Source organism: Roseobacter sp. SK209-2-6, from assembly GCF_000169455.1.
GTDB lineage: Bacteria > Pseudomonadota > Alphaproteobacteria > Rhodobacterales > Rhodobacteraceae > Pseudophaeobacter.
Genome location: NZ_AAYC01000006.1, coordinates 168,481 through 266,095, shown reverse-complemented (window position 1 = coordinate 266,095; position 97,615 = coordinate 168,481). Strand labels below are relative to the sequence as shown.

The 97,615-nt window shown below is 56.8% G+C and carries 95 protein-coding genes, 2 tRNA genes and 1 other RNA gene (1 of these 98 cut by a window edge); 54 read left to right on the top strand and 44 right to left on the bottom strand.

What is annotated here, in order from left to right; genetic code table 11:
* Positions 1-38 precede the first annotated feature (38 nt).
* Positions 39-1,058, top strand: a complete 1,020-nt coding sequence (locus tag RSK20926_RS11675; protein ID WP_008206932.1) for a tyrosine-type recombinase/integrase — start codon at positions 39-41, stop codon at positions 1,056-1,058.
* An 87-nt stretch (positions 1,059-1,145) separates the two neighbouring features.
* On the opposite strand, the gene RSK20926_RS11670 is transcribed toward RSK20926_RS11675, so the two are convergent.
* A tRNA-Cys gene (locus RSK20926_RS11670) sits at positions 1,146-1,219 on the bottom strand.
* Positions 1,220-2,057: 838 nt separating this feature from the next.
* Complete coding sequence (locus RSK20926_RS11665; protein WP_332306546.1) at positions 2,058-2,540, bottom strand: sirohydrochlorin chelatase; 483 nt, start codon at positions 2,538-2,540, stop codon at positions 2,058-2,060.
* Positions 2,541-3,016: 476 nt separating this feature from the next.
* On the opposite strand from RSK20926_RS11665, the gene RSK20926_RS11660 reads away from it, so the two are divergent.
* The 4 genes from RSK20926_RS11660 to RSK20926_RS11645 all read left to right on the top strand — a co-directional run bounded on the left by RSK20926_RS11660 (position 3,017) and on the right by RSK20926_RS11645 (position 8,391).
* Positions 3,017-3,090, top strand: a tRNA-Gly gene (locus RSK20926_RS11660).
* A gap of 365 nt (positions 3,091-3,455) precedes the next feature.
* Entirely contained in the window at positions 3,456-5,255 is a 1,800-nt protein-coding gene (locus tag RSK20926_RS11655; protein WP_037254804.1) for an ABC transporter transmembrane domain-containing protein, read from the top strand.
* A 171-nt stretch (positions 5,256-5,426) separates the two neighbouring features.
* Positions 5,427-7,334, top strand: coding sequence for an acyl-CoA synthetase (locus tag RSK20926_RS11650; RefSeq protein ID WP_037254802.1), 1,908 nt, complete (start codon positions 5,427-5,429; stop codon positions 7,332-7,334).
* Positions 7,335-7,458: 124 nt separating this feature from the next.
* A complete protein-coding gene (locus RSK20926_RS11645; protein WP_008206927.1) occupies positions 7,459-8,391 on the top strand; it encodes an alpha/beta hydrolase in 933 nt (310 codons plus the stop codon).
* Between the two features lie 179 nt (positions 8,392-8,570).
* On the opposite strand, the gene RSK20926_RS22095 is transcribed toward RSK20926_RS11645, so the two are convergent.
* From RSK20926_RS22095 to RSK20926_RS11570, 15 genes are all read right to left on the bottom strand, one after another.
* Complete coding sequence (locus RSK20926_RS22095) at positions 8,571-8,801, bottom strand: YARHG domain-containing protein (protein ID WP_232281883.1); 231 nt, start codon at positions 8,799-8,801, stop codon at positions 8,571-8,573.
* A 58-nt stretch (positions 8,802-8,859) separates the two neighbouring features.
* On the bottom strand, positions 8,860-9,696 hold the full coding sequence (locus RSK20926_RS11635) for an alkaline phosphatase family protein (protein WP_008206923.1): 837 nt from the start codon (positions 9,694-9,696) through the stop codon (positions 8,860-8,862).
* Between the two features lie 144 nt (positions 9,697-9,840).
* Positions 9,841-11,070: a TsoY family (seleno)protein gene (locus RSK20926_RS11630; RefSeq protein ID WP_037254882.1), complete on the bottom strand. Its 1,230-nt coding sequence runs from the start codon at positions 11,068-11,070 to the stop codon at positions 9,841-9,843.
* 137 nt (positions 11,071-11,207) lie between these two features.
* Entirely contained in the window at positions 11,208-12,845 is a 1,638-nt protein-coding gene (locus RSK20926_RS11625) for an ABC transporter ATP-binding protein (protein WP_008206916.1), read from the bottom strand.
* Positions 12,842-13,657: an ABC transporter permease gene (locus RSK20926_RS11620; protein WP_008206914.1), complete on the bottom strand. Its 816-nt coding sequence runs from the start codon at positions 13,655-13,657 to the stop codon at positions 12,842-12,844. Before RSK20926_RS11620 ends, RSK20926_RS11625 begins: the two co-directional genes overlap by 4 nt.
* A complete protein-coding gene (locus RSK20926_RS11615; protein WP_008206911.1) occupies positions 13,654-14,610 on the bottom strand; it encodes an ABC transporter permease in 957 nt (318 codons plus the stop codon). Before RSK20926_RS11615 ends, RSK20926_RS11620 begins: the two co-directional genes overlap by 4 nt.
* Before the next feature lie 3 nt (positions 14,611-14,613).
* Positions 14,614-16,197 carry an ABC transporter substrate-binding protein gene (locus tag RSK20926_RS11610; protein WP_008206909.1) on the bottom strand — a complete coding sequence of 528 codons (1,584 nt, stop codon included), beginning with the start codon at positions 16,195-16,197 and terminating at the stop codon, positions 14,614-14,616.
* 444 nt (positions 16,198-16,641) lie between these two features.
* Positions 16,642-17,088, bottom strand: coding sequence for a D-aminoacyl-tRNA deacylase (gene dtd / locus RSK20926_RS11605; protein ID WP_008206908.1), 447 nt, complete (start codon positions 17,086-17,088; stop codon positions 16,642-16,644).
* Between the two features lie 200 nt (positions 17,089-17,288).
* On the bottom strand, positions 17,289-17,972 hold the full coding sequence (locus RSK20926_RS11600) for a nitroreductase (RefSeq protein WP_008206906.1): 684 nt from the start codon (positions 17,970-17,972) through the stop codon (positions 17,289-17,291).
* A 53-nt stretch (positions 17,973-18,025) separates the two neighbouring features.
* On the bottom strand, positions 18,026-19,216 hold the full coding sequence (locus tag RSK20926_RS11595) for a TFIIB-type zinc finger domain-containing protein (RefSeq protein ID WP_008206904.1): 1,191 nt from the start codon (positions 19,214-19,216) through the stop codon (positions 18,026-18,028).
* 34 nt (positions 19,217-19,250) lie between these two features.
* Entirely contained in the window at positions 19,251-20,441 is a 1,191-nt protein-coding gene (locus RSK20926_RS11590; protein WP_008206901.1) for an SPFH domain-containing protein, read from the bottom strand.
* Positions 20,442-20,475: 34 nt separating this feature from the next.
* A complete protein-coding gene (locus RSK20926_RS11585; protein ID WP_008206899.1) occupies positions 20,476-21,378 on the bottom strand; it encodes a DUF2927 domain-containing protein in 903 nt (300 codons plus the stop codon).
* A 58-nt stretch (positions 21,379-21,436) separates the two neighbouring features.
* On the bottom strand, positions 21,437-22,627 hold the full coding sequence (locus tag RSK20926_RS11580) for a toxic anion resistance protein (RefSeq protein WP_008206897.1): 1,191 nt from the start codon (positions 22,625-22,627) through the stop codon (positions 21,437-21,439).
* Between the two features lie 20 nt (positions 22,628-22,647).
* Positions 22,648-23,562 (bottom strand): 5-bromo-4-chloroindolyl phosphate hydrolysis family protein, encoded by a 915-nt coding sequence (locus tag RSK20926_RS11575; RefSeq protein WP_037254878.1) that lies wholly within the window; start codon positions 23,560-23,562, stop codon positions 22,648-22,650.
* 164 nt (positions 23,563-23,726) lie between these two features.
* Positions 23,727-24,812, bottom strand: a complete 1,086-nt coding sequence (locus RSK20926_RS11570; protein WP_050773074.1) for a pseudouridine synthase — start codon at positions 24,810-24,812, stop codon at positions 23,727-23,729.
* Between the two features lie 62 nt (positions 24,813-24,874).
* Here RSK20926_RS11570 and RSK20926_RS11565 point away from each other — a divergent pair, with 62 nt between their 5' ends.
* From RSK20926_RS11565 to RSK20926_RS11550, 4 genes are all read left to right on the top strand, one after another.
* The gene (locus RSK20926_RS11565) at positions 24,875-25,339 is read left to right on the top strand and encodes a nucleoside deaminase (RefSeq protein WP_008206892.1); all 465 of its coding nucleotides are present in this window, start codon (positions 24,875-24,877) and stop codon (positions 25,337-25,339) included.
* A 111-nt stretch (positions 25,340-25,450) separates the two neighbouring features.
* A complete protein-coding gene (locus RSK20926_RS11560; RefSeq protein WP_008206889.1) occupies positions 25,451-26,026 on the top strand; it encodes a TetR/AcrR family transcriptional regulator in 576 nt (191 codons plus the stop codon).
* An 11-nt stretch (positions 26,027-26,037) separates the two neighbouring features.
* On the top strand, positions 26,038-26,331 hold the full coding sequence (locus RSK20926_RS11555; RefSeq protein WP_008206887.1) for a YciI family protein: 294 nt from the start codon (positions 26,038-26,040) through the stop codon (positions 26,329-26,331).
* A complete protein-coding gene (locus tag RSK20926_RS11550; protein ID WP_008206886.1) occupies positions 26,328-26,957 on the top strand; it encodes a DNA-3-methyladenine glycosylase I in 630 nt (209 codons plus the stop codon). Before RSK20926_RS11555 ends, RSK20926_RS11550 begins: the two co-directional genes overlap by 4 nt.
* A gap of 176 nt (positions 26,958-27,133) precedes the next feature.
* Here RSK20926_RS11550 and RSK20926_RS11545 read toward each other — a convergent pair whose 3' ends face one another.
* Positions 27,134-27,826: a metal-dependent hydrolase gene (locus RSK20926_RS11545; protein WP_008206885.1), complete on the bottom strand. Its 693-nt coding sequence runs from the start codon at positions 27,824-27,826 to the stop codon at positions 27,134-27,136.
* A 254-nt stretch (positions 27,827-28,080) separates the two neighbouring features.
* On the opposite strand from RSK20926_RS11545, the gene gatC reads away from it, so the two are divergent.
* The 5 genes from gatC to rnpB all read left to right on the top strand — a co-directional run bounded on the left by gatC (position 28,081) and on the right by rnpB (position 31,839).
* Complete coding sequence (gatC, locus tag RSK20926_RS11540) at positions 28,081-28,368, top strand: Asp-tRNA(Asn)/Glu-tRNA(Gln) amidotransferase subunit GatC (protein ID WP_008206884.1); 288 nt, start codon at positions 28,081-28,083, stop codon at positions 28,366-28,368.
* 3 nt (positions 28,369-28,371) lie between these two features.
* A complete protein-coding gene (gene gatA, locus RSK20926_RS11535; RefSeq protein WP_008206883.1) occupies positions 28,372-29,859 on the top strand; it encodes an Asp-tRNA(Asn)/Glu-tRNA(Gln) amidotransferase subunit GatA in 1,488 nt (495 codons plus the stop codon).
* A gap of 38 nt (positions 29,860-29,897) precedes the next feature.
* Positions 29,898-30,668 (top strand): hypothetical protein, encoded by a 771-nt coding sequence (locus RSK20926_RS11530; RefSeq protein ID WP_037254796.1) that lies wholly within the window; start codon positions 29,898-29,900, stop codon positions 30,666-30,668.
* Positions 30,668-31,390, top strand: coding sequence for an N-acetylmuramoyl-L-alanine amidase (locus RSK20926_RS11525; RefSeq protein WP_008206881.1), 723 nt, complete (start codon positions 30,668-30,670; stop codon positions 31,388-31,390). Before RSK20926_RS11530 ends, RSK20926_RS11525 begins: the two co-directional genes overlap by 1 nt.
* Positions 31,391-31,432: 42 nt before the next feature.
* An RNA gene (gene rnpB / locus RSK20926_RS22100) (RNase P RNA component class A) lies at positions 31,433-31,839 on the top strand.
* A gap of 22 nt (positions 31,840-31,861) precedes the next feature.
* Here rnpB and RSK20926_RS11520 read toward each other — a convergent pair.
* Positions 31,862-32,224 carry a hypothetical protein gene (locus tag RSK20926_RS11520; protein ID WP_008206880.1) on the bottom strand — a complete coding sequence of 121 codons (363 nt, stop codon included), beginning with the start codon at positions 32,222-32,224 and terminating at the stop codon, positions 31,862-31,864.
* 277 nt (positions 32,225-32,501) lie between these two features.
* Between RSK20926_RS11520 and rpmG the strand changes: the two genes are divergently transcribed.
* Both rpmG and RSK20926_RS11510 read left to right on the top strand, forming a co-directional pair.
* Positions 32,502-32,669, top strand: a complete 168-nt coding sequence (rpmG, locus tag RSK20926_RS11515) for a 50S ribosomal protein L33 (protein ID WP_008206879.1) — start codon at positions 32,502-32,504, stop codon at positions 32,667-32,669.
* A gap of 315 nt (positions 32,670-32,984) precedes the next feature.
* The gene (locus RSK20926_RS11510) at positions 32,985-33,341 is read left to right on the top strand and encodes a hypothetical protein (protein WP_008206873.1); all 357 of its coding nucleotides are present in this window, start codon (positions 32,985-32,987) and stop codon (positions 33,339-33,341) included.
* A gap of 58 nt (positions 33,342-33,399) precedes the next feature.
* Here the strand turns inward: RSK20926_RS11510 and RSK20926_RS23485 are convergent, their stop codons facing one another.
* The 3 genes from RSK20926_RS23485 to RSK20926_RS11495 form a co-directional block, all read right to left on the bottom strand.
* Positions 33,400-33,627, bottom strand: a complete 228-nt coding sequence (locus tag RSK20926_RS23485; RefSeq protein WP_008206871.1) for a GNAT family N-acetyltransferase — start codon at positions 33,625-33,627, stop codon at positions 33,400-33,402.
* A gap of 325 nt (positions 33,628-33,952) precedes the next feature.
* Positions 33,953-34,726 (bottom strand): Bax inhibitor-1/YccA family protein, encoded by a 774-nt coding sequence (locus RSK20926_RS11500; RefSeq protein WP_008206870.1) that lies wholly within the window; start codon positions 34,724-34,726, stop codon positions 33,953-33,955.
* Positions 34,727-34,921: 195 nt separating this feature from the next.
* Positions 34,922-35,134 (bottom strand): DUF1127 domain-containing protein, encoded by a 213-nt coding sequence (locus RSK20926_RS11495; protein WP_008206868.1) that lies wholly within the window; start codon positions 35,132-35,134, stop codon positions 34,922-34,924.
* 124 nt (positions 35,135-35,258) lie between these two features.
* Between RSK20926_RS11495 and RSK20926_RS11490 the strand changes: the two genes are divergently transcribed.
* Positions 35,259-36,140 (top strand): LysR family transcriptional regulator, encoded by an 882-nt coding sequence (locus RSK20926_RS11490; protein ID WP_008206866.1) that lies wholly within the window; start codon positions 35,259-35,261, stop codon positions 36,138-36,140.
* A 195-nt stretch (positions 36,141-36,335) separates the two neighbouring features.
* On the opposite strand, the gene RSK20926_RS11485 is transcribed toward RSK20926_RS11490, so the two are convergent.
* Positions 36,336-37,295, bottom strand: coding sequence for an NADPH:quinone oxidoreductase family protein (locus RSK20926_RS11485; RefSeq protein ID WP_008206864.1), 960 nt, complete (start codon positions 37,293-37,295; stop codon positions 36,336-36,338).
* A 359-nt stretch (positions 37,296-37,654) separates the two neighbouring features.
* On the opposite strand from RSK20926_RS11485, the gene RSK20926_RS11480 reads away from it, so the two are divergent.
* From RSK20926_RS11480 to RSK20926_RS11470, 3 genes are all read left to right on the top strand, one after another.
* Entirely contained in the window at positions 37,655-38,023 is a 369-nt protein-coding gene (locus RSK20926_RS11480) for a helix-turn-helix domain-containing protein (protein ID WP_008206862.1), read from the top strand.
* Positions 38,024-38,129: 106 nt separating this feature from the next.
* Positions 38,130-38,924: a histidinol-phosphatase gene (gene hisN / locus RSK20926_RS11475; protein ID WP_037254871.1), complete on the top strand. Its 795-nt coding sequence runs from the start codon at positions 38,130-38,132 to the stop codon at positions 38,922-38,924.
* 171 nt (positions 38,925-39,095) lie between these two features.
* Positions 39,096-40,430 carry an 8-oxoguanine deaminase gene (locus tag RSK20926_RS11470; protein WP_008206858.1) on the top strand — a complete coding sequence of 445 codons (1,335 nt, stop codon included), beginning with the start codon at positions 39,096-39,098 and terminating at the stop codon, positions 40,428-40,430.
* A 101-nt stretch (positions 40,431-40,531) separates the two neighbouring features.
* On the opposite strand, the gene guaD is transcribed toward RSK20926_RS11470, so the two are convergent.
* Positions 40,532-41,818: a guanine deaminase gene (gene guaD / locus RSK20926_RS11465; RefSeq protein ID WP_008206856.1), complete on the bottom strand. Its 1,287-nt coding sequence runs from the start codon at positions 41,816-41,818 to the stop codon at positions 40,532-40,534.
* Positions 41,819-41,955: 137 nt separating this feature from the next.
* On the opposite strand from guaD, the gene mgtE reads away from it, so the two are divergent.
* The 4 genes from mgtE (at position 41,956) to RSK20926_RS11445 (ending at position 46,833) form a co-directional block, all read left to right on the top strand.
* Positions 41,956-43,347: a magnesium transporter gene (gene mgtE / locus RSK20926_RS11460; RefSeq protein ID WP_037254870.1), complete on the top strand. Its 1,392-nt coding sequence runs from the start codon at positions 41,956-41,958 to the stop codon at positions 43,345-43,347.
* Positions 43,348-43,356: 9 nt separating this feature from the next.
* The gene (locus tag RSK20926_RS11455) at positions 43,357-43,920 is read left to right on the top strand and encodes a 5-formyltetrahydrofolate cyclo-ligase (RefSeq protein WP_008206854.1); all 564 of its coding nucleotides are present in this window, start codon (positions 43,357-43,359) and stop codon (positions 43,918-43,920) included.
* Positions 43,921-44,042: 122 nt separating this feature from the next.
* A complete protein-coding gene (locus RSK20926_RS11450; protein WP_008206853.1) occupies positions 44,043-44,861 on the top strand; it encodes a TIGR00282 family metallophosphoesterase in 819 nt (272 codons plus the stop codon).
* A gap of 193 nt (positions 44,862-45,054) precedes the next feature.
* Positions 45,055-46,833 carry an SLC13 family permease gene (locus RSK20926_RS11445; protein ID WP_008206851.1) on the top strand — a complete coding sequence of 593 codons (1,779 nt, stop codon included), beginning with the start codon at positions 45,055-45,057 and terminating at the stop codon, positions 46,831-46,833.
* Positions 46,834-47,079: 246 nt separating this feature from the next.
* On the opposite strand, the gene RSK20926_RS11440 is transcribed toward RSK20926_RS11445, so the two are convergent.
* A complete protein-coding gene (locus RSK20926_RS11440; protein ID WP_008206850.1) occupies positions 47,080-48,750 on the bottom strand; it encodes an FAD-binding dehydrogenase in 1,671 nt (556 codons plus the stop codon).
* 155 nt (positions 48,751-48,905) lie between these two features.
* Entirely contained in the window at positions 48,906-50,684 is a 1,779-nt protein-coding gene (locus RSK20926_RS11435) for an SLC13 family permease (protein ID WP_008206848.1), read from the bottom strand.
* Positions 50,685-50,841: 157 nt separating this feature from the next.
* On the opposite strand from RSK20926_RS11435, the gene RSK20926_RS11430 reads away from it, so the two are divergent.
* Entirely contained in the window at positions 50,842-51,582 is a 741-nt protein-coding gene (locus tag RSK20926_RS11430; protein ID WP_008206846.1) for a YebC/PmpR family DNA-binding transcriptional regulator, read from the top strand.
* A 167-nt stretch (positions 51,583-51,749) separates the two neighbouring features.
* Here RSK20926_RS11430 and RSK20926_RS11425 read toward each other — a convergent pair whose 3' ends face one another.
* The 4 genes from RSK20926_RS11425 to RSK20926_RS23405 all read right to left on the bottom strand — a co-directional run bounded on the left by RSK20926_RS11425 (position 51,750) and on the right by RSK20926_RS23405 (position 54,262).
* Complete coding sequence (locus tag RSK20926_RS11425) at positions 51,750-52,505, bottom strand: hypothetical protein (protein ID WP_008206845.1); 756 nt, start codon at positions 52,503-52,505, stop codon at positions 51,750-51,752.
* A gap of 115 nt (positions 52,506-52,620) precedes the next feature.
* Positions 52,621-53,313, bottom strand: coding sequence for a nitroreductase family protein (locus RSK20926_RS11420; protein ID WP_008206844.1), 693 nt, complete (start codon positions 53,311-53,313; stop codon positions 52,621-52,623).
* Between the two features lie 56 nt (positions 53,314-53,369).
* Positions 53,370-53,894, bottom strand: coding sequence for a LysR substrate-binding domain-containing protein (locus RSK20926_RS23410; RefSeq protein ID WP_008206843.1), 525 nt, complete (start codon positions 53,892-53,894; stop codon positions 53,370-53,372).
* A complete protein-coding gene (locus tag RSK20926_RS23405) occupies positions 53,891-54,262 on the bottom strand; it encodes a LysR family transcriptional regulator (protein ID WP_008206842.1) in 372 nt (123 codons plus the stop codon). Before RSK20926_RS23405 ends, RSK20926_RS23410 begins: the two co-directional genes overlap by 4 nt.
* Before the next feature lie 97 nt (positions 54,263-54,359).
* Between RSK20926_RS23405 and RSK20926_RS11410 the strand changes: the two genes are divergently transcribed.
* The 3 genes from RSK20926_RS11410 to RSK20926_RS11400 all read left to right on the top strand — a co-directional run bounded on the left by RSK20926_RS11410 (position 54,360) and on the right by RSK20926_RS11400 (position 57,118).
* Positions 54,360-54,965 carry a LysE/ArgO family amino acid transporter gene (locus tag RSK20926_RS11410; RefSeq protein ID WP_008206841.1) on the top strand — a complete coding sequence of 202 codons (606 nt, stop codon included), beginning with the start codon at positions 54,360-54,362 and terminating at the stop codon, positions 54,963-54,965.
* A 141-nt stretch (positions 54,966-55,106) separates the two neighbouring features.
* Positions 55,107-56,027 (top strand): DMT family transporter, encoded by a 921-nt coding sequence (locus RSK20926_RS11405; RefSeq protein WP_008206840.1) that lies wholly within the window; start codon positions 55,107-55,109, stop codon positions 56,025-56,027.
* Positions 56,028-56,089: 62 nt separating this feature from the next.
* The gene (locus tag RSK20926_RS11400; RefSeq protein WP_008206839.1) at positions 56,090-57,118 is read left to right on the top strand and encodes a DUF1036 domain-containing protein; all 1,029 of its coding nucleotides are present in this window, start codon (positions 56,090-56,092) and stop codon (positions 57,116-57,118) included.
* A gap of 101 nt (positions 57,119-57,219) precedes the next feature.
* On the opposite strand, the gene betI is transcribed toward RSK20926_RS11400, so the two are convergent.
* Complete coding sequence (gene betI, locus RSK20926_RS11395) at positions 57,220-57,795, bottom strand: choline-binding transcriptional repressor BetI (RefSeq protein WP_008206837.1); 576 nt, start codon at positions 57,793-57,795, stop codon at positions 57,220-57,222.
* Positions 57,796-57,953: 158 nt separating this feature from the next.
* Here betI and RSK20926_RS11390 point away from each other — a divergent pair, with 158 nt between their 5' ends.
* The 7 genes from RSK20926_RS11390 (at position 57,954) to RSK20926_RS11355 (ending at position 65,585) form a co-directional block, all read left to right on the top strand.
* A complete protein-coding gene (locus tag RSK20926_RS11390) occupies positions 57,954-59,162 on the top strand; it encodes a choline transporter (RefSeq protein ID WP_008206836.1) in 1,209 nt (402 codons plus the stop codon).
* 131 nt (positions 59,163-59,293) lie between these two features.
* The gene (gene betC, locus RSK20926_RS11385) at positions 59,294-60,802 is read left to right on the top strand and encodes a choline-sulfatase (RefSeq protein ID WP_008206834.1); all 1,509 of its coding nucleotides are present in this window, start codon (positions 59,294-59,296) and stop codon (positions 60,800-60,802) included.
* A gap of 2 nt (positions 60,803-60,804) precedes the next feature.
* The gene (locus tag RSK20926_RS11380; protein ID WP_037254787.1) at positions 60,805-61,068 is read left to right on the top strand and encodes a hypothetical protein; all 264 of its coding nucleotides are present in this window, start codon (positions 60,805-60,807) and stop codon (positions 61,066-61,068) included.
* Between the two features lies 1 nt (position 61,069).
* Positions 61,070-62,527: a betaine-aldehyde dehydrogenase gene (gene betB, locus RSK20926_RS11375; protein WP_008206832.1), complete on the top strand. Its 1,458-nt coding sequence runs from the start codon at positions 61,070-61,072 to the stop codon at positions 62,525-62,527.
* Between the two features lie 198 nt (positions 62,528-62,725).
* Positions 62,726-64,381, top strand: a complete 1,656-nt coding sequence (gene betA, locus RSK20926_RS11365; protein ID WP_008206830.1) for a choline dehydrogenase — start codon at positions 62,726-62,728, stop codon at positions 64,379-64,381.
* Between the two features lie 96 nt (positions 64,382-64,477).
* On the top strand, positions 64,478-65,251 hold the full coding sequence (locus tag RSK20926_RS11360) for a hypothetical protein (protein ID WP_157133099.1): 774 nt from the start codon (positions 64,478-64,480) through the stop codon (positions 65,249-65,251).
* A gap of 94 nt (positions 65,252-65,345) precedes the next feature.
* Positions 65,346-65,585 (top strand): YdcH family protein, encoded by a 240-nt coding sequence (locus RSK20926_RS11355; protein WP_008206828.1) that lies wholly within the window; start codon positions 65,346-65,348, stop codon positions 65,583-65,585.
* A gap of 169 nt (positions 65,586-65,754) precedes the next feature.
* On the opposite strand, the gene RSK20926_RS11350 is transcribed toward RSK20926_RS11355, so the two are convergent.
* Together RSK20926_RS11350 and RSK20926_RS11345 are read right to left on the bottom strand one after the other, a co-directional pair.
* Positions 65,755-67,143: a helix-turn-helix domain-containing protein gene (locus RSK20926_RS11350; protein ID WP_008206825.1), complete on the bottom strand. Its 1,389-nt coding sequence runs from the start codon at positions 67,141-67,143 to the stop codon at positions 65,755-65,757.
* A gap of 80 nt (positions 67,144-67,223) precedes the next feature.
* Positions 67,224-68,435 (bottom strand): multidrug effflux MFS transporter, encoded by a 1,212-nt coding sequence (locus RSK20926_RS11345; protein WP_037254782.1) that lies wholly within the window; start codon positions 68,433-68,435, stop codon positions 67,224-67,226.
* A 199-nt stretch (positions 68,436-68,634) separates the two neighbouring features.
* Here RSK20926_RS11345 and RSK20926_RS11340 point away from each other — a divergent pair, with 199 nt between their 5' ends.
* The 6 genes from RSK20926_RS11340 (at position 68,635) to RSK20926_RS11320 (ending at position 72,320) form a co-directional block, all read left to right on the top strand.
* Positions 68,635-70,167: an acyl-CoA carboxylase subunit beta gene (locus tag RSK20926_RS11340; protein ID WP_008206821.1), complete on the top strand. Its 1,533-nt coding sequence runs from the start codon at positions 68,635-68,637 to the stop codon at positions 70,165-70,167.
* A gap of 9 nt (positions 70,168-70,176) precedes the next feature.
* Positions 70,177-70,551: a hypothetical protein gene (locus tag RSK20926_RS11335; protein WP_037254779.1), complete on the top strand. Its 375-nt coding sequence runs from the start codon at positions 70,177-70,179 to the stop codon at positions 70,549-70,551.
* Positions 70,551-70,982: a hypothetical protein gene (locus RSK20926_RS11330; protein ID WP_037254777.1), complete on the top strand. Its 432-nt coding sequence runs from the start codon at positions 70,551-70,553 to the stop codon at positions 70,980-70,982. The genes RSK20926_RS11335 and RSK20926_RS11330 overlap by 1 nt, the downstream gene beginning before the upstream one ends.
* Positions 70,983-71,143: 161 nt before the next feature.
* Positions 71,144-71,545, top strand: a complete 402-nt coding sequence (locus RSK20926_RS11325) for a DUF6497 family protein (RefSeq protein ID WP_232281882.1) — start codon at positions 71,144-71,146, stop codon at positions 71,543-71,545.
* A 214-nt stretch (positions 71,546-71,759) separates the two neighbouring features.
* On the top strand, positions 71,760-71,894 hold the full coding sequence (locus RSK20926_RS23350) for a hypothetical protein (protein WP_008206817.1): 135 nt from the start codon (positions 71,760-71,762) through the stop codon (positions 71,892-71,894).
* A gap of 69 nt (positions 71,895-71,963) precedes the next feature.
* Positions 71,964-72,320: a hypothetical protein gene (locus tag RSK20926_RS11320; RefSeq protein ID WP_008206816.1), complete on the top strand. Its 357-nt coding sequence runs from the start codon at positions 71,964-71,966 to the stop codon at positions 72,318-72,320.
* A 131-nt stretch (positions 72,321-72,451) separates the two neighbouring features.
* Here the strand turns inward: RSK20926_RS11320 and RSK20926_RS11315 are convergent, their stop codons facing one another.
* Positions 72,452-73,594, bottom strand: coding sequence for a DcaP family trimeric outer membrane transporter (locus RSK20926_RS11315; RefSeq protein ID WP_008206814.1), 1,143 nt, complete (start codon positions 73,592-73,594; stop codon positions 72,452-72,454).
* 491 nt (positions 73,595-74,085) lie between these two features.
* Between RSK20926_RS11315 and RSK20926_RS11305 the strand changes: the two genes are divergently transcribed.
* The 3 genes from RSK20926_RS11305 to RSK20926_RS11295 all read left to right on the top strand — a co-directional run bounded on the left by RSK20926_RS11305 (position 74,086) and on the right by RSK20926_RS11295 (position 77,129).
* On the top strand, positions 74,086-74,295 hold the full coding sequence (locus RSK20926_RS11305; protein WP_008206810.1) for a hypothetical protein: 210 nt from the start codon (positions 74,086-74,088) through the stop codon (positions 74,293-74,295).
* A 137-nt stretch (positions 74,296-74,432) separates the two neighbouring features.
* On the top strand, positions 74,433-76,481 hold the full coding sequence (locus RSK20926_RS11300; RefSeq protein ID WP_008206808.1) for an acetyl-CoA carboxylase biotin carboxylase subunit: 2,049 nt from the start codon (positions 74,433-74,435) through the stop codon (positions 76,479-76,481).
* Positions 76,482-76,628: 147 nt separating this feature from the next.
* Positions 76,629-77,129, top strand: coding sequence for a hypothetical protein (locus RSK20926_RS11295; protein WP_008206806.1), 501 nt, complete (start codon positions 76,629-76,631; stop codon positions 77,127-77,129).
* A gap of 4 nt (positions 77,130-77,133) precedes the next feature.
* Here the strand turns inward: RSK20926_RS11295 and RSK20926_RS11290 are convergent, their stop codons facing one another.
* On the bottom strand, positions 77,134-77,583 hold the full coding sequence (locus RSK20926_RS11290) for a DUF4174 domain-containing protein (RefSeq protein ID WP_008206804.1): 450 nt from the start codon (positions 77,581-77,583) through the stop codon (positions 77,134-77,136).
* A 396-nt stretch (positions 77,584-77,979) separates the two neighbouring features.
* Here RSK20926_RS11290 and RSK20926_RS11285 point away from each other — a divergent pair, with 396 nt between their 5' ends.
* Positions 77,980-78,699, top strand: a complete 720-nt coding sequence (locus RSK20926_RS11285; RefSeq protein ID WP_232281881.1) for a hypothetical protein — start codon at positions 77,980-77,982, stop codon at positions 78,697-78,699.
* Complete coding sequence (gene scpA / locus RSK20926_RS11280; RefSeq protein ID WP_008206800.1) at positions 78,662-80,791, top strand: methylmalonyl-CoA mutase; 2,130 nt, start codon at positions 78,662-78,664, stop codon at positions 80,789-80,791. Before RSK20926_RS11285 ends, scpA begins: the two co-directional genes overlap by 38 nt.
* An 81-nt stretch (positions 80,792-80,872) precedes the next feature.
* Here scpA and RSK20926_RS11275 read toward each other — a convergent pair whose 3' ends face one another.
* On the bottom strand, positions 80,873-81,823 hold the full coding sequence (locus RSK20926_RS11275) for a hypothetical protein (RefSeq protein ID WP_037254767.1): 951 nt from the start codon (positions 81,821-81,823) through the stop codon (positions 80,873-80,875).
* Positions 81,824-81,947: 124 nt separating this feature from the next.
* Between RSK20926_RS11275 and RSK20926_RS11270 the strand changes: the two genes are divergently transcribed.
* From RSK20926_RS11270 to RSK20926_RS11255, 4 genes are all read left to right on the top strand, one after another.
* Complete coding sequence (locus RSK20926_RS11270) at positions 81,948-82,550, top strand: VOC family protein (protein ID WP_008206796.1); 603 nt, start codon at positions 81,948-81,950, stop codon at positions 82,548-82,550.
* Between the two features lie 107 nt (positions 82,551-82,657).
* Positions 82,658-83,356, top strand: coding sequence for a molecular chaperone DjiA (locus RSK20926_RS11265; RefSeq protein ID WP_037254764.1), 699 nt, complete (start codon positions 82,658-82,660; stop codon positions 83,354-83,356).
* Entirely contained in the window at positions 83,337-84,332 is a 996-nt protein-coding gene (locus RSK20926_RS11260; RefSeq protein ID WP_008206793.1) for an endonuclease/exonuclease/phosphatase family protein, read from the top strand. The genes RSK20926_RS11265 and RSK20926_RS11260 overlap by 20 nt, the downstream gene beginning before the upstream one ends.
* Positions 84,333-84,358: 26 nt before the next feature.
* Entirely contained in the window at positions 84,359-84,727 is a 369-nt protein-coding gene (locus tag RSK20926_RS11255) for a hypothetical protein (protein ID WP_008206791.1), read from the top strand.
* Between the two features lie 102 nt (positions 84,728-84,829).
* Here the strand turns inward: RSK20926_RS11255 and RSK20926_RS11250 are convergent, their stop codons facing one another.
* The 5 genes from RSK20926_RS11250 to RSK20926_RS11230 form a co-directional block, all read right to left on the bottom strand.
* On the bottom strand, positions 84,830-86,374 hold the full coding sequence (locus tag RSK20926_RS11250; RefSeq protein ID WP_008206789.1) for a Ppx/GppA family phosphatase: 1,545 nt from the start codon (positions 86,372-86,374) through the stop codon (positions 84,830-84,832).
* Positions 86,375-86,428: 54 nt separating this feature from the next.
* Positions 86,429-87,136: a DnaA ATPase domain-containing protein gene (locus RSK20926_RS11245; RefSeq protein WP_008206787.1), complete on the bottom strand. Its 708-nt coding sequence runs from the start codon at positions 87,134-87,136 to the stop codon at positions 86,429-86,431.
* A 1-nt stretch (position 87,137) separates the two neighbouring features.
* A complete protein-coding gene (locus RSK20926_RS11240; protein ID WP_008206785.1) occupies positions 87,138-88,223 on the bottom strand; it encodes an AI-2E family transporter in 1,086 nt (361 codons plus the stop codon).
* Between the two features lie 175 nt (positions 88,224-88,398).
* Positions 88,399-89,763, bottom strand: a complete 1,365-nt coding sequence (locus tag RSK20926_RS11235; RefSeq protein ID WP_008206783.1) for an FAD-dependent oxidoreductase — start codon at positions 89,761-89,763, stop codon at positions 88,399-88,401.
* A gap of 458 nt (positions 89,764-90,221) precedes the next feature.
* Positions 90,222-91,348 (bottom strand): IS3-like element ISRosp5 family transposase gene (locus RSK20926_RS11230; RefSeq protein ID WP_085979705.1). Its coding sequence is split into 2 segments (ribosomal slippage): positions 90,222-91,084 and positions 91,084-91,348, totalling 1,128 coding nucleotides; the frame shifts between segments, so codons are not numbered across the junction.
* 85 nt (positions 91,349-91,433) lie between these two features.
* Here RSK20926_RS11230 and RSK20926_RS22850 point away from each other — a divergent pair.
* From RSK20926_RS22850 to RSK20926_RS11205, 4 genes are all read left to right on the top strand, one after another.
* On the top strand, positions 91,434-91,970 hold the full coding sequence (locus RSK20926_RS22850) for a VPLPA-CTERM sorting domain-containing protein (RefSeq protein WP_008206781.1): 537 nt from the start codon (positions 91,434-91,436) through the stop codon (positions 91,968-91,970).
* A gap of 226 nt (positions 91,971-92,196) precedes the next feature.
* Complete coding sequence (proS, locus tag RSK20926_RS11215) at positions 92,197-93,552, top strand: proline--tRNA ligase (protein WP_008206780.1); 1,356 nt, start codon at positions 92,197-92,199, stop codon at positions 93,550-93,552.
* Positions 93,553-93,816: 264 nt separating this feature from the next.
* Positions 93,817-95,103, top strand: coding sequence for a lipoprotein-releasing ABC transporter permease subunit (locus RSK20926_RS11210; RefSeq protein WP_008206778.1), 1,287 nt, complete (start codon positions 93,817-93,819; stop codon positions 95,101-95,103).
* Positions 95,096-95,779 carry an ABC transporter ATP-binding protein gene (locus RSK20926_RS11205; protein ID WP_008206776.1) on the top strand — a complete coding sequence of 228 codons (684 nt, stop codon included), beginning with the start codon at positions 95,096-95,098 and terminating at the stop codon, positions 95,777-95,779. Before RSK20926_RS11210 ends, RSK20926_RS11205 begins: the two co-directional genes overlap by 8 nt.
* 112 nt (positions 95,780-95,891) lie before the next feature.
* Here RSK20926_RS11205 and RSK20926_RS11200 read toward each other — a convergent pair whose 3' ends face one another.
* The 3 genes from RSK20926_RS11200 to RSK20926_RS11190 form a co-directional block, all read right to left on the bottom strand.
* Positions 95,892-96,326 (bottom strand): DMT family transporter, encoded by a 435-nt coding sequence (locus RSK20926_RS11200; RefSeq protein ID WP_008206774.1) that lies wholly within the window; start codon positions 96,324-96,326, stop codon positions 95,892-95,894.
* Between the two features lie 158 nt (positions 96,327-96,484).
* The gene (locus RSK20926_RS11195; protein ID WP_008206773.1) at positions 96,485-97,168 is read right to left on the bottom strand and encodes a hypothetical protein; all 684 of its coding nucleotides are present in this window, start codon (positions 97,166-97,168) and stop codon (positions 96,485-96,487) included.
* Positions 97,169-97,254: 86 nt separating this feature from the next.
* Positions 97,255-97,615 carry the 3' portion of a DNA-3-methyladenine glycosylase I gene (locus RSK20926_RS11190; RefSeq protein ID WP_008206771.1) on the bottom strand. Its footprint extends 296 nt past the window's final position, so the window shows 361 of its 657 coding nt (coding positions 297-657); its start codon lies beyond the right edge, outside the window; the stop codon is at positions 97,255-97,257.

Here is a 97,615-nt window from a genome sequence, read left to right as displayed (position 1 = left end):
GCGCGTGGCGATGCTATCGACGGGAGCGAGGTAATTGAATGGTAAGTCGGCGCAAGCAATATCTGTGGCAGCATTCGTCCGGTCGCTGGTACGTGCGTAAATGCGTCAATGGCAAGATGATCTATCTTGGACGCATCACGGCTAAGGAAGACACTGCTGAATTTGACCATCAGTATTGGGAAATCGTGAGCGGCAAGAGGGCGGAGGCGAAAACCTCATGGACCGCGTTGATTGCTGCAATGCGCGAAACTGATAAGTGGGCGAATTTTTCGCCTCGGTATCGCAAGGATCTGGAACCTGTTTTTACATATCTGACTGAAAAGATTGGCAAAGCGGACGTGGTGCGCCTGACACAAGCCGATATTTACGATGCGATGGAAAAGAACAAGCATCGGGTTCGGTTCGCAAATTACATCCCGACTGCGATCAGCATGTTGTCCAAGCTGGCGATCCGCAAACGGTGGCGCAAGGATAATCCTGCGATTGATATCGAGCCGCTCAAAGTTCCGAAGGCGCGTAAAAAGCCACATGTGCCATGGACTGATTGGGCGGTGGAGAGGCTGCGTGATGAGGGAGAGTCGTTGCCCGTGCTGATCTTCGAGATCGGCGTGGGCAGTGTGCAGCGCCCCGGTGATTGGGTGGATTTCCAGTGGGGCGATTATGATGGCGAAACCCTGAAGCTACGCCAGAACAAAACTGGCAAGCCTTTGCTCCTGCCTTGTACTGAGGCGTTGAAAACCGCACTGGACCGGGCGAAGGCCGAACTAGGGTTCGTTCCACATCCCTTGCGACACATCCTGACACGGGCGGACGGCTCGGCGATGGATTATCACGCGATGGCGCGGGTGATGGTGCGAGAGCGTAAGCGGCTGGGCCTGATGGCCTTTGACCAACACGCATTGCGATATCGTGGTGTGATGGAGTTGGCGTGGGCTGGTTGTACCGACGACGAGATTGCCAGCTTTAGTGGACACACTTCCAAGGCCATGATCGTCAAATATGCAGGTGAGGCGCGGCAAATCATGCGTGCGCGTCAGGCCGCAGCAAAGCGCAAGTGACATGCGAACAGAACGAGCACAGAACAAGAAACTGATACCTGAGGTGATACCCCATGACAGCGGAAACTTATAAGTCATTGAATTTATTGGAGGCGAGTACCGGAATCGAACCGGTGTACACGGATTTGCAATCCGCTGCGTCACCACTCCGCCAACTCGCCTTACCGGTGGTGTGGATGCGTCTTAGGTGATTCCGAATGTGAGTGCAAGAGGCTCGAAGCATGTGAATTTCTCTTGGTCACTCTAACCATGGGTCGTAGTTCCGACACATTGTAAAAACTACATACTTTTCTATTTAAAAAGGGTAGATCGAAGATCAGGGCTGGCTGGATGCGTGTGACACCCATGGTATGTCAGATCTTGACCGGCTCTCGGGATTTGGGGCCGTATAGCGTGAGAGTTTGTTCTCGAAGCGTTCAGAGGAGCGAGGGGAACGAAGAATGCGGAAGTTACCTTTCACAAAAGAACCGACTATCGGTTTTTTGCTGGAGTATGCAGTGGCTGCCAAAGTCTTTGAGCTGTGACGGCTGCAAGACCTGAGAGTTGAGAACCCGGAAGTAAAGTGCTTGCTGGTTTGTGCCACGCGCGGGAATGCCGATCTCAAGGGGCTGCCGGTAAAAAAAACTTCTGATGTTTGCTCTTCGCCTGGATGTTGCGAGAACACGGGTGACAGCGCATCAAATCACGCAACGACGGACCTGCAGACTGGTTGGGATATCTAGATCGAGCCTGGCCTATCCAGCGCTTCCGGATCGCCATGCGCGGCTCCGGAAGCGCTTGTTCGCGCTTTCAGTCTGGCATTGAAAGCATGGCTATCGACTCTTCCACGCCAAGCTGTTGCACGACGGCTTATAGGAGGGACGTTAAAGTCGTCGAGTGGTTTCTCGGTGAAGATCGGCTGTAGCTGCGCCAAGCAAAGCGCAACAAAGATCCCGCAAGAAAGTCACATGAATGGATGTTGCCCGATTGCGACCAACCTTGAATGATCTGAGGGCTTCGTCACGGGTCTTCCGTCGTTGCTTGAATGGCCTTGGCGATCAATCTTGGTACCCCGGGCAGCGCGCCGGTGACAGGCAGGATTGGAATTTCCCACTTCGCCGCAGCAAGAGACTGGGGCAGGTCATACAGAACATGATCGCCTGCCTGTGAAAAAAAGGGTAGGCATAGGGAGCGTTCGGGCAGGTCCTTTGTCACCTGGGCAATAGTTGGGTCTTGTTCCACATATCCAATCTCGACGGGAACGCCTTTTAGAAGTGGTGCAAGACGTGAGGCAAATTGCTCAGCTGCCATCGCCGCCATTTGCCCTCGTGCAGAGCCATGGGCCGCGAGGAGGAGGTTAGATCCTGGTTGCAGTTGCGGGGCTAGAGCCGTGGCAGTGAGTCCTGGCAATGCGGCGTCTAATCCAAAAGGAGGCAGAATCTTCCGGTAGGAGCCTTGTAGGCGTTTGGGCAAGACCTTCGTGGTAAACCAGCCTGCGGACATAAAAAAAGGATAGATAACTGCATCACTCGCGGACAGGTGTTCCAGGCGTCCAGGTGTTGAAAGTGTGGCAGATTTTACATGCCAGTCAGGTAAATGCACAGCGACCTGCTCTGCAAGACGTGCTAGCGCCGTCTCTGGAGGCTCTGGTGATGAGGGCTGGCCGTGGGACACCAGAATCACGGTTTTCGCTTTTGGCTGCATCGGAGCTCCGGTTTTGGTTTCAGCTTGCGTCATGCATCAGGCTATGTCTCTCAACTCAACTTAGTTCTGAGAGGGCGCAAGTACCAGCATCTCAAAGTTCGATCATCTCGCGCTTGCTCTTTTCGGTCGGATGCACGGGCTCGCGTAGCCTATCGCCGGAGCCGTCCAAAAGCGCAGTTTAACTGATCGGCAGAGGAGAGAACTTTTCTGAAGAGATTTTTCAGAAGTCGGTTGACCCCACTTGTCGCTTGTCCTAAATCTCGCCTCACTGCTCAGCGGGCGTTGTGTAGTGGTAAGACCTTAGCCTTCCAAGCTAATGACGCGGGTTCGATTCCCGCCGCCCGCTCCAGACTTCCCCCCGCTTTTTGATGTGTTTCGCGGCGAATTTGCCCTGCGCAAGACGCGTTTCTTGGGCCGCATCGCATAAGAAAGCCTTCTTAGATCCCAAGACATGCGTGCATTGGCCCCGCGAAGGTTTTAGGGGAGATTGAATAGCCTCAAAGGCATCCGTTGAGGCGTTGAGAACTAGGACTGCCCGCCCTGCCATTTAACCAAAGGCGGGAAGAGGGGGGAGGCCTGTGCCGGTACAAGAACACGAACTATCCTGGGCTGATTGGTGCCAGGTGCTTGACCTGCGGTTCTGAGAGGGCCATTTAGCCACCTGGACGCAAAACCCCAACCTAGTTAATGGGGCAATAGTCAAAAGGACCAGACATGGCGCGCAAACCCGTAGCTCCATCTTCTGAGGAAGAAAGAGAAACCTCCCGGAAAATTGGCGTTCTAGGTGCGCTTTGGCCCTTTATGCGCCCCTATCGAATGCTGATGGGGTTAGCGACATGTGCTCTGGTGTTGACCGCCGGGCTGTCGCTTACCTTACCATTGGCGGTGCGCCGGGTTGTGGACAATTTTCGCGTCACTGACAATGCGCTTTTGACCCAGTATTTTCTGGCGGCTCTTGTTATTGCTGGGCTTTTGGCCTTGGGGACCGGTCTGCGCTATGCCCTTGTCACCCGACTGGGGGAGCGGGTTGTCTCCGATATTCGTATGGCGGTTTTTGACCGCGTGATCGGTATGAGCCCAGAGTTTTTTGAACGGATCATGACCGGAGAGGTGCTGAGCCGGATTACCACCGACACAACTTTGATTCAGTCGGTGCTGGGATCTTCGGTATCAATTGCCCTGCGCAACTTACTGATTTTTGCTGGCGGTTTGGTGCTGATGTTGCTGACCTCGGCCAAGCTTACCGGCCTGGTTTTGCTGATCGTGCCAGCTGTCATCGTGCCAATCTTGGTTCTGGGGCGTCGGTTGCGCAGCATCAGCCGCGAAAACCAGGACTGGATTGCCGCTTCTTCTGGCAATGCCGGAGAGGCTCTGGGGGCGGTCCAGACCGTCCAGGCCTTTACCCATGAAGGTGCAAGCCGCAAGCGCTTTGCTGAGATGACAGAAACCGCCTATGACGTCTCGGTTACCCGGATCAAGACACGGGCTTATCTGACCGTGATTGTGATCTTTCTGGTCTTTTCCGGCATTGTTGGGGTGCTCTGGATGGGGGCCAATGATGTTCGTGCGGGTCTCATGACCGAGGGCACATTGGTGCAATTCGTCATCTACTCCGTTCTGGTAGCTGGTTCAGTGGCGGCACTGTCCGAGATCTGGAGTGAGTTGCAACGCGCCGCCGGAGCAACCGAGCGATTGATCGAGCTGTTGAATGCCAAGGATAAAGTGCTGGATCCGTCTGCCGCCAAGTCTCTGCCAAAGGATGTGATGGGAGAGATTTCCTTTGATGGGGTATCCTTTGCCTATCCAGCCCGTCCAGGGGTGCAAGCACTCGATGAGGTTACGCTGACAGTGAAACCCGGTGAAACCGTTGCCTTTGTTGGTCCTTCGGGGGCCGGTAAGACAACGGTCATTCAGCTGTTGCAGCGGTTCTATGATCCGGATCAGGGTAGTATTCGCCTGGATGGTGTGGCTCTGACAGAACTGCGCCGTGATGATTTCAGGCAGCATATCGCATTGGTTCCACAGGATCCGGTGATTTTTGCAGCCTCGGCGCGTGAGAACATTCGTTTTGGCCGACCCGGTGCTACCGATGCCGAGGTTGAGGCCGCGGCAAGTGCGGCCGCCGCCCATGATTTCATTTCCGCTTTACCTGATGGTTATGACAGCTTTGTAGGCGAACGCGGTGTGATGTTGTCGGGTGGTCAAAAGCAGCGAATAGCGATTGCGCGTGCGATCCTCAGGGATGCGCCGGTCTTGCTGCTGGATGAGGCCACCTCTGCCCTGGACGCAGAAAGCGAGCGACTGGTGCAGGCTGCGGTCGATGAGCTGAGCCAGAACCGAACAACTTTGATTGTTGCGCATAGGCTGGCGACTGTCAAAAAGGCGGACCGTATTGTGGTCATGGAAGAGGGGCGGGTGGTCGCGACCGGAACCCATGATGCGCTGGTTGCTCAGGGTGGGCTTTATGCGCGTCTTGCCCGGCTGCAATTTACGGATGGTCTCGCAGCCGAGTAATGCAACCTCTCAGGTCCTGATAATCCCAACAGACAGCAGTTTCGCAGCGTCAGAATTTCTCCTTGCCTTGACGTGAGCCTGCGCCTGCGCTTGCACCATGGCGCTTTTGCACTCACATTGAAGCATAGAAAGACAACTCCGGCACAAGACCGGGACCAGGGGAGGATTGCAATGGCATTTGCAACGGTTGAAGACTGCAAGGCAATGGAACAGGAGGTCTCCTGGGAGGAGCGAGATAACCCGGTCACGCTTTACCAGCTTTTGTCTCGTACAGCGGGCAGGTTCCCCGAAAACAACGCGGTCTCGTATCAGATCTTCTCTGGCCCAACGGACAAGGCGGAGACCCTGACCTGGCGCATGCTTAAGGATCAAGTCAGCCAGGCGGCAAATATGTTCCGCGAGCTGGGCATCGGCGAAAAGGATGTGGTGGCCTATGTGCTGCCCAACTGCAATGAGACGCTGGTGACCCTCTTGGGCGGCGCTGTTGCTGGCATAGTTGCGCCGATCAACCCACTGCTGGAACCAGAGCAGATCGCCTCTATCCTGCGTGAGACCAAAGCAAAGATCGTTGTCACGCTGAAGCCCTTTCCAAAGACGGATGTCGCGCAAAAAGTCGCCGAGGCGGTGCGCCATGCGCCCAATGTGAATACGGTTCTGGAAATCGACCTCAACCGCTATCTGACGCCACCTAAATCCTGGATCGTTCCACTGATCCGCCCGAAGTTGGAGAACAAGGACAAGTTGGCCCATGCGGATTACAAATCCTTTGGCAAGGAAATCCGCAAGCAGCCAACGACGTTGCAATTTGCTGACAGCACCGAGGACCGAGTCGCCTGCTACTTCCATACCGGCGGCACCACCGGCATGCCAAAAGTGGCGCAGCACAAATACTCAGGCCTGATCTACAACGGCTGGATTGGTGACACGCTTCTCTTCACCGAGAATGACAATATCATGTGTCCGCTGCCGCTGTTCCATGTCTTTGCCTGCCACGTGATCATGATGGCCTCCATAACCTCAGGCGCTCATGTGGTTTTCCCAACGCCGCAGGGCTATAGGGGCGATGGTGTCTTTGACAATTTCTGGAAGCTGATCGAACGCTGGAAGATCTCTTTCATCATCACCGTGCCGACTGCGATCTCGGCCAAGATGCAGCGCCCGGTTGATGCGGATATTTCCAGTGTGAAAACTGCCTTTTCCGGGTCTGCGCCACTGCCGGTTGAACTGTTCCGCCGCTTCGAGAAGGCCACAGGCGTCAATATTGTTGAAGGCTATGGTCTGACAGAGGCCACCTGCCTGGTCTCCTGTAACCCGGTTGAGGGTGAAAAGAAGATCGGTTCAGTTGGTATTCCATTCCCCTATACCGATGTCCGCATTGTCAAAGGGACACCCGAGGGGTTGATCGAATGCGGCACCGAGGAAGTTGGTGAAATTTGCATCGGTAATCCGGGCGTCTTTGCAGGTCATACCTATACCGAGGCTGAGAAAAACGTGGACCTGTTCTACCAGGGAACTCATCTGCGCACTGGGGATCTGGGGCGTATCGATGAGGATGGCTATCTCTGGATCACGGGCCGGGCGAAGGATCTGATCATTCGTGGTGGGCACAATATTGACCCAGCGGAAATCGAAGAGGCGCTTCTTGGGCATGAAGCGGTGGCCTTTGCCGGTGCGATTGGCCAACCAGACGCCCATGCGGGTGAGCTGCCCTGCGCTTTTGTGGAATTGGTTGACGGGGCTACTGCAACAGCGGATGAGCTGCTGGAATATTGCCAGATCCATGTCCATGAACGCGCGGCCATTCCCAAACATCTGACGGTTTTGGATGAGCTGCCAAAAACTGCGGTTGGCAAAGTCTTTAAGCCGGATCTCCGCAAACATGCTATCACCCGGATTTACAATGAAGCACTGCTCAAGGCGGCCTGTCCTGCGCGGGTTGAAAGCGTCATTGACGATAAAAAGCGCGGGCTCATCGCACAGGTTGCGGCCAATGGCGCCAGTGATGCGGATATCAGCGCTGTACTTGGTGCCTATACGCGCCCGTGGGAGCATCTGGCTGCTCAGGTCGCTGCTGAGTAAGAGCGTGTTGCTGCCCATTTTAAAAAGGAGCGCCCCTGGACGGGGCGCTTTTTTTCATTTGGGCATTTCCATTTTGGGGATGCCTGTCCTAGGCTGGCTGCAAAATGAGACTACGAGGGACTGAATGAACTACGAGCGCCTAATTGATGAGGAGACCTGGGCTTTCATTCGCAGGACCGGAGAATGCTACCCAGAAGATGCTGTAGATCTTTCGATAGACGAACAGCGACAAGTCTATAATGACATGGCTAAAGAGTTTCTGGCGCCGCGTCCGCTGGTGGTCTCGACCGAGGATCATGACGCGGATGGCGTTCCCGTCCGGGTTTACTCTGCGGGGGATCCGACCCGAACTGTCCTATTCTGTCACGGCGGCGGCTTTGTTGTTGGTGGGCTCGAAAGCCACGATGATGTCTGTGCCGAGATCTGTGCCCAGACCGCCTATAGGGTCGTTGCGGTTGATTACCGCCTCGCCCCTGAACACCAGCACCCGGCCATGTTTGATGATGCGCGGACCGCATTGAAATGGGCATTGCAGACCTTTGGCGATGCGGTTGTGTTGATGGGGGATAGCGCCGGGGCTAATCTCTGCGCTGCGGTGGCGCATTCCACGCGCGCGGAACCTGAGGTGTCCTCCAAGATTTTGGGGCAGATGTTGATCTATGGTGCCTTTGGTGGGGATCTGAACCAGGGATCCTATATCGAGCATGCGCATGCGCCGATGCTCACACGTGACGAAATTCTGTTTTACATGGATATTCGCAAACCGTCAGGGTCGCCATCTGCTGATCCGACCTATGCCCCACTGAGTGACGCTGATTTTTCCGGTTTGCCGCCAACCATTCTGATCTCAGCGGATTGCGACCCGGTGCGTGATGACAGCAGGGACTATCGCGACAGAGTTGTTGCGGCCGGTGGCAAAGCCCACTGGATCAACGAGACCGGCCTGGTGCATGGCTACCTGCGGGCACGTCACTCCGTAGGCCGTGCACGCGATAGTTTTGAACGTATCTCAGCCGGGGTGGAAGCGCTTGGCCAGGGGGTTTGGCCCTACGAATAGGCTATGCCACTTAAGGGGGCGGGGTGGCTCAGCCAGCTGATGCAGGCGCTTTCAAAGTCGTCCCAGATAAGGAAATCCGTCAGGCGCAATCTCTGAGTAAGGTCAGGCAGGTACAACTGACTTGCCGCGCCGTACACGCGGCATTGGGTTTGTTTCTCCAACTCTTGAAGTATCGCAACCTAGCGCTGGGCCTCCGGGCTGAGGGGTACTGATTTTGCAATGCAATCTCCGTTATCAAACAGCGCCTGGCCCAGATTGGAGCCAAAGCAAAAACCTGCCTGATTGATAATGGCATTCCGTGTGAACCAGAGGTCGTTGCAGCTTTCATCCGCAAAGGCCGTTGTCGTGCTCAAGGGGAGAGCGGAAAGAGCAAAGACAAAGGAAATGACGCGCATAGGGGCCCCAGTCAAATAAGCGATCCTGACATGTTGCCATGCAGGATCGCTCTGTCTTGAGAAGAGGGGTTTCCTACTTAAGGAAGGATTTCGCCTTCATTGTCTCGGCGATTGGCGCGCCTAGACGGTTGAGGATGGTGGGCGCCAGCTGCAACTGATCGATGACGTCATCCTGGGCAGGGCCTTCGGCATCGCCAAAGTAGTAAAGCGCGGTTTCCTGCTGCAGTGGGCTACGCCCTCCGTGGTGGCCTCGTTCGTCCTGACCATGATCCGCTGTTACAATCACCTCATAGCCCAGCTGACGCCAGCGTGGAATAAAGGGAGCCAGCATTTCATCCATGACGAAACAGGCGTGATCCATCTCTTGGCAATCATGAAAGAACCGGTGCCCCATGCTGTCCAGTGTGCAGGTATGCAACATGCCGTAGTTGAGGCCAAAACGCAGGCAGAGATTTGTCAGCGTGCCAAAGAGATCCACATCCGAAGGGGTCATCTGGTTGGCATGGCCATAGCCGGTCATGGAATGGAAACGCCCGTGATTGATGGTCTTGCTCTCGGGTTCATCATATTCGACGTCGCGCACATAGTCGAAAGGATGGCGGTTGAAGAACTGCGACCAGAAACTATGAGCCACCGCACCCGTGGTGCCTCCACCTTCACGTACCTGGCTAAAGACATCCTTGTGGCTCAGCTTGAAGACATTGCCATTACCTGTGCAGCCGTGCTCTGCTGGTACGACGCCGGTATGGATCGAGGCATAGCAACTGGCCGAGATCGAAGGCAGTACTGCGCGCAATTTCCAGACGCGAGCATCCCCGCTGTCGACCCAGCCTTCCAGATTGCCGAACAATCGGCGGAAGTTCCGGTACGGCACGCCATCCAAGATGATGAGGAGTAATTTCTTGTCCATGTCCCGAATCCTTTGTTCTACGGGGCGATTTGGACCCATTTTTGCCAGATAAACTTGAATTGCCATTCAAAAAACGGATGCCGATGTCGCCATCCGTGTTTTTCTGGGTGTTTCCTGGGGTCAACCTGCGGTTTGCGCTGCTGTTTACTCTGCCGGAACAGCAGCCGCTGGTTTTGCAACCCCGCGGAAATGTTGCCAGTTGAGGCGCAGAACCAGAGCAATCATTGCCAGTTGGAACAGCAGCGCCAGCGCCGTGAACCCCCAATATGCAAGGCCGAATTTGTCGATCACCTGGGAGGCGGCCAGTCCTTTGTTGATAAAGAAATGCAGCATGACCGATAGCGCAACACCGGGGCAGACAAGGGCGTAAGAGCCGGGTGAGAGTTTACTGCCAAGGACGAAGTCAGTGAAATAGGCCTGTCGCGTCATGACCAGGAGGCCCAGCAGCAGGAATACAATCTGGATGGTCAGGATCCGCGCCAGCATCACCAGGGTTTCACCGGGGGTGCCATGAACATCAAAGGCGCTGTGCAGTCCATGATTCTGGCGCAGAAACATGATACCAAGAACTGTCAGCAAAGGGACAATCACCATCAGGGTTGGTCCGGCCTCTCGCGCGCTTCCATGTTGCAGCATGGCAGAGAAGGCGGTGATGGAAGCATAGATCGCATAGAGCATGGCGCTGAAACCAAAGAAGGTTGAAAGCACCAGTGAGGTGCCGACAACGGTGGTATTGCCACTCATCGCGGCCGGGGCGGAAAGACCCACTGCAACCATCGACAATGCAAAGGCAGGCAGAAGCTGGGCAAATGAATTATGCGCGCTCATGTCAAAGGCACCACCTTCGGTAAGGACGCGGCCCAGAAATCGCCCGATCAGCTGGAATGCCCAAAGACCTACCAAGACAAAGGCAACCATGGCAGCAGGGAAGAGATATTCAACGATGCTCCAGAGTTGCGGCACAAAAACCAGTCCCACGATAAAACCGGCATTGATGGTCATGGCTGTTGCCAAGGGACCCGCAAGTAAAGTGGTTTCAGCATTGCTGTGGCGCAGCTTGTCGTAGGCCTCGGTCTGTTTGAAACGCGAGAGCGTGATAAAGTTCCAGATCAGCATCTTCACGTTGAGGAAGACAAAGAAACCGATACCGACCATGGCCAAGACAACAGAGGATTTCATGGCCCAATTGCCACCTGCAAGGGCAGCCATGAGGTCTTCAAACACCGGTACGGGTTGCCCGGGGTGAGGCACCCAGAACATCAGATACATGAAAAAGGTAACCGCCAGGCCACCTGCACCAAGGGAGGCCAGGAAATAGAGCGGGGAGTAGCTTTGTTCAGCGGCGGGGCCGCGGCGTAATGCGTCATCGGACATGGGAAACTCCATCATATGCATTCCATTATTGGAATATATATAAATTCAAATAATGGAATGCATTGGTCCAAAATGACGCAGGCCCGCGCCAAGGATGACGCGGGCCTGAAATTTTCCGATACAGAAGGGAAAAGCGCTTAGTTCCCGGCGCTCTCCATCTTGCGGTTGGCGATGACCTCTTCCAGCCAGCCGAGGCGCATCTCGGGCACCGAGCTGAGCAGGAGGTCGGTGTAGTCATCAAAGGGTGGTGACAGCACCTTGGACTTACCGCCATAGCGCTGCACCTTGCCCTGATACATCACCGCGATATTGTCAGAGATCGCGCGAACAGTTGCCAGGTCATGGGTGATGAAGAGATAGGCCACATCCTCGATCTTCTGCAGATCCAGCAGCAGTTTGAGGATGCCATCCGCGACCAGCGGGTCCAGCGCCGAAGTCACCTCGTCACAGATGATCATCTTGGGCTTGGCCGCCAAGGACCGCGCGATACAGACACGCTGTTTCTGGCCGCCCGAGAGCTCCGCCGGATAGCGGTCTATGAACTTCTCGCCCAGCTCGATCTCATCCAGCAGTTCGATGATCCGTTTCTTCTTTTCAGCGCCGCGCATGCCAAAGTAGAACTCCAGCGGACGGCCAATGATGGTACCGACGGTCTGACGCGGGTTCATCGCCACATCCGCCATCTGATAGATCATCTGCAGCTCACGCAGGTCCTCGCGGGAGCGTCCTGCCAGATCATTGGACAGGGTGCGGCCCGCGAATTCGATCTCTCCTTCGCGCGGTGGCAGCAGACCAGTGATCACCCGTGCCAGAGTGGATTTGCCCGAACCGGACTCCCCCACGACCGCCAGGGTTTGCCCCGGATAGAGGTCGACATTGACCCCATGCAGCACATCGAACTTGGTGCCCTGGTAGCGCGCGGTGATATTGCGCACGCTCAGCACCGGCTCGGCGGTGGGCGCCTTCTCCTCATGTTCGATGGAGCGGACCGAGACCAGGGCCTTGGTATACTCCTCCTGAGGGGCATTGATGATCTGATCGACAGAACCGTATTCCACGGTATTTCCCATCTTCAGCACCATGATGTCGTCGCTCACCTGGGCCACAACCGCGAGGTCATGGGTGATGTAGAGCGCAGCCACACCGGTGTCGCGGATTGCCTCCTTGATCGCCATCAGAACATCGATCTGGGTGGTCACATCCAAGGCCGTTGTCGGCTCATCAAAGACCACCAGATCCGGTTCGGGGCAGAGTGCCAGTGCGGTCATGCAGCGCTGCAGCTGTCCACCAGAGACCTGGTGCGGGAAGCGGTCGCCGATATTGTCCGGATCCGGCAGGCCCAGCTTTGCAAAGAGCACCCTTGCGCGCTCTTCCGCGTCTTTGCGGCTGAACTTCTTCTGTTCAACCGCAGCCTCGACAACCTGGTCCATGATCTTCTTGGCCGGGTTGAAGGAGGCAGCTGCGGATTGCGAAACATAGGTGACTTCGGCGCCGCGCAGCTTGCGGATATCACCGACACCTGCGCTCAGGATCTCGCGTCCATTGACCCAGACCTCGCCGCCAGTGATTTTCACACCGCCGCGCCCGTAGGCCATGGAGGCAAGTCCGATGGTAGATTTGCCAGCACCGGATTCCCCGATGAGGCCCAGAACCTTGCCTTTCGCCAGCTCGAAATCCACCCCATGCACGATCTCGATGTCATGGGGCTTTTCGCCGGGCGGGTAGACTGTTGCGCCGATCTTTAGGCCGCGTACTTTCAGCAGGGGTTCGCTCATCCGCGGCCTCCTTTCAGCGAGGTTGTCCGGTTCAGCACCCAGTCAGCCACAAGGTTGACCGAGATCGCCAGTGTGGCGATGGCAAAGGCCGGAGCCAGTGCAGCCGGGATACCGTAGACGATGCCGTCCTTGTTCTCTTTCACGATGCCGCCCCAGTCTGCTTCTGGCGGCTGAACACCGAGACCCAGGAAGGAGAGGGTGGAGACAAAGAGCACCGCAAAGATAAAGCGCAGGCCCATCTCCGCCACCAGCGGCGACAGGGCATTGGGCAGGATTTCACGGAAGATGATCCAAGCGATCTTTTCACCGCGCAGGCGGGCCGCTTCGACGTAGTCCATGACTTCGATATCCACCGCAACGGCGCGGGCCAAGCGATAAACACGGGTCGAGTCCAAAAGACCCATGACGATGATCAGCATCGGCACGGTGACCGGGGTGACCGAGAGCACAACCAGCGCAAAGATCAGGGTTGGGATCGACATGATCAGATCAACGAAGCGTGACAGCACCTGATCGACCCAACCACCGGCTACGGCGGCAAAGAAGCCTAGGACCGATCCGAGTGTGAAGGACACAATGGTGGCCGCAGTCGCGATAAAGATCGTGGTGCGCCCACCGTAGATCATCCGGCTGAGGAGATCGCGTCCGATGTTGTCGGTGCCAAGCAGGAATTCCGACGAGGCCGGCTCCCAGACGTCACCAACAATCTCGGCCATGCCATAGGGTGAGATCAGCGGCGCAAAGATGGCCGCGAGAAAGTAGAGGGCCGTAAAGAATAGCCCGATCATAGCAGCAATGGGGATGTTCTTCATTTCGGATGCCTCAGACGGGGGTTCGACAGGATAGCGACAAGGTCAGCGATCATGTTGAGGCCGATATAGACGGCGGCAAAGATCAGACCGCAGGCCTGTACAACAGGCACGTCACGTTTGGACACATGGTCAACCAGATACTGGCCCATTCCGGGGTAAACAAAGACCACTTCGATCACCACAACACCAACGACCAGATAGGCGAGGTTCAGCATCACCACGTTGACGATCGGCGCAATCGCATTGGGGAAAGCATGCCGATAGATCACCTGGAACCCGTTGAGGCCCTTAAGCTCAGCAGTTTCGATATAGGCCGATTGCATTACATTGAGGATCGCGGCCCGGGTCATGCGCATCATATGCGCCAGAACCACCAGGGTCAGAACCGCAACGGGCAGGGCGATGGAAGAGAGTTTCTCACCCAGGGTCATGCTGTCATTGATCATTGCCACTGATGGGAACCAGCGCATCTTCACAGCGATGAGATACATCAGCACATAGCCGATCAGGAACTCAGGGATCGAGATTGAGGCCAGAGTGACAGCTGAGATCGCCTTGTCGGGCCAGCGGTCCTTAAAGCGCACAGCCAGTAGGCCAAGGAAAATTGCCAAAGGCACGGCCACGACGGCGGCCCAGAAGGCAAGGAAGAGAGTATTGGATAGGCGCTTGCCGATGCTTTCGGTAATATCGGCGCCGCTTGTCAGAGAGGTTCCCAGATCGCCGGTTATAGCACCGCCGAGCCAGTTGAAATAACGCTGCAGTGCCGGCTCATTAAGCCCCAGATCCTTGCGCAGATTGGCGAGGGCTTCTGGGGTGGCCGATTGGCCCAGGATCGACTGCGCGACGTCACCCGGCAGGATCACGGTTCCGGCAAAAATCAATGCGGAAACCAGGAATAGCAGGATGAGGCCCAGCGCGATGCGCTGAGCCAGGAGCTTAAGGATTTGCGGCATATATTAGGCCTTTACCCACATTCTCATCGGAGCATAGCTGTTCATCAGGGCATAGCCTGCAACTCCTTCGACCCAGCCATCGATGCGATCAGTGGTGGCGTCGATGAAGTCGTTGAACATTGGGCAGATCAAACCGCCTTCGTCACGCAGAATGGTGGACATATCCGCATACATCTGCTTGCGCTTGCCCTGATCCAGCTCACCGCGCGCAGCAACCAGCATCTGGTCGAACTGCTCGTTGTTGAAGCGGGTGTCGTTCCAGTCCGCGGAGGACAGATAGGCGGTGGTGAACATCTGGTCCTGAACCGGACGTCCGCCCCAGTAGCTGGTGCAGAAGGGTTTGTTGTTCCAAACCTCGGACCAGTAGCCGTCGTTGGGCTCTCGCTTGACGTTCAGGTTGATGCCCGCGCTTGCGCAGGACTGCTGGAACAGTGCCGATGCATCAGGTGCGCCTGGGAAGGAGTTGTCCGAGGTGCGCAGCAGGATTTCACCATCATGGCCGGACTTCTTCAGGTGGTGCATCGCCTTGTCCGGGTCATACTCACGCTGCTCCAGCTGGGTGAACAGCGGATAGGACGCGTTGATCGGGGTGTCGTTACCCACCGAACCAAAGCCGTTCAGAACCTTGTCCACCATTTCCTGGCGGTTGATGCCGTATTTCAGCGCCATGCGCACGTCGTTGTTGTCAAACGGCGCGGTGTTGCAATGCATGATGAAGACGTAGTGACCAGGACCGGAGGTGGTGCGCAGATCGATGGTCGGTGCGCGGCCAACCAGTTTGGCGGTGCGTGGTGGAACACGGTCGATCATGTCCACCTGACCGGACTGCAGTGCAGCAACGCGAGCGGTGTTGTCGTTGATAACGATCAGTTCCAGGGTCTCGGCATTGCCCAGATCACCCCAGTAGTTCGGGTTTTTCTCGGCAACAAAGCGCACGCCCATGTCGACGGCCTTCATGACATAGGGACCGGTGCCGATGGCCGCTGCGGGATCGTCCTTGCCGCCGCCGGGCTGAATGATCAGGTGGTAGTCTGCCAGCAGGTAGGGAAGGTCCGCATTCGGGCTGTCGAGTTCGAAGACAACACTGTCACCATCTGCACGGACATTTTTAATGCCGCGCATGATGCCCAGAGCACCGGATTTGGTGTCTTCGCCCGAATGGCGGTCCATTGTCTCAACAACGTCTTCTGCAGTGACGGATTTGCCGTTGGAGAAGGTGATGCCGCTGCGCAGTTTGAAGGTCCAGGTCTTGGCGTCGGCCGAGGCTTCATAGCTCTCTGCCACTTTGCCTTCCAAGCCGCCATCGTCAGAGAGCTCAACCAGTGGCTCGCCCCACATGCGGGTTACCAGCTGGCCAACCTGGTTGGTGACCAGTGCCGGGTCCAGGCTGTCGGTGGTGCTGCCGCCCTGGGCGCCGATCTTGATGGTGCCGCCCTTTTGAGGGCCGGCCGCGCGTGCTTCAGTTGTCAGCAGGGTGCCTGCCGCCGCAGCCGTAAAGCCAAGAGCAGCGGCCTTTGCCATAAAGTCACGGCGGCTCAGCTTGCCCGCAACAGCATGGCGCGCGAGGAAATGAAGTTGATCTTTCATAGAGGTCTCCCAGTTGCAGTCTTGGCCACCCTGGCATCCCCGCAAAAGGGACCGGTGGCTTTTTCTTGTATGGTGGGCCAAGATTTGCGCATTTGCCGCGACCTAGCAAGCTTTAAAAGCGACATAAGTTCAGCGGTTCGATTTTCGCAAACTTTCCGATAAAGCGCAGTGTCGCCTTCCAGTAGAGACTTGCCGTATTTAGGGGGGAATTGCCTCTTTTTGGCGTAAACTGGAGTTACGTTTTAACAAACTGGGTCCAAACCAAAAAATACTGAGATGGGTTTGGAATGAAAGAGAACGGGCATATTCCCCTACTTTACTACAGAATCTCTTAAGGTCAAAATTCACCTCTAGAGGGATTTTTAAATTTGAAATGCGACTATGGGGTGTTTTTTGGCACGAATCTTTCGCGAAAGATTCGTGCTGCTTTGCCGGACAGATGGCTTATTTTTCTGCTGTATCCATCCATATCGTCACTGGACCGTCATTCAGCAGACTGACCTTCATATCGGCACCGAATTGTCCGTTTGCGACCTCTAGCCCCAACTCCCGAAGGACTGCAGAAAACTGAAGATAGAGAGCCTCACCCTGTTGTGGGGAGGCCGCATTTGAAAACCCGGGACGGTTGCCGCGACGGGTATCTGCGGCCAGGGTGAACTGGCTCACCACCAGGATTGATCCGCTGATATCTTTGACCGAGCGGTTCATCTTGCCATCACTGTCTTTGAATATGCGCAGCTTGGCGATCTTGCCGGCCAGGTAATCGATCTCGGCCTCGCTGTCCCCCTGCATGGCGCAAATGAGAACCAGAAGTCCGGGGCCAATCTCACCGACAATCTTCTGATCAACCGTGACCGAAGCTTCGCTGACCCTCTGTATCAAAGCACGCATGTTAATCTCCTGGACTGTTTCTTGTTGCTTGCCATGGCATTTCTTTCGGCCTCTGGCAGGAGGGGGAAGAAGACGAGACGATAGGCTCCCCGAGATCACAAATTCAAGCGGTTCGAAAAGACCTTGAGGGAAGGAATCGGCGAAAAGAGCTAAGAGCGCCCCATTACCAACTCAGTATGCTCTAGGAGAGACCGTTTATGTTAGTCGCGCCATTCGACAAATTCCTCCAAAGACGCGCGCTCGGTTCGAAAACTATTGGCCGGGTGAGTGGTATCGCTAAAGCCAAAGGAAATACCGCAGAGGATGTTGCGATCCAGAGGGATCTCCAAGAGCTCATGGAGAAGGGGCGCATAGGAGGCGAGGGCTGCCTGTGGAATGCTGGCAACACCAGCGGCTTGGGCTGCAAGGGTGAAAGCGGCGACAAAGCCTCCGCAATCCATAGCGCCATAACTCCCCAGGGATTTTGGCGCGGAGAGCACGGCGCAATGTGGGGCGCCAAACAGATTGAAGTTTTCCATCATCTGACGCGCCGATGCTGCCCGGTCGCCTTTTTCAATACCTACCGCCTCATAGAGAGCCCATCCACATGTGCGCCTGCGCGCCTGATACTCGCCCTCGTAACGCTCTGGAAAGGCGATGTCGGGATCGTGCCCGCCTGCCATCGCGGCCTCCATCAGGGCCTGGCGCAGGTCTTCGGTTTGCGTCCCGCTGGTGATCGTCACTTTCCAGGGCTGGGCATTGCACCAGGAGGGTATCTTCTGAGCCGTCTGCAAGATGGCGTTGATGTTGGGGCGAGGAACCGGATCGGAACGAAAGGCGCGGCAGCTATGGCGCTGGCTCAGGAGGGTGTCGAACTCTTCAAGCGCAAGAGGGCTGCGAGACATTTGGGACTCCAATCCGGTTGGGCGGAAGTTTGTGCGGTTGAGTAGGGCTGTGCCTAGCGTTGCGCGCCGAAATAGGCCGCGGCAGCAAGCAGCAAGAGGGCAAGGGTTGCGGCCCCGGCGATTTTCCAAGCGGAATAAGGCCGCTCACCCTGAACCCGACCGGATTGGCCGTTGACGACAAAGCGGTAGGTTTTGCCCTGGTACTTATAGGCGGCAAGCCAGACCGGCAGCAGAATATGCTTAAAGGTGATGTCGGAGACCTCGGTGCTGATATTGCTGATCCGTTGCCGGTCACCACCAATGTCAAATCGCACGTCGCGCTCGATCACGCGCTCCATATGGCGGCCTGCTTCGGTGTAGCCCTCTTCTAGGTCCACCGTATAGGCCTCAGCCCGAAAGCCTGCCAGATATTGCGGCTGATAGGGTTCCAAGGCGGTCAGATCCCAGGGCTGTAGCGCATCGGTGTAGCGCTTGGGCAGACTTTTTGAAGCCAGAACGATGATATCATCAAAGAAGCGCGCAACCCGGCCAGTAACAGGTGACCATCGGACTTTCTCAACTTGGCGGGTCTTGGTTTCGCCATCGTCTTGATAGGTCTCTGTGACATAGTAGACGGTACCGCGTTGGCCTGCATATTGGCTGCGGGTCTGCGCATCATAGGTCCAATAGGGGACATAGATCCCTTCCATCTTGCGGCCTTTGCGAGCGTATTCCTGCAAGCCATTGGGGGCAAACCACAGCTGGCCCAACCAGTCGCTCATCGCCTTGTGGGCATCGCGTTCCTCGATGCCAAAGGGCAGCACACCCTTAGGCTTGATATGTCGGTTTTCACCGGTATCGGTCACCACCGGGGTCGCGCAGAATGGGCATTCCTTGGCGTGGGTTTCATCGCTGAACTCCACCTGTGCTGCGCAATTGGGGCAAGAGGTAACGCGGGTTACTTCCATTTCCGCTTCGGGCAGCTGTTTGGCTAGCGCGGTTTTGAAATCCAGCTCCTTCAGGGCGCCGCCCTGCCAGGGGCTGTCCTGCATGGTTTTCTGGTGGCCGCAATGGTCACAGGTCAGACTGCCCTGGGTGGGATCAAAGCGGTAATCCGCCCCACATTGCGCACAGGGAAAGCGGCTTATGTCCTTTGGGTCTTGGGGCCTGTCAGAAGCCGGGGCGGGCGGGGGAGGAGGGATGTCTATCACGATACCATCAAAATTGCTGGAGCGGGTCGCCGCCAAGAAGGGAGCACCTGCCATCCAGTGGAGATGGCAGGCTAGGTGGTGGTGAGAATTAGGGCGCGGGTGGCGGCGGCGGCGGTGGGGGCGGAAGAATGGTAAAGAGCTGCGCCAGTTCGGCCACATCCCCTGCGGGTTTCCAGCCATCCTGACCGGGCGTCCAGACCAGGGTTTCGCGTGTCAAATCGCCTTCTTGCGCCATGCGTCCCATGCGCGCCTTTGAGAAGGGGCCTTGGGTCTGGCCATTTACGGCGGTGTGCCAGACATGTTCCACTGGTGGAGGTGGGGGGGCGACAGGAGCCGCTTGCGGCGCGGTAGCCTGCGGAGCGGTTGCGGCAGCAGCGGGTGCGGGACGGGCGCCCCAGGGACCTGCCGCGTGACCCGCTGCACCGGGTTGCATCGCAGTTCCCATCTGCTGAGCCATAGCCATGCCCATTCCCATGCCCAGGCCTGCGCCCATACCACTGTTTGGGGTCTTGGCGGCGGCTTCCATGGCTTCCGCTGCGGCAAACTGTGTATAGCGACCCAGGTCGCCGACAATGCCCATCTGGGTACGCTTGTCCATCGCCTGTTCGACCGCCGGCGGCAGGGAGATATTCTCGATATAGAGCTCTGGAATAGAGAGGCCGTATTCCGCAATCACGGGTGCGATTTCAGCGGCAACGAGCTTGCCCAGATCAGCGGTGTTTGCCGCCATATCCAGCACCGGAATACCAGATCCGGCAACCGCGCGCGAAAACTCCTGCACGATGATATTGCGGATCTGGAAAGAGATCTCGTCCATGGTGAATTCACCATCGGTGCCAACAATCTCAGTGAGAAAGCGTGCCGCATCCACAACCCTGATCGAATAGCTGCCAAAGGCGCGCAACCGGACGGGGCCGAACTCCGGATCGCGGCACATGATCGGGTTCTTAGTCCCCCACTTCAGGTCGTTAAAACGGGTGGTGTTTACATAGTAGACCTCTGACTTGAACGGCGACTGGAACCCGTGGTCCCAGTGCTGCAGGGTTGTCATGATCGGCATGTTGTTGGTCTCAAGCATGTAGAGACCCGGGGTGAAGACATCCGCCAACTGCCCCTCATGCACAAAAACCGCCGCCTGGCCTTCGCGTACTGTCAGCTTGGCGCCGTATTTGATCTCATGGCCTTCACGCTCAAACCGCCAGACCATTGTATCGCGGGTATCATCGGTCCAATGGATGACGTCGATGAATTCCCCTTTGAGAAAGTCGAATATGCCCATGTTTCAGGTCCTTTTCTCTTCGTCGTTGGACAGCCTAAAGCGGCTGTCCCATTACTTCCCGTGCGATGATACGAACCAGCGGGCGCGCTTCTTCTGCGCTCATCCCGGTTCGCAGCCTCTTGTCATAGAGGATCTGTAGCAGCTTCTCGTCATGACTTGTCAGATAGGCAAATTCATCATCGTCATTAAAAATGGAGGGTCGCGCGCGGGGGCTGTCATTCAACAGCCCAAGCCCCTGCGAGACCTCTTCGTGAATGCAGCTGTCACGCACCAGGTCCGGGTGTTCCGCGCGGATCAGGGCAACACCGCTAATATAGTCAAAAGGTGCCGAAGGCGGCCCGCCTGCCAGCACAAAACAATAATGCGTGCGTGGAGGGTCGACAAAGAGCCTCAGATCCGCCTCACTCAGATCCGGCAAGAGGTCCCGGACCTTCTCGGCGACATAGGCCCGGTCATCGGCACTGGCAAAGATCACATGGAAATTTCCACGTCTGGACTGGTTGGAAACGGGATGGCCCGTCACCCGTGCGAGCCGGTCGGTGAACCGTTCCAAAACCGCACTGTCGCGCAGCTGCTGGGCTTCCGATACGGAAGGGCCGAAATCGGCCACCACTCGCACAGGGCCAGACCAGCGGCTGAGCCCCCCAGCTAGCCGATTGCCGCCGCGCCCCGCATATTCGTAGTAAAAGGCGAGTTCTTCAAAACGCTCGGCCAGGTCTTCCGCATCATAGGGGGTCTCGGGACCACCTCCATCGGTGCGCAGAAGACCCCGGGTCAAGAGATCTTGCTGCAACACGCGATAGTAGTTCCGCAATTCCGCACTTTCCGCTGAAGGCGTATAGGTGGCTGGCGCCAGGGTCGCTGGCCGGTCTTCCGGTATCAGCGAGACCCTTTGCCCCGCAGGCAGGCAGGCTGCGAGGCCAGCGAGACAGGTCACGGCGACAGCCAGGGGCCTTATGCGAAAAACGGGCATGGGGGTGCGGTCTCTTTCGCCGTTACACAGGGACAGAGGTGCCGGCGTTGTCGCCAACGCCATCTCGCCGCGCCTTTGCTGCTGCAAGCGTGTCGCGCAGCTCGCCTTCCATCTTCTTCAGGTCCTCTTCGGCTGCGGCGCGTTTTGCTTTGCCCTCATCTGCGATTTGCAGGCTTTCCTGAATGGTGCCGATCAGATCCGCATTGGCCTGTTTCACCGCTTCGATGTCAAAGACACCACGTTCCATTTCTTCGCGGATCATCTTGTTGCTCTGGCGCAGGTTGGCGGCATTTGAGGTCAAAAGCTCGTTTGTCAGGTCATTGGCGTCACGCACGGCAGAGGCTGCCTCGGCGGAGCGCTGAATGGTGACCGCCTGTGCCAGCTGGGTCTCCCAAAGCGGTACTGTGTTGACCAGAGTTGAGTTGATTTTTGCCACAAGCGATTTGTCATTCTCCTGAACCAGGCGAATGGATGGCAGGGATTGCATGGTCACCTGGCGAGTCAGTTTCAGGTCGTGCACCCGGCGCTCCAGGTCATCCCGTGCGGCCCGCATGTCGCGCAACTCCTGGGCGCGCATGACCTGATCGGCCTCTGGGGCTGCCGCGACTGCGGCCTCCATCTCGGGGATGTCTTTTGCGTCCAGCTCCGCCAGTTTGGCCTCGCCCGCCGCTATATAGAGCGCCAGCTCATCATAGAAATTCAGCGTCTTTTCATAGAGCAGGTCGAGAGATTTGATGTCTTTCAGCAGCGTATGCTCATGGCCTAGAAGGTCATCGGTGATCTTATCGATCTGTCCCTGGATGCTTTCAAAGCGAGCGGTGAATTTGGCGAAAGGGGCTGCGCGTCCAAGCAGGCGTTCCCAAAAGGTCGGCTTGCGGCGCACATCCAGCTCACTTACCGAAAAGCCGCGGATTGTGGTCACGATATTGCGCAGGGAATCGCCTGCAGGGCCGACATCCTTGTTGCGTACATCCGCCAGCATCGCCTGGCTGATGGTTTGCAGCTCCGCCTGGGCAGCCGATCCAAAACCGATGATGGAGTTGCTGTCGCGCATGTCTAGCTCGCCCATTCGGCTTTTGATCGCAACGCTTACTTCACCGTCAGCCTGATCCAGGGGGGCGATAGCTTCAACGGGTTCGGCTAGTTTGTTTTCAACAACTTCCACAACCAGTGTTTCCGCTTCGACGGCTTTCTTCTGAATAGTCTCGGACATTGGCACTTCCCCTGTCTGTTTTAACTGCGGTCCATCTGGACCCCTTCGCGCTGCAAACGGTCGCGAAGCACATCAATTTCAATGGTGAGATCGCTGCGGTCTTCCAGCAGCATCTTGCGAGTTCTGGCGGCAAAGTTTTCCTCGAGGTCCTGCAGCAGCGCCAGATAGTCGGCGCGAGCTGTTGCATCCTGAGAGCGGCTGTAGATATCGGCAAATTTCACCGTGGCGTCTTTGGCCCCCTGCAAATAGACCGTCAGGTACTTCCTGGCGGCGGTCAGATCGCGGGGGTCTTCCTCAACCGTGCGGAACAGATCGCGGGCCACGGCCTGAAATTGTTCAACGCGCAGCTCTACATCGCGGTCACGGGCGCGCAGCACCGCATCCGTCATCGCGTCCAGCGAGAACTCTGCCTCTTCCACCGCGCGGGCGACACGGGCCTGTTGGTAATCGTCAACTCCCTCAGTTCCCTTGTCCTGCAGGGGGTCCAGGCCAAAGGCCGCCAGATGCAGCCCCATTGCCGCCAGGCCGTAGATCGCCGCGATGGCTAGACCTGGTTCCGCCTTCCAGGCAGCAAGTCCGGCGCCAGCACCGGTCAGAACAGCCGCCAGGATCTTGCGCGGGAGAGCAGGTTTGCGGGCCACGCGACGGGCATCAAACGCTGCCTTGGCTCGCAGGCCTTCACGCAGAAGGTAGGCCGCACCGGTCCACAGCGCCGCAGCGCCCAGTCCGAGTGCCAATCCCGAGGCCCCACTCGTGAGGGAGAAGAGCAGCATGAGCGCGCCGGGCAAAAACATCAGGTTTGAGCGCAGACCAATGGGATCAACCGAGCTGTTTCGCAACGGCTGCACCTGCGATGGAGATGGCGTGCCTTTAGATCCCTCTAAAGGGGCATTGCTGCCTGAGGGGCTGTATTTGCCGCCAAATTTCTTTGCCAAATCCTCAGACCCCCACAATCCAACCCGTGCTAAGTCCAAGCATCAGGATGAGCAAAGCCGCAAAGGCTACTTTCTGCACGCTGTTCCCCCCTAGGGATTTACTATCCTTCAAAATCTAGGGGAAGCTGCGGCCCCTTGCTAGGGGGAAGTCTGGTAGAAGTGCCTCAGCGGCGGGGATTTTTGCCGATTGGGCTAGGTTTTTTACGGCTTTGCCCCTGGCGCGGCTTGCCGCCCGCTTTTGCCGCTCCCTCACTTGAGTTGCGAGAGGCAAGAGGTTTACCCCGGCCCGGTTTGGCGCCCGCACGCACAGCATCGCTCTTGCCTTTTGATGGGGCAGGGCCACGGCTGCGCTGGGCGCGCGGTTTTGGCGTGCTCTCTTCGGTTTCCGCTTCCAGGCCCAGCTGATCGCGCAAAACCCGAGGTCTGAGTTCCTCAACCTCACCCGGTTTCAGGTCGCCCAGCTGGAAAGGTCCATAAGAGACGCGCAATAGACGGTTCACATTATAACCGATGTCCTCCATCGCGCGGCGGATTTCCCGGTTCTTGCCTTCGCGCAAGCCGACGGTCAGCCAGGCATTGGCGCCTTGCTGACGATCCAGATCCACGATCATCGGCTGAAAACGTTCCCCATCGATCACCAGGCCTTTGCGCAGTGGGGCAAAATCCTCCTCCTTGGGGCGGCCATTGATGCGGACCCGATAGCGGCGCAGCCATCCGGTCGAGGGCAGTTCCAGCTTACGCTTGATGCCACCATCATTGGTCAGCAGCAAAAGACCTTCGGAGTTCAGGTCAAGCCGTCCCACGGTCATGACGCGGGGCAGGGTCTCTGGAAGATCGTCAAAGATCGTCTTGCGCCCCTTTTCATCCCGATTGGTTGTCACCAGTCCAGAGGGCTTATGATAGAGCCAAAGCCGCGGTGCCTCCGCCTGGGGCAGGGGAGCACCATCAACCAGGATCCGTTCCTGCCCGGTCACGTTGAGGGCGGGGCTATCAATTACGGTCCCGTTGACGGAAATTCGGCCCTCGGCAATCATCCGCTCTGCTTCTCGGCGGGATGCGACACCTGCCCGAGACAAGACCTTGGCAATCCGGTCGCCGGTCGACGGCGGATGATCTACCTTGTCGTTGCTTTTGGCCCTGGCAGCACTTTTGGCTGGCTTGGTGGTCTTACCAGCAGCTGGGCGACCCTCCGGTTGGCCTTTGGAGTGGTTTCGGGTGCGGTTCTGTGGGGGGCGGGGTGATTTGCTCATCCCTGCGACATAGAGCATTCCACCGCCTTGCGAAAGCACCCATTCCAAGGCAGGTAAGAGGGATGAAACAGTCTGGCCCCTCATTCAAATCTTATATGAACCTCGCTTTGGATGAGGCGAGAGCGGCAGCTCGGCGCGGAGAAGTGCCTGTCGGGGCGGTTTTGATCAACTCAAAGGGAGATGTAGTTGCCCGTGCGGGCAACCGGACCCGGGAACTCAATGACCCCACCGCGCATGCCGAAATCCTGGTCTTGCGAGAGGGATGCAAGGCGATAGGGTCAGAGCGACTTATGGGCTACGATCTCTATGTCACTCTGGAGCCCTGCGCCATGTGTGCTGCGGCACTGGCTGCGGCGCGAATTTCGCGGATCTACTACGGCGCCTCTGATCCGAAATCTGGCGGGGTAGCCCATGGGGCCTGCGTCTTCTCCCATCCCCAAGCGCATCATGTGCCCGAGGTCTATGAGGGGATTTCTGAGCGCGAGGCTGCCGAGCTGCTGAAGGTTTTTTTCGAACAGAAACGCTGAAGGAAGATAGGGTCCTGAAATGCTGTGGTTTGGATTTGGAGTTGCAATTTTAGGACGACTGCCCTAATGAAGGTTTAGGTCAACCGTCCTAGATATTGGTGCAATGATGAAATGAAGCAGGAAACCACTAAAGACCGGATTGCAGAAGCCGCGAAGCAGCTGTTCTACGAGCGCGGGTTCGAAGCCACTTCTTTCGCGGATATTGCCAGTGAAGTCGGCATCTCGCGTGGTAATTTTTACTATCATTTCCGGACCAAGGATGAGATTCTCGAGGCGGTGATTGCCCGGCGCAAAAACGAGACATGCTCAATGCTGGCAGATTGGCAAGCGGAGGGTAGTGACCCCGTTGAAAGGATAACTTGCTTCATCCACATTCTGATCGCTAATCAGAGCAAGATCACGCTGTTCGGTTGCCCAGTTGGCACTTTGGTATCTGAGCTCACTAAGCTCGGACATGGGGCCCAGGATCAGGCAACGAGCATCTTCCTTCTGTTTCGCGGCTGGCTATGTCGCCAGTTTGAAGAGCTGGGATGCGGTGAGCGCTCAAATGGTTTGGCAATGCACTTGTTGGCCCGCAGCCAGGGTGTCGCTACGCTTGCTCAGGCTTTCAAAGATCCAGATTTTATCAACTTCGAAGTTGAGCAGATGCAGTCTTGGCTGCAGTCCAATCTGCCCGAACAACTATAAAAGGAACAAAAATGTTCGCCATCTTTCTCAGATTTTCGAATGCCCAAGAACGTGCCGGGGAAATACTGGATGCGCACAAGGATTGGCTGCAAAATGGTTTTTCGGATGGTGTCTTCCTCGCCGCCGGGCGGATCGAGCGAGGGCAAGGCGGGGCCATACTTGCAAATGGCTGCAGTCGCGAAGCGTTGGATAAACGCGTTGCTCTAGACCCCTATGTTCAAGAGGATGTTGTTGCCGCTGAGATCATAGAGTTTTCACCCTCACTGACAGACCCTCGCCTGGCCTTCCTGAAGGAAAACTCATGACCAATCTCTTTGTTGCTGATGATAAAATGCAGCGCTGTGCCTGGAGCGCATCTGCGCCGGACTTCTTGCGCTACCATGACGAGGAATGGGGCTACCCGGTGGGCGACGATATTCGTCTGTTCGAAAAGATCTGCCTCGAGAGTTTTCAATCAGGGCTCAGCTGGCGCACCATTCTGGACAAGCGTGAGAATTTTCGCGCGGCCTTTGCAGGGTTTGACTTTGACAAGATGGCACAGTTTGGACAGGCCGATGTTGAGCGTCTCTTGCAGGACAAAGGCATTATTCGCCATCGCGGCAAGATTGAGGCGGTGATCAACAATGCCGCCCGCGCACAGGAGTTGCGCGCAGAGGCTGGATCTCTGGCAGCGTTTTTCTGGAGCTTTGAACCTAAACCAGAGGATCTGCCTGCCCCCCAGACCGCCTCCACCAGCGCGGACTCTGTGGCGCTTTCCAAAGCCTTGAAAAAGCGGGGCTGGAAATTTGTCGGGCCAACGACGGCTTTTGCTTTTATGCAGGCTATGGGGTTGATCAATGACCATGCCATAGGCTGTTTTTGTCGTGATAAGGCAGCCGCCGCGCGCGCCGCCTTCAATCCAGCCAAACCAGGGGCATCCCCCAAACCCTAGGCGTAACTACCGAACCCTGGCCGCTTATCTCAGCAACAGCACGCAACGGTCTTGCGCCGGACCACCAGGTCCGGCGCTGGGCCCAACGGGAGCAGATCCGTTGTGCGGATCTTGCGACGGGCGGGAGCGCTCCTAGCCTACAATGACCTCAAAGCAGGGCCACTACTTCAATCGAGCTAAAGCTCTATCGCCTCCATAATTTCAGGTTCTCGCACCTCGACATCCGGGAGCCCCTCGATGAGCGCCTTCGCGCTTTGTTCAAGGATCGGGAAACTCTTGTAGTGGCAGGGGATGACGGTTTTGAAATTGAAGTAGCGCTTTGCCGCATAGGCAGCCTGGCGCATATCCATGGTGAAATGCCCGCCGGCGCAGAGGATGCCGATTTCAGGACTATAATAGTCTCCCATCCAGTCCATATCCGCCATAATTCCAGTGTCCCCAGAAATATAGACGGTCTTTTCCTCGGTCATCAGCATGTAGCCCACTTCTGAGCCACCGCTGCGGAGCCCATCCTCGGTGGTAAAGGTCGAGCTGTGGGAGGCCGGGACCATGGCAAGCCTTGGCCCACCCAGATCAACCGCACCTCCTTTGTTGAAGCCAATGGTTTCTACCCCTTCAGCTTCCCCCCAGTAGCCCATTAGGTCGTATTGGCCCACGACTGGCACCTGCAGCCGTTTGGCGAGAGGGAGGACATCAACAACATGATCAAAATGCGTATGGGTCAGAATAATATGGGTGGCGCCGGTCACCGCCGCCTCATGCTGTGTTGACAGGAGGACAGGGTTTCCCGTCAGCCAGGGGTCGATCAGCAGCACCTTGCCTTCGGTCTCGATGCGAAAACTGCCATGACCCAGCCAAATGATCCTCATTGCTTTCCTCCTCACTGCCTATGATGCCTATGATGCGCTGCACTCAGACTAGCAGCGTGGAGGCATCTGGCTATTCCTCTTTGTCCGGCATGGCGCCACGTCATAATTTCGCAACTATCGTCCGCGCTTTGGGCGGTTCGGGCGCCCGCAACTGCGCAAAAATCCGGAGGAATAGGGCTTTGCCCCTGCACGCAGGCTTGCGGCGCGCCTTGAGCAACGGTAAATGCCAACGGGAACACGAGATGAGGGTTTCCATGTCGATTGACCAAAATACAGCCGCCAAGGTGGCCAAACTGGCCCGGATTAAGGTTGAAGAGGATGCTCTGCCTGCACTGGCAGAAGAGTTCAACACCATCCTGGGCTTCATCGAGCAGCTGAATGAAGTGGATGTAGAGGGCGTGGAGCCGATGACCTCGGTCACACCACAGCGCCTGAAACGCCGCGAAGATGTGGTCAATGATGGCAATCAGCAGGACAAGATCCTGTCCAACGCCCCCGATGCCCGCGAAGGCTTCTTCGCTGTCCCCAAAGTGGTGGAGTAAGACATGAGCGATCTGAATAAACTGGGCCTGGCCGAGGCACGTGATGCACTACGCAAGGGTGAAACCACTTCTGTGGAATTGACCGAGGCCTGCCTCAAGGCGATCGATGCCGCAGATGCGCTTAATGCCTTTGTGCACAAAACACCGGAAATTGCCCTGGAGCGCGCCAAGGCTGCGGATGCGCGCATTCAAGAAGGTGAAGCGCCTGCGATGTGTGGTCTGCCTGTTGGCATCAAAGACCTCTTCTGCACCAAGGGTGTTGCCTCTCAGGCGGCCTCCAAGATTCTGGACGGTTTCAAGCCAGAGTATGAATCCACAGTTTCGCAGCAACTGGCAGATGCCGGTGCGGTCATGCTGGGTAAGCTGAATATGGATGAGTTTGCCATGGGCTCCTCGAATGAGACCTCGGCCTATGGCAATGCGGTCAGTCCCTGGCGCCGTGGCAATGACGACGCGCAGCTAACACCAGGTGGTTCCTCTGGCGGTTCCGCCTCTGCTGTTGCGGCTGATCTTTGCCTTGCGGCCACTGGCACCGATACCGGCGGCTCGATCCGCCAGCCTGCTGCCTTCACAGGTACCGTGGGGATCAAGCCCACCTATGGTCGCTGCTCGCGCTGGGGCGTTGTGGCCTTTGCGTCTTCGCTGGATCAGGCCGGACCGATGACCAAATCGGTCCGCGATGCCGCCATCATGCTGGAAGCCATGTGCGGACATGACCCGAAGGATTCGACCTCTGCCGAACTGGCTGTGCCGAATTTTGAGGCCATGCTGACCGGCGACATCAAAGGCAAGAAAATCGGTATCCCGAAGGAATACCGCATGGAGGGCATGCCCGCTGAGATCGAAAAGCTCTGGGCTGATGGCACCGAGATGCTCAAAGCTGCTGGTGCTGAGATCGTTGATATTTCGTTGCCCCATACCAAATATGCGCTGCCTGCCTACTATGTGATTGCCCCGGCAGAGGCTTCTTCGAACCTGGCGCGCTACGATGGTGTTCGTTATGGCAATCGCGCCGTTCTGGAAGCGGGTGATGGCATCACCGAGATGTATGAAAAATCTCGTGCAGCAGGATTTGGTCAAGAGGTGCAGCGCCGTGTCATGATCGGCACCTATGTGCTCTCGGCTGGCTTCTATGATGCTTACTACAACCGTGCTCGCCGCGTGCGTGCCCTGATCAAGCGTGACTTCGAAGAGGTCTTTGCCGCTGGTGTGGATGCGATCCTGACTCCGGCAACTCCTTCGGCCGCCTTTGGCCTGGGTGAGATGATTGATGCGGATCCGGTACAGATGTATCTGAACGATGTCTTCACCGTCACCGTGAACCTGGCTGGCCTGCCAGGCATCGCCGTTCCTGCGGGGCTTGATACGCAAGGATTGCCATTGGGTCTTCAGCTCATCGGTCGCCCTTGGGAAGAAGGGGATCTGCTGAACACCGCCTACGCATTGGAGAGCGCAGCAGGGTTTGTAGCAAAACCCGGAAAATGGTGGTAAGTTCCCAATCAAAGAAGAGCAGATAAGCAGGTAAATTCATGCGTGGTCTCGTCGCACTCGCTGCCATCGGCAGTCTTTCCGCCCTTTCCGCCTGTAGTCCCAGGGTGCCGGATAGCGCGGCTGGGGTTGGTTTGGATAATGATCCCTTTGCGGCTGCGCCAGCGGCGGGGACCACCATCTATGGCGAGCCTTTGGTTCCACCTTCTCGAGTCTCGAGTGAGCCGCTCCCCGGAGCGGCCACCTCGATCTCACCTGCGCCGCGCTATGCGGGAACCAGCACAACCTCTTCGACGGGCTCATCTGACATCGCTGCTGAAACGGCTGCAGCATTGCGGGCATCACAAAGCAATTCGGGTCGCGCTCCACTCGAAGCAAGCCCCTCAAACCCGGCGCCCCAGTTGGTGGGAAATCCGGGCCTTTCGGATGAGAACAGCTTTGAAGCGGTCTCTGCACGGCAAACCATTGAGAGTGACGCAGCCCGCCTGCAACAGCAGCGGTCACAGTATCAGCAGGTACAGCCTACCGCCTTGCCAAGCCAAAGCGGGGCACGCTCTCCAAATATCGTGAAATACGCGCTGAGCACCTCTCATCCGGTTGGGACCAAGCTCTATAGCCGGAGCGGCATCAACCTCAAAAGCCGATCGGCTCGCAACTGTGCAGGTTTTTCTTCTGCGGAACTGGCGCAACTCGCCTTTCTTGAGGCGGGTGGACCACAAAGGGACCGTAAGGTTTTGGACCCTGATGGGGATGGCTACGCCTGTGGCTGGGATCCACGTCCCTATCGCTTGGCGGTACGCGGGAACTCCTGATGGCTGGGGCTGGCGCCAAGACGGTAGTGCAAAAATGCACTCCGGTTTGGCACCCGAGCCCCAATTTCACCGAAAGGCGAAATGGTTTGCAGCCACATCTTGTGGTGTTGCACTACACTGCCATGTCCAGCGCCGAAGCGGCCTTGCAGCGCCTGTGCGACGCCGAGGCAGAGGTTTCGGCGCATTATCTGATCGGGCGTGATGGAACCCTCTGGCAGATGGTGGCGGAAATGGCGCGTGCCTGGCACGCGGGAGCGGGTGAGTGGCGGGGGCTGGATGACATAAATTCCCGCTCCATCGGTATTGAACTCGACAACGCTGGAGATCACCCTTTTAGCGAACCACAGGTCAGCTGTCTGGAAGCCTTGCTGGGGCAGATTTTGAAGCGTTGGGCGATTCCCCCTGAAGCCGTTATTGGACATTCCGATATGGCACCGGGGCGCAAGATTGATCCGGGCCCCCGGTTTGATTGGGCGCGACTGGCACGGCAGGGTCTGGCGGCGCACTCTCCTATTGCCAATGAATGCCCCGAAGCGTCGGAAGCGGCGGGCGATTTTCAAAACCTCTATGAAGCGGCGGGTTACAGCGCGGCGGCCAGCCCTGAGGAGTTGTTGCAAGCGCTGCGCCTACGTCACGCGCCCTGGCGGCAGGGTGCGCTCTGCGGGGCTGATATTGCGCTCTTGCGCGCTCTGAGCGCGAGTGGGGCGCGACGTAGGACATAGGTGTCTTGACCGCGAAGCTAGGGAGGCATAACTGAAGCCTGCGCAGAAGGCTGGACGGCCGCTTTCAGAGGGTCACCCTTTGCGAGAGGAAAGTCCGGACTCCATAAAGCAACGGTGCCGGGTAACGCCCGGGCGGGGGAACCCGACGGAAAGCGCCACAGAAATGAAACCGCCTGCTTTTGCAGGTAAGGGTGAAACGGTGGAGTAAGAGACCACCGCGCCCCTGGCAACAGGGGTGGCAAGGCAAGCCCCACCGGGAGCAATGCCAAATAGGGTCCCCGCGCGGGCAGGTCGGAGCAATCCGAAACCGCCGCTAGGCGCGCTTTAGCCGAGAGGGACCGGGTTGGCAGCTAGAGGTGCATAGCAATGTGCATCGCAGATGAATGGTCGTCGATCCCGGAGCCATGGCTCCGGGGGGACAAAATCCGGCTTACAGGCCTTCTGCGCAGTTATCCCGAAGGAGCTATGTGGCTATTTTCGGGTCATGATCTGTATATCACCTTGGCCCTGGTTCTTGACGATGCGCATCTGTTTGCCGTTGACAGAGATGATCTGACAATCGGTGTCCTTCGCGTGGGTTTCCAAGGTGCGGCACCACATTTTGTTGCGCCAAGCCCAGACCCCAACAAGTTCTTTTCCACCAAATTCGCCGGTCAGTTTCCCATTGCGTTTCGCAAGAGCGTAGCCATCACCGACATGCCAGCGCTTACCAACTATGAGTTTTACATATTGCTGCTTGGTGGTGATTCTCGTGAAGTCATCAGAGCTGGCAGTGGTCGTCTGTAAGGTGAGAATTGCAATTGCTGCTGCGAAACCGAAAAAAATGCGGGTCATAAGATAAACCTCAATTGTTACAAAGACAAGAAATTCGCGCCCAATAGTTGGCGCAGTACAAGTCTACCTGAGTTTGAGCTTTTTGCCAAATTGGCAGAAGTGGCCGGCAGCTTTGAGCAACTTTGCGGGAGTGCGGGTGGTTTTGTCCTGCGTAGGATAGAAATCCGCCCGAATTGCACGCAAATCCTATTGACTCGCTGGCTGTGGCAGGTACAAGCCACGCTCGTATAGGAATTTACCGAGAGGCCCCTGCCTTTTCGGACGCAGGAGAAGCACCATGGCGAAGCCTACCACAATCAAGATCCGCCTGAACTCGACCGCGGGCACCGGCCACTTCTACGTGACCAAGAAAAACGCACGGACCATGACCGAGAAAATGGTCATCCGTAAGTACGACCCCGTTGTGCGCAAGCACGTCGAGTACAAAGAAGGTAAAATCAAGTAAGCTCAGGCTGCTTGATGGCAAGTTTGAGGGTCATGCAAATTGCGTGACCCTTTCTTTTTGCGCTAAGCTCACTTCGCGCTCGCGCAAATTTGGCTAAAATGCTTCCGATTCCTTTGGGGCGACCTCTGCCGAGGGCAGAAGCCACTTCCGTTGAATGAAAAGTCTCGAAAAAGCGAAGTATTTCTTTGGAAAGAGGACAAGACACCGCCCCATTCTTCATCTAGAGCCTTACGCGGGATGTAGTGAAATAGGTGTGTTGTGGTAAAAAGTGTGATTTTAGCGCTTGGATTAACTGTTGTAGCGGGACCGGGGCAAATGCCAGAAGCGGTGCCAGGCCTGTCTTCGCCGCCGGATGTCAGTAGCGCCGAGCTTCCGGTAGCAGCAGCCAGCATGCCTGATGGTGCCGCTCTGGTTCAGCCCGGTAGTCAGACCCGCGTTGTCGAGGTATTGGGGCGGCCGCTCTCCCTCTCGCTTGTTCGCGCTGATCGCACGGGGTTAGCGGTGCTGAGTGTCCCACAACGCAGTGTCATCGCTTCCCTGCCTGATATCGCGCCAGAGGCCTTCCGTGCGCTGGTGGCAGGTGAATCGGGCTGCACCCCTGTGGGAGAGGTGCAGGTTGTCGGCAGTGGGCGTGGTACTGTTGCCCTAGCCACCGGGTTAACCTGCAGCTAGAAAAAATGCTCCGGTAAGAGCATAACCTCTCCTCTGGAGGGGTTTTTTTATGTCACGCTCAGGGGCGCCATTCTGCAAAGGTAAGCACAGGCTCCAATCCCAGTCGTGAGAAGAGCGCTGCTGAATGTGCATTAAATGGTGCGTAGCTGGTCACTATACTGCTGACGTCGAGGCTTATCGCGTATTTCTTTACTTCAGTGATCAAAGCAGTGCTGACCCTCATGCGCTGAAAAGGGCTGTGGACAGTCAGGTGATGGATCATCAAACGGGTTTCCTGCGCGCGCATAGGAAGCCGAGGTTGGCTTTCTTCAACAAAATTGCACAGCCCATAATGGCGCCCTGAGGGCTCTCTGCGGCAATGGTATGGGTCTTTGCTTGGTTCAGCCAGTCCTAGAGCCAGAGGTCCAGCTCTTGCTCTGTTGGGGAAGCTAAGAAGCGCATGGGTTGCTCTTGTACATGCAATTCATGCAAGTCCCGCAACAAAGGCACAATACGAATCCCCTCTTTGCTGGGGATGTCCTGAATTTTCAAAATCGAGTTCTCACTAACAAACAAAAAAGGGCGGATCTTTGTGATCCGCCCTTGTCTGGAATTGGTATGTCAGCCGGAGCTTATTCTTGCTGACCCATGAACATGAGGAGGAATTGGAACATGTTCAGGAAGCTGATGTAGAGGCTCAGCGCGCCGTCATAAGCAGCTTTGTCCAGCCATTCTTTGTCACCCTGTGTGGCCATGGCGACATAGGTGTTCTTGATGTCCTGGGTGTAGAATGCGGTAAGACCCGCAAAGATCAGAACGCCAATGGCGGAGATCGCCATCATCATCACGCCGGACTGCAAGAACATGTTGACGATCATCGCAACGATCAGGCCAATCACACCCATCATCAGGAAGGTGCCCATGCCAGAGAGATCCTTCTTGGTGGTGTAGCCCCAGAGGGACAGGCCCGCAAAGGCGATGGCTGTAACCAGGAAGGTCTGAGCAATGGAGTAGGGCGTGTAGATCATGAACACGGTGCCCATCGAAATGCCCATGACTGCGGCAAAAGCGAGGAATCCCAGCTGCACAACAGCGGCGCTGCCACGGCGCATTAGGGCGCCCCAGCCAAAGAAGATAAAGGCCAGAGGTGCGAGCATTAGCACGAATTTCACCGGCGACACATAGAGTGTGTAGCCAAGATCGGTCAGATAGCGACCTGCACCGATTTGGTATTCATTGGGGGTAGAGGTGATCGAAAGACCGGCAATGGCCCAAGCGGCCAATGCAGTGATCAAAAGGCCAACGGACATGGTGCCGTAGACTTTGTTCATATGGGCGCGCAGGCCCTCGTCGATCTCTGCGGTGCGGACACCTGCTGCAGAGCGGATGTTTTCAAACTGTGCCATGCGGCATCATCTCCGTATTAGTAAGACTCCCTCACCGCTGGGTCTGGCCCCAAGAGGCAAGAGCGGCATTCCTGCTAAATATCGGAATTTTGGCCGCATCCTTCAAGTGCGGATGCTAAGTTTCACCGGAAAAGGTAAATGAGCGCGGCCCAAATGGTCGCGCTCATCAGAAAATCAGGTCTTTTTCATTCGCATTTACTTGCATGCCCAGTGGTCTGGTGCATCCCAGACGGGACGCTGAGCTTCTTTCAGTGCATCTGTGCGGTTGATGCCGATGTCCTCAAGCGCGCGACAGTCCAGGTTGGCAAGCGCGTGGCGCTGCTGCATTAGGGCGATTCGATCAGCGACAAAGGACAGCAGGCTGAAACGGCGGCGTACCGGGGAGCAGGTTTCTGCAATATAGGTCATCTTCTTTGTCCTTTCGTTAAGGTTTGATGAATTTTGCTTAGTGCATCATTTCTGTTGATGTGTATGCGTGATTATGATCTATTTTGAAAGCGAATGTTTTTGATCTCATTCATCAGGAGTTGTGATGGCACGGAATTTGGATATCACCACGCTTCGGTCCTTTGTGGCGGTCGCGGACTATGGGGGGGTCACTCGGGCCGCAGGGTTTCTGCATCTCACCCAATCTGCGGTCTCGATGCAGCTGAAGCGCCTAGAGGAGCTTTTGGACCTGGATCTGTTGGATCGATCCGGGCGCGGCATTTCACTTACGCCTTCAGGGGAGCAGCTCTTGGGCTATGCCCGGCGCATGGTCGCGCTCAATGATGAGGTGATGAGCCGCCTGACGGATCAGGCGTTTGAGGGGGAGGTCGTTCTGGGGGTCCCGCATGACATTGTCTACCCGGTCATCCCCCAGGCGCTAAAACGCTTCAATGTCAGTTTCCCAAGGGTCAACGTCAATCTGGTGACTTCGAATACCAAGGAACTGAAGGCGGGCTTTGCGCGCGGTGAGTATGACTTGATTCTGACCACCGAAAGTGGCGCGGGTGAAGGGGGGGAAACCATTCACGAGATGCCTTTGCGTTGGGTTGGCGCGCCCAGTGGGTCAGCCTGGCGGCAACGCCCTTTGCGTCTCGGCTTCTGCCGGGCCTGTATCTTCCGTGCGGTCTCTACCGCGGCGCTGGATAAGGCCGGGATCGAATGGGATATGGCGGTGGATAGTGAATCCGACCGCACCGTTGAGGCGACAATCAGCGCTGATCTTGCGGTTGGTGTGCTTTTGGAAGGCACAATTCCTGAGCACCAGGAGGCGATTGATCACGGTGGATTGCTGCCGGATCTACCTATTCAACATATCAACCTATACGGTGCGCATAACGTACAGGCCGGATATGTCGAGGATTTTGCCCGGATCCTTCGACAGGGCTATGCCGCCTTGCGACCTGCCGCCCTAAGAGTGGCCAGCTAAGCGGTCAAGGAATTGGGTTGCACTGGGTGCAATCAGCTATGTTTATTGCATCCTTGGCGCAAACACCGTTCCAAATTTTGCCAAAGGCGGCCTTTGAGGGCCGCCTTTGGTCTTCTGCGCCTTTTGTAGGTCTGGCATGCAAAACACGAGTCCGGACAGAGCCTAGGAGGGTAGTCTGACTGGAGGCTGGGAAAATCAGGACATCGTTATAACGACTTTGCCTGTTGAGGTTCGGTTGCGCAGCATTTCCAGCCCTTCAAATGTCTTTTCAAAAGGCAATACATGGCTCACATGCGGTTTGATACGTCCCTCGCCATGCCACCTGAATAGGGTCTCAAAGGAGTTGCGGATCACCTCTGGTCGTGCTTTTAGGTAGCCGCCGATGTAAAAGCCAATCACAGTCAGGTTTTTCACCAGCAGATGATTGGCGGGAATTTGCGGAACCTCGCCGCTGGCAAATCCAATCGGAAGGAGTCTCGCACCAGGGTTGGCGCTGCGAAAAGCGTCCTTCCAGACGCCGCCACCAATCGCGTCATAGACGACGTCCGAACCACCCAGAGATTTGACGATCGCGCGCAGGTCCTCGCTATCATCAATCAGGTGGTCTGCGCCGGCATTTTGAGCGGCTCTAAGTTTTCCCGCTCCACGTGCATGGGCAATCACGCGAGCCCCCATCAATTTGCCAATTTCAACTGCTGTCAAACCCACTCCGCCGGCCGCACCGGTGACCAAAAGGGTCTCGCCTGATTGTAGTCGGGCGCAATGTTCCAGAGCGACGTGACTGGTGCCGTAAGCGATGAGCATTGCGGCCGCGTCTTCGTCACTCATCCCTGCCGGAATTGGGATAGCGCGACTGGCCTCAAAGACCCCTTCTTCTGCCAGTCCGCCACTACCGCAAAAGACCGCGACACGGTCGCCCAAGTTAAAATTAGCGACATCTTTACCTAAGGCGATTACCTCTCCTGCAACTTCCAGTCCCGGCGTAAAGGGGAGGTCAGGCGTGTCTTGGTATGTCCCTTTCAGCAATAGCAAATCTGCGAAGTTCAAACCGCAGGCCCGGATACGCAGGCGGATCTGTCCAGGTCCGGGATCGGCACAGGTGATGTCACAAAAGGACGGCGGAGCGCTGAAATCAGTGACACGCAAGCAGAGCATTTTACGGTGGGTTCCTTGTCTGTTTCTCAAGTGATTCGGGCTGGACTATCGGCAGTTCCAGTCGATTTTTGCACCTCGCTATTTATGGGGAGCCATTTTTAGCTAGTCAAAAGGCTATTTTGACCCACCAAAATGATGGGTGAAATCATACATTTGCCCATTTGCAATAGGGATCCGGGTGGTGGCAGGCTTGAATTCAACCGCGAAGGTCGTACAGTCGGAGCAGAGGTTGAGCTCTGATCGTGATAGTTGAGTACCCGTGTGTACCTGTGGTTCGCAGAATGCAGAACTTTTTAAAGGACACCTATGGCAACACGGCAATCCGGGCAGGGACTATTGGAACAACTAGGAGAAAACGCATGGCTCATCCTGTGGACGTACATGTCGGAAAACGTATCCGTCACCGCCGTTGGCTGATCGGAAAAACACAACAGCAGCTGGCCGAACAGGTCGGTATCAAATTTCAGCAGATCCAAAAATATGAAACCGGAGCGAACCGCGTTAGCGCATCGAGGCTCTGGGATATTTCGGACGCGCTGGAAGTTCCAGTGAGCTTCTTCTTTGAAGGTCTGGAAGAAGATGGAAAAGCAGCCGGGAACACCGCAGTGCCAGATGATCTGATGGGTGACAAAGAGGCCCTGGATCTGGTCCGCTCTTACTACTCAATTCCCGAGAACCAACGCCGTCGCCTGTTTGAACTGGCGCGGGTGCTGAGCGACGCTGCATAACAGCACGCTTTTTCGGACCCGTGCGCTCAGGGTTGAATTGGGCGAAAAAATCTCACGAACTGGATTTTTCTTGAACCGGGGCCGCATTAGTGGCACCGGTTCTTTCATGAGTGAGAAGAGCATATCAGATACCGAAGTTGCCCACCGGCTTGCGGATGCGGCCCGCGCGGCAATCTTGCCCTTTTTCCGCCAGGCCGATTTGGGGACTGAGAACAAGCTGAGCGAAGGCTTTGATCCAGTCACAATTGCGGATAGGGCTGCCGAGGAAGCCATGCGGACCCTCTTGGCGGAGTTACGCCCCTTGGATGGCATTCATGGTGAAGAATTTCCGCCAGTGGAAAGCAAATCCGGGCGGACCTGGGTATTGGATCCCATTGATGGCACACGGGGGTTTATCAGTGGCACACCCACCTGGGGCGTATTGATAGCTCTTTCAGAAGATCAAGGCCCGGTGCTGGGGGTGATAGACCAGCCCTATATCCAAGAGCGATTTACCGGCGGCGCCGGTGTTGGCGAAGTGACTGGCCCACAAGGTACAACTGCTCTCAAGGTGCGCAAAACCAGCAGCCTGGATCAGGCTATCCTCTTTTCAACCTTCCCCGAAGTTGGAACCGCTGACGAAGAGCAGGCCTTTCGCAGGGTTGCCCGGCAAGTTCAGCTGACACGCTATGGTATGGATTGTTATGCTTACGCTCTGCTTGCGGCTGGACAGGCGGATCTGGTGATCGAGGCGGGGCTCAATGCATATGATATCCAGGCACCCATTGCAGTGATCGAAGCTGCGGGCGGCATCGTCACCAATTGGGAAGGTGGCCCGGTGCATGAAGGTGGTCGTGCTTTGGCGGCGGCAACACCAGAACTGCACGCTGCTGCAATGAAGCTGTTGCAAGCCAAGGACTAGGCCAAGCCGGGCTAAATTTGGGCCACCATAGTTTTCGCAGGCCTTGTTTTAGCAAACCTTGCCTTTCGCCTGCTGCCTGCGGTATCAAAGCTGCAGGTCGAGTCCTTTGCCCCTATTCTGTCGACCTCTTTCCACTCCATTCACCGAAACGGGCCAAATGGAGTGTGCTTAATGGCCGAATTTCTGATTCAAAATGCCGATACCATCCTGACCATGGATGATGACCGCAGAGTGTTGCACGGTGCTGACATCCTGATCCGGGACGGCCAGGTGGCCGCGCTGGGGCATGGGCTTGAGACCAGCGGCGAGGTGGTCCAGGGGCGCGGCGCGGTGGTGACACCGGGCTTGGTGAATACCCATCACCACCTCTACCAGAACCTGACCCGCGCGGTGCCGGGTGCCCAGGATGCCCTGCTCTTTGGCTGGCTGCAGCGGCTTTATCCGATCTGGAGCCGTTTTGGCCCCGAGGAGTTCTTTGTCTCAGCCCAGCTGGGGTTGGCCGAGCTGGCGTTGTCTGGTTGCACCCTGAGTTCGGATCACCTGTATCTTTACCCCAATGGTGCGCGGCTGGAGGATACCATCCATGCCGCCCGCGAGGTTGGGCTACGGTTTCATCCCACCCGTGGGGCTATGAGCATTGGCGAAAGCCAGGGCGGGCTACCGCCGGATCACCTGGTGGAGCAAGAGTCCGCCATCCTGGAAGATATGATCCGCGTTGTTGATGCCTTCCACGATCCTGCAGAGGGCTCCATGTGCCGCGTAGGCCTAGCGCCATGTTCGCCTTTCTCCGTCAGTCGTGAATTGATGCGCGACGCGGCCCTTCTGGCGCGGGACAAGGGCGTCATGCTGCATACTCATCTGGCCGAAAACGAGGAAGATATCGCCTATTCCGAGGCCCAGTTCGGCTGCCGCCCCGGTCAATATGCCGAAGAGCTGGGCTGGACAGGCCCGGATGTCTGGCATGCCCATTGCGTCAAGCTGGACGGGCAGGAGATCGACCTCTTTGCCCGCACCAGAACCGGCGTGTCGCATTGCCCCTGTTCCAACTGCCGCCTTGGCAGCGGCATCGCCCCGGTGAGGCAGATGCGGGATGCGGGGGTTCCTGTTGGGCTTGGCGTCGATGGTTCGGCCAGCAATGATATGGCCAATCTGGCTGGCGAGGCGCGTCAGGCCATGCTGCTGCAGCGGGTTGCAAATGGCGCTGACGCGATGAGTGCCTATGAAGCGCTGGAGATCGCCACCCGCGGCGGCGCCGATATTCTGGGCCGCCCGGATTGCGGCAGGCTGGCGCCGGGCAAACGCGCTGATATTGCCATTTGGGATGTCTCCGGCGTTGCTTCCAGCGGCAGCTGGGACCCGGCGGCCCTGCTCCTGGCCGGGCCGGACCGGGTGCGCGACCTCTTTGTCGAGGGGCGTCAGGTGGTCCGCGATGGGCGTATGGCAACCATCGACATGGGGGCGGTGACTTCGCGCCATCAGTCCCTGGCGCAGCAACTGGCAGGTTAAGCCCGGAAACGATGTAAAAATAAGGAAGGCGGCCTCTCCGGGCCGCCTTTTTGTTGTCTTGACTTTTTGTTGTATGGTCTAGGGCTGTTCCGGCTGGGCCCTTACTGCCGCTTGCCGTTGATCCAGACCTCGGAAACCGCGCGGTCATCGCCCATCATCACAGTGGGGAAGATGGCTTCCCACAGGTCATTGGCGCAGGCGGAGCGCTGGGCAATTGCGGGCGTGGATGCGAGATCCAGCACCACCAGATCCGCCTCCATGCCGGGGGCGATATTGCCGATCTTGTCCGCCATATGCAGGGTCCGGGCCGAGCCTTGGGTCGCCAGCCACAAAAGCTGCGAGGCATGCAGCGGCACCCCGCGCAGCTGGCCGATCTCATAGGCCGCCGCCATGGTGCGCAGCATCGAGAAGCTGGAGCCGCCGCCGGTATCGGTCGCAAGACCAATGTTCTGTCCCTCTGCCATCAGCCCGGCCATATCGAACAGCCCCGATCCGATAAAGGTATTCGAAGTCGGGCAATGCACCAGGCCCGCGCCGTGTTCGCGCAGCTGGTGGCGCTCGCGCTCTTCCAGGTGGATGGCGTGGCCGTAAAGGCCCTTGCCGCCTAGCAGACCGAATTTCTCATAGGTATCCAGATAGTCGCGGGCTTCGGGGAAGAGGAACTTCACCCATTCGATCTCATCCAGCTGCTCACTCAAGTGCGTCTGCATCAGGCAGTCGGAGTGCTCGGCCCAGAGCTGGCCCATGACCTCCAGCTGTTCCGGGGTCGAGGTGGGTGAGAAGCGCGGGGTGATTGCATATTCGATCCGGTCCACCCCGTGCCAGCGCTGCAGCAGCGCCTTGCTGTCGTCATAGGCCGATTGCACAGTGTCTTGCAGCCCGTCCGGGGCATTGCGGTTCATGCAGGTCTTGCCTGCTACAACTCGCTGGCCGCGCGCCTGGGCAGCGGTGAAAAAGGCGTCAACGCTTTCTGGGTGGATGGTGGCAAAGCTGCAGACCGTGGTGGTGCCATTGGCCACCGTCAGATCCAGGTAGCGGTTGGAGATCTCATCCGCATAGGCGCGGTCGGCAAAGCGCATCTCTTCCGGGAAGGTATAGCTGTTGAGCCAGTCGATGAGGCGCTTGCCCCAACTCGCGATCATTGCGGTCTGCGGATAATGCACATGGGCATCGACAAAGCCCGCAAGGATCAGCTTTTCGCCATGGCGGATCACCTCAGCCTGCGGCAGCAGCGCCTGCATGTGCTCCAGCGAACCTGCGCCAGCGATCTTGCCGCCGCTCACTGCGACCGCCTGATCAATGCGCGCGGCCGCCTCCGGCGCATCGCCTTCAAAAGGCGAAGCTTGATAAGACAGCACATGTCCCTGAAGGATGAAATCGCTTTGCATGTCGCGGGGTCCTTTCCTTGCCAAATCGCGCAACGCAGGATACGCGCCGCATAGCTTTGGGTAAATTGCAGTATTGTCATTGTTTTCTGGTAGCTGCTTCTCTTAATTTGCAGACAATACACATGAAAGGGCAGGACATGAGTTCAGGCGACGGCATCCTCCGCGAAGACGCGCATCTGGAAGATGGCTACGATCTGGACCGAAAACTTGTTGGCCGGGTTCTTCATGCGGTGGAGAGGGGCGATCAAACGCTTCTGACCGAGCTGCTGGATGATCTGCACGCTGCCGATATCGCTGACCTTCTGGAACAGGTGAGCAGCCCCGAACGGGCAAGCCTGCTGCAGCTTTACGGGCGGGAATTCGACGGCGACATCCTTTCGGAGCTGGATGAAAGCATCCGCGAAGAGGTGATGGAGGTCCTGAACCCCACGGTTCTGGCCGAGGCGGTCCGGGACCTCGAAAGCGACGATGTTGTTGATCTGCTTGAGGATCTGGAAGAGCCGCAGCAGGAAGCCATCCTCGATGTGCTGGAGGATTCTGATCGGGTCGCTGTTGAGCAATCGCTAAGCTACCCGGAGAACTCCGCCGGGCGCTTGATGCAGCGCGAAGTGGTCATGGCGCCGGAGCATTGGAACGTCGGTCAGGCGATTGACTACATGCGTGAGTCTGAAGACCTGCCAGAGCAGTTCTACCATGTGGTTCTGGTCGACCCACGCATGCATCCCATTGGCAATGTCACCCTTGGCCGGATCATGGGCACCAAACGCGAGGTGCCGCTGATGGATCTGGTGGAGGAAACCTTTCAGATCATCCCTGCTGATCAGGATGAGGAAGACGTCGCCTATGCCTTCAATCAGTACCATCTGATATCAGCCCCCGTAGTTGACGGTGAGGGCCGCTTGGCGGGGGTCATCACCATCGATGATGCCATGGTGGTTCTGGACGAAGAACATGAGGAAGACATCCTGCGCCTGGCCGGTGTGAGCGACGAAAGCTCACTTGCCGACCGGGTGATCGAAACCACCAAGAGGCGCTTTCCCTGGCTGGCGGTCAACCTGGTGACCGCGGTGCTGGCTTCGCTGGTGATTGCCCAGTTCGAAGCGGCGATTGCCCAGGTGGTGGCGCTGGCAGTCTTGATGCCTATCGTCGCCTCCATGGGGGGCAATGCCGGCACCCAGTCGCTGACCGTGGCGGTACGTGCCATGGCCACCCGTGACCTCACCGGCTCCAATGTCTGGCGGGTGATCCGACGCGAGGCCCTTGTGGGGCTGGTCAATGGGGTGGTCTTTGCTGTGGTCATGGGCATTGTCGGGGTGATCTGGTTCGGCTCGCCAGCATTGGGCTGGGTGATCGCTGCCGCAATGGTGATCAATCTTGTCGTCGCAGGGCTCGCCGGGACGGTTATTCCCATTCTATTGGAAAAGATGAACATAGACCCGGCGCTGGCCTCTGGCGCTTTCGTGACCACAGTAACCGATGTGGTTGGTTTCTTTGCCTTTCTGGGTCTCGCCGCTGCCGTGTTGTTGTAGGAGATTGTCATGATGGATCTGACGGAGATCAAAGCTGCCGCCCGCAAAGCCGCCTTTGCGCGCCGCAAAGAAGCCCATGCGCGCAATCTGCCGGGCGTGGCGGGCCATTTGGCTGAGGTTCTGGCCGGCTATCGAGGTGTTCCCCTGGCGGGCTACATGCCTATCCGTACAGAGATCGATCCGCTGCCGGTTATGGCAGAGGCTGCCGCCCATGGTCCGGTTGGCGTGCCCGTGATCGAAGGCGAAGCCATGCCGCTGAAGTTCAGCCGCTGGCAACCGGATGGTCCTATGCGCGATGGTCCTTTTGGGGCACGGGTGCCGGAAATGGATGATTTCTTTGAGCCCGAAATCGTAGTGGTGCCGCTGGTGGCCTTTGATTCCAAGGGGGGGCGCCTGGGCTATGGCGGCGGTTTTTACGACCGTACGCTGGAGTTGTTGCGCAGCAAACGCGCCACCCTGGCAATCGGTTTTGCCTTTGACGCGCAGGAGGCAGAGGACCTACCTCTTGAGCCGACAGATCAGCCGCTGGACATGATGGTCACCGAAAGCCGTGTTCTGCAATTTGACCGCTAGGGCGGGTTTCTAGAGTTTCGACCAGGAAGTCAGCGGCGAAAAATGCGCCAGAGCGGGCAAAAACAGCAATTGTAATCTTTCAACATCTTGTTCTGCCTGGCAGCGAAGCCTAGGAAGGCTGCATGCGAATTCTGTTTCTTGGCGATGTGATGGGCCGCGCCGGGCGCCGTGCCATCACCGAAAACCTGCCCCGTCTGCGGCAGGAGTGGCGGCTCGATTTTGTCGTGGTCAATGGCGAGAACGCCTCCAATGGCATGGGGCTGAGCGGCGATCATGCTAAGGCGCTTCTGGATGCAGGGGCGGATTGCCTGACGCTGGGGGATCATGCTTTTGATCAGAAGGACATGTTACAGTTCATTGAGAATGAACCGCGTATCATTCGGCCGCTGAATTTCGCCAAAGGCGCCCCTGGGCGTGGCTATCGCCTGTTCAACGCCACCGGCGGCCGCAAGGTTCTGGTGACGCAGGCGCTGGGCCAGGTTTTTATGAAACGGGCCTTTGACGACCCTTTTGGTGCAGTTGAAGGCGTTCTTAAATCCCACCCGCGTGGCGGACTGGCCCAGGCGGTGATCGTAGATATGCATTGCGAGGCCACTTCTGAGAAAATGGCCATGGGACATTTCTGCAATGGCCGTGCCTCATTGGTGGTGGGCACCCATACCCATGTGCCAACAGGAGATGCCCAGATCCTATCAGAGGGGACAGCCTATCTGACCGATGCCGGGATGTGTGGCGACTACAACTCTGTTATAGGGATGGAAAAGGCGGAACCGATGCGCCGTTTTCTGACAGGTATGCCCAAAGCGCGCTTCACGCCCGCAAATGGGGAGGCCACTCTCTCTGGTGCTTTGGTGGTGACCGATGACAGGACTGGGGCAGCCAAAGAGATCCACATGGTACGCAATGGTGGCCTATTGCAGCAGGCAGGTCCGCTTCAGTAAAATAGTTCTTTGCTGTGACGGAAGTTCTCTCTGTCAAATGAAGGCTTTGTTGTAAAATCGCCCAGAACTACCTGGGCGGCTTCACAATTGAGTATGAAATCCTTGCCCCGGTTTTCGGGATCGGGGAAACTTGCAGCGACCGCGCTTGTTCGCAAAGAGCAGGCGGAGAAGAGCAAAACATCAAAGGGCTGCGATGCATCTGATCACTCAATTTGAGAACGGCAGTGCCTTTCTCACTCTCGCGATCGTCCTTTTGATGTTTATCGCATTCTTGCGAGAAATCTATCCAACTGAAGTTGTTGCCCTCGCTGGGGTGTCACTGATGCTGATCACTGGCGTGCTCCCCTATGACAAGGCGGTGCCAGTGCTAGCCAACCCGGCACCCTGGACCATCGCTGCCATGTTCATCATCATGGGGGCCCTGGTACGTACCGGCGCATTGGATGCCTTCACGGCGCGGGCACGAAAACAGGCAGAGGTCAGCCCAAGACGCGCAATTGCCCTGCTTATGGCCTTTGTTGTCACCGCATCCGCGATTGTCTCAAATACACCTGTTGTTGTGGTGATGATCCCGGTTTTTGTACAGATCTCACGGACGCTGCGTGTCTCGCCCTCCAAAATGCTGATCCCGCTGAGCTATGGCGCCATTCTGGGCGGCACACTGACCTTGATCGGCACATCAACAAACCTCTTGGTCGACGGTGTCGCGCGTGCGCAAGGGCTGGAGCCCTTTTCGATCTTTGAAGTAACGCCTCTGGGGCTGATTTTGGTTATCTGGGGCATGATCTATCTGCGCTTTGTCTCCCCTCATCTCCTGCCGGAGCGGGACAGTATGGCCAGCCTGCTGAGCGACCGCTCGAAAATGAAGTTCTTCACCGAAGCGGTGATCCCGCCTGACAGCAATTTGATCGGGCGCGAAGTGACCGGGGTGCGATTGTTCAAACGTCCTGGTGTTCGCCTCATCGACCTGGTGCGCGGTGACCTCTCGCTGCGCCGCAACCTGAAAGGGGTCGAGCTGCAGGTCGGGGACCGGGTGATCCTGCGCACACAGATGACGGAATTGTTGAGCCTGCAGAACAACAAGGAACTGAAGCGTGTGGATCAGGTTTCTGCGGTGGAGACCAAGACGGTCGAGGTGCTGATTACACCGGGGTGCCGCCTTGTTGGGCGCACGCTGGGGGCGATGCGTCTGCGCCGTCGCTATGGGGTTTATGTTCTAGCTGTGCATCGACGCAATCAGAACATTGGCGTGCAGCTGGATGACCTGGTTGTGCGGGTCGGGGATACATTGCTGCTGGAAGGTGCGCCTGCAGATATTCAACGGCTTGCGGCGGATACAGATATGGCTGATGTTTCGCAGCCGACCCAGCGGGCCTATCGCCGCAAACATGCGCCTCTCGCCATCATAGCGCTTATGTCGATCGTGCTGCTCGCTGCACTTGGCGTGGCACCCATTCTGCTCCTCTCTGTGGTTGCAGTTGCCATGGTGCTGATCACCCGCTGCATTGACGCGGATGAGGCCTTCTCCTTTGTGGATGGGCGGCTTTTGGCGCTGATCTTTTCCATGTTGGCCATCGGTGCAGCATTGGAAGATTCCGGCGCCGTGAGCCTGATTGCTGAGGCCATCGCCCCGCAGTTGCGGGGATTACCGCCCTTCTTCCTTGTCTGGTCGATCTATCTGCTGACTTCGGTGCTGACGGAGCTGGTTTCAAACAATGCAGTAGCGGTGGTTGTGACCCCGATCGCCGTTGGGCTAGCTCAAGCCATGGGCGTGGATCCCCGTCCGCTTGTTGTCGCGGTGATGGTCGCGGCCTCCGCTTCCTTTGCAACGCCGATTGGCTATCAGACAAACATGCTGGTTTACGGCCCCGGAGGCTACAAATTTTCTGATTTCATGCGTGTTGGCATTCCATTGAATATCAGTGTTGGGCTTTTGGCTTCTGCACTTATTCCCTGGTTCTGGCCGCTCTAGGTCCACTTGGGTAAAAGATTGCCTAAAACCCAATCTGTTACGTGAAATTTTTACACTTCGCCCCATATCAAAAGGACAGGGTTTATGTGAGGGAATGTGAAAATGACTATTAGAAAAGGTTTTTTGGTTTTGATCTTGGCTTCGGCAACGGCGATTGCTGTGGTTTCACAGGCTATGGCACTGTAACCGCAGGTTTTTTAGTTTGGATTACCCATCAGTTTATTGATCGGCTGAAAAAGGGCCCCGCTAAGCGATTTTTTGGGATTGCCCGGCCTGACGGCCGGAAAACAAGCATCCCCCAAGGAAGGACCCTTCCAGCGCATTATAGCCATGGTAGCCGCCTCCACCAAAGCCGGCGGCTTCACCAACCGCAAAGAGACCGGGAACAGGGGCGCCATCCGCCCCAACCATCTGGCTATCCAGATTTGTCTGCAACCCGCCTAGGGTTTTGCGGGTCAGTATGTTGAGCCGCACCGCTATCAAGGGCCCGTTTTTACGGTCTAAGATGCGATGGGGCTTGGCCGTTCTGATCAAACGGTCTCCGCGGTAATTGCGCGCAGCGTTTATCGCGATGATCTGCGCGTCTTTGGCAAATGGATTGTCGACCTGTGCATCCCGTGCTTCGATCTGTCGCCGCAGGTGCATCTCATCGAGGGGGAGTTTGGCAATCCGGTTCATACCGGCCACCAATTCTGTGAGATCGCTTGCGACAATAAAGTCTTCGCCATGTTTCTTAAAGGCCTCCACCGGGGCAGGGGCACCGCCACGGGACAAAAGGCGGGATTTGATGACCTCCAGCCATTTGCCCGAGGTCAGATCGGGGTTCTGCTCTGAACCGGAAAGTGCAAATTCCTTTTCGATGATTTTCTGGCTCAGGATGAACCAGCTGTAGTCATGCCCGGTCTTCAGGATCTCTTTCAGGGTTGCGAGGGTGTCGAACCCTGGCAGACAGGGTGAGGGCAGCCGGTCACCGAAAGCATTGAACCACATGGAAGAGGGGCCCGGCAGAATGCGAATGCCGTGGTTTGGCCAAATAGGATCCCAATTGCGCAGCCCTTCGGTGTAATGCCACATGCGATCGCCGTTGATGACGTGGCCGCCGGCAGCCTCTGCGATTGGGATCATGCGACCGTCCACATGGAATGGCACGCCAGAGACCATATTCTCTGGTGGTTCACCCAGGCGCACACGGGGCCAATTTTTGCGGACCAGCTCCAGATTGCCACCAATGCCGCCGGATCCAATGACAACCGATGGGGCATAGACTTCAAATTCACCAATTTCCTGCCGGTTGGTCTTTGCCCCCTGTGCTGCGTTATCAGGTGCCAGAAGCTCACCAGAGACCCCTTTGACCTCGCCGCCCTGGGTAATGATATGGCTGACCTGATGGCGAAAGCGGGTCTCAATACGGCCCGCGTCTTGGTGTTCTTGTAGCCGGCGGGCAAAAGGAGCAATCACCCCGGGGCCGGTGCCCCAGGTGATGTGAAAGCGAGGCACGGAGTTGCCATGTCCCTGCGCTGTACTGCCGCCGCGTTCTGCCCAACCCACTATAGGGAACCAGCGCATCCCCATCTGGTGCAGCCAAGGCCTCATTTCACCGGCAGCGAAGTCGAGATAGGCGCGCGCCCATTGCTGTGGCCAGTGATCTTCCTCTCGGTCAAACTGCGCACTGCTCATCCAATCACGCAAAGCAAGGTTAGGGCTGTCCTTGATCCCCATCCGGCGCTGCTCGGGCGTGTCGACCATGAACAGGCCGCCGAGGCTCCAATGGGCTTGTCCCCCAAGGAAATGGGCAGGTTCCTGGTCCAGTAAGATCACCTTCTTGCCGCGATCGCCCAGCTCACAGGCTGCTGTCAGCCCTGCCAGGCCTGAACCGACAATGATGACATCCGCGCAGTTTTCTGATCCATCTGACATCGGGAACTCCTGGCCTGTGGTCTTTCCTTGCCAGCCTAGGCGCTAAAAAGGGCGGGGAGCAAATGTTTCGCCTAGGTTCCGTCAGGTAACACCCCTAATTTTCAGAGGTTTTACTCAGCCGCCTCTGGCTCAGCCGCCTCTGGTGGTTTCCTACCTTAAAGCGGCCAGAAGGTAAGAATGGCGGGGATGGAAACAGCGATAATCAGCACTTCCAAAGGCAGACCAATGCGCCAATAATCGCCGAACTGATAGCCTCCCGGTCCCAGGACCAGAGTATTGTTCTTGTGGCCAATCGGGGTCAGGAAAGCCGCCGAGGCCGCAACGGCCACAGCCATCAGGAAGGGATCAGGGGAGACACCCAGCGATTGCGCCATTTGAATACCGACGGGGGCTGCTACGATTGCGGTGGCGGTGTTGTTCAGCACATCCGACAGCGTCATGGTCACCACCATCAGAACGGTCAGAATGGCCCAGGCTGGCAGGCCTTGGGTAAAGCTGATCAGGGCCTGCGCAATTAGGGCCGTGCCCCCGGAAGCGTCCAAGGCGGCGCCAAGTGGGATCATCGACCCTAGGAGAACCACCACCGGCCATTCCACATGATCATAAATCTCTGCTACCGGCAGAATCTTCAGCAATACATAGGAAATCGCAACCAGGCCCAGGGCAATCGGTAAGTAGATCCACCCGACAGAGGCCGCAAAAACGGCGGTGGCAAACAGGCCAATGGCGGCCCAGGTCTTGTCATTTGCGGTGACCGCCAGTCCACGTTCGGCCAAAGGCAGGCACCCCAGCCAATCAGTAACACTCGCCCCGCGCTCTCTGGGGCAGAGGATCAGTAGAATGTCGCCAGCAGCGATTTCGGTCTGTCTGAGGTGACGGTGCAGGTTTTGGCCTCGGCGGGAAATCCCCAAAAGCACCGCGCTTTGCCGCCAGGCGAGCCCCAGGGATTGGGCACTGCGACCGGCAATGCGAGAATCTTCTGGAACCACGACTTCGATCAGCTCCAGACCTTCGCCCGCAGCGGTGAGCTTCTCTTGTCGGGCCGCATCGGCAAAATCCAGTTTTAGAGCGGCGCGAAACTCATCCAGTGCATCCGGGGCAGCTTCGATCACCAGCGCATCGCCTGCGCGTAACTGCGCCGAATAGGCGCGTCCGTAGTGACGCTGCCCATTGCGGATCAATCCCAGAATAGCGACATCCGCTTTTTCGGCCTCGGCATCCAACTCTCCCAGCCTTTGATCGATGAGTTTTGATCCTTCGGGAATGGTGAGTTCAGCAATGTAATCGGCAAGACGCGCTTCTGCTGATCCAGGCGCACCATTCTCCCGCTGTGGGATCAGGCGCCAACCGACAAAGGCAACAAAGGTCAGACCGACCAGTGCGGCGATCCCGCCAACAGGTGCAAAGTCAAACATGGCAAAGGGCGCCCCAAGCGTTTCTTCGCGGATTGCAGCAATAATAATATTGGGTGGCGTACCGATAAGGGTGGCCATGCCGCCCAAAATGGTCGCAAAAGACAGTGGCATCAGGCTGAGACCGGGGCTGCGACCTGCCTTGCGGGCGGTCTGGATATCCACGGGCATCAGCAGTGCCAGCGCTGCGACATTGTTCATAAAGGCAGAAAGCACCGCTCCGATCCCGCCCATGAGGGCAATATGCAGTCCCAGGGCTCTTGCGCTGTCGACCAGGGTGCGGGTGATCAGCAGGACCGCGCCGGAACGCACCAGCCCTGCGGAAACGATCAGGACAAGCGCAACCACCAAAGTGGCCGGATGACCAAACCCGGAAAAGGCCTCACTGGTTGGAACAACGCCAACCACCACCCCAATCATCAGCGCGGCAAAAGCGATTAGATCATAGCGGAAACGACCCCAGAGGAGCATGGCGAAGACGGCGGCAAACAGGGTGAACAAAGCGATCTGGTCAAATGTCATGTAGGCAGACTAACCGCTTTGATCCCGTGCACAAGATGGAAGCCCACGCTGAAGGGGGGCTCTATTCGCTTTGCGATAGTAGCAGAGCTTGAAAGCCGGGCCTTAGCAGGGCTATATGTGCGCCAAACTTTAGATTGCACGACACAAAGGATCTACCATGGCAGGCCATTCCAAATGGGCAAACATTCAGCACCGCAAAGGCCGTCAGGATGCGGCGCGGTCCAAGCTGTTTTCCAAACTGGCCAAGGAGATCACCGTGGCCGCAAAGATGGGCGACCCCGACCCTGAAAAGAACCCGCGTCTACGCCTGGCCGTGAAAGAGGCCAAATCGCAATCGGTACCAAAAGACGTCATCGAGCGCGCGATTAAAAAGGCCATCGGTGGCGACGCCGAGAACTATGATGAAATTCGCTATGAAGGGTATGGCCCCAGCGGGGTGGCGGTTATTGTCGAGACGATGACCGACAACAAAAACCGCACAGCCTCCACCGTGCGATCCACATTCTCCAAAAATGGTGGCAACTTGGGTGAGACCGGCTCCGTTGGCTTCATGTTCGACCGCAAAGGCGAAGTCAGCTATCCTGCCAGTGTTGGTGATGCGGACACGGTTATGATGGCCGCGATTGAAGCGGGTGCCGAAGATGTCGAAAGCTCTGATGACGGCCACATCATCTATTGCGAAGATACCGACCTGAATGAAGTCTCCAACGCGCTGGAAGCTGAGCTGGGTGAATCCGAGAGCACCAAGTTGATCTGGAAGCCAACAACCACCACCGAGCTGGACCTGGAAGGCATGCAAAAACTGATGAAGCTGGTTGATGCTCTGGAAGATGATGATGACGTCCAGCGTGTTACAACGAATTTTGAAGCTTCTGATGAGGTGATGGAGCAGCTCTGATTGCTCAACACTTTGCTTGCAGAAACCGGAAAAGCCCCTGACTTGGTCGGGGGCTTTTTGATGTCGGCATCGAGATGTGCGACTCTCCCCTTGGGGGTCAGGCTGTCAGCTGCATACTGAATTACGATCGTGTCATGGCAGCCTCTGAGTAGCTTTAGGCACTGCGCCTAATTGGTTGTCACACCCGCTTTTGTCAGTTGATCAGCACTGGGAAACCACAGTTTCTCTGCCGATGTTTCGAAAACTTTTTTTACAAAATCTTCCGAAACACCCCTGGATATCAGGTATTTTTCGTCCCTTTTTTGCTCTTTTTCAATATTTATCTGTGGCAGGCCGCCAAAGTGCCTCAATTGGTAGCTATGGAACCCCAAGGATCCATCCATGCCGATCTGCCGCCTGTTTCCCGCTGCAAAGAGAAGAGTGCAGGCCGAAGCGCAGAGGCCTCTTGCCTCGGTATTCAGACCAAATTCTGCGATAAGTTTGGCGGCCCCTCTGGCCTCATAAATCAGACCGCCAGCGCTGCTCAGCAGTAGTGTTTCAATTTCTGGGTTTTCGCTGAGCACCTTTTTGAGGCGCCGGGTCAGGCCAAATGTGATTTCACCCTTAAAGTCGAGAATGCGTCCATCCGGTGTTAGGATCAGGCTGTAACGCGCTGAATGCTCTGCATTTCGCTGGGCTTCAAAATCGATATTGTCCGGTTCCTGGTTGGAGATTAGCCAGGCTTCCCACCAGAGAGAGGAGGAGAGTAGTGCCAGAAGTAGGTAGGCGAGGTAACTGCCCCAGACCGGAGCCATAGCTCCGGATCCTGATTGATGGCTATCAGTGGCGCGAAGTAGGTTTCGGCCCGCAAATATTAGCAGGGCGAAGTCTATGCTCAGCAGTGCAAAAAAGACAAAGATCGGGAGCTGAACAGCCTGGTTCATCCCCCACCAGAGTAGCAAGCTACTCCCGCGTAACAACAAAACATAGCGCCAGAATGCGCCCGCGATCGTTGCTCCCGACCGGCTCAAGCCTTTGCCAACATTTTGCCAGTTGCGGTCACTCAAACACCGTTGAGATTTCGCTGAGCGGTTTCTTCAGTTTGGCAACACTGGGAACCTGGGCTTCGGCACTCGGATGACCAACGGCGATGATCATGGTTGGCTTTTCAGAGGCAGGGCGATTTAAGGCCGTATTAAGAAATTTCATAGGGTTAGGGGTGTGAGTTAAAGCACAAAGCCCAGCGCTGTGCAAAGAGGCCAGGAGAAACCCGGTGGCGATGTTCACGCTTTCTGGAACATAGTAGTTTTTGTACCGGGTTCCGTCTGAGAACTCGCCCCAGCGCTGGGAAAAAACGACGATCAGCCAGGGGGCTATGGTCAAATGTGGCTTATCTTCATTGGTGCCAATAGGTTCCAGGGCCTTGATCCATTCATCTCCCGCACCGCCGGCATAAAAACGTCGTTCTTCTTCCTCAGCTTCCTCGCGGATGCGTTGCTTTAGGGCAGGGTTGGAAATGGCCACAAAATGCCAGGGCTGATGATTGGCGCCCGAAGGGGCGGTGCCCGCAGTTTCAATGCAGGTTGTGATCACCTCGCGCGGGATTGGCTTCGGCGTGAAATCCCGTACCGTATGGCGCTTGCGCATATGTTCCAGAAACTCCGATGCCTTCTGCTGCATCTCGTCCCCGGTGAAATCGAACCGGTCGGGAAGGGGCTGGGGATCATAGGACAGAGCGGTTCTTGAAAACATATGCGGCGGGCTCCAATAGGCTTAGGCTGGTCTTGGCCAAGGGGACCTCCCAATAGTCACTGATGAGAGGACAGATGTTTGCGCGCGCAGCCTAACACCGCCCGCGTCAATTTGGCCAGCGCGGGCGCCATGATGCGGCTAACCTGCCATTCCAATGCGACTTCCAGCCTACTATCGGCCTTTAGCTCCACCAGATCGCCGTTCTGTAGTTCCTCCTGGATCAAATTTACCGGGTTCATTCCCCAACCCAACCCTGCCTTTGCAGCATCCGCAAAGGCCTGAGTGGAAGGCAGGAAATGTGAAGGCGGGGAAACATAGGAACCGGCGGCCTTGTCCAGCCATCGACGTTGCAGGGCGTCTTTTTGATTGAAGGTGATGCAGGGGGCCTGGGCTAAGGCTTCGGTGTTGCAACCCTCAGGAAACCAGTGGGCAACATAGCGTGGACTGGCGGTTGCGGTGTATTGCATGGTGCCAAGCCTAAAGGCATCGCATCCAGTGACCGGGGTCCCATGGGCGGTGACCGCGGCAGAGACCTCTCCCCGGCGCAGCCAGTCGGCGCTATGGTCCTGATCATCGATCACAATATCAAACAGAAACTCGGGTACGTGGCCATGGCATCAATGAACCAAGTGGCCAGACTGTCCGCATTCACAGCCACCCTAATGACGGTTGCGCCACTGCTCTGACTAGGCACAAGTGCGAGGTCCTTAGCGGCCTGACCCTGAAGGAGGTTAAGGTCATCCGCCAATTTAGCCAGTCGACGGCCTGATTTCGTTCCCCTGCAAGGGGTCGTGCGATGCACCAGGACACCGCCGGCGCGTTCTTCCAAGGCTTTGATGCGTTGAGATACGGCTGAAGGGGTGACCGAGAGTTCTTGGGCCGCCGCTTCAAAGCTCCCCAATCGCAGGACAGAGGTAAGTGCGGCCAGTTGGTTTTGGTCAAAGTTCATTAGCACCACTTAATTGGGGTTACTTTGTTTAATTTTACTACACACATTGTTTGAGCTAATCAAAGCCGAACCGAAGTAACATCTTAAGGTCCCTTCAATGCCGCCCAGTCTATTTGCCGGATTTGCCCTTGGTCTGAGCCTCATCATGGCCATAGGCTCACAAAATGCATTTGTCCTGCGTCAGGGGCTGCGGCGACAGCATGTGTTTTGGATTTGCCTGACCTGTGCGAGCTCAGATGCGCTGCTGATTACGGCGGGCGTGCTGGGGTTTGGTTCCCTGGCTCTGGCCTGGCCGTGGTTTGAAACACTGATGCGTTGGGGCGGAGCAGCATTCCTTCTCTGGTATGGCGCGCGTAGCCTGATGTCTGCCTGGAAGGGCGGAGGGGTTCTGAAAGCCAATACAGAAGGTGCTACACAGGCCCCGCTCTGGCCGGTCCTGGCAACTGTCTTGATGCTGACCTGGCTCAATCCGCATGTGTATCTGGATACGGTTGTCCTGCTTGGGTCGATTTCTGCGCAATATGCCGATCCGCTGGTTTTTGGCCTTGGGGCGGGCATTGCAAGTTTTGCCTTCTTTTTCAGTCTGGGCTATGGGGCTGCTTTGCTCGCGCCCTTCTTTGCCAAACCGCGTGCCTGGCAGGCCCTTGATCTTTTGGTTGGTTTGACGATGTGGGGCATTGCGGCAAAGCTACTGCTGATGTGATCATCTTTTGGTGGGCGGTGATAGGAATTCGTTGCTTTTCGGTAGCAGGTCCCTCTTTTTCTTTTTTGTAACCTTCTCAATTGCATTTGTTTATTTGTGTAGGGTTGTCCCTGTTGATGGAAGAGTATTCAGATTGATCTTATGAGTGTTTCAAATCACACCAGCGCAGGGAGTGCCGCATCGGGCAAGGGCGTCCTATGGATGTTGGTGACCGGGCTGTGTTTTGTCGCCGTGACGGCCCTCGTGAAGATGCTGGGAACCGAGGTTCCACCGGCACAATCTGCTTTTTTGCGGTATTTTCTTGGACTGGTGTTTTTGCTGCCCGTGCTCGGCACTTTGCGTAAAACACATATTGCACCAAGGGATTGGTTGCTCTTTGCAGGGCGCGGAGGGGTGCATACCCTGGGTGTCATTTTGTGGTTCTTTGCCATGACTCAGATCCCACTGGCTGAAGTCACGGCAATGAACTACCTCTCTCCGGTCTATGTCACGCTTGGGGCGGCTCTGTTCCTAGGTGAACGTTTGGCCGCGCGACGAGTTCTGGCCATCGTGGTCGCTATTCTAGGGGCACTAGTCATTCTAAGGCCCGGATTTCGAGAGGTTTCCCTTGGTCATCTCGCAATGCTCTTTACTGCGTTTTCTTTTGGTGCCTCCTACTTAATGGCAAAAAATGCAGTAGAAAAATATGGACCAACGGTGGTTGTGGCCATGCTTTCTATTTGGGTTACCATAGGCTTGGCGCCCTTTGCCTGGGAGGTTTGGACGCGCCCCAGCTTGCAATCGATTGGCATTCTTTTTGCTGTCGCTTGCTTTGCAACCGCTGGCCACTATTCTATGACACTAGCCTTTGCGAATGCCCCTATGACTGTGACGCAACCGGTTACTTTTCTTCAATTGGTTTGGGCCACTCTTCTTGGAACATTGGTTTTTGGCGAACCCGTTGACATCTGGGTAGTTCTTGGCGGGAGTCTCATCATAGGTGCGATATGCTTCATTACCTGGCGTGAAGCAGTTTTAAAGAAGCGCGCGATTACCCCGCCGGACGCAGCGACAAAACTGTGAACCGTCCTGTTTTAGCACTGTTTGGGGAGTGACTATTTGAGCTCGACAATAGGAGGTTGAAGATGATGAGGCGAAAAGGCAGACTTCTGTTCATTCCGTTCGTTCTCTTCTATTTTGCCTTTACATTGCCTGCCTGGGCGGGGCTTGAGATATGCAATGACACTGCTGTGCGGCAATCTCTGTCTGTTGCCTTTCAAACTGAGGGAGAGTGGCAATCCGAAGGGTGGTGGCAACTCGAGCCTCAAGACTGTGTCGCTCCGCTGCAAGATGAAACAGATCAGAGGATCTACTACTATCTGGCGCAGAGCCCCGGATGGATCTTTGCCCATGACCGCATCGCCTTTTGTACTGGCGCTGCGGCTTTCTCTATTCGAAACACGCAAGACTGTGAGGGTCTTGGTTTTGAAAAAGAGTATTTTGCCAAAATTGATGTAACCAAACTGCCGGACCAGAGGCAGTATTTGAGCATGCATTCCGAACATGCACAGGGATTTGAAGGAAGCGCCTGGGATCGGCCGCGGCGAAAACCGCAGAGGCGGCCCTATAGTGGTGAAGCTCTGTTTCAGAATTGCATGAAATCGAAAACCGCGCGCCAGCAGCATTGTACGCTGATTGGGGGAGGGCGGGTGTTTATTGTGTCCAACGATGGCCGGACTGCACCGCAATTGATTGAGCGAATGAACCAGTTAACGGCCGGGCAGCCTGTAGCCTTTTCCGGGGATTGGGTGAGCCACTATGAAACTGTTGTTGAATTTGTTCTTGCAGAGATTTCGGAACGGGAGCCCAGTGCGGAGGAGGAGCTCCTGTTTGGAATGCAGGGGGATTGGTATTCCACCACCGATCCGATGGATCAATTTACCATAATAGGCAGTATGCGTTTTAATCGCTACGCTGGCAGTCAGACAGCGCAGGAGTTTCTCGCGGTCCTACCCTTTTGTGGGGAGTTTTTGGAGGATGGCCCGTATCTCTATTCATGGGACCATCAGGCGGGAACCGGGCTGTGTTATGCCCTCAGGGAAATCTCTCCGATTGAGCTTATACTAAGTTATATGCCCGGAAACATTGAGCTACGCTATCGGCGCAGTGAGTAACCTTGAAACCAAGGAAAGACCGAACGAACAGGTTCGGAACTGGAAAGGCCTGGCAATACCTTTGCATCAAAACTGACAGGACCCAAGAGCAGGGTGGCTAGCTAGGAAATTGTCAAATCAACAACTCTATGTGCTGCCTTGCGTGCATTTTTCGGGTCAAGCGGGCGGTGTGCTTGGGCGGCTTCCAGCCAAACGCCATCCATGTAGCATTGCAGGGCACTGCGTGCGGTTTCCACCCGATCTGCCGGAAGCAGGTTGGCTAACTCCGCACGCACGTGGCTACGCACTCGGGAGCGATTGATTCGATGTAGCCGTGACAGACGTTGCGAATACGGCGCATTGGCCCAGAATTGCATCCAGATACTGCATTGGGGAACAGTATAAAGATCATCCGCGAAATTCGCGTCCATCACCGCATAAAGCCGCTCTTTTGGCGTGCTTGCCTTGGCATATCCTTCGATCATGGCTTGACGCAATTTTCGCAAAAGGTGGCGCATCGTCGCCTCCATCAGCCCCTCCTTGGAGCCGAAATAATAGTTGATTGATGCCGCCGAAGCACCGGCTTCGCGCGCAATTTCCGCCATTGTAACAACTGAGTAGCCGCTCTGGTGAACGGCTACGATAGTCGCTTCGATCAGTTCTTCGTTGCGGATGTCTCTAATGCGTTTTCTTCCCATGTGCAGACTTTGCGCCAGCTGGGTTCAGGTTTCAACTGTTGATCCAAGAAATCCAAAACCTGAATGGCCGTTTAAAAAAACGTTTAGTGAATTGAAATTCTGTGGTAGCGATATGGTCCATGTTCTGGGGCGATACCCGCCCCCCATGGGAGGGACATATGACACTCATCATCTCGGCTGGGGTGCTGCTGGCCTTTGCGCTGGTTATCTTCTGCACGCTCAAGTGGTGGAATGTGCGCAATGTCGGCGTTACGCCGGTGCATCTCTTCACCTTTATCGCAATTCTCTTCACCTCCGGCCTGGATGTGGGGCTGATCATGTTCCCGCTGGCCTGGGACTTTCCGCTATACGCGGATACGGCCACCGAACCTGCCTACGCCTTCACTAACCCCTTGGCGCTAGAATTTGGCTTCTGGGGCTTTCTGATCTGGGGCTTTTACTTCCTGACCACATTCTACTTCTGTGTGATCGAACCCCGAGTGAAGTTCTTTGAGATCCCGCTGGTGAAATGGATCAACAATATCGTGATCATTGGCACCTGCGCCTTCACCGGCGCGCTGTTCCTGGTCTATCTGCCTTACTACGCCACCTTCATGGGCGACGGTGAGAGCGTGATCCCCGAATTCTATGTCATTGCCTTCTTCGTGATCCTCTTTGCAGCCTTCTCTTCGACCGACATCAAATACGTCCGGATCCTCTCGGTTGGCTCGACCGCGCTGTTCCTGGCACTGATCCTGGGCATGTGGGCCTATGCGGGCATGGGCCTGGGCGCGTTTGCCTCCACTGCAAGCAACATTGGCGGCTACTTTGCCAATATCCACAAGTTCATCCTGCCCATGACCGACTATCATGAGTTTTACCTGTTCTGGTGGTTCGCCTGGTCGATCATGATCGGTCAGTTCACCTCGCGCTTTGTCGGCGGTTTGAAAACTTGGCAGGTGCTCGCGGCACTGCTGGTCTTCCCCTCGATCCCGCTGGGCCTGTGGTTCACAGTGCTCTACTACTACCACCTGAACAGCATCGAGCTGACACTGATGATCAATGTCTCCATGCTGGTGGTCGGCATCATCTTTGTGGTCAACTCCTTTGACTCGCTGATCCGCCTTTACACCGACAACCTGAACCTCTCGGCGCAGCGCTTCGGGACCGTTCCTTATGTGCTGGGCAACGCACTGGTACTCTTTGGCCTGACCCTGGCCTTTGAGAGCCAGTGGCTGCAGATCCAGTGGATCGGCACCGTGGTGATCGGCATCTATGTGACCTGCTTGGCCTACATTGTGCTGACCAAGCGCAAAGAAGTTATGGCGATCAATTCCTCGCCCGAGGAAAACACCCTCGACTTCCACCGCATCGACGCGGTTCACTAAGCAAACACGGCGCTTCCCTTTGGTATCAGAGGGGAGCGCTCTTTTGATCGAGGGGCCCGCAGGTGAAACTGCACCCCTCTCAATCACCCAACATGAGCACATCGCTCAAACACCAAGGAGGAGCCTCTCAGATGTCCAAGCCGAATATCCTGATCCTGATGGTCGACCAGCTGAATGGAACTTTGTTCCCGGATGGCCCGGCGGACTGGCTGCATGCTCCGAACCTGAAGAAGCTGGCGGCAAAATCCACCCGCTTTGCCAATGCCTATACCGCTTCTCCGCTCTGCGCGCCGGGGCGGGCCTCTTTCATGTCGGGTCAGCTGCCTTCGCGCACCGGCGTCTATGACAACGCGGCCGAGTTCCGCTCTGACATTCCGACCTATGCCCACCACCTGCGCCGCGCGGGTTACTACACCTGCCTGTCAGGCAAGATGCATTTTGTCGGCCCCGATCAGCTGCACGGGTTTGAGGACCGGCTGACCACTGATATCTATCCGGCCGACTTCGGCTGGACGCCGGATTACCGCAAGCCCGGTGAGCGCATCGACTGGTGGTACCACAACATGGGTTCCGTCACCGGGGCAGGGGTCGCCGAGACCTCTAACCAGATGGAGTACGACGATGAGGTGGCCTATAACGCCACCGCCAAGCTCTATGAGCTGTCGCGCGATCTGGATGACCGGCCCTGGGCGCTGACCGTCAGCTTTACCCACCCGCATGACCCCTATGTGGCGCGCCGCAAATACTGGGATCTCTATGAGGATTGCGAGCATCTGCTGCCGGAAGTCCCTGCGATGGACTACGAAGACCACGACCCCCACGCGCAGCGGATCTTTGACGCCAATGACTGGAGCAGCTTTGATATCAAAGAAGAGGATATCAGACGCTCCCGCCGCGCCTATTTTGCCAATATCTCCTATCTGGATGACAAGATCGGCGAGATCCTGGAGGTGCTGGAAACCACCCGCCAAGAGGCGATCATCCTCTTTGTTTCTGACCACGGCGACATGTTGGGTGAGCGCGGCCTCTGGTTCAAGATGAGCTTCTATGACGGCTCTTCCCGTGTACCATTGATGATTTCCTCCCCCGATCTGCCTGCTGGCCTGATTGAAACGCCTGTCTCCACGCTGGATGTCACCCCGACGCTGGGTGCGCTGGCGGGTGTCGATATGGCAGAGATTGAACCCTGGACTGACGGTCAGAACCTGGTGCCCCTGGCTCAGGGAATCGCGCGGACCGAGCCTGTTGCCATCGAATACGCGGCCGAGGCTTCATACGCGCCGCTGGTGTCGCTGCGGGACGGGAAATGGAAGTACACCCGCTGTGCTCTGGACCCCGATCAGCTGTTTGATCTGGAGGCTGACCCGCATGAATTGACCAACCTTGCCAAGGACCCGGCTCATGCCGGAACCCTGGAGGATCTGCGCGCCAAATCCGAGGCGCGCTGGAACCTGGAAGAGTTTGATGCCCAGGTGCGGGCCAGCCAGGCCCGTCGCTGGGTCGTCTATGAAGCTCTGCGCGAGGGCGGCTATTACCCCTGGGATTACCAGCCGCTGCAAAAAGCCTCTGAGCGCTACATGCGCAACCACATGAATCTCGACAACCTCGAGGAAAGCAAACGCTTTCCCCGCGGAGAATAGCGATGACCCCAAATGAGTTGAAAACCGCGCACGGGCACTGCTCCCGCCACAGGTCGGAAATTGAACGCAGCCAGAAATGCGGTTGCTTTCATTGCATCGAGGTGTTCCCCCCTTTGCAGATTTCCGAGTGGTGCGATGACGAAAACCCTCAACAACAGTGGACGGCGATCTGTCCGAAGTGCGGTATCGACTCTGTTATTGGAGACGCGTCTGGAATTGATGTTTCTCCTGAATTTCTTACTGCAATGAACAAGTACTGGTTCTGACATGACACATCCCGCTCAGCCCAAAGCAAGCCACTTTATCAACGGTGAATACGTTGAGGATACCGGTGGCACCCCGATCCCGGTGATCTATGCCGCCACCGGTGAGCAGATCGCCACCGTCTACGCGGCGACACCTGCCATCGTTGAACAGGCCCTCTCCACCTCCAAGGCGGCGCAGAAGGAATGGGCCAAGATGACCGGCACTGAGCGCGGCCGCATCCTGCGCCGTGCTGCTGACATCATGCGCGAACGCAACCACGAGCTTTCGGTGCTGGAAACCTATGATACCGGCAAGCCGCTGCAGGAAACCCTGGTGGCAGACGCCACCTCCGGCGCCGATGCGCTGGAATATTTCGGCGGACTGGCAGGCTCCCTGACCGGCGAGCACATCCCTATGGGGGAAGACTGGGTCTATACCAAGCGCGAAGCGCTGGGGCTGTGTGTGGGCATCGGTGCCTGGAACTACCCGACCCAGATTGCCTGCTGGAAAGGCGCGCCTGCGCTGGCCTGCGGCAACTCCATGGTGTTCAAACCCTCGGAAACCACGCCGCTCTGCGCCCTGAAAGTTGCCGAGATCCTGCATGAGGCCGGCGCGCCCGCAGGCATCTACAATGTGATCCAGGGCATGGGGGAAGTGGGCGGCGCGCTGGTCACTGATCCGCGCGTCGACAAGGTGTCGCTCACCGGTTCGGTGCCGACCGGCAAGAAGGTCTACGCCGCAGCCGCTGAGGGCATGAAGCATGTCACCATGGAGCTGGGCGGCAAGTCGCCGCTGATCATCTTTGATGACGCTGATGTGGATAACGCCGTCGGCGGCGCCATCAACGGCAACTTCTACTCCTCCGGCCAAGTGTGTTCGAACGGCACCCGGGTCTTTGTGCAAAAGGGCATCAAGGAGAGGTTCCTGGCCTGTCTGGCTGAACGCACCGGCAATGCCGTGATCGGCGACCCGATGGATGAGACAACCAGCTTTGGCCCTATGGTCACCGAAAATCAGATGAACATCGTGCTGGGCTATATTGAGAAGGGAAAAGAAGAGGGCGCCCGCCTGATCTGCGGCGGCGAACGGGCTGACATGGACGGCTACTACATCCAGCCAACGGTCTTTGCCGATGTCACCGACGATATGACCATTGCCCGTGAGGAGATCTTTGGCCCCGTCATGTCGGTCCTCGATTTTGACACCGAAGAAGAAGTCATCGCCCGCGCCAATGACACAGAGTTCGGCCTCTCGGCAGGTGTTTTCACCAATGACTTCAGCCGCGCGCACCGGGTGATTGACCAGTTGGAGGCAGGCAGCTGTTTTATCAACTCCTACAACGATGCCCCGGTTGAGGCCCCCTTTGGCGGCGTGAAAGCATCGGGCGTTGGCCGCGAGAACTCGAAAGAAGCAATTAAGCACTTCAGTCAGGTGAAATCCGTCTATGTGCGGATGGGCGACGTTGAGGCAGCCTTCTAAGGAAGGTCTGCAGGCAGCTCTGGCCGGTCCCCTGGGCCTGACGCATCTCCCTGAGATCGGTCAGAGCAAATTTGACCCGCTCTTTGACGCACAACCAAAGGGCAACGACAAGACAATACCGGGCAGCTGGGCAATCGGCCTGTGGAGATACCTCTAGGCAGTTGAGGAATGTCCCGAACGCCGCGATGGAGAGACGTGATGAAGGCAGATTATGTGATTGTTGGGGCGGGCTCCGCGGGCTGTGCCATGGCCTACCGGCTGAGCGAAGCAGGCAAGTCGGTTCTGGTGATCGAGCATGGCGGCACTGATGCAGGCCCCTTTATTCAAATGCCCGGTGCGCTGAGCTATCCGATGAACATGCCGCTTTATGACTGGGGCTACAAATCCCAGCCGGAGCCGCACTTGGGCGACCGTGAGCTGGTCACCCCGCGCGGCAAGGTGATCGGCGGCTCTTCCTCCATCAATGGTATGGTCTATGTGCGCGGCCATGCTGGCGACTACAATCATTGGGCCGAAAGCGGCGCCACCGGCTGGTCCTATGCTGATGTGCTGCCCTATTTCAAACGGATGGAGTGCTGGAACAACCGCGGTCAGGGTGGCGACGCCGACTGGCGCGGCAAGGACGGCCCCCTGCATGTGACCCGCGGCCCCCGCGATAACCCCTTGCATGACGCCTTCGTCGAGGCGGGCAAACAGGCTGGCTACCAGGAGACCGAAGACTATAACGGCGAGCAGCAAGAGGGCTTTGGCCCGATGGAGATGACCGTCTACAAGGGCCAGCGCTGGTCCGCTGCCAATGCCTATCTGAAACCTGCCCTGAAGCGGGACAATTGCAACCTAGTCCGGGGCCTCGCTCGCAAGGTGGTGATCCAGGATGGCAAGGCCACCGGGGTCGAGATCGAGCGCGGCGGCAAGGTTGAAGTCATTGAGGCCAATATTGAAGTCATTCTGGCCGCCAGCTCGATCAACTCGCCCAAGCTCCTGATGCTCTCGGGCATCGGCCCGGCCAAGCATCTGGCGGAGCATGGCATTGATGTGGTGGCGGACCGTCCCGGCGTGGGCCAGAACCTGCAGGACCACCTGGAGTTCTATTTCCAGTTTGCCTCCAAACAGCCAATCACCCTGTTCAAATACTGGAACCTCTTCGGTAAGGCGCTGGTCGGTGCGCAATGGCTCTTTACCAAGACTGGGCTGGGGGCCTCGAACCAGTTCGAAAGTGCGGCCTTCATCCGCTCTGACAAGGGGGTGGACTACCCGGATATCCAGTATCACTTCCTGCCCATCGCGGTGCGCTACGACGGGCAGGCGGCGGCCGAGGGCCATGGCTTCCAGGCGCATGTGGGACCGATGCGCTCGGACTCCCGTGGGGAAATCACCTTGGCCAGCGCCGACCCCAAAGCGGCGCCGAAGATCCTGTTCAACTACATGTCCACCGAGAAGGACTGGGAGGATTTCCGCAAATGCATTCGCCTCACGCGCGAGGTCTTTGGCCAGGATGCGATGAAGCCCTTTGTCAAACATGAGATCCAGCCGGGCGATGCGCTGCAGACGGATGAAGAGCTGAACGGATTTATCCGCGAACACGTGGAAAGTGCCTATCACCCCTGCGGCACCTGCAAGATGGGCGCTGCTGATGATCCGATGTCCGTGGTGGATCCGGAATGCCGTGTGATCGGGGTTGAGGGGCTGCGTGTCGCGGATAGCTCAATCTTCCCGCGCATCACCAATGGCAACCTCAACGGACCCTCGATCATGACCGGGGAGAAAGCCTCGGATCATATCCTGGGCCGCCGCCTGCCGTCCTCAAATGCGGAGCCCTGGTTCAACCCGAACTGGCAGGCAAGCCAGCGCTAAGGCTACGCGCCTTCGTTCCAAACATTTGAAATGAGATGACAGAGTGAACTCTGATGCGTAGGCTCCCCCAAAGATTGTGGGGAGCCTGATTTGTTTATGCCTAGATCAATGGCCTTGGCCACTATTGCCTGCTTGGGGCTATCGGGGTGTTTCGGGGATGCCAAAACCCTGCCGGTCAATCTGGATTTTTCCCAGACCAACTATGGTTTCATCAATTCCGGCGGCTACAGCGCAGGAGCATTTTTTGCTTGGAATACAGTTGAGAGAAAGCTGGAGTTTTTGGGGGATATTCCGGGTTTTGAAGCGCCCCGGACGACCCGCCGTCGCGATGTGACTGCGAAGTATTCCGGTGGGGTGGATATTGGCGTTGAATTGGATGTCGCGGCAGAGGCCGCAGCCCATGCCTGGATCAAGCGGAACTCCAGTTTTCAGATCAAAAACGGAGCCCGAGTTCCCTATAACAATGTCTATACAAAGATCTCGACCTTCCTGAATGAGGACAGACAGCAGGGGGGATCGATAGCGGAAGAATGGGGTATCGAAGAGGCAATCGGCGCCCCTGAGGCGCGTTTCATCATTCTTAGGGATGTGACCTTTGGTGATGCTATTACCTTGGATATTGATGCTGAAACCGGCGCTGATGGATCTTTGAAAATTCCGTTCCGCAAAGGCGATCTTCGGGTTGAGCTTGCTGGCCATGGGCTAGAAGATATTCGCGGCGACAATATCGAAATCGCCTTTCTGGTTTATGTCCTGGACCCCTATTGGAAACAAAACGACGGCTCTCAAACCCTGGCCTTTCGCAGGCTTCGAAATATTGACACCTCGACCCTGCCCAAACTTTTTCGCAGTATCGGAACCAAGTCATAAATTTTTGCCGGAGGCCTGGGATTTGATCCCCGTCAAAGTGGCTGAAATGGTGGCAAGTTAACCTGCTCGTGACACTGATAGAAGGAGCGAGCAGATGTCCAATACACCGCATGAGCTGGCCGAAGAATTCCCGGATAAAGTAAAAGCAATGAGCGCGCTGAAGCAATCGGACGCCCATTTTGCCAAGCTGGCGGATGAGTATCACGAGCTGAACCGCGCCGTGCATCGCGCTGAAACCAAAGTTGAACCTTTGGAAGAATTGGCAGAGGTGGATCTGCGCAAAAAGCGCGCCGCCCTAAAGGATGAGATCTGGGGGATTCTGTCCAAGGCCTGAGAATTCACATCGATCATTTGTCTTAGAGGCAAATTGAATTGGGCGGGGGCTGTAAGGCTCTCCGCTCTTTCTTTTTGCCCTGACAGGTGAGGTCTTGCTGGACAGGGCGCGATACCCTGCAGGCCTGCCTTTGCGAAAGCGAGGCGCAGAGGGTATCTGCGGTCAAGGATCAGTTCACCTCATAGGGCAGGACGCCACGCTGGTCGATGTCGATGGTCAAGCGACGTTCCAAGGGGGGAACGGAGCGTTGGTGGCAATCCGTACGCTCGCAGATGCGACAGGAAATGCCAATGGGCTCATAGGCAGAGTCATTGTTGAGATCCAGATTGTCTGCATAGACCAGAGCATCGGCGTGGCGCACCTCACAGCCCAGAGCGATGGCATATCGTCGGACCGGTGAGCCAAAAGAACCACCTGATTTGGAAATATCCCGCGCAAGGGAGATATAGCGGACCCCATCGGGTGTTTCCGCCAATTGGCGCAGGAAATGGCCGGGGGTTTCAAAGGCACGGTGCACATTCCACAGGGGGCATGCGCCACCAAAGCGGGCAAATTGCAAACGGGTTGCGGAATGTCGCTTGGTGATTGTTCCGGCTTGATCAACGCGTACAAAGAAAAAGGGAATTCCCTTGGCACCAGGGCGCTGAAGCGTCGACAATCTATGGGCTACTTGTTCGATCGAAGCTCCGAAACGGGTGGCGAGCCTTTCGAGGTCGTGGCGGTCCTCCTGCGCTGCCTGCAAGAACCGGCTATAGGGCATAAGAGCCGCGCCAGCGAAGTAATTGGCAAGGCCGATCTTGGCAATGGCGCGGGCCTCTTCGCTTTGGAAGCGGGCGAAATCCAGCGTGGCTTCCAGCAGCTTGTCCTGGCTCAGCAAGGCCACTTGTAGCAGAAGCTGAAACACCTGGGTCGAGGGGCTGGCGCGGTTGGAAAGGTGCAGGCTGCGCCCTTCGCTGTTGTAGCCACGCAGGCCATCCATATCGGAGTAGAGGATCGAAATCCCAGCGTTTTCCAGCGCCTTTGTTGCAGCAGTGCGCACATCCGCACTACCTGCAAAATGCTCGGCGGCGCGATCTACCGCATCGATGTAGTTATCGCAGTAGTGGAAGAAGTCCCGAACCTCTTCCCAAGGGCTGGCCTGAATGCGGCTGTCTTCACGGCCCAGAGCCTCATCCAAAGAGGCAAGACGCTCATGGGTCTGCCGATAGGCGCGATGCAGGGTCAGGAAAGCCCGTGCAAAGGCCGGAGCATTGGAGGCGGTTAGGCGCAGGTCAGCCAGAGGCGGGGGATCCTCGGCAAAGACAGGATCGGCCATGGCCTCGCGCATATCACTGACGAGGCGCTCACTGTCTCCTGCGGATAATTCGGTGACATCCATGCCGAATTCTTGCGCCAAGGCGAGAACAACAGTGGTTGAGACCGGTCGGTTATTGTTCTCCATCTGGTTCAGATAGGGCAGGGAGACGCCTAGCTTGGCCGCGAAGTCCTTTTGGGTCAGTTCCAGGCGCTGGCGCATTTCACGCAGCTTTGCGCCTGCATATAGCTTTTGAGTGGCCATAGGTACGCCTTTGCAAATTTACTCTTGGCAAAGAGTATAATTGCAAAGTTCACCTTGGAACAGAGGGGAGTGTTTTTGGCCTATGTGTCCAATTGCCGCTCGCGCAGGACTACCATGGAGATGGCGACCAAGCCCAAAACACCGGTTGCCAACATGACTAGCAAAAGTGGCACAGCGGTGGAGTCCGGTCCAAGGAGAAGGCCTGCGCCCGCACTTAGCAAGGCACCTGCGCCAATCATGATTGCACCGCTCAGACCAGAAGCTGTGCCCGCCAGATGGGGCCGAACCGAGATTGCCCCGGCCGTGGCATTGGGGATCGCCATTCCATTGCCGATGCCCACAAAGCACATGAAGCCAAAGAAGGTGAGGACCGTATCGGCGCCTGTCAGTGCGATCAGCAATGAAACCAGGACCCCACTACCATTGATGATGCAGCCCCAGAACACCATTCGATTGACGCCCAGCTTGGTGGAATACCGTCCCGAGATGAAATTGCCGGCAAAATAGCCAACAGCGGGGGCGGAGAAGTAGACGCCAAGTTCCGCTGTGGAGAGGCCATAGATCTCTGTTCCCAGATAGGGCGCGCCGCCGAGATAGGCAAAGAAGGAGCCAGAGGCGAGGCCAGAGGCGAGAGAGTATCCCCAAAAACGAGGAGAAAATAGCAGTTCGGGATATTCGCTGAATTGCTGCCTCAGAGTCTTGCCACTTTTATGCGCTGTTTCGCCAAAATCGCTGAAGGTAATCGCCAGCGTCAGTGCGCCAACGGCAAAGAGCATCCAGAAGTTTGCCTGCCAGCCTAACCACTGATCCAAAAAACCGCCGATGGCCGGGCCAATCATTGGGACCACTGCCATGCCCATGGTGACGTAGCCGATCATGCTGGCCGCTTCATGGGTGTCATAGAGGTCGCGCACGGCGGCTCGGCTTAGGACCATGGTCGCAGCAACGACAGTTTGTGCGATCCGGAAGAACAGGAAAAGTTCTGCTGTCGGGGCGTAGATGCAGCCAATTGTCGCCAGAAGAAACAGTGCTATAGACCCCAGGATCACCGGTCGGCGTCCCATTTGATCTGAAATGGGCCCGACAATGATCTGTACCACTGCATTCCCCCCCAGATAGAGCGAAACCGAAAGCTGCATCAGTCGGTAGTCGGCGTCAAAATAGGCGGCCATGCCGGGCAGTGATGGCAGGTGCAGGTTCATGCCCAACGCAGAAAGTCCCGCAAGCAGGATGAGGGTGAAAATGCGAGGAGGAGTGCGCTGTTGAGAAAGGCTTGGTTTATATGTGGGCATATCAACTGGAGTAGTGTTTTACGCACGGATTGTCCATCATGCAGGGCAGAACAGAGCTATGTGCATCCAAGCAGATTGTTTGCTGATTTGCATATTTGCATCTATCATATGCAAACGATTTGCAAATTTGCGAAAATAACCTTTGGCTTGGCGTTGGCGCAAGATATGGTCCCGGAGAAATCTACAGGGGACATGTGCCATGAAAGATATTCTCTCTGAGCTGGAAGAACGCCGCAAGGATGCGCGGCTTGGTGGCGGGCAGCGTCGAATTGATGCGCAGCATAGCCGCGGCAAACTGACCGCGCGGGAACGGATCGAGCTTTTGCTGGATGAGGGCAGCTTTGAGGAGTTCGACATGTTCGTTTCCCACCGTTGCACCGATTTTGGTATGGAAAACCAAAAACCGGCTGGGGACGGCGTTGTGACCGGCTGGGGCACCATCAATGGCCGTATGGTCTATGTCTTCAGTCAGGACTTTACCGTCTTTGGTGGTTCGCTCTCCGAAACCCATGCACAGAAGATCTGCAAGATCATGGATATGGCGGTGCAAAATGGCGCGCCTGTCATCGGAATCAACGATTCGGGTGGCGCGCGTATCCAGGAAGGCGTTGCCTCTCTGGCGGGCTATGCCGAGGTTTTCCAGCGCAACATCATGGCCTCGGGCGTGGTGCCACAGATCTCTGTTATCATGGGGCCCTGTGCGGGTGGCGCGGTCTATTCCCCAGCCATGACCGATTTCATCTTTATGGTGAAAGACACCTCCTACATGTTTGTGACCGGTCCAGACGTGGTGAAAACCGTGACCAACGAAGTGGTCACCGCAGAAGAGCTGGGCGGGGCATCGACCCACACCAAAAAGAGCTCTGTTGCGGATGGCGCTTTTGAAAATGATGTCGAGGCGCTCGCCGAAGTGCGCCGCCTTGTTGACTTCCTGCCGCTGAACAATCGCGAAAAGCCACCTGTTCGCCCCTTCTTTGATGAGCCGGGCCGCATTGAGGATAGCCTGGACACTCTGATCCCGGAAAATCCCAACGCGCCTTATGACATGAAAGAGCTCATCACCAAGGTCGCGGATGAGGGGGATTTCTACGAGATCCAGGAAGATTTTGCCAAGAACATGATCACTGGCTTTATCCGTATGGAAGGGCAGACCGTGGGTGTGGTTGCCAACCAACCGATGGTGCTGGCGGGCTGTCTGGATATCGATTCCAGCCGCAAGGCCGCGCGTTTTGTGCGCTTCTGCGACTGTTTCGAGATCCCGATCCTGACCTTGGTGGATGTGCCGGGCTTCCTGCCTGGGACCAGCCAGGAATATGGCGGTGTTATCAAACACGGCGCCAAACTGCTCTTTGCCTATGGTGAAGCCACGGTTCCAAAAGTCACCGTGATCACCCGCAAGGCCTATGGCGGTGCCTATGACGTTATGGCCTCCAAGCACCTGCGCGGTGATTTCAACTATGCCTGGCCGACGGCTGAGATTGCGGTGATGGGTGCCAAGGGCGCAACCGAGATCATCCACCGCGCGGATCTGGCCGATGCGGATAAGATCGCGGCGCATACCAAGGATTACGAAGACCGCTTTGCCAATCCCTTTGTGGCAGCAGAGCGCGGCTTCATTGATGAGGTGATCCAGCCAAAATCCACCCGCCGCCGGGTTGCCCGCGCCTTTGCCTCCCTGCGAGGCAAGTCGCTGAAAAACCCGTGGAAAAAGCATGACAATATCCCGCTTTGAGGCCAGGTGATGATGCAGAGCGAAATAGAGACAGTGACGTTTGGTATGGAACGCCTACCTTTGGAGCATCTTGAATTTTTTGAGATTTCCAATGGTGCGGATGCCCGTGAAGTCATGCTCGCTGTTTTTCGCTCTGATCTTGGTAGTAAACTTAACACTCGTGAACCCTCACCACAGGAAGTGGCCGCTATACGCACGACTGTCTCTCTCATGGTGGCGATTGCCGCCACGACCGAAGCTGGCCTGCCCGATGACTACTTTGTGGAGCTGGCCGACGGGTCTGAAGCAGACTATCGGAGCATTCCTCCAAGGCGGCGGGCGGTCTTTGGTCTTGAAAACGAGAGTTGGAAGAATGCTGACCTGAACCGGATTGAAGTGTCCTAATGACCCGTACCCCGTGGCATATAACACGCACAGAACGCACCTTGACCCTGTCGCGTCAGTTACCTGCTCGTTTTGACGTGGCTGCAGAGACGACGTTGCCATTAGCGCGGGCGGGGCGGGTTGCGCATCAGGTGCGCCAGGATCTTTGGCGTGCTCTGCAGCGGGTGCGCGGGTTTTCCCCTGTAGTTGAGGTTTGCAAAACACCTTCCGGCCTGCATGTGCGGGCCGGGGGACGCCTGATGGGGCCGGTTGCGCCGGGACTGAAAGAGCAGATTGCCGCAGTTCTGGAGGATCCGGAAAAGCGCGCCCGGTGGCTACGCCACGCACGCGTGCAGGCAAAGCGGCAAGAATGCCTCAATTCGGGGCAAAACGACGCGTTGTTGCACAAATGCGCAGCAAAGTTTGACAATGGAAGCGAATCCGCAGCATGATCCGCGCGAGCCAAAAAGAGACAGCGCCCACCTTTGGTGCAGCGCCAGCAGCCCCGGCGAGAGGAGCCCAAGTCTTTTGGGGCCGGGGCTGTGGTTTTTTGGCTTCCCATGCATCGATGCCTAAACGCTTTGCAGCTGCTTTCCTAGTGGCAACGGCGCAGATGACCGCCCCTGCGATCGCGCAGGAAGCGACTGCGGAACTTATTGCAGTAGAGGTCCCCTCCGGTCAGGATGTCGCCCTCAAAGAAGTCCTGCTGGATGAAAGCCCCGGAGCGCTTTGGGTCCGGTTTCGCTTCATCGCACCGGGCATCAAAGCGGTGCGGGACGAGGAACAGGATGAAGAAACTGCGGCCAAGCTCTTTGAGCGTAACGCAGGCGATATGGATCACCTATGTGAGTCGCTGGCCCTGGAGTATCTGCGCCATCATCAGTTAAGCCCAGCACTTGTGGTGATCTCGTTTTCCGACCGCCCCGTCAAATTCGGGGTGCAGGATGCCGCTGCGACCCAGTTTTTCGAAGCATATCGCCCCGAAGGCGAGAACTGCATCTGGGAGGCCTTCTGATGTCTCTACAATATCTTGCGGAAGTTAACGGAATTAGGCGGATTTTTGCGGCTTTGCGGCCACATGCCCCTGTCTTGCCCGCTTTTGGATGTGATTTGGCCGATATCCCAGCTATTCTTTGTGCGAATGGCCTAAGAGTCATTCGTCAATTGGGGCTGAGGCTGGATAACACCCAGATTTCAGCCGGTTTCAAAAACAAATTCAGGAGACAGCAATGTCTAAGAGCATCAAGTTTATCGCACTGGCTGGCCTGCTGGCCGCCGTTGCAGCCTGCGCTCAGCAGGAAGAAGAGTTTGTCGTGGTTGAGCCCATCTCGGTGGAGCCAACATACACCGGCAAATACAAGTAACGACCAAAAGGGTCCGGCCCTGTGGCCGGTCCCTGCCGCTCCACGGGGTGCCGGACAGGAGGCACCGCTATGCTAAAGCACCGTGGATTCCCTGGCCGCCTGCCAGGAACCGATTTCCAATTCGTCATTCGCCGCCCAAACCCCAAGGGGGTCACGCCGATCACCCGGCGCGAGCGCTTTCGTGACCGCAAGCCTGCGGATCGCCGAGCTGATGCGGCCTTTATGCAGGCTCTTTTGCAGCATTTTGGCGACCAGCCCTTTGAACGCGGCAATCTGGATGCCGGGCGTCTGAGTTGGCTCTTTGGGCGCGAAGTTCTGCCCTATGATGACTCCTTTGATCCGGAAGACTATGAAGCTCTGCTTGTTCTGGATGTGGAAGCAGCCAAGCTGTCCTTCCCGGATGCCTTTGAAGGTAAGGCAACCTGATGGCAGCGGTTGGAGGACATAAGCACGCGAAAACCCCGCAGTTTGCACTGCGAGGTTTCTGTGAAGGCTTTGGTGAGCTGGGCCAGGCAACTGGCACAATCGCCGCTGCTGCGACCCCTCCAACCTGCGCCCTAAAAGTTCAGCTGAACGGCCAACTGGACACGGTCACCGTCGAAACTGGCCCCGGAAGAGGTTGTACGCTCCCCAATGATGTATTCAGCGCTGAGCTGGAGATTGTCGGTGGGGTTGTAGAACGCGTTGAGATGCAGGGTTTCCAGCTCTGTGAAGTCGAGCGTGCCGGTAGAGGTCGCAAGGTCGTATTCTTCGCGCCCGTAGCCAATGCCGACATTCCATTTGTTGCCGATGTCCTGACGGTATTCCAGCGTGAAGCCATCAACATCATTGGCCTGACTGCCTACGATTGCAGCGCCGACACCGATCAAATAGGGGCCAAGCGCCTCACCAGTGACATAGGTTGCCTGGAACAGGCCACCCTCCCAAGGGGTGAAGGATCCAGAGAGCGTGAGCCCGGTCTGGTCCACTTCAACGCCGCCGCTTTGAATGGTGCCGGCCAAGCCCGCGATCCGGGCACTGAAACGATCCGCAGTATATTCTGCCGCAGCGGTGAAAACGGGATCCGAAGAGCTACCGGCATTCTCCTCAATGGAGAAGCTGTAGTTGAAGTTCTCTCCGATGCCATTGCTGTATCGGATCTGTGGCGTACGTGCAAAGGCGATGCCGACGGGGCCATTGAACTCAACACTTGTCGGGTAATGCCCAAGAGGCATGAAGTTGGTCCAGGTTTGGCCAACGGTCCAATGGTCGCCAATTTGAATATTGGCATGCCGCAGACGCAGCTCAGATGCTCCGCCAGAGGCAAAAAGGTCAAACTCCAGCTGACTTTGCAACGTGCCGATATCTGTCTCGGTACTGGTGCGGAAGCCAAGCCTGGATTGGCGCAGGGTCGCTCCGAATTGGCCGTCAGTGGCATTGGCGGGTTCGCCAATGTTGTTCACAAACGCCGTGTCGCCCTGGATGAAGTCGAAATCATAGAAAAAGTCGGCTTTGACGTAGCCGTAAATATCAACGGCCGTCCCGCCCAGGCGGAACTGGGTAAGGTCGCCGGAAGTGCCACTTGCGGCTTCCAACACTTCAATGCGTGCGCGCAGCGCGTCAACCTCTGCCTTAGTGGCATCGGCTTGGGCGATGGCGCTGCTGCCCAGCAGGGCTGCGGCAGCGGAAATGGCAAGGCTCTGCCTATTCCTGTAGGTCATTGGGTTTCTCCTCCTCAATGCAGGTTGCAAAGGGACGCTTTCACGGCGCAAGCGGAGTTGGAAATGACTTCCCGGAGAGACGCCGTGACCAAAAATTGCCATAAATGTTACAGGCAGCATGAAATGTCTGACATTGGCGTGAGTTGTGTCTGTAACGTGCTGATTTCGAAAGGTAAAAATCTCCATTTTGTGCCGATTTCTTCACGCGAGACTGCGGATTTGGTAAAGCGAATACCTGCTTTCCCTCGCAAACTCGTGAAGCCGATCCATGTGGTCGCGGCGCGCGATGATGCTGGTAAGCGGAGCCTCAAGAAGCCTCTGTTTCATATTGGCACTTTTGATAGCGGGCTGGCGAAAGCCCGCCAGCCAGGGCGTCAAAACAGGCGGGTGATGGCCCATTCCCACGCTTCCCAGCCACGAGGATTGCAGAGAGCTGGCGCTCTTGCACATTCAGTTCGACCAAAATCGGTCTGGACTAGAGGAGCAGAACAATGCCAGCAAAACCGATCCTACTCACGCTTTCCATCGCGCTTGGCAGCGCATTACAGGGATGCGGTGAAACCACAGGTGAGCAAGCACTCTATGGTGCAGGGGCAGGGGCGTTGGGCTCCGCTCTGCTGGATGGAAACCTGCTCACGGGTGCAGCCGTCGGCGTCGCAGCCAACGTCATCTATTGCAAAGAAAACCCCGGCAAATGCTGAGGGTCACACAGCAAAAATACCACTGAATAGCCAGCCATCGCGGCTGGCCCCTACCACATGTGCAAATGCCGGAACCGGGCCGCGTGCCTGGCTTCGGCATTTTGCATTCACGCCTACCAAAGAACAAGGGACTGCCAATGTTTGAAAAGATCCTGATCGCCAACCGGGGCGAGATCGCCTGCCGGGTTATCAAAACCGCGCGCAAGATGGGTATCAAGACCGTTGCCATCTATTCGGATGCGGACAAGCAGGCCCTGCACGTGCAAATGGCGGATGAAGCGGTTCATATCGGACCGCCACCGGCAAACCAGTCCTATATCGTTATCGACAAGGTGATGGAGGCGATCAAAGCCACCGGCGCACAGGCGGTGCATCCGGGTTATGGTTTCTTGTCGGAAAACTCCAAATTCGCTGAGGCGCTGGCCGCTGAAAGCGTGGCCTTTGTTGGCCCGCCAGTTGGCGCCATTGAGAGCATGGGCGACAAAATCACCTCCAAAAAGATTGCGCAGGAAGCGGGCGTTTCCACTGTGCCTGGCTATATGGGGTTGATCGAGGACGCGGAGGAAGCGGTGAAAATCTCTAATGAGATTGGCTATCCTGTGATGATCAAAGCCTCTGCAGGCGGCGGCGGTAAGGGCATGCGGATCGCTTGGAATGACGAAGAGGCCCGTGAAGGATTCCAATCTTCCAAGAACGAGGCGGCGAATTCCTTTGGCGACGACCGGATCTTTATTGAGAAGTTCGTGACCCAGCCGCGCCATATCGAAATCCAGGTGCTTTGCGATGCGCATGGGAATGGCATCTATCTGAACGAGCGCGAATGCTCGATCCAGCGCCGCAACCAGAAGGTGGTGGAAGAGGCCCCATCGCCTTTCCTGGATGAAGAAACCCGGAAGGCCATGGGCGAACAGTCGGTCGCCTTGGCCAAGGCGGTTGGCTATACTTCTGCCGGGACCGTGGAATTCATCGTTGATGGCGACAAGAATTTCTACTTCCTGGAAATGAACACCCGCCTGCAGGTGGAGCATCCTGTGACCGAGCTGATCACCGGTGTCGACCTGGTGGAGCAAATGATCCGTGTTGCAAATGGCGAAGCGCTGACCATCGCCCAGGATGATGTGCAGATCAATGGCTGGGCCATCGAAAACCGCCTATATGCCGAAGACCCCTATCGTGGCTTCCTGCCCTCGATTGGTCGTCTGACCCGCTATCGTCCTCCGGCAGAACTGTCTGGTGGCCTGCTCTTGGAAAACGACAAATGGCAGGGGGATGCGCCCGCCGGTGAGGGTTATGCTGTGCGCAATGACACCGGCGTCTATGAAGGCGGCGAGATCTCGATGTACTACGACCCGATGATCGCCAAGCTCTGCACCTGGGCGCCAACGCGGGATCGGGCGATTGAGGCGATGCGCAACGCGCTGGACGGCTTTGAGGTTGAGGGCATTGGCCATAACTTGCCGTTCCTCTCAGCAGTGATGGATCACCCGATCTTTATCGAAGGCAGCATGACCACCGCCTTTATCGAAGAGCAGTATCCCGAGGGCTTTGTTGGGGTAGACCTGCCCGAGGCGGACCTTCGCCGTATTGCGGCCTCTGCCGCAGCGATGCACCGAGTGGCTGAAATTCGTCGCACCCGCGTCTCTGGTCGCATGGACAATCATGAGCGTCGGGTTGGTACTGAATGGGTGGTGAGCCTTCAGGGGCAGAGCTACCCGGTGACTATTGAGGCGGACCAACTGGGCTCAACCGTTCAGTTTGAGGATGGCGACCAGGTGCGTGTGAGCAGCAAGTGGACGCCCGGGGATCAACTGGCTGAGCTGGAAGTCAACGGCAGCCCTCTGGTTCTGAAGGTCGGAAAAATCTCTGGCGGTTTCCGCATCCGCTCTCGTGGCGCGGATATGAAGGTTCATGTTCGAACCCCGCGCCAAGCGGAGCTTGCTTCATTGATGCCCGAAAAGGTGGCGCCGGATACTTCCAAGCTGCTGCTTTGCCCGATGCCTGGGCTTATCGTGAAGGTGGATGTCGAAGTTGGCCAGGAAGTCCAGGAAGGACAGGCGCTTTGCACCGTTGAGGCGATGAAAATGGAGAACATCCTGCGCGCCGAGAAAAAGGGCGTGATTTCCAAGATCAATGCCAGTGCGGGCGACAGCCTCGCGGTGGATGACGTGATCATGGAATTCGAATAATGATTAACGGGGCAGGCATAGATGCAATCGGAGAGGCAAAGATCCTTGCCTCCCCTTGCGTGCCTGTCCCGCAGTTGGCTGTGGCATGCACCAAATCTTCAGATCTTTGTGCCAGAGGTGATGCAAAGGTTTCGAAAAAGGTGCCCTATGCGTCGCTTGGTAACTCTTCTGGCGATATGTATTCTGCCGCTTGCGGCCTGTACCCTGGATCAGGAAGACGAGCTGCGCGCGCAACTCGACCCCTGGGTAACGCTGGGCGATACCTTCTACTTTTCCTCCAGTTCGACCTGCACCGCCGCGATTTTCCATGCGCAATCAGCGCGGGTCTCCTCTCTGCTAGAGCCAGCGCGTTCGGTAAACACCGGTTTGCAGATGGTTGCGGAGAAGCGGCCTGTGGTCTTCAAGGTTGGCGGAAAATCCCCCAATGCGGTGGTCGAGGATATTATGTCCAAAGATCTTCCCAATGGGTTGGGGGTGCTGAACTCTGGCCTTGCAGGGGTCAATTGCATGACCGATCGCGAAAAAAGCATTTATTATCGCGCGATCATGAATCCAAAGGCGCAATTGGCCTTCCTGCCCAAAGAAAACGCTGTGATGGTCGTCGATCCTGGCGCCATGGCCGTGATTTTTGTGCGCGGAAACGCCTGAGGGATCAATTCTCGCGGCGTTCCTCGACTTCGCGTAGCCGATCGGGAAATTTGTCGATTGTTCGGGAAAGTTCGCGCACCGTCCAGGGATGTGGCTTGCGGAGTTTCACGCCGCCATCTTTGCCAAGCAGGACCAGCATGAACCCCCTTGGTCGCAATTTCTTGCGTAGATCTGACGCTGCTTCCGGGTTGGTATCCGTCAGGACAATGACATCCCGCTCCAATAGCGCGCCAGCATCGGACAAGAGGCGGGTCATCTGTTCCTGGAAACGCGGGTCCTGTTCGCTGTCCGCAAAGACCACAATGGGGCGTTTGGCCCAAAGAAAACTGGATAGATCGGCTTCTTTTCCGGGCAGGACCAGCGCAGATAGATCAGGCTCAGCCGCCTGGATTGCGGGCGGTAAGGCAAAAACTGATAGAAAGCTTGCTAAAACAAAGGCTAGGACGGGTTTCATTCTCTCTCCTTGTTGCTCCAATATATGCGCTGCCTCGGTAATTGCGATGGGAAATGAGGCGCAAAAGATAAAATTTTCGAAGGTTGTTAATCGGTTTGAGAGGGTCTGTCAGCAATGATTGCGCAAACCCTCTCCCGGTGGCCGTGTTTCACGGCCCCTGTCCAAAGAATTGGAAATGCGATGCAGACCTGTCTCCATCTTGGTGCCCACCGTTGTGCAACTTCTTCCTTTCAAGAGTACATGCGACAGAATGCTGATGTCCTTCGGGAGAAACAGCTTGGGTACTGGGGGCCTCGCCAAACGCGAGCTGGTCGGTTTCATGGAATTTTGCCGGTTCCATCTGCGCGTCCAGCAAAAGGGTTGGCCCAGCGAGCGCGGGGTCGGTTGCGCATGCATATGGAACAGGAATGCAAGTTGGGGCGCACTCAGCTATTGATCAGCGATGAGAGCCTGATCGGGAGCGTTCGCGCCAATCTACGGATGGGCACGCTCTATTGCGGCGCGGGCGAACGCATGGCCCGTTTTGCAGAGGCCTTTGACAACCAGATCAATACAGTCGCGCTGAATATTCGCAGCCTAGAGACCTATTGGACCTCTGCGCTCACCTATGCGGTAGCGCGTGGTCATCGTGTCCCCGGTGAGAACCAGTTGCAGCAGCTTGCAGAGAGCCAACGCAGCTGGCGCGATGTGATCACCGATATCGCCTGTGCTATGCCGGGGGTCGCGATAAAGGTTCTGCCCTTTGAGGTCTACAGCGGGCGTCCAGAGACGCAGCTCTCGCTGCTCAGCGGGATTGACGCGCCGCTGCGACATGCCCGCGTGCGGCTGAATGCTTCTTTCCGGCTGCAGGATCTGCGGGCGCATCTTTTGCAGGCAACCGCAAAGAACCTGCCAGAGGGCGAAGGACGTTGGCGTCCCTTCAATGCCCAACACACGGCGATGCTACGCGAAAATTATGCGGATGATCTGATGTGGCTGACTGCGGGCGCCGATGGGCTGGCTCAGCTGGTTGAGGATCCTGAACAACTGGTGGCGGGAGAAAACCTGCCCCAAAACGAACTGACAAGAGGAAGACCCCATGACAAGCAAGACAGACGATTGGCGGGCTCTGGCTGAGAAAGAGCTCCGTGGCCGGCCGCTTGAGGACCTGACCTGGAACACCCTTGAAGGTATCGAGGTCAAGCCCCTCTATACCGCAGATGACACCAAAGAGCTGCCCCACATGGGCACGCTGCCGGGCTTTGGCCCCTTTACCCGCGGCGTTAAGGCCACTATGTATGCCGGTCGGCCCTGGACCATTCGGCAATATGCGGGCTTTTCTACTGCCGAGGAAAGCAACGCCTTTTACCGCCGCAACCTGGCTGCAGGCCAGCAGGGCGTCTCGGTCGCCTTCGACCTTGCCACCCACCGGGGCTATGACAGCGATCATGAGCGCGTGGTCGGCGATGTCGGCAAAGCCGGTGTGGCCATCGACAGTGTTGAGGATATGAAAATCCTCTTTGACGGCATCCCGCTGGATAAGGTCTCGGTCTCGATGACCATGAACGGCGCGGTGATCCCGGTTCTGGCGAGCTTCATTGTTGCCGGTGAAGAGCAGGGACATGACAGGAGCTTGCTGGCGGGCACTATTCAGAATGACATTCTGAAAGAGTTCATGGTCCGCAACACCTATGTCTATCCGCCAGAGCCTTCGATGCGGATCATCTCGGACATCATCGAATACACTTCGAATGAGATGCCCAAGTTCAACTCGATCTCGATCTCCGGCTATCACATGCAGGAAGCTGGCGCGAACCTGGTGCAGGAGCTGGCCTATACTATCGCAGACGGTCGCGAATATGTGCGCGCCGCGATTGATGCGGGCATGGACGTGGACAAATTCGCTGGGCGTCTGTCGTTCTTCTTTGCCATCGGCATGAATTTCTTCATGGAAATAGCCAAGCTCCGCGCCGCCCGCACCCTGTGGCACCGGGTGATGACAGAGTTCGGCGCTAAGTCGGAACGTTCCAAGATGCTGCGCACTCACTGCCAGACTTCGGGTGTGTCACTGCAGGAGCAAGACCCCTATAATAACGTGATCCGCACCGCTTATGAGGCGATGTCGGCGGTGCTGGGCGGCACTCAATCGCTGCACACTAACGCTCTGGACGAGGCCATCGCGCTGCCCACCGATTTTTCTGCCCGTATTGCTCGCAACACTCAGCTGGTGCTGCAGGAGGAAACTGGTGTCACCAATGTGGTCGACCCGCTTGCGGGTTCTTATTACGTTGAGAGCCTGACCAATGACCTCATTGAAAAAGCCTGGGCCCTGATGGAAGAGGTCGAGGAAATGGGCGGCATGACCAAAGCGGTCGAGTCCGGCATGCCCAAACTGCGTATCGAAGAAAGCGCGGCCCGTCGTCAGGCTATGGTTGATCGTGGCGAAGAGGTTGTCGTTGGTGTCAATAAGTATCGCAAAGACAAAGAAGACCCGATCGACATCCTTGATGTGGACAATGTTGCGGTACGCGAGTCACAGATCGCGCGGCTAGAAAAAATGCGTGCAGATCGGGACGAAGCAGCGTGTCAGGGGGCACTGGACGAGTTGATCCGCCGCGCCAAAGAAGGCGGCAACCTGTTGGAAGCCGCGGTCGAAGCCGCCCGCGCGCGGGCCTCAGTCGGAGAAATCTCTATGGCGATGGAAAAGGAGTTCGGCCGTCACCGTGCCGAGGTGAAAACCCTGGCAGGCGTCTATGGCGCAGCCTATGAGGGCGATGAGGGTTTTGCCGCGATCCAGAAATCGATCGAGGACTTCGCCGAAGAAGAGGGCCGCCGCCCGCGCCTCTTGGTGGTCAAGATGGGCCAGGACGGCCACGACCGCGGCGCCAAGGTGATTGCCACCGCCTTTGCCGACATCGGCTTCGACGTCGATGTGGGCCCGCTGTTCCAGACCCCGGCCGAGGCCGCACAGGACGCCATCGACAACGATGTGCATGTAATCGGCATCTCGTCCCAGGCCGCAGGCCACAAGACCCTGGCACCGCAGCTTGTCGAGGCGCTGAAGGCCGAGGGCGCAGGCGACATCATCGTGATCTGCGGCGGCGTCATTCCGCAGCAAGATTATGAGTTCCTCTATTCCAAAGGCGTCAAAGCGATATTTGGCCCCGGTACCAATATTCCGGAAGCCGCCCAGGACATCCTGAAACTGATCCGCGAAGCCCGCAGCTGATCGCATGCCGGGGGGCGCCAGTCCCCCGGACACCACCCGGGAAAGAAAAAGCAGGAATGCCGGTAGAAGCAGCGTTTGCCGCTACTGGCATGCAGGCTGTATGCCCCAGTCGAGAGTGGGAAGACCACTGCTTTTGAATCGAGCGCGGCCTTTGAAACTTGGATCCCAGAATTCGTCACTTTCATAGAGATACCTGAAGGCTGCGTGAACAGCAGACCGTGTTAGAGCTGGAAGGCGGCTGTAGTCGCGCCACTGGCCCCCGAAATTGAATTCGGCATTTGACCGGTCATCCAATGTGCGAACCGCGTCCAGCAGCACGATTGCCGTACAGGGGAGCCAGCCCGCTGCTCCTTGAACATAAGAGGTCAGCTCGATGACTTCAGCAGGGTACCAGACTTCGCCTTTTGGATAGGCTAGGGAAGGGCTGTCTAACAATTCCTCCAGGGCTGTCTTGTGCCGGGCCTTGTCCATCCCATAGTCCGCTGCGGCGATGCTTTCGATTTCAGCAGGCGTCATCCTGCGGGCAATTGGAATAAGCAGATCTTCTACTTCCGACAGGCTGCGGGTCAGCAGGTCTTCCTGTGCGGGTTTGCAATCAACTGACAGAAGGCAATTGTGCCGCAGCCGTTCGTACCCGTTCATCAAGGCGGCCCGCACCGGTGGAGGAGCTGTCCGGTAGATGCTGTTGAAGTCCTCCCAAAACCAGCTCAGGTCCTGCGGAAATTGAGTGTTCTGCAGGGAGCCCATCAGCAGGGCTGCGGTGCTGGTCAGAAAGGCGTCTCTCTGCAGTTCCGGAGACACAGCTGCCATCCAAAGGGCGTCATTCAGCTCTTTTGAAAACGCCAGCTTGCCTGCCGCCGAGGAGGCATCCAACCATTCGGAAAACTCAGCTGCCAGGGCAGGATTTGGAAACAGGCCCTCAGGTTCAAGGAAGCGGCATAATGCGCGAAGATCCGACAGGACCTGATGTGTTCTGAAATCAAAAGGCTTCATTGCAAAGGGGAGTTCCGAAATAAACAAGGGCTCTTGCAATTATTGGTTGTGTCAGGGGTTTTGCAAGGCAAACCTCGCGAACCCCAACAGGCCCAGGGGTTTCGCCTTGCGGTCTGACCGCTCTTCACTAGATTTGAACAGTGAATTTGTAAGGGGCAGCAGGATGAAATTCGATCACCTGGCCGTGGCGGGCGAAACGCTGGAAGAGGCTAGGGCCCATGTCGAAGAAGCCCTCGGCGTGCCGATGCAGCCAGGCGGAGAACATGCGGTTTTTGGCACCCATAATGTCCTGTTGGGGCTCGCTGACGGGCTGTACCTGGAAGCGATTGTCATCAATCCGGAAGCCACGCCGCAGCGGCAGCCGCGTTGGTTCGATCTGGATCGCTTTTCCGGCGCGCCGCGTATTAGCAATTGGATCTGCAATTGCACGGGGCTGGCTGATTTGCTGGAGGATCTACCAAATGGGGCGGGCGAGACTGTGGCGCTGACGCGGGGCGATCTCAGCTGGGATATGGCGGTTCCGACAGATGGCATCCTACCCTATGACAATTGCTTTCCGGCCCTGATCGAATGGCATTCCCCCCATCCAGCTCCGCGGTTGCAACAACAGGGGTGCAGCCTGCGCAGATTTACGGTTTCGCACCCGCAAGCCGCAGATCTGTTCCAGATCTTGAGCCTTGCGGAACCACGCATTGCTTTTGAGACCGGTGCCCCTGGTTTTGAGGCAGAAATCGATACCCCCCATGGTCTGCGTCTCCTGAGATGAGCTTTCCTACCGCAACTGGGCAAGAGTTTGCTTGTTTCCACAGGGATTTACTTACTCACCCGTCACGGGGCGCTGACATTGCAGGATTTCCGCACTAGGCTTGGATGATGTCACTCTGGTCCCGCATATCCGACGCGCTTTCTGCACTTGCGCAGGGCGAAAGCCTGTCCGAGGTTTTTGATCGGCTGCGCGCGCCTCCCGAACGGACCGTGGGCTTTGCCATTGCCGTGATTGCCTTGGGCGCCAAAATGGCAAAGGCAGACGGGCAGGTGACCCGTGACGAGGTGACGGCCTTTCGCGAGGTGTTTCAGATCGCGCGCGAAGATGAAGCCGGAGCTGCGCGTGTTTTCAACATGGCGCGCAAGGATGTGGCTGGCTATCAGGAATATGCCGCTCGGATCCAACGGCTCTTTGCTTCTGACCCCACAACGCTCTGCGATTTGATGGAGGGCCTGTTTCACATCGCAATGGCGGATGGCTTCTATCACCCCGGCGAGAATGAGTTCCTTGAAGACGTGAGCCGGATCTTTGGCCAAACGCCAGAGCAGTTCATGGCTCTGCGCGCGCGCTTTGTTCCGGATGCCCCCAAGGACCCCTATACGGTTCTGGGTGTGACACGGGAAATGAGTAAGGAAGAGATCCGCAAGTATTGGCGCAAACTGGTGCGCGACACCCATCCGGATGCGATGATTGCGCGGGGGGTTCCGGAAGAGGCCGTACGCCTTGCCGAAAAGCGAATGATCGACATCAACCGTGCTTGGGATGAAATCAACGGATGCGGAGCCTATGCGTCTCGCGACCTATAATGTTGAATGGTTCGCCAATCTCTTTGGCCCGCAGGATCAGCTCTTGCTGGATGACCACCCTTCCGGACGCTATGGGATTGACCGCTACAGTCAGGCCATGGCGCTTGCGGCTGTATTTCAGCGGCTGGATGCGGATGCAATTCTAGTGGTGGAAGCGCCAAATACAGGTCGTGAGCAACGCAGCACCCGCGCTCTCGCAAACTTTGCCGCAGAAGCTGGGCTTAGAACCAGCGAGGCCATTGCAGGCTTTGCCAATGATACCCACCAGGAAATTGCTTTGCTCTATGACCCGGCAGTTCTGAGTGTCAGGCACGATCCAAAATCGGCCCCCAAGGCCCCCAGGTTTGACGGGGTCTTTCGTATTGATCTTGATGTGGATGATCAGATGGATGAGGTGCGGTTTTCAAAACCGCCACTGGAACTTGCATTGACCACAAAGTCGGGCCGGGCGATCCGATTGATCGGGGCGCATCTGAAGTCCAAGGCGCCGCATGGCGCGCGCAATGAAGAAGATGTTGTCCAGATTTCCATTGCCAACCGCCGTAAGCAGCTGGCCCAGGCAATTTGGCTGCATCGCCGCGTAAAGCAACATGTGCAAGCCAGGGAAGATCTGATCGTCCTGGGGGACCTGAATGACGGGCCTGGCTTGGATGAATACGAGCGGCTTTTTGGCCGGTCTTCGGTTGAGATTGTCATGGGGCAAGAACTGACAGACCCCCATGCGCAAAGCCTGTTAAAGCCGCGCAGGCACGTGTTGCCCTCTACTTCGCGCTTCTTCAATCCCGAGACCAAACGCTATTTCAGCGCTCTTTTGGACTATGTTATGATCTCGAACAGTCTCTTGTCCGGCGAGCCAAAGTGGCGGATCTGGCATCCTTTTGAGGATGCGGAATGCTATGAGGATGAGGATCTTCGCAACGCTCTGTTGGCCGCATCGGATCACTTTCCGGTCACGCTAGATTTGAACCTATCTTGATCCCTTTTAGAAAGGCCGTTAGCCCAATGAAACAGATCCTCGCCCCAGTCAGTTTCGCCCTTTTGATGCTTTCCACGCCTCTTCAGGCTGAGGAAGGTGGCTCCAACCTGATGGAGCGAGGGGCAGAGATGTTCTGGGAAGGCCTGCGCAAGGAGATGGCCCCCTCACTGAAAGAGCTCGAGGGGCTGGTTGCTACCATTGGCCCCTCCATGCAAGCGTTTTTACAGGAAATGGGTCCAGCCCTGGCTGAAATTGCGCAGAAAGTCGAAGACTGGAGCGCCTATGAGGCTCCAGAAATCTTGCCCAATGGCGATATCATCATCCGCAAAAAGCAAAAACTAAAACCGGAGCCGGAAGTAAGCACAGATCCTGAAAGCGGCATAACGGACCTCTAGTCACCGGTGCTCTGGTGAATGATTAGCTCCTGCCCCTGAAGGTGATTGCTTTGGTATAGAGATACAGTTGAAAGGCACTGGGCCGGGGGGAGGCCGAGTTGGCTATTTGGTGATTTTGACCGAGAGCTCCGCCTCAAGTGCATTGGTCAGAGATTTCAGTCGAGATTGCGCAACCTCGCCAAAGAGGTCTTCGCATTTGCTTGGTAGCTCCAGGGAGAGATGCCGTTTGCGCGGTTGCCACTTCAAACGGCCAATGTCACCGCTTTCTGTCACCATCAGCATGGCGCCAAAACGCATGGCCTTGCCCAAGATTTCAGCCTCTTTCTGCCCTTTTTCGTCCAGAAGATCATAGAGATACTCATAGGCGGTGCCTTGGCGCTTGTTTCGGTAGCGATGCAGCAGGGCAAGCCCGATGAAAATCCTCTCTGAGTGTTTCAGCCCACCCAAGTTGGCGCGGGTTGCGTTTTCAAAGCAAACCTCGGCTCGGTAATCAGGATGGGCACGCCAGCTAACATCATGCAGCAGACATGCGGCCTTGATCAGACGTTTCTTGGTCTGGCTGTCATTGCTGAAAAGCGGCAGGACAAATTCATAGAGCGTTTTGCCAAAACCCGGCAGTCGCGCATCCTTAGCTTCGGCAAAACGGCAGGATTCGATCAGCGGATCGCGTTTTCGCAGCCTTTGGGGCATCTGCTCATAGAGCAGCCCTTCGCGGATGCCATAGCTGGAAACGGCAATATCTTTGGGTTTGAAGGTCTTGACCAGCCGTGCCAGCACATCGATGGCATAGGGCACAAGCGACATACGTGCATTGGAAATGCCACAGGCGTTGCGTAGTTCCTCAATGTCGGTGGCATCGATGTATTTTAAGGTTTCGCGCACATCGCGCGCTGTCATGCGATACTCATGCAGGACGCGCAAAGGGTACCCCCGGCGCATCATGTCGACGCGCGCAATGGCACGCCAGCTGCCGCCGACCAGGAACAATCGGTCGGATTGCTCACCCATTTCACTGCGCAGCCCTTCGATGACCTGGGCGATATGTTCTTTGCGGCCACGTCGCCCGCCTTTGATATCGCGTAGCTTCAAAGGCCCAAGAGAAGAGGTCACGCGTTTGCCAACTTCGCCGTCGTGGATTTCGGCCAGTTCCATTGAGGAACCACCGATGTCGCAGACAAGGCCATAGGACCCTGGCCACCCCAACAGCACGCCCTGAGCAGAAAGGCGGGCCTCTTCGCGTCCGTCGATCACCCAGATCTTCAGCCCGGTTTCGCGTTCAACTTCGTCGCAGAATTCTGCTCCATCCTTGGCATCGCGCACCGCTGCTGTGGCTACTACGGACAGGCCAGGCAACCCCATGCCACGGGCAAGGTGTTGAAATCGGCGCAGCGCTGAGAGAGCCCGCTCACGCCCCTTTGGGTTCAAATGACCGGTTTCAGACAGCCCCGCACCCAACGCACACATGATTTTTTCATTATAGAAATAGGCAGGGCTACGGGCCGCGCCGTCGAAGATCACCATGCGGACAGAGTTTGAGCCCACATCAACAACGCCAACCCGTGACAGGGCGCGGGCGCCGGGATCTTCGAATACAGGGCGGCCAAAGGGGCCCCACTCAGAGGTGGAAGGGTCCAGAACGGGGGTCATAGGCGCCTCAATTCATTTTCTTCGTCGCCACGATGCGCAATGCAGCGGGGCAGGTCAACAGTCTGTCTGGTCGGAGTTTTTTGCCTGTCCTGGCGCCTCAGCGGACATCAGGCGGATCGCAAGCGGGCGAGAAAGGGTCCGCCCTTCGGAAAGGGCCAGCCTGTCCAACTGGTCGACAATATCTGCTGCTGCCGCAAAGGATCGATCCATATGCGCGACAAGATAGGGGATCACATCCGGTTTGGGTGTGACCTGCCGGTCGTTAAAAAGCTTGGCCAGGACAACCGAAAGGAGGGCATCGTCAGGGGGTTGAAGTTCCGCGTGAGTGGCGGCCTGAACCCTGCTTTGCAGATCGGGCAGGGTCAGTTGCCAGAGATTTGGCGCCGCCCGGCCCGTCAACATCAGGGCATGACCATTGGCCAAAACCAAATTGTGTAGGTGAAACAGGGCGTTTTGAGCCACTTGATCGCCTGCAATTCGAGGTACGTCTTCGATGACGACGGAGCCTTGGGCAAAATCCGGCACCAGCTCTTCGTGGATATCTGCGGCCTGCAGGATATTTGCGCCGGACTGGCTGGCCCAAACATGCGCCAGATGGCTCTTACCCGACCCTGCGGGCCCGGTCAGCACCAGCTTGCCGCTGGGCCAGGCAAAGCTGGGATCCAGCAGCGCAACGGCCATGGCGTTGGACGGGGCGACAAAGAAATCATCACGTCCCAGCGCGGGTTTCGCCGGGAGGTCAAAGCTCAGCTGTTTGGCCATGTTAGTCCTGGTCCTGCTGTCGCTGCGAAAGGGGGTGGCTTAAGCCCTTGTAAAGACGGCTTTCCAGATATTGCTCAACCACAAATCGGGCTAGAACACCCAGCGCGGCGGCGATAGGGACAGCAACCAGCATGCCGACAAAGCCAAAAAGGGCGCCAAAAACAGAGAGCGCGAGCAAGAGCCAGACCGGATGCAGCCCAACAGAGTTGCCCACCAGTTTTGGGGTCAGATAATTGCCTTCGATCACCTGACCAAAGGCAAATATGGCCGCAACGGCGCCAATGGACCACCAATCCCCCCAGAATTGGAACAGGGCCAGACCGATGGCCAAGGCACCGCCAATCAGTGCACCGAGATAGGGAATGAAGGTGACTAGACCAGCAATGAAGCCCACGGCCAGGCCAAAATTCAGGCCAACGATCATCAGGGCAACAGCGTAATAGCTACCAAGGATCAGGCAAACGGTTCCCATGCCATGAATGAAGCTATGCAGGACCGCGTCTATATCGCGGGCCAGGCGGCGGATCACTGGTTGATGGTCACGCGGCACCAGCTCATCAATGCGGTCGACCATACGGTCCCAGTCAAGCAGCAGATAGACCGCGACAACCGGCACAATCACCATAAGGACAATGACATTCACCAGAGAGGCCGCAGAGCCGACAATGCCCTCGGCCAGTTCGATACCCTTGCCCTGCAGGGTGCCCGCGATCGAGGCAATGGTCTGTTGTGCCCGGCTGCCCTCGGTGAAGAGGGAGGGGAAATGCTCCTGCGCAAAACTGCGCAGATCACGGAAGGCTTCGGGCAGAACGCGTGTCAAATCGATCAGCTGATAGATCAATGTTGGCAGGATCACCAAAAGCGTCGCTAGGAAGACAACCAGTGCGACGATGATGATCACCGCGGTGGATCCAGCGCGACTTAACCCCATAGCCTCGAGCCGGTCCGCAATTGGGTCAATCATATAGGCAATGGCAGCCCCTAGCACAAAGGGCAGGAGCACATCCCCAAGAAACCAAAGGACAAGGGCAAAAATCACCGCGGTGATGCCCCAGTATTTCAACTGTTTCTTTGCCGGTAGCGCCATGGTTCGCCTGTCTGTTACACATCCCCGTTCAGGGAGAATTGCACCAGTCATCCCCCATGCGTCGCAGGCATGCAAGGGGCAGTACAAAATCCCCTGTGGGCTAGGCGTGGATAAGCCGGCAAAGGCTGGGTGCAATTGCCGGGTTCACCTCAGATGGCATCCATGGGCGGTGAGATCAGTGAATTCTGACCCCTTGGCGTTTCAACTCTGCTTGAACGGCGGAAATATCAACTTCGCTTAGGGCGCAGTCCAGTTTGATTGAATGGGCAGCTGCCACACCCGCACCTTGGCCCGCAACTGCACAGCAGGCCATATTGCGGGTGGCGGCATGGGCGATCTTGTCACCGCCGATTGCCCGACCGGTCACCAGAAGGCCCTCCACGTCTTTAGGGAGCATGCAGCGATAGGGGATCTGCATGTAGCGCCCGGTCGTCGGCAGGATCAGCACCCCGTAGCCATCGATGAACTCAGGGTAAATCCCGATGGTATCGTCAAAGCGGCCCTGATTGCGGGTCTCATCCTCAGTGATGTTGTGGTGGGCATCAATCTTGCGGGTGTCGCGGATGCCGATGGTCATGCCAAAATTGCGTAGGCGAGCACTTTCGCAGCCGAGCGTATAGGCGCGCAGAGCGTCGATGGCGTGCATTGCCTGTTTGCGCCCTTCGATCTCACCACGGGTCATGCTGTCTGGATCAGTGCCGTCGATCTCCGCCAGATGCACCAGATTCATATAGGTCATCTCACCGCTGTCATGCACCGCGCCCCAGGTGCCGCCGATGGTATTCAGATGCGCCGGAATGACTCCGTCGCGGATCGCTTGGCCGAATGGCTTGGCCAGAAAGGGCGAGAACATGTCGTCTTCTTTGCCCGAGGTCTCCACCTGCCATTCGCCGGTCGACCAGTTGGCATAGGTCTGCGGGTCGGCTTTGACGCCCTCCATGAACTTCTGCTTGTCGACGCCAGCAATGTGGAACATGACGCTGGCCGCTTGCATCTCTTCTACCGGAGTTTTCAGAGTAGGCGCGCCCATCATTTGGGCGATGTCAGCATCGCCGGTGGCATCGATCACCCGTTTGGCCAGCACCGCCTCGCGGCCGGCCTTGCTTTCAACGATGACACCAGTGATGCGATTGCCCTCCCGGATAGGTGCGACAAAGACCCGATGCAGCATCGGATGGATGCCTGCTTCTTCAACCAGCCTGTCTGCGACCAGCTTGAAACCTTCGCTATCCAGCTCATAGGACAGGGACTGGCTTTCGGGCACTGCGGCCCCCATGGCTTTGGCCCGTTCTTCGAATTCCCAGCCAATGCCGCCGGCCTCGACGGTTTGCTCATGCCGGTACCAGGCAAAGCCCTCAACTCCGACGGTGGTGATATTGCCACCAAAGCAGCCAAAGCGATCCAGAAGCGTCACCTCCACGCCCGCCCGCGCCGCCGCCAGAGCAGCCGCCAAGCCACCTGGTCCAGAGCCCACAACCAGCACCTCGGTTTCATGGATGACCGGGATTTCGCGCGCGGGTTCAAGGATGGTTTTTGTCATGTCTTTCTCCCTAAAGACTGATGCCTGCTTTGGACGTTCAAAGCGTTTCCGCTAACAAACTCGATTCTTGTACCGTCATTCAAGTTCCTTTGCGGCGAGAGAGTGCAAAAACGACATCAGCACAAGGGACCCGAGGATACCTGCCGTTGTTAGAAGGCGAAGCGGAAAAGGTTGGCGGTTCAGTTTTGCCCTCCGTAGGGTTCACCACAACAAGAGGGGGTAAGAAGGACAATTGATCACCCTCAATCTGTAGTCAGTTGCTGGAGGAAAAAGGGCGCGATGAATGAAGTGAAGTCGGTCATTGATTGGATGTAACAAAAATGTTAACAAAGGTTAACGTAGCGTTAAGTTTGAATTGAAAACAAGTTCTCCGGGGGTGAAATGTATTTTTTGAAATTGCTAACAAAGGTATTCGCCTTTGTGTTGATCAGCCCCATCGAAGTGGTCCAGTGTGAGTGTTAGTGCATGATCGGCCTGGTTTCCACCGGAACGATGGCTTCCGGAGCCGGTGGGCGATAGCCCAGAGCACTATGCGGCCGTTTTGTGTTGTAGTGATTTCTCCATTGTTCAATCAGGATCTGGGCTTCACGCAGGCTGTAAAATACCTCTCCATTCAGCAGCTCGTCTCTGAAGCGCGCGTTGAAGCTTTCACAGCATCCGTTCTCCCAAGGTGATCCTGGTTCAATGTAGGCCGTTTGGGCACCGACCGCTGCGATCCAATCTCGAACGGCCTGAGCAATGAACTCTGGGCCATTATCTGATCTGATGAAAGCAGGAACGCCACGCAGGATGAAAAGATCTGTCAGCGCGTCAATAACTTCTGCCGAGTTCAAGCGCCTCTTCACCCGGATCGCCAGGCATTCCCGGCTGTGTTCATCCAGAATGTTCAGTGTCCGGAACGCTTTCCCGTCATCCGTTCGATGGTGCACGAAGTCATAGGACCAGACATGGTCACGATATTCGGGCCGGAGTCGAACACACGACCCGTCGTTCAGCCAGAGCCGTCCTTTCTTCGGTTGTTTCATTGGAACTTTCAGCCCCTCACGCCGCCATAGGCGCTCAACACGTTTGTCGTTGATTTGCCAGCCGGCGTCTCTCAGAAGAGCCGCTATCCGACGGTAACCGTATCGACCATATTGGCGTGTCAGTTCGATCATGTCAGACACCAACCGGTCTTCGTCAGCACGTCCAACAGGCACCCGCCTCTGTGTGGAACGGTGCTGTCCCAGAACACGGCAGGCGCGACGCTCTGAGACGTGGAACTGGCGTCGCACATGATCAATGCAGTTACGGCGGCGCGAGGGGCTCAGAAGTTTCCCCGTGCAGCTTCCGACAGAATGAGCTTGTCCAATGTCAGATCAGAAACTGCCCGACGCAGCCGGTCATTCTCCTTCTGAAGTCGCTTTAGTTCCTTCAGTTGGTCGGTTCCCATACCGCCATATTGCTTGCGCCAGCGATAGAAGGTTTGTTCTGTAATCTGCACCTGTCGAATGGCGTCTACGCGCGGCATCCCTTGGCCGCAAAGCACCTCAACCTGCCGTAACTTCGTGACAATCTCTTCGGGCTTGTGTCGCTTGATTCCCATATCTGATCCTCCGTTTCCTAACTATACGGGCGGATCACTTCAGTGGGGGAAGATCACTACCGCCACAGTTGTCTATGATAATGGTGTGATCGGCAATGGTAACAATCGAAATGCAGGTAATATCTATGGAATCGCCGACGATTTTACCTTGGGTACGAATACGACTGTAACAGGAGTTACTTTTGCCTTTGGCTTTACAAACAGTGATGTAACGCAGGCGCTTCTTGATATCGGGCTGTATGACAGCTCAATGAACAATCTTTTTCTGCAACAAAATGTATCGGTTACCGGTACTCAGATTGCGACAACTGGCGGCTACCGGATTTACGAGGCGACTATTTCTGGCCTGAACGTTAACCTTGGTGCTGGCGACTATTGGTTTGCCTTCAATGGGGTGAATTCCGCCGGAAGCTACTCTGATTGGGGTATAAGCACCCCCTCAGGGAACCTGCGTCAGTCACGCGATAACATGCTTTTCGACACCTTCCTGAGTTACCAGCGGGAACAGCAGTTTTCGATCCTAGGGAATTCCATCGCTGCGGTTCCCCTTCCCGCAGGAGGGATGCTGCTAATTGGTGCTCTGGGCGGTCTAGGACTGATGCGGCGCCGCAGGTCTGTCTGACTTTACATCTGAATAGAACCAATGAGACGCTCGCCAATCGGCGAGCGTCTTTCTTTGCGCAGGTGTTTTGCGAAAGCCTGTTGAGGAAATCTTCTCTTCGGCAGGCTCTGAGGCGTTGAACAAACCTAGTCGCTGGGTTCGGCCCTTTTCTGCACCCCCTTGCTTGCAGGATTGACACCCACTAAACCGGCTGCAAACGCCCATTCACATCACCCATGGAGCCAAGATGCGCCTGTCCCGCTATTTTCTGCCTGTTCTGAAAGAGACGCCTTCTGAGGCGCAGATTGTCAGCCACCGCTATATGCTGCGCGCTGGCATGATCAAGCAATCCTCCGCCGGGATCTACTCCTGGCTGCCGCTTGGCTTTAAGGTTTTGAAAAAGATCGAAACCATCGTGCATGATGAGCAGATGCGCGCGGGCCATATCCCGATGCTGATGCCGACCCTGCAGTCGGCGGATCTGTGGAAGGAAAGCGGCCGTTATGACGATTACGGCGAAGAAATGCTGCGGATCAACGACCGCCACGGGCGCGATATGCTCTATGGCCCCACCAACGAAGAGCTGATCACCGATATCTTCCGCGGCCATGTCAGCAGCTACAAGGACCTGCCGCTGACGCTTTACCATATCCAGTGGAAATTCCGCGATGAGATCCGCCCGCGCTTTGGCGTTATGCGGGGGCGTGAATTCTACATGAAGGATGGCTACAACTTCGACCTCACCAAAGAGGATGCGCTGCACGCCTATAACCGCCATCTGGTGACCTATCTGCGCTCCTATGAGCGTATGGGGCTGCAGGCGATTCCGATGCGTGCCGATGGCGGCCCGATTGGCGGCGATTACACTCATGAATTCCTGGTGCTGGCGGAGACCGGCGAGAGCGAGGTCTTCTATGACTCGGCCGTCACCGACCTGACCTTCGGCGACCGCGAGATCGATTATGACAGCGTCGAGCAGTGTCAAGGCGTGCTGGAGGAGTTCACTTCCAAATATGCCCGCACCGATGAGACCCATGATGAGGCCCTGTTCAAGGAGATCCCGGAAGAGCGCCGCCGTGTGGCGCGGGGTATTGAGGTGGGCCAGATCTTCTATTTTGGCACCAAATACTCCGAGGCGCTGGGCGCGACCGTGCAGACAGCCGATGGCGGCAGCGTACCTGTTCATATGGGGTCTCATGGCATTGGCGTGTCGCGCCTCTTGGGGGCGATCATCGAAGCCAGCCATGACGATAAAGGCATCATTTGGCCCGAAGGGGTCACGCCTTTCCACTGCGGTATCGTCAACCTCAAGCAGGGCGATGACGAAGCGGATGCGGCCTGTGAGAAGATCTACGCAGCTCTCTCAGCAGTGGGCCTGGAGCCTCTCTATGATGACCGTAAGGAACGCGCCGGCGGCAAGTTTGCTACCATGGATCTGATCGGTCTGCCTTGGCGCATCACCGTGGGCCCGCGCGGGCTGAAGAACGGTGTTGTCGAGCTGACCTCGCGCCGCACCGGTGAAAGCGAAGAGATGTCGCCGGAAGAGGCGGTGAAAAAAGTGGCTGAGATCTACGCCAAACACCACACCGGCCGTGGTTTCTAAGATGCAGCCAAACGTGGTTTTTGTGATCGGGCGAGCGCCAAAGCTTGCCCGATCACTGCTTTGAATTCCTCTTTTTTGTTCAGTGCTCACCTCTATTCAAGGCTTTAGATCCGAATTTCTATGTACGTTGAATGCTCAGAGCCGCCGGTTGTGGGTGTAGGCCTGGCCCTTGGGCGGGGGAATACCGCCTGAATTGCGAAGCCTCGCTTGACCAAAGGCGCCTGAACCCGCAGTTTGGCGCAAAATTTGCGAGCAGGAGCCGATATGGCCAAAACACCGCCGCCATTTGCGCGATTTGAATGGATGATTGCCTGGCGCTACCTGCGCGCGCGTCGGGCCGAAGGCGGGATTTCGGTGATGACCGTGATCAGCCTGGTTGGGATTACACTGGCGGTCTTTGCACTGATCGCGACGCTTGCGGTACGCTCGGGCTTTCGTTCGGAATTTGTCGGAACCATCTTGGGTGCCAATGCTCATGTCTCGATCTATGCCCACGGAGAGCTAAACGCAGCGGGGCAATTCGAACGCAATCTCACGGATTTTGACGCCATGGCAGAGCGCGTGGCAGCGGTTCCCGGCGTCACCCGAGCCGCACCGTTGATCAAACGCCAGGTCATGGCCAATGCAGGCCAGCGCAATGCGGGCGTGCAGGTCTTTGGCATTTCCAAAACCGGGGTGCAGACCATTCCCGGCGTCGCCCAGAGCGATGGTTCGATCGGTGATCTCGACCGGTTTGAAGAAGGGGTCGCTATTGGCTCCGGGGTCGCGCGCGAACTCGGGGTCACTGTTGGTGACAAGATCAAGCTGATCTCACCCAATGGTGTCAAAACACCCTTTGGCACCAGCCCGCGAGTCAGTGCCTATGAGGTGGTCTATGTCTTCACCGCTGGGCGCTATGATATCGACAAGACCCGTCTCTACATGCCCTTTGCTGAGGCGCAGAGCTATTTCAACCGCGAGGGTTTTGCCGATGAGATCGAAGTCATGGTGGAAAACCCAGAGGCGGTGGATCTGATGGTCCTGCCCCTTCTTGGGGCAGCTGAAGGGGCTGTCGGGGCCTGGACCTGGCGCGATGCCTCTGGCGGCTTCCTGCGTGCGCTGGAGGTCGAGGACAATGTGATGTTCATCATCCTGTCGATCCTGGTGCTGATCGCCGCGATGAATATCGTTTCGGGCCTCATTATGCTGGTCAAGAACAAGGGCCGTGACATTGGTATCCTGCGCACAATCGGCCTGAGCGAGGGATCGGTGATGCGGGTCTTCTTTATCTGCGGCGCCTTTACAGGTGTCATCGGGACCCTGTGCGGTGTTGTCCTGGGCTGTCTCTTTGCCATCTATATCGATCCGATTTTCTCTTTCGTGAACTACGTTATGGGCGGCGGCGTCTGGGATCCATCTATCCGTGGGATCTATGCGCTACCGGCAGAGCTGCGGCTGGAGGATGTCCTGTCGGCGATCTCGCTCTCTTTGGGGCTTTCCTTTGTGGTGACAATCTTCCCGGCGCGCCGTGCAGCGCGCCTCAATCCAGTGGAGGCTCTGCGCTATGAATGATGCGGTTCTAGAGCTGAAGAATGTTGCCAAATCTTATAACCCCGGACAACCGGGGCAGGTAGAAGTGCTAAAGGGCATTGATTTCTCATTGAGGCCCGGAGAGATGGTCGCCCTGGTGGCTCCTTCGGGAGCGGGCAAGTCCACATTGCTGCACATTGCGGGCCTTCTGGACACTCCTGATTCCGGTAGCATTCACCTGACCGAGCAAGAGGCAACAGGGCGGGGGGACAATACCCGAACGGCTCTCAGGCGTCAGGAGGTTGGATTTGTCTATCAGTTCCATCATCTGCTGCCGGAGTTTACCGCGCTGGAGAATATCTCTTTGCCGCAGCTGGCCAACGGCACTTCACAGCAAGCGTCAGAGGCGCGCGCAAAAGAGCTGCTGGAGCTCGTTGGGTTGAGTGCCCGAGCTGATCATCGCCCGGCGGCCCTCTCTGGTGGGGAGCAGCAGCGCGTGGCTTTCTGTCGGGCTTTGGCCAATTCCCCACGGGTGCTTCTGGCGGATGAGCCCACGGGCAACCTGGATCCGGGAACCTCGGATCAAGTTTTTGCGGCTTTGATGGATCTGGTCAAGGGAACCGGGCTTTCGGCCCTGGTTGCAACCCATAACCATGAGCTTGCCGCACGAATGGATCGCCGGGTTAAGCTTGAAGCGGGCAGATTGGAACCCTTTTAATCTGGCTGCCAAAGCGGGCCGAGAACGCATTTTTTACTTTGGCTCTTCGATTCCAATGAGTGGAGACTAGGTAGAAGGGAGCAGTCCTGTACCTTGATCCGGGTCTGAGGGCCTAGGCAAGTTGAGTGATCCAGACCCCCAAAGCCATGACCGAAATACCAGCGGCGCGGGTCATGCTGAGGGGACTGACCTGCGCGCCAAATAATCCGAAATGATCAATGATTGCGGCGCTGACCAACTGGCCAAGCAAAACAAAGAAAACTGCATTTCCGACCCCGAAATGCGGCGCTACATGGGTGATTGAAAGAACATAGAAGGCCACTAAAAGACCGGCCAGAAACAAATGCTTGGGAGCTTGCGGCAAGAGCATCAGAGCGGCGGGCCCTTTAATCAGGCAATAGGCAAGTGCCGCAAGAAAGGCGACTGCAAAGAGCACAACGCCAGAGGCAGCAGGAGAGCCGATGAACTGTCCCAGGGCGGCGTTCAACGCTGCAAGAACCGGAATGCCAAGGCCAGCGGCCAGCATGATTAGCGCGTAATGTAGCATTCTGAGGATCCTGTCCTTGGCTCATGTCTTCTGCAGTTCCCAACTAGAGAGGGAGGGCCGCCGAGGATCAAGTATCAAAACCTCCGGACCGTATTTCTACCGGGTCCATCATTTGGGCTTCGATACTAGGTTTACGTCATGGGTATGTGTCGTTGAAACTAGGAGCAGATGCCTTCTATCTCAGCCTCTTTCCAGGGCAGATAGACGTCGCTTTCGGGCGCTTTAGGCAGATCCCGGACCGGCATCACGTCTTTGAGCATGGCATGCAGGCGTTTGCTGCGGGCGGCCTGCGGAGCGAGGGCGCGGCAACAAACATATTCCTCGACAATGGCGCCCTGCTGTTCATAGCCATAGCTCAGGAAATCCGGGCTGCCGTTCAGTTCAAACAAATAGGGATCCGGATTGCCGCTGTGTTCGGCCGCTGCACGCAGGGGATGATATCCGGTTTGCCGTCTATTCTGCCACTGCCAGACATGGGTGATCTCATGCGCCAGGAGCATGGCTTCAACCAGATAGAGCCTATCCGGATAGGCCGGGAGGTAATTCTGAGTATACCAGTCTTTGACAAAAAAGATCCGGTTGAACAGGGCAACCGCTGCCGGAGAGGAGGTGATGACCTCCTCTTTTCTGACCGGCGGTAAGATACGTTCGCGGCAGGTGACGCGCGGCCTGGGTTTTCGACGAAAGGTAATGGCTGCAACCGGGGCGCCCTTGACCAGACGAACCTTGTCCAGGTTGATCCCCTCTCCGTGGATGTCGGAAAGAAAGGCGCGTTCGGTCTCGCTAAGGGGGCGACCACAGGCTGCAAGCAGCAAAAAGATCAGACAAAAACGCAGCACCATGGTGTGACCCTAGCTTGGCCTTTCGTTGAGGCCTAGACAGGAATTCTCAACGCTATGGATTTTTTCCTGCCAGGTCCAAGAAAGCGTCAGCAACTGAAGGCCAGCGTCTTGCTGATTTCCAACAGCGACCGACCGGATTGACTGTGCCATGCATTGAAAGCCTCCTGAACCGACAGCATGGCACGTTTCGAGGTGGCGGGCTTGTCGATGATCCCTTCGGCTATCAAGCGGGCGGTGACATCCTGTGACAGGACATAGCCGTCACGCCCCGCAAACCGCATCGCCATCTGTCCGCTATTGCCGCCGAGGCGACTGCCGCGTTTTTTGAGCATTTCCAAAAGCCCGCAGAAGTCTTCGGCAGGCCAGTTCCCCAGGATCTCGCCAACACCTCCCTCGTTGCGCAGGTCCAGCAGAAAGGCGGCGTTGTCACGTACTGCCTGGATCTTG

Bases quoted from the DNA above. Each gene is read 5' to 3' on its own strand.
- RSK20926_RS11675 (WP_008206932.1), top strand. From the start codon at position 39: ATGGTAAGTCGGCGCAAGCAATATCTGTGGCAGCATTCGTCCGGTCGC.
- RSK20926_RS11665 (WP_332306546.1), bottom strand. From the start codon at position 2,540: ATGTCCGCAGGCTGGTTTACCACGAAGGTCTTGCCCAAACGCCTACAA.
- RSK20926_RS11655 (WP_037254804.1), top strand. From the start codon at position 3,456: ATGGCGCGCAAACCCGTAGCTCCATCTTCTGAGGAAGAAAGAGAAACC.
- RSK20926_RS11650 (WP_037254802.1), top strand. From the start codon at position 5,427: ATGGCATTTGCAACGGTTGAAGACTGCAAGGCAATGGAACAGGAGGTC.
- RSK20926_RS11645 (WP_008206927.1), top strand. From the start codon at position 7,459: ATGAACTACGAGCGCCTAATTGATGAGGAGACCTGGGCTTTCATTCGC.
- RSK20926_RS11635 (WP_008206923.1), bottom strand. From the start codon at position 9,696: ATGGACAAGAAATTACTCCTCATCATCTTGGATGGCGTGCCGTACCGG.
- RSK20926_RS11630 (WP_037254882.1), bottom strand. From the start codon at position 11,070: ATGTCCGATGACGCATTACGCCGCGGCCCCGCCGCTGAACAAAGCTAC.
- RSK20926_RS11625 (WP_008206916.1), bottom strand. From the start codon at position 12,845: ATGAGCGAACCCCTGCTGAAAGTACGCGGCCTAAAGATCGGCGCAACA.
- RSK20926_RS11620 (WP_008206914.1), bottom strand. From the start codon at position 13,657: ATGAAGAACATCCCCATTGCTGCTATGATCGGGCTATTCTTTACGGCC.
- RSK20926_RS11615 (WP_008206911.1), bottom strand. From the start codon at position 14,610: ATGCCGCAAATCCTTAAGCTCCTGGCTCAGCGCATCGCGCTGGGCCTC.
- RSK20926_RS11610 (WP_008206909.1), bottom strand. From the start codon at position 16,197: ATGAAAGATCAACTTCATTTCCTCGCGCGCCATGCTGTTGCGGGCAAG.
- dtd (WP_008206908.1), bottom strand. From the start codon at position 17,088: ATGCGTGCTTTGATACAGAGGGTCAGCGAAGCTTCGGTCACGGTTGAT.
- RSK20926_RS11600 (WP_008206906.1), bottom strand. From the start codon at position 17,972: ATGTCTCGCAGCCCTCTTGCGCTTGAAGAGTTCGACACCCTCCTGAGC.
- RSK20926_RS11595 (WP_008206904.1), bottom strand. From the start codon at position 19,216: ATGGCAGGTGCTCCCTTCTTGGCGGCGACCCGCTCCAGCAATTTTGAT.
- RSK20926_RS11590 (WP_008206901.1), bottom strand. From the start codon at position 20,441: ATGGGCATATTCGACTTTCTCAAAGGGGAATTCATCGACGTCATCCAT.
- RSK20926_RS11580 (WP_008206897.1), bottom strand. From the start codon at position 22,627: ATGTCCGAGACTATTCAGAAGAAAGCCGTCGAAGCGGAAACACTGGTT.
- RSK20926_RS11570 (WP_050773074.1), bottom strand. From the start codon at position 24,812: ATGAGCAAATCACCCCGCCCCCCACAGAACCGCACCCGAAACCACTCC.
- RSK20926_RS11565 (WP_008206892.1), top strand. From the start codon at position 24,875: ATGAAACAGTCTGGCCCCTCATTCAAATCTTATATGAACCTCGCTTTG.
- RSK20926_RS11560 (WP_008206889.1), top strand. From the start codon at position 25,451: ATGAAGCAGGAAACCACTAAAGACCGGATTGCAGAAGCCGCGAAGCAG.
- RSK20926_RS11555 (WP_008206887.1), top strand. From the start codon at position 26,038: ATGTTCGCCATCTTTCTCAGATTTTCGAATGCCCAAGAACGTGCCGGG.
- RSK20926_RS11550 (WP_008206886.1), top strand. From the start codon at position 26,328: ATGACCAATCTCTTTGTTGCTGATGATAAAATGCAGCGCTGTGCCTGG.
- RSK20926_RS11545 (WP_008206885.1), bottom strand. From the start codon at position 27,826: ATGAGGATCATTTGGCTGGGTCATGGCAGTTTTCGCATCGAGACCGAA.
- gatC (WP_008206884.1), top strand. From the start codon at position 28,081: ATGTCGATTGACCAAAATACAGCCGCCAAGGTGGCCAAACTGGCCCGG.
- gatA (WP_008206883.1), top strand. From the start codon at position 28,372: ATGAGCGATCTGAATAAACTGGGCCTGGCCGAGGCACGTGATGCACTA.
- RSK20926_RS11530 (WP_037254796.1), top strand. From the start codon at position 29,898: ATGCGTGGTCTCGTCGCACTCGCTGCCATCGGCAGTCTTTCCGCCCTT.
- RSK20926_RS11525 (WP_008206881.1), top strand. From the start codon at position 30,668: ATGGCTGGGGCTGGCGCCAAGACGGTAGTGCAAAAATGCACTCCGGTT.
- RSK20926_RS11520 (WP_008206880.1), bottom strand. From the start codon at position 32,224: ATGACCCGCATTTTTTTCGGTTTCGCAGCAGCAATTGCAATTCTCACC.
- rpmG (WP_008206879.1), top strand. From the start codon at position 32,502: ATGGCGAAGCCTACCACAATCAAGATCCGCCTGAACTCGACCGCGGGC.
- RSK20926_RS11510 (WP_008206873.1), top strand. From the start codon at position 32,985: ATGCCAGAAGCGGTGCCAGGCCTGTCTTCGCCGCCGGATGTCAGTAGC.
- RSK20926_RS23485 (WP_008206871.1), bottom strand. From the start codon at position 33,627: ATGCGCGCGCAGGAAACCCGTTTGATGATCCATCACCTGACTGTCCAC.
- RSK20926_RS11500 (WP_008206870.1), bottom strand. From the start codon at position 34,726: ATGGCACAGTTTGAAAACATCCGCTCTGCAGCAGGTGTCCGCACCGCA.
- RSK20926_RS11495 (WP_008206868.1), bottom strand. From the start codon at position 35,134: ATGACCTATATTGCAGAAACCTGCTCCCCGGTACGCCGCCGTTTCAGC.
- RSK20926_RS11490 (WP_008206866.1), top strand. From the start codon at position 35,259: ATGGCACGGAATTTGGATATCACCACGCTTCGGTCCTTTGTGGCGGTC.
- RSK20926_RS11485 (WP_008206864.1), bottom strand. From the start codon at position 37,295: ATGCTCTGCTTGCGTGTCACTGATTTCAGCGCTCCGCCGTCCTTTTGT.
- RSK20926_RS11480 (WP_008206862.1), top strand. From the start codon at position 37,655: ATGGCTCATCCTGTGGACGTACATGTCGGAAAACGTATCCGTCACCGC.
- hisN (WP_037254871.1), top strand. From the start codon at position 38,130: ATGAGTGAGAAGAGCATATCAGATACCGAAGTTGCCCACCGGCTTGCG.
- RSK20926_RS11470 (WP_008206858.1), top strand. From the start codon at position 39,096: ATGGCCGAATTTCTGATTCAAAATGCCGATACCATCCTGACCATGGAT.
- guaD (WP_008206856.1), bottom strand. From the start codon at position 41,818: ATGCAAAGCGATTTCATCCTTCAGGGACATGTGCTGTCTTATCAAGCT.
- mgtE (WP_037254870.1), top strand. From the start codon at position 41,956: ATGAGTTCAGGCGACGGCATCCTCCGCGAAGACGCGCATCTGGAAGAT.
- RSK20926_RS11455 (WP_008206854.1), top strand. From the start codon at position 43,357: ATGATGGATCTGACGGAGATCAAAGCTGCCGCCCGCAAAGCCGCCTTT.
- RSK20926_RS11450 (WP_008206853.1), top strand. From the start codon at position 44,043: ATGCGAATTCTGTTTCTTGGCGATGTGATGGGCCGCGCCGGGCGCCGT.
- RSK20926_RS11445 (WP_008206851.1), top strand. From the start codon at position 45,055: ATGCATCTGATCACTCAATTTGAGAACGGCAGTGCCTTTCTCACTCTC.
- RSK20926_RS11440 (WP_008206850.1), bottom strand. From the start codon at position 48,750: ATGTCAGATGGATCAGAAAACTGCGCGGATGTCATCATTGTCGGTTCA.
- RSK20926_RS11435 (WP_008206848.1), bottom strand. From the start codon at position 50,684: ATGACATTTGACCAGATCGCTTTGTTCACCCTGTTTGCCGCCGTCTTC.
- RSK20926_RS11430 (WP_008206846.1), top strand. From the start codon at position 50,842: ATGGCAGGCCATTCCAAATGGGCAAACATTCAGCACCGCAAAGGCCGT.
- RSK20926_RS11425 (WP_008206845.1), bottom strand. From the start codon at position 52,505: ATGAACCAGGCTGTTCAGCTCCCGATCTTTGTCTTTTTTGCACTGCTG.
- RSK20926_RS11420 (WP_008206844.1), bottom strand. From the start codon at position 53,313: ATGTTTTCAAGAACCGCTCTGTCCTATGATCCCCAGCCCCTTCCCGAC.
- RSK20926_RS23405 (WP_008206842.1), bottom strand. From the start codon at position 54,262: ATGAACTTTGACCAAAACCAACTGGCCGCACTTACCTCTGTCCTGCGA.
- RSK20926_RS11410 (WP_008206841.1), top strand. From the start codon at position 54,360: ATGCCGCCCAGTCTATTTGCCGGATTTGCCCTTGGTCTGAGCCTCATC.
- RSK20926_RS11405 (WP_008206840.1), top strand. From the start codon at position 55,107: ATGAGTGTTTCAAATCACACCAGCGCAGGGAGTGCCGCATCGGGCAAG.
- RSK20926_RS11400 (WP_008206839.1), top strand. From the start codon at position 56,090: ATGATGAGGCGAAAAGGCAGACTTCTGTTCATTCCGTTCGTTCTCTTC.
- betI (WP_008206837.1), bottom strand. From the start codon at position 57,795: ATGGGAAGAAAACGCATTAGAGACATCCGCAACGAAGAACTGATCGAA.
- RSK20926_RS11390 (WP_008206836.1), top strand. From the start codon at position 57,954: ATGACACTCATCATCTCGGCTGGGGTGCTGCTGGCCTTTGCGCTGGTT.
- betC (WP_008206834.1), top strand. From the start codon at position 59,294: ATGTCCAAGCCGAATATCCTGATCCTGATGGTCGACCAGCTGAATGGA.
- RSK20926_RS11380 (WP_037254787.1), top strand. From the start codon at position 60,805: ATGACCCCAAATGAGTTGAAAACCGCGCACGGGCACTGCTCCCGCCAC.
- betB (WP_008206832.1), top strand. From the start codon at position 61,070: ATGACACATCCCGCTCAGCCCAAAGCAAGCCACTTTATCAACGGTGAA.
- betA (WP_008206830.1), top strand. From the start codon at position 62,726: ATGAAGGCAGATTATGTGATTGTTGGGGCGGGCTCCGCGGGCTGTGCC.
- RSK20926_RS11360 (WP_157133099.1), top strand. From the start codon at position 64,478: ATGCCTAGATCAATGGCCTTGGCCACTATTGCCTGCTTGGGGCTATCG.
- RSK20926_RS11355 (WP_008206828.1), top strand. From the start codon at position 65,346: ATGTCCAATACACCGCATGAGCTGGCCGAAGAATTCCCGGATAAAGTA.
- RSK20926_RS11350 (WP_008206825.1), bottom strand. From the start codon at position 67,143: ATGGCCACTCAAAAGCTATATGCAGGCGCAAAGCTGCGTGAAATGCGC.
- RSK20926_RS11345 (WP_037254782.1), bottom strand. From the start codon at position 68,435: ATGCCCACATATAAACCAAGCCTTTCTCAACAGCGCACTCCTCCTCGC.
- RSK20926_RS11340 (WP_008206821.1), top strand. From the start codon at position 68,635: ATGAAAGATATTCTCTCTGAGCTGGAAGAACGCCGCAAGGATGCGCGG.
- RSK20926_RS11335 (WP_037254779.1), top strand. From the start codon at position 70,177: ATGATGCAGAGCGAAATAGAGACAGTGACGTTTGGTATGGAACGCCTA.
- RSK20926_RS11330 (WP_037254777.1), top strand. From the start codon at position 70,551: ATGACCCGTACCCCGTGGCATATAACACGCACAGAACGCACCTTGACC.
- RSK20926_RS11325 (WP_232281882.1), top strand. From the start codon at position 71,144: ATGACCGCCCCTGCGATCGCGCAGGAAGCGACTGCGGAACTTATTGCA.
- RSK20926_RS23350 (WP_008206817.1), top strand. From the start codon at position 71,760: ATGTCTAAGAGCATCAAGTTTATCGCACTGGCTGGCCTGCTGGCCGCC.
- RSK20926_RS11320 (WP_008206816.1), top strand. From the start codon at position 71,964: ATGCTAAAGCACCGTGGATTCCCTGGCCGCCTGCCAGGAACCGATTTC.
- RSK20926_RS11315 (WP_008206814.1), bottom strand. From the start codon at position 73,594: ATGACCTACAGGAATAGGCAGAGCCTTGCCATTTCCGCTGCCGCAGCC.
- RSK20926_RS11305 (WP_008206810.1), top strand. From the start codon at position 74,086: ATGCCAGCAAAACCGATCCTACTCACGCTTTCCATCGCGCTTGGCAGC.
- RSK20926_RS11300 (WP_008206808.1), top strand. From the start codon at position 74,433: ATGTTTGAAAAGATCCTGATCGCCAACCGGGGCGAGATCGCCTGCCGG.
- RSK20926_RS11295 (WP_008206806.1), top strand. From the start codon at position 76,629: ATGCGTCGCTTGGTAACTCTTCTGGCGATATGTATTCTGCCGCTTGCG.
- RSK20926_RS11290 (WP_008206804.1), bottom strand. From the start codon at position 77,583: ATGAAACCCGTCCTAGCCTTTGTTTTAGCAAGCTTTCTATCAGTTTTT.
- RSK20926_RS11285 (WP_232281881.1), top strand. From the start codon at position 77,980: ATGGAACAGGAATGCAAGTTGGGGCGCACTCAGCTATTGATCAGCGAT.
- scpA (WP_008206800.1), top strand. From the start codon at position 78,662: ATGACAAGCAAGACAGACGATTGGCGGGCTCTGGCTGAGAAAGAGCTC.
- RSK20926_RS11270 (WP_008206796.1), top strand. From the start codon at position 81,948: ATGAAATTCGATCACCTGGCCGTGGCGGGCGAAACGCTGGAAGAGGCT.
- RSK20926_RS11265 (WP_037254764.1), top strand. From the start codon at position 82,658: ATGTCACTCTGGTCCCGCATATCCGACGCGCTTTCTGCACTTGCGCAG.
- RSK20926_RS11260 (WP_008206793.1), top strand. From the start codon at position 83,337: ATGCGTCTCGCGACCTATAATGTTGAATGGTTCGCCAATCTCTTTGGC.
- RSK20926_RS11255 (WP_008206791.1), top strand. From the start codon at position 84,359: ATGAAACAGATCCTCGCCCCAGTCAGTTTCGCCCTTTTGATGCTTTCC.
- RSK20926_RS11250 (WP_008206789.1), bottom strand. From the start codon at position 86,374: ATGACCCCCGTTCTGGACCCTTCCACCTCTGAGTGGGGCCCCTTTGGC.
- RSK20926_RS11245 (WP_008206787.1), bottom strand. From the start codon at position 87,136: ATGGCCAAACAGCTGAGCTTTGACCTCCCGGCGAAACCCGCGCTGGGA.
- RSK20926_RS11240 (WP_008206785.1), bottom strand. From the start codon at position 88,223: ATGGCGCTACCGGCAAAGAAACAGTTGAAATACTGGGGCATCACCGCG.
- RSK20926_RS11235 (WP_008206783.1), bottom strand. From the start codon at position 89,763: ATGACAAAAACCATCCTTGAACCCGCGCGCGAAATCCCGGTCATCCAT.
- proS (WP_008206780.1), top strand. From the start codon at position 92,197: ATGCGCCTGTCCCGCTATTTTCTGCCTGTTCTGAAAGAGACGCCTTCT.
- RSK20926_RS11210 (WP_008206778.1), top strand. From the start codon at position 93,817: ATGGCCAAAACACCGCCGCCATTTGCGCGATTTGAATGGATGATTGCC.
- RSK20926_RS11205 (WP_008206776.1), top strand. From the start codon at position 95,096: ATGAATGATGCGGTTCTAGAGCTGAAGAATGTTGCCAAATCTTATAAC.
- RSK20926_RS11200 (WP_008206774.1), bottom strand. From the start codon at position 96,326: ATGCTACATTACGCGCTAATCATGCTGGCCGCTGGCCTTGGCATTCCG.
- RSK20926_RS11195 (WP_008206773.1), bottom strand. From the start codon at position 97,168: ATGGTGCTGCGTTTTTGTCTGATCTTTTTGCTGCTTGCAGCCTGTGGT.